The organism is Streptomyces sp. UG1, assembly GCF_049974585.1.
Lineage (GTDB): Bacteria > Actinomycetota > Actinomycetes > Streptomycetales > Streptomycetaceae > Streptomyces.
Window position 1 is genome coordinate 1 of the sequence record NZ_JBNGGG010000016.1, and the last position, 115,343, is coordinate 115,343.

Here is a 115,343-nt window from a genome sequence, read left to right on the forward strand (position 1 = left end):
ATGCGGGCGGCGTGCCGGGCGGACACGTCCGTGTCGGCGGCCTTGGCGAGGGCGGTTGCCATGGTCGTCACCTCCTGCTGTTTCCTAGATTTCCCACCTGATTAATAGGGATCATGGCAGAAGGGCTCATTCACACCAAGGGGCCGTTCGCATCCTGGACGCCGCTGCGCCAGGACCGGCGCAGCCGTGAGGGATAATCTCGGCATGCGGATCTCGGCCAGAGCGGACTATGCGGTGCGGGCGACCTTGGAGCTGGCCGCGGCGGGGGAGGACACCTCGCTGAAGGCCGAGGCCATCGCCGAAGCGCAGGGCATCCCGCACAAGTTCCTGGAGGGCATCCTGGGTGATCTGCGCCGGGGCGGTCTCGTGGTCAGCCGGCGCGGCGGCAAGGGCGGTTACCGGCTCGCCCGGCCCGCCGACTCGATCGCCGTCGCCGACGTGATCCGCGTGGCGGACGGCCCTTTGGTCTCGGTGCGCGGCGTACGCCCGCCCGACCTCTCCTACGTCGGCCCCGCGGAATCGCTGCTGCCGCTGTGGATCGCCGTCCGCGCCAACGTCCGCAAGATCCTCGGCGAGGTCACTTTGGCGCATGTGGCCGCGGCCAAGCTCCCCGACGACGTGATCAACCTCGCGAACGACCCCGAGGCCTGGACGAACCCCTGACGCTCAGTCGGCAGGCTTCTCCCACACCGACACGTGCTTGCGGCTCTTGCCGGTGAACGGCTCGCGCGTCCAGTCCTCCCAGCGGTCGCGCAGCCGGAGGCCGGCGAGCCGGGCCATCAGGTCCAGCTCGGCCGGCCACACGTACCGGAAGGGGATGGACGAGTGCTCGGCACGGCCGTCGACGATGGTGACGTAGTTCGAGCTCATCGCCTGGGTGGCGGGGTCGTAGGTGTCGAACGCCCAGTGCGTGTCGCCGATGTGGAACGGTACGGCGCTCTGCCCGGGAGGCAGCCGCCGCAGATCGGGTACGCCGACCTCGACCACGAAGCAGCCGCCGGGCCGCAGATGGGCGGCGGCGTTGCGGAAGCAGTCGACCTGGGCGTCCTGGGTCGTCAGATTGTTGATCGTGTTGAAGACCAGGTAGGCGAGCGTGAACTCGCCCGCCACCCGGGTCGTCGCGAAGTCCCCGATCGCCACCCCGATGGCGTCGCCGCCGGGCTTGGCGCGCAGCCGGTCCACCATCGCCCGGGACATGTCGATGCCGTGCACGGGCACGCCCCGGCCGGCCAGCGGCAGCGCGATGCGGCCGGTGCCGATGCCGAGTTCGAGCGCCGCGCCGTCGCCGGCGAGTTCGGCCAGCAGGTCGACCGTCCGGCCCACCACGTCGGGGCGGAACATGTCCGACTCCTCGTCGTCGTAGCCGGCCGCGACGTTCTCTCCGAAGTACCCGTCGTCATCGCTCACGCCGGGACCGTACTGCGGGACGCCCTGCCGTGGCATCCGGATTTCCGCGGGCGGTTCGCATCGGGGTGCCGGCACCACCGTGACCGGGGGGCTGGGACGACTGTCCTCGGCGGCTTCGCGGCCTAGCTTCGTGACTGACGCAAACGAGGCGAGGAGACGTGATGAGCGCATTAAGTCGAAGGAACGCGGTGCGCGGCGGCCTGGTCGCCACGACGGCGGGGGTCGTGGCGCCCGGGCTCGGCACAGGCGTCGCCGCGGCCGGGGACGGGATGTCCTGTCCGCCCCCACCCGGACCGGCCATGGTCGCACGCGGCGAACCGCGGTACCGGTCCCTGGCGTCCCGGGGCTACAACCGCCGGTTCGTGGGCAGCCCGGAGCATGTCTGGGTCGTCGGCACGACCGCGCATGTCGTACGGGCCGTGCAGCAGGCGGTCGACAGCGGCCGGCGGATCACCGTCCGCAGCGGCGGCCACGGCTTCGAGGAGTTCGTCGCCGACCCGGCCGTGGAGGTCGTCGTCGACATGTCGGCGATGACGGGTGTGTCGTACGACTCCGGACGGCGCGCCTTCGCCGTCGAGGCCGGTGCGCTGCTGGGCGAGGTGTACCGACGGCTGTATCTGGGCTGGGGCGTGACCGTCCCGGCCGGGTGGTGTGCCGACGTCGGTGTCGGCGGGCATGTCCTGGGCGGTGGCTACGGTCCGCTGTCGCGGCTGATGGGCCTGTCCGTCGACCATCTGTACGCGGTCGAGGTGGTGGTCGTGGACCGGACCGGCAGGGCGCGCAGTGTGGTCGCCACACGTGAACCCTCCGATCCGCACCGGGACTTGTGGTGGGCGCACACCGGTGGCGGTGGCGGCAGCTTCGGCATCGTCACCCGCTACTGGTTCCGCACACCCGGCGCCGACGGCGACGACCCGTCCGGCCTGCTGCCCGCGCCGCCGTCGGGCGTGCTGAGCTTCTCGGTGTCCTGGGACTGGCAGAAGCTGGACAGGACGTCGTTCGCCCGGCTGGTCCGCAACCACGGCGAGTGGGCCGAGCGGCACAGTGCCCCCGACTCGCCGTATCTCGCTCTGTACAGCGAACTCTCCCTGACCCGCCGCCCGTCAGGGGCCCTCTTGATGATCGGCCAGGTGGCCGCCGACTCCGGCGCCGAGCGGATGCTCGACGAGCACCTCGCGGCGATCAACCGGGGCGTGCCCGTCCAGCCGGTCCGCACGACGAGGAACCAGGCGTGGCTCGCCGCCGCCCTGGCCGGCTCGCCCGGCGACCCCGGCCCCGTCCACCGGCTGAAGGTCAAGTCGGGCTATCTGCGCCGGCGTTTCACCGGCCGGCAGATCGACGTGCTGCACCACCACCTGACCCGCACCGACTACGACCACCCGGGCGGCGGCGTGAGCCTCTACACCCACGGCGGCAAGGTCAACACCGTGGCCTCGGACGCGACCGCGACACCCCACCGCGAGGCGAGCATCAAGATGTTCTACGTCAACGGCTGGGAGGACCCCACGGACGACGCCCGGCACATCGGCTGGCTGCGCGAGCTCTACGAGGACCTGTACGCCGACACCGGCGGCGCCCCCGCGGCGGCCGACGGCGCGTTCATCAACTACCCGGACACGGACCTCGCCGACCCGGCCCGGAACACCGGCGCCCCCTGGCAGACCCTGTACTTCGGCGACAACCACCGCCGCCTCCAGCGCGTCAAGGCGAAGTGGGACCCCCGTGACGTCTTCCGCCACGCCCTGTCGATCAGGCGAGCGTGACCTCCACCGGCAGCTTCTTGATGCCGTTGACGAAGTTCGAGCGCACGCGCGGCACGTCGCCGGCCGGCCTGATGTCGGCGATGCGCGGGATCAGCTCCTCGAACATGATGCGGATCTCGGTCCGGGCGAGCAGGTTGCCCAGGCAGAGGTGGGGGCTGCCCTTGCCGAAGGTGACGTGGTCGTTGTTCTGCCGGGTGACGTCGAAGTCGTAGGGGTTGCCGAATACCTTCTCGTCGCGGTTGCCGGAGGCGAACCACATGACGACCTTGTCGCCTTCCTTGACCTGCTTGCCGCCGAGTTCGACGTCCCGGGTGGCCGTGCGGCGGAAGTGGTAGACGGGGGAGGCCCAGCGCAGGAACTCCTCGACCGCCGTGGGGATCAGGGAGGGGTCGTCCTTCAGGCGGGCGAGCTGCTCGGGGTGCTGGAGGAGGGCCAGCATGGAGTGGGAGATGGTGTGCCGGGTGGTCTCGTTGCCGGCCACCACCAGGAGCAGGAAGTAGTTGTCGAAGTCCTGTGCCGACAGCGGGACTCCGTCGCGCGGCGTCGTGTTGACCAGCCGGGAGATCAGGTCCGTTCCGTCGCCGCCGCGCCGCTGCCGGGCCAGCTCCCGGCCGTACTCGAAGACCTCGACGGAGGCGGGGGAGCGGAACGGCAGATCGCGGTACTTCTCGCTCTCCTCGCTGTGCAGGAGCACATCCGCGTAGTCGGGGTCGGTGTTGCCGATGATGCGGTTGCCCCAGTCGATGAGCTGCTGGTTGTCCTCCGGCGGCACGTCGAGCAGCCGTGCGAGGACGTTGATGGGGAAGTCCGCGGAGACATCGGCGACGAAGTCGAAGGTGCCCTTGGCCAGGGCCGCGTCCAGGGTCTTCGCGGTCAGGCCGCGCAGGAAGTCGCTGTAGCTGTTGATGACGCTCGCGCCGAACTGGCGCTGGATCACGCTGCGTAGAGCGCGGTGGCGGACGCCGTCCATCTCCAGGATCGAGGCCCGCTTCTTGATCTGGTCGTCGTCGACCTCTTCGAGGTTGACGAACTTCGTCGAGGTGAAGGTCTCCGGGTCGCGGTCGACGGTGGCGATGTCGGCGTGCCGGGTCACCGCCCAGAAACCGGAGTTGGGGGCCTCCTCGGGCTGCCAGTGCACGGGGTCCTCGTGGCGCAGGGTGTGGAACATGCGCCAGGGCGTCACACCGTCCGTGAAGTTGTCGAGGTCGGCGAGGTTCACGTCGGCGAGCGGCATCGGCTCGGTGGCGGAGGTCATCGATGGCTCCAAGGGGTCACAGGTGGTAGGCGTACTCGGTGAACTCCCAGTCGGTGACATGCCGTTGGAAGCGTTCGACCTCGTTGCGCTTGTAGGAGAGGTAGGAGGAGGTGAAGTCCTTGCCGAGCAGGTCGGCCAGGTCGGTGTCCGCTTCGAGCGCGTCCAGCGCGGCGGACAGGTCGGTGGGCAGCACCGCCGATCGGGCGGTGTCGTAGCCGTAGCCCTCCAGCGGGGGCGGGGGCTCCTCGCCGGCCCGGATGCCGAGGAGGGCGGCGGCGAGCGTGGCGGCGACGGCCAGATACGGATTGGCGCTCGCGTCGCCGAGGCGCAGCTCCAGGCGTGCGCTCGCGCCGCGCTCGGGCGGGATGCGGACCATGGCGCTGCGGTTGTCCAGGCCCCAGTCGATCAGCCAGGGCGCGAGGGTGTCCGGGCCGAAGCGTTTGTACGAGTTCACGGTCGGGTTGAGCAGCGCGGCGAGGGCGGGAGCGTGGGCGACGATCCCGGCGATCGCGTGCCGGGCGGTGGCCGAGAGGCCGTAGGCGCCCGTGGGGTCGTCGAAGGCGTTGCGGTTGTCGGTGTCGTCGCACGACAGGTGCAGATGGAAGCCGGATCCGCCCGCGTCCCCGAACGGCTTGGCCATGAAGGTGGCGAGCCGGCCCTCCTTGCGGGCCAGCTCCTTGACCGCGGCCTTGAAGCGGAAGGCGCGGTCGGCCGCGTCCAGGGCCTCGGAGTGGATGAGGTTGATCTCGTACTGGCCGCCGTCGAACTCGTGGTTTCCGGTGACGACGCCCAGGCCCAGGTCGCGCAGGTGGCGCAGGGTGCGCAGCAGGTGGTTGTCGGGGTCGGCGCGCAGCCCGGCCGTGTAGACGGCGCCGGTCGTCTCGGGTGAGCGGCGCCAGCCGGTGGGGGTGTCCGGGGCGGGCTCCAGCAGGAAGTACTCCAGCTCCGGGCCGACGATCGGACGCAGGCCCTGCTCCGCGCAGTGCGCGAGCACCGTGCGCAGCAGGTCGCGCGGAGACTCCGGGGCGGGGGCGCCGGTCGCCGGGTCGATGACCTCGCCGAGACAGGTGGCGACGCCGGGCTCCCAGGGCAGCACGGCCAGGGTCGACAGGTCGGGGCGCACGGTCACGTCGGGCAGACCGGCGTCCAGACCGCCCGCGACCGGGACCACGTCGCCCTGCGGGCTGGTGTGGTAGACGGCCTTGCAGAAGGCCAGCCCGTGCTCGCGGGCCGACGGCAGATGGTCCAGCAGCACGTCGCGGGCGCGGTCGGTGCCGATGAGGTCGGGATAGACCACCCGGACCACGTCCACATCCTCGGCGGCGAGCCGCTCCATGTGCCGGCGGATGTCTGGGATGTCGTGATCGCTCACCGATGTCTCCTCGGGGCGGATGGGGAAGGGGGTGGGCGGACGACCTGTGCGGAGAGGTGCGAGGCGGGAGAGACCCGGGGTCGTCGTTTGAATCCGAACGGTATGGACAGGATTCGTCGTCCCGCAAGAGGGCTGCCCCAAAAATTTATCCACCTGGACAGGTATTGACCAGGGTCGCGCCGCTTCCTATGTTGTTTGAAGCCAAACGAGTCAGGGGCGCGGCTCTCGCACCCCTTTGGCAACGGGCCCGGTCGCAGGCCGGCCGGGCCCTTCACCCCCTTCGTCACCGCTCCGACGCCCTCACTTCCAGGAGGACCGGCCATGAAGGTCGTAGTCGACATGAACAAGTGCCAGGACCACGGCCAGTGCGTCTTCGCGGCCCCCGACGTCTTCTCCATGGACGACGACGGACACCTGGTCCACGTCTCCGACCCCGACGACGCGCTGCGCGACGAGGTCGAGGAAGCCGCCGACGTCTGCCCGCTCCAGGCCATCCGGATCGAGGGCTGAGCCAACATGACCGGACGCGTAGTCGTCGCCGGCGCCTCGATGGGCGGCCTGCGCGCGGCGGAACAGCTCCGCGCGGCCGGCTGGACCGGCGCGATCACCGTCGTGGGCGACGAGCCCCACATGCCCTACAACCGGCCCCCGCTGTCCAAGGACGTCCTGGCCGGCAAGGCGCCCTTCGAGTCACTGGCCTTCACCCCGAAGGCGGCCGCCGCCGACGTCGAGTGGAAGCTGGGCACGACAGTCGTCGCCGCCCGGCTGGCCGAGCGGACCGTCGTCCTCGACGACGGTTCTGAGCTGCCGTACGACGGACTGGTCGTCGCCACCGGCATGCGGCCCCGGCGACTGCGCTGCCCCGGCCCGCTCGCGGGACGCCACACCGTGCGCACGATCGCCGACGCACAGGGTCTGCGCGACGAACTGACCCGCCCGGGAGCCCGCGTGGTCGTGGTCGGCGCCGGGTTCATCGGCTGCGAGGTCGCCGCCACCGCCGTAGGACTGGGCGTGCGCGAGGTGACCGTCGTCGACCCGCTGCCCCTGCCCATGGTCGGGCCGCTCGGGGACCTGCTCGGGCGGGCCCTGCGGCAGCGGCACGAGCAGCGCGGGGTGCGCTTCGCGCTCGGCACCGGGGTCGCCGGGTTCGAGGGGGAGGAACGGGTCACCGGCGTCGTGCTGAGCGACGGCACCGTGCTCCCGGCCGACGTGGTCGTGGAGTGTGTCGGCTCGGTCGCCAACACCGAGTGGCTGGACGGCAACGGGCTCGACCTCACCGACGGCGTGCTGACCGACGAGCAGTTGCGGGTCGGCGGCCGCCCCGAGGTCGTGGCGGTCGGTGACGTGGCCCGCTTTCCCAACGCCCGCTACGACGGTGTGTCCCGCCGCGTCGAACACTGGTCCATCCCGACCGACACCGCCAAGCACGCGGCGCGCACACTGGCCGCGCATCTGGCCGGCGGCCACGCCGACCCGGCTCCCTTCGCGCCCCTGCCCACCTTCTGGAGCGACCAGCACGACTTCCGGCTGCAGTCGTTCGGCGCGCCCGCGCTCGGCCTCGACGACGTACGTGTCCTGGACGGCGACCCCGGCGGTGACGTCCTGGTGGGCTACCACGCAGACGGTCGGCTGGTCGGCGTCGTGGCGCTCGGTGGGCACGGCGCCGCCATGGGGGTCGCCCGCTATCGCGCCCAGTTGCTGAAGCAGCCCGCTCTCACCGCACAAGGAACATAAGGAATCCCGTCATGTCCTCAGTCCGTGGTTACTTCCATCCCAAGACCGCGAGCGGCGCCTCGTCGCTGGTTCCGTCACCGCCCTGGCGCTACTCGGGCGACCTGCTGACCGTCGAGTACCGGACGGATCCGGCGCGGGTGCGGGAACTGCTGCCCGAGCCGCTGGAGCCCGCCGACGAGGATCCCGGCGCGGTGGCCCTGATCTGGGCCGACTGGCAGTCGTGCGCGGAGTCGGGGGCCGAGCTGCTCGATCCCGTGCTGTCCCAGTACAAGGAGGCCTTCGCGGTCGTCCGGTGCAAGTACCGGGGGCGGACCTATTCGCGGTGCGTCTACATCTGGGTCGACAAGGACTTCGCCGTCGCGCGCGGGCTGCACCAGGGGTATCCGAAGAAGCTCGGGTCCATCCACCAGACTCGGCCGCACCCGTACGGGCCCGCTCCTCGGATCGAGGCGGGGGCGCGGTTCGGGGCGACGCTGGCCGCCGCTGATCGGCGGTTGGCGCAGGCCGTGGTGACGCTCCGGGAACCGTCCGAGACGAACGGGTTCGTGAACGGGCATCCGATGGCCCATCACCGGTGGCTTCCCTCGATCGAGAAGGGGAAGGGGCTCGCGCTCGATGAGCTGATCGAGTCCGGGGCGGATTCCTTCGAGGGCGGTCAACCGTGGGTCGGGGACGCCGAGTTGGAGCTGTTCGAGGCGCCTACGGAGGAGCTGGCCCGGCTGGAGGTGCGGGAGCCGATCGCCGCGTATTACCGGCAGGTGGGAGTGGTTTGGGATGGGGGGCGGCTGCTGGAGGTTGGTACGTCGGGAGCGGGTGGCGGGTGAGGCCGGTGGCGGGGTGCGGGTTCGTCGTGGCTGGTCGCGCCCACGCGGCGGAGCCGCATATCGATACAGCCCCGCGCCCCCAGGTAAGGCAGATCACCCTTCGTTTGAATGGAGACCTTCTCATGGTTGACAAGATTGTCGTCGCCGGTGTTGCCGTCGACACCCGGCACTGGATCGGCGGCAGGCGTGTCGCCTCCGGCGACACCTTCACCGACACCTCTCCCATTGACGGCAGCGCCCTCGCTGAGATCGCCCGTGGCGGACCCGCCGAAGCCGAAGCCGCCGTGGCCGCCGCGCGGGAGGCGTTCCCCGCCTGGGCCGCCACCTCCCGTACCGAGCGTGCCGGCATCCTGCACGCCATCGCCGACGGCGTTGAAAAGCGCCTGGAAGAACTCGCGATCGTCGAGACCACCGACAACGGAGCCCTGCTGCGCTCCCACCGCCGCGGCGTGATGCCGCGTGTCGCGCACAACTTCCGGTTCTTCGCGGACTGGCTGCTGACGCTGGAGCACGCGGACTTCGACACCCGTGGGCACACCAACCACGTCAGCTGGGACCCGGCCGGCCCCTGCGTGCTGATCACTCCGTGGAACGCCCCGCTCATGCTGGCCACCTGGAAGGTCGCGCCGGCTCTCGCCGCCGGCAACACGGTCGTCCTCAAGCCCGCGGAGTGGTCGCCGCTGACCGCTTCCCTGCTGGCCGACATCGCCGCCGAGGCCGGGCTGCCGGCAGGTGTCCTCAACGTCGTCCAGGGCTACGGCTCGGAGATCGGCGACGCGCTCACCTCGCACCACGACGTGCGCCGGATCAGCTTCACCGGCTCGGTGCCGACCGCCCGGCGGATCGCCGCGTCGGCCGCCGCGAACCTCACGCCCTTGAGTCTCGAACTCGGCGGCAAGTCACCGCTGTTGGTGTTCGCCGACGCCGATCTCGATCTCGCCGTCGATCTCGCCGTGGAGCAGTACGACAACGCCGGGCAGGTCTGCCTCGCGGCCACCCGCATCCTGGTCGAGGAGTCGGTCGCCGGAGAGTTCACGCGGCGGTTCGTCGAGAAGGCGAGCGCGCTGCGGCAGGGCGATCCACGTGAGGAGGCCACCGACATCGGGCCGAACATCCATCCGCGGCAGGTGGAGAAGATCGACGGCTTCGTACGGCGGGCGGTCGAGGCCGGGGCGCGTGCCGTCATCGGCGGACACCGCGGGGACGGGCAGTACTACGCGCCGACCCTCCTCACCGACGTCGCCCAGGACTCGGAGATCGTCCAGGAGGAGGTCTTCGGGCCGGTCCTCACCCTGCAGACCTTCGCCGACGAGGACGAGGCCGTACGGCTCGCCAACGACACCCGGTTCGGGCTCGCCGCCACCCTCGCCACCGGCGACCCGGAGCGCGCCGAGCGCGTCACCGCGCGGCTGGTGGCCGGCACCGTCTGGGTCAACTGCTTCTTCGTCCGCGACCTTCAGGCGCCCTTCGGCGGATCGCGCCAGTCCGGCGTCGGGCGTGAGGGCGGCACCTGGAGCTTCGACTTCTACTGCGACGTGAAGAACACCGTGACCGCACCGAAGGGGTGGAAGGACCATGGGTGAGATCGTCGGGGCCGGGCTGCTCGCCCATGTCCCCACCATCGTGCTGCCCGAGGCCGAGCGGCTGGAGCTGAACGAGGGCAAGGAGATCACCCTCGTCACCGGCCTGCACCAGCTCCGCAGGGACGTCTTCGAACGCGACGACTACGACACCGTCGTCGTCCTGGACTCGCACTGGGCCACCACCGTGGAGTTCGTCGTCACCGCGCAAGCGCGCCGGGCGGGGCTGTTCACCTCCGAGGAACTGCCGCGCGGGATGTGCCGGATGCCGTACGACTTCCCCGGCGACCCCGAACTCGCCCTCAACATCGAGAAGTTCGCCGACAAGCACGGCACCTGGATCACCGCGATCGACGACGCGTACCTGCCGATCTACTACGCCACCATCAACCTGTGGAAGTTCCTCGGCGAGGGACTGCCCGACAAGCGGTGGATCACCATCGGCGTCTGCCAGACCGGCGACATGGAGGATCACCTGCGGCTCGGGCGGGCGCTCGCCGACGGCATCGCCGCCACCCCGGGGCGGCGCGTCCTGCTGATTGCCTCCGGTGCCCTCTCGCACACCTTCTGGCCACTGCGCGAGCTGCGTGACCACGAGGCCAGCGACCCGGTGCACATCTTCACCCCCGAGGCCCGCGAGGCCGACTACGAGCGCATCGCCTGGTTCAAGGAGGGCCGCCACGACAAGGTCCTCGACACCATGGACGAGTTCTGGAAGTACAAGCCCGAGGCCAGGTTCTTCCACTACCTGATGATGGCCGGCGCCCTCGGCGAGCAGGCCTGTGCGGCCAAGGCCCGCCAGTACGGCGAGTACGAGAACTCCGTCGGCACCGGCCAGGTCCACCTCTGGTTCGACCGCCCCGAAGGCGGCTGGACCGGCAGCCCCACCACCACGACCCCGGAGACCTCCCATGCCTGAGTACCGCCGCATCCTCCTCGACGGCGCCGCCGTCCAGGTCACCGCCGACGGCGACGAACTCGTCGCCGGGGACGGCCGCCGCGTCAAGACCGACGATGCCCAGCACCTGCCCCCGGTCGTCCCCACCAAGGTCATCGCCGTCCACCTCAACCACCGCAGCCGCGTCGACGAGTTCCGGATCGGCCTGCCCGACACCCCCACCTACTTCCACAAGCCGACCTCGGCCCTCAACTCCCACAAGGGCGCCGTCGTCCGCCCCGAGGGCTGCAAGTGGCTCAACTACGAGGGCGAGGTCGCCATCGTCATCGGGAAGACCGCGCGCAACATCTCCCCGGCTGAGGCGGGCGAGTACATCGCCGGGTACACCATCGCCAACGACTACGGGCTGCACGACTTCCGCGACACCGACGCCGGCTCCATGCTCCGCGTCAAGGGCTCCGACACCCTGTGCCCGCTCGGCCCGGGACTGGTCACCGACTGGGACTTCCACGGCAAGCGGCTGCGTACCTACGTCAACGGCGAGGTCGTCCAGGACGGCTCCACCGACGAGATGACGTGGGACATGCACTACCTCGTCGCCGACATCGCCCGCACCATCACCCTCCACCCCGGCGACGTCCTGCTGTCCGGCACCCCCGCCAACTCCCGGCCGGTCCGGCCCGGCGACATCGTCGAGGTCGAGGTCGAGGGCCTGGGCCGGCTCACCAACCACATCGTCACCGGACCCACCCCGATCCGCACCGACGTCGGAGCCCAGCCCACCGAGTCCGAGGAGGTGCTGTCCACCGCGCTCGGCGGCGACTGGGAGTTCCGCGGCATCCGCCCGCCCAGGCGCTGACCATGCGCGGGGCCGGGGCCGAGCGCACAGCGGTGTCCGAGGCTGCGGGTAAGGTCGCGCACATGACCGCATCCGACGAGGGAGCCGGGGGACCCCAGGGCTCCGAGGGCCGCAAGCCGCGCCGGCGCATGAACTACGGCGAGGGCCGCGAGGCGCTGCTCAACGCCGCGGTGCGGGTCGTGGCGCGGGGCGGGCTGCGCAAGCTCACCTACCGGGCGGTCGCACAGGAGGCGGGCACCACGCACGGCCTGGTCGTGCACCACTTCGGATCGCGGGACGCGCTGATCGAGGAGGCCCTCGCCCACGCCATCCGCACCTCGCTCAGCACCAGCGCGCTCGAACCGGGCACCGGCAAGGTCGCCGACTTCTCGGTCGGCGTCTCCGACATGGTCATGGCCGACCCGGACATCCAGGCCTTCCAGTACGAGCTGCTTCTCGAGGCCCGGCGCCGCCCCGAGCTGCTCCCGCAGATCCGTGCCCTGTACGACGACTACTTCGACGCCACCGAGCGCGAGCTGTCCCGCATGCTGCCCGACGCCGCCGGCCGCCCGCTGACCCGGCTGGTGTTCGCCGCCCTGGACGGGCTGGTGCTGCACCAGCTCGTCTTCGGCGAGCCCGAGACCACCGACGCCGCGATCGAGGAGCTGCGGGGCCTGCTGCGGCTGCTGGCGGCCGACGGTGACGAGACACCCGAGAACGACGGCTGACCTGTGGTTTTCATGACCCCGGGCGCCTGCGGCCCGGGGTCCTGACGCGGTGCCGTATCAATTCTCGGCACCCCCCTTGCCAAACGGATAGTTCCAGCCCACCATGGGGCAACTCGTTTGGCCTGAAACGAAGTCCCCTTTCCTCTGGCAGGTGATCCGAGTGGACAGTCAGACAGCGGTCCCGAACAGACAGGCCGCGCCCGATGCCTCCACCGCAGGCAAGCTCAAGCCCAACTCCCTCGGCGTGCTGGGTATCCTCTTCTTCGTCCTCTCCGCCCAGGCGCCGCTGACCGGCGTCGCGGGCGCCGTCCCCATCGCCGTGGCCATCGGGAACGGGGCCGGCGCCCCGGCCGCGTATCTCGCCGCGGGCGTGATCATCCTGCTGTTCTCCGTCGGCTTCGTCGCCATGGGCCGGCATGTGGTGGACGCCGGGGCCTTCTACCGGTACATCGGCAAGGGGCTCGGCCGGAACATCGGCAACGGCAGCGCCGGCATCGCCCTCTTCGCGTACTGCGCGATCCAGGCCGCCATGTACGGCCTGTACGGCGCCACGGTCAGCGGCCTCCTTGCGCACCACACCGGCGCGGACGTCCCCTGGTGGGTGTGCGCCCTGGTCACCATGGCGATCGTGCAGGTGCTCGGCGCCCTGGGCATCGAGATGGGCGCCAAGGTGCTGGCCGTGTTCGTGCTGGCCGAGTTCAGCATCCTGAGCGTCTTCGCGTTCGTCACCTTCGCCAAGGGCGGCGGGCCCGAGGGGCTCGGCTTCGCGGACACGTTCTCGCCGAGCGCGGCTCTGGACGGGGCGCCGGGCGTGGCCCTGATGTTCGCCGTGGCGTCGATGATCGGCTTCGAGGCCACCGCGATCTACGGCGAGGAGGCGCGCCGGCCCCGCAAGACGGTGCCCCGGGCCACCTATCTGGCCGTCGCCCTCGTCACCGGCTTCTTCGCCTTCGCCTCCTGGATGCTGATCTCCTCCTACGGCGCCTCGAAGGCGGCCGGGGCCGCCGGACAGGCGCTGGAGGGCGGAGACTCCACGGCGTTCGTCTTCGCGCCGATCGCCGCCGAGTTCGGCACCTGGGTCAACGACGTGCTGCCCATCCTCCTGGCCACCTCGCTCTTCGCCGGCATCCTCGCCTTCCACAACTCGGCCAACCGCTATCTGTTCTCGCTCAGCCGCGAGGGCCTCCTGCCGCGCGCGCTGTCGGTGGTCAACCGCCGGCACTCCCCGGGCATCGCGGGCTTCGTGCAGACTTCGATCGCCGTCCTGCTGGTGATCCCGTTCGCACTGGCCGGCAAGGACCCGGTGCTCACCCTGTTCTCGTGGGGGAGCGGCGTCGCCGTACTGTCGATCATGCTCCTGTACTTCCTGACCTCGGTCTCGGTCGTCGCCTTCTTCCGGCGCGAGCGCCTCGACACCCGGCCGTGGAACACGCTGATCGCCCCGACGCTGGGGGCGATAGGAATCGCCGGTGCCCTCTGGCTGATCGTCGAGAACTTCACCACCCTCATCGGCGGCGACCGCACCACCGCCGTATGGCTCCAGCTGACCGTCCCGGCCGTGCTGGTGCTGGGCGTCGTCGCGGGCCGGCTGACGCGCTCGGCACGTCCGTAGGGCTTGCCCGCCATCCGGCCGCGGAATCCTCGGCTGGGGTGGCGGGCGGCGGCCGTACAGGTGCGGTCATTTCGTCGATGTCGTCGATGTCGGCGATGTCAAAAAGCGATGTCAAAGAGTTCGATCTGGAGGTCTCGCATGCCCGCCGTCACGCATGAGGAGTGGCTGCGCCGAGCCAAGTCCCTGGAGCCGTCCGGCGCCCATCACATCGACGGCGCCGACGAGCCTGGCGGGGGAGGGGCCTTCGCGGTCGTCTCGCCCCGGGACGGGCAGGTGCTGGCGCAGGTCGCCGACGCGGGGGCCGCCGAGGTGGACGCCGCCGTCGCGGCCGCCCGGCGGGCCTTCGACGCCGGGCCATGGCCACGCCTCGCGCCCGTCGAGCGCGGCCGGGTGCTGCTGCGCCTCGCCGACCTGCTGGAGGAACGGCGCGCGGAACTGGCGCTGACGGTCAGCCTGGAGATGGGCAAACCGATCACGGACGCGTACGACATCGAACTGCGCGCCGCGATCAACACGTTCCGCTGGTACGGCCAGCTCGCGGACAAGCTCACCGACGAGTCCCCGCACACCGCCCCCGACGCGCTCGCCCTGGTCACCCGCGAGCCGACTGGTGTCGTCGGCGCCGTCGTGCCCTGGAACTTCCCCCTGACGCTGGCGAGCTGGAAGGTCGCCCCGGCGCTCGCGGCCGGCTGCACGGTCGTACTGAAGCCGTCCGAGAACTCCCCGCTGTCCGCCCTCCTGCTCGGCCGGCTGGCCACCGAGGCCGGGCTGCCGCCGGGCGCTCTCAACGTCGTCAACGGCGACGGCCCCGTCGCCGGACGCGCCCTCGGAGTCCACCCCGACGTCGACGTCCTTGCCTTCACCGGCTCCACCGCCGTCGGCCGCCACTTCCTGCACTACGCGGCCGACTCCAACCTCAAGCGGGTCTGGCTGGAACTGGGCGGCAAGTCGCCCAACATCGTGCTGCCCGACGCCCCCGACCTGGAGCGGGCCGCCGCCACCGCGGCCTGGGGCATCTTCTTCAACCAGGGCGAGATGTGCACGGCGCCCTCCCGGCTCCTGGTGCACTCCTCCGTCGCCGAGCGCGTCACCGAGGCCGTCGTACGCCGGGCGCGCGAGCTGCGGGTCGGCGACCCCCTCGACCCGGCCACCGAGATGGGCGCGCTGGTCGGCGAGGCCCACCTCGGACGCGTCCTCGGCCACATCGGCACCGGCCGGGACGAAGGGGCACGACTGCGCACCGGCGGTGAGCGCGCCCACGCCGAGTCCGGCGGCAGCTATCTGGAGCCGACCGTCTTCGACCGGGTCGAGCCCGGGATGCGGCTGGCCCGCGAGGAGATCTTCGGCCCCGTCCTGTCCGTCCTCGCCTTCGACGATCTCGACGAGGCGGTACGGCTCGCCAACGCCACCGAGTACGGCCTCGCCGCCGGCCTGTGGACCTCCGACCTCTCCACCGCCCACCGCGTCTCCCGCGCCCTGAGGGCCGGCACGGTCTGGGTCAACTGCTACGAGGAGGGCGACCTGACTGTCCCGTTCGGCGGCATGAAGCAGTCGGGCAACGGCCGCGACAAGTCCGTACACGCCCTGGAGAAGTACACCGAGCTCAAGACCACCTGGATCCAGCTGTGACCCGCCCCTTGATAGCCGTTCCGGCCCGCTTCTCCGCCACCACCTCGGCACTCCGGTACGCCGCCGAGGTCAATGCCCGCGCCCTGATCGAGGCGGTGTGGCGAGCGGGCGGGGAACCGGCGAGCATCCACCCCGCCGCCGGAGACGTCGCCGCCCGCCTCGCCCGCTTCGACGGCGTCCTGCTTCCCGGCGGCGGCGATCTCGCGCCCCACCGCTACGGCGCCACCGAGACCCACGCCGCCGTCTACGACGTCGACGACCTCCAGGACGCCTTCGACCTCGCGGTCGCCCGCCGGGCGCTGGACCTCGGCCTGCCCCTGCTGGCGATCTGCCGCGGCATGCAGGTCGTGAACGTCGCGCTCGACGGCACCCTGGAGCAGGACATGGGCGGCCCCGAGCGCGAGCACCGCCACCTCGTGCACCCGGTGGAGATCCAGCGTGGCACGCTGCTGGAGCGGGCCACGGGCGTGGAGAAGACGGAGGCGTCCTGCTATCACCACCAGCGGGTCGACCGCATCGGCGCCGGTCTCTCGGTCACCGCACGCGCCGCCGACGGGACGGTGGAAGGGCTCGAACTCCCGGGCGCACCAGGGTGGTTCACGGCCGTGCAGTGGCACCCCGAGGACACCGCTGACCGGGATCCCGCGCAGCAGTGCCTGTTCGACGCGCTGGTGCGCGCCGCCGCCGAGGGCCGCTGAGGCTCAGGCCTTCGGCCGGCGTCCGCTGCGCCGAGGCGCCGGCTCGGCGCCGTCGAGCAGGGCGAGCCGCCGCTCCTCGCCCTGCTCCTCGACCTGGAGCACCACCTGGCGCAGTCCGTCCGCGATGCTGCGGCACTCCGCCTCGCTCAGCCGCCCCGCGACGAACGCCTCCTCCTCGTTGAACGCCGGGAACAGCCGCCGCATCAGCGCCTCGCCTTCCTCGGTGAGGCTGAGCAGCACCAGCCGGCCGTCGTCGGGGTGCCCGGCCCGCTTCAGCAGGCCCCGCCCCTCCAGCGTCCGCGACACGCCGGTGAGCGTCCCCTTGGAGATCCCGGCCTCCTGAGCGACATGCCGGGTCTCCGACTCGCCCCACACCCAGACCACCCACAGCACCACGAACGCCGTCCAGGTCAGGTCGGCCCCGCGCAGCACGGAGTTCTCCAGGTGCTGGCGGACCGTCGAGGCCGCGCGGTAGATGTTGGCGACGACCGCCATCTGCTCCCGGTGCAGCGGGATACCGCCGAGCTTGGCCTCGGCCAGCTTCTCGGCAGCGGTGATCGATCGTTGGCCGGGCATGGCACACTCCTTCGCCGCGGGCGCGTCGGAACGCGATGTCGTTCGGGACCAAATTGTACGAAGGAAGCGGAACCGCCCGTCCGGCGGGACATGGATCGGCCGGGTGCACGTCGCCCTCCCCCGAAGGCGGCGTACACCCGGCCCTTTCCCCTTCCCCCGGCGCCGGACTGTGGACCATCACGCCCGTACGCGGCAGCGGACCCGTGCCGTCACCAGCACATGACCGCTGTCTCCCCCGAACCCCAGGCGGCGTACAGGCGCACCCGGACGAAGTAGCGGCGGCCCTTGACCAGACGGGCCTTGAGCGTGGCGTTGTGCGGCGTGCCCCCGTCGTCCTGGGCGCCGAGGTAGCGGGGCTCGCCGTCCCGCTCCTCGAAGATCACCACGACCGCGTCGGCGTCGCCGAAGGTGCCCAGCGTGTACTCGCGGGTCTCCGGCGGCTCGACGACGAAGTCGGCCTGCTCGGCGGGACCGAGCCGCAACGGCACCGAGCGGAAGGGCACCAGCTCGCGCGGGCCCGTAGCCTCGGCCGGCGGGTACCAGCGGCGCACGAACTCCTTGTCGGCCCTGGACAGCACACCGGGCGGGTTCAGACCCGCGCGGAACTGCTCCGGCTCCAGGATCAGCCCGTCCGAGAACGGATACTCCATGATCGAGTGCGGGTCCCAGACCGAACCGTTGACCTCGTTCGGATCGAGCTTGCGCAGGATGTTGAAGAACGTCTTGTCCCGGCTCCAGAAGTTCGGCGGTCCCGCCAGATCGGCGTACACGGCCTCGTCGTCCCAGTGGATGCCGGCGAACGGGCTCTGGTGCTCGTGCAGCATGCCGAGCGCGTGCCCGATCTCGTGCAGCGCCGTCCCGCGCTCGCCGGGCACCGTCAGATCCCAGCCGAAGTTCATGGTGCGCTCGTTCAGGCCGACCCGCAGCGAGTCCTTGCCCACCGTCGACCAGGACCCGTCGCCGAGCTGGAACCCGATCCGCAGCTCGGCCTCCGACCGGTCGCGCACCTCAAGGAACGACAGCCCGATGCCGAGGTCCTGCCACTCCTGGAAGCACTCGCGCACGACGTCCTGCTGCTCCTTGCCGCCGGCCCACGCGACGCGCCGGGTCTCGCCGGTCTCCGGGTCCGGGATCGAGGACGCGTCGGAGTCGCGGTCGAAGAAGTAGTAGTGCAGCACCGTGCCGTTGACCCACATCCGGCGCCCGCTGATGAGCGCGCCCAGCCGCTCGGCGGCCAGCCCCGGTGCGAAGGCGGGCGCCGACTGCTGCGCGAGGGAGCAGTAGCGAGCGGTCATGGCGAACAGGTTGCCGTCGGACCGCCCCGGGCGCCTGAGTCGAGGGCTACTCAAGTACGCGTGTATCAGATGTGAGTCACCGCGCTCCTATAGCCGTGACGATTTTCGAACGCGACGCGAAGACCCTGGAACTGCCCTGGCCGTTCACCGGCCGCGAGGACGAACTCGAACTGGTCCGAGGCGCCTTGAGCGCCGGCCGGCACGGCATCGTGATCACGGGCCCGGCCGGCAGCGGCAAGACCCGGCTCGTCACCGAGGCCGTCCGCGGCACCGACTGCGCCCGGGTGGCCGGCACCCCCGGGACCCGCCGCATCCGCTTCGCCGCGTTCGCACACCTCGTCCCCGAGACGGCCTCCCTGCACGGCGCGTTCCGGCACCTGTCCGGCGTACGGCTGCTCCTGGTCGACGACGCCCATCTGCTCGACGACGCCTCGGCCGCCCTCGTCCACCAGCTCGCCGTGCACGGCCGCACCCGTCTGCTGGTCGTCACCACCGACGGCGCCCCGGCCCCGGGCGCGATCACCCGGCTGTGGACCGGCGAACTCCTGCCCCGCCTCGCCCTGGAGCCGTTGCCCCGCGAGGAGACGGCCCGGTTGCTGGCCGCCGAGGCCGCGGGCGCCGGCCTCGAACCGCTCACCGTCGACAAGCTGCACCGCCTGTGCCAGGGCGACCTGCGGCTGCTGCGCGACCTGGTGGGCGCCGTGCGTGCGCGCGGGCTGCTCAGCCGAGTCCCGGACGCCGACGAATGGGCGTGGCGCGGCCCGGTGCCGGTGACGCCGACCGTGCGCGAGCGCACCGCGCACGTCCTGGACCGCGCCTGCCCCGAGCAGCGCGAGATCCTCGAACGCCTCGCCTTCGCCGAGCCGTTGCCGCTGGACCTGGAGCAGGACCGGCTCGATCTGCCCGCCCTCGAACACCTGGAGGCCGACGCCCTGGTCCACGTCGACGACCGGGGCGCCGTCCGCCTCGCCCACCCCCTGCACGGCCCGGTGCTGCGGGCCGCCGCCGGCAGGCTGCGGGCGAGGCGGCTGTCCCGTACGCCCGAGGAGTGCGGACCCGCCGTCGACGCCGAGCGGGCCGCGCTCAGCCGCCGTATCGAACGGGCGGACGTACGGGCGATGCCGACGCCCGTGGGGGAGTGGCTGGTCGCGGAGGGCGCGCCGGTGCCGGCCGGATACGCGGCCGTACGCGCCCGGTTCGCGCGGCTGCGCGGCGAGCTGCGGGAAGCGGCGGCATGGGCGCGGGAAGGGCTGCGGGCCGACGGCGACGACGCGTCCTGCCGTCGCGAACTCGCCCTCGCCGCGGCGCAGTCGGGCGACCCGACCGCCGCGCACCAGATCCCGGGTGGCCGCCCCGACGGGGGTGGGGCGGTCACCCGGCCGGCAGCGGTCCGCGGCGAGGCCGGCCAGGCGGCCGAGGGGAGCGTCGGCGATGACGCCTACGACGCCGTCCGCCTCGGCGCCCCCGAGCACGCCGCGGGCCGCCTCACCGGCGTCTTCGCCGAGCACGCCGACGCCCTCGCGCGCGCCGACGGCCCGGCCCTCGACCAGGTGGCCGAACAGCTCGAGGAGCGCGGCTTCCTGCTCTTCGCGGCGGAGGCGCACGCCCAGGCCGTACGGGCCCACCGCGACCCGCGCGCCGCCCGCACCTCACGCACGCGTGCCGTCGCCCTGGCCCGCCGCTGCCAAGGGGCGCGCACCCCGGCACTGTCCGGCCTGGTCCTCGGCGAACTGACCGTCCGCCAGCGGCAGATCGTCACGCTCGCGGCGCGGGGCCTGAGCAACCGGCAGATCGCCGAGAAGCTCACCCTGTCCGTCCGCACGGTCGGCAACCACCTCTACAGCGCCTACGCCCGCCTCGGCGCCAGCGACCGCGGCGCCTTGCCGTGGCTGGTGGAACTGCCGGACGCACAGTCGGCGTGAGCCGTGCCGGGGCGGTCGGTGTGGTGCGCGCGCCGATCGGGCCTGGCCGGAGGCCGTTGTCGGACGTGCAGTCGGTGTGAGCTGTGCCGGGGCGGTTGGTGTGGTGCGCGTGCCGATCGGGCCCGGCCGGAGGGCGCCGAGCCGACGGGCGAGGTGCCACGCGCCTCGCCCGCTATGGTCCGGTGCCGGGGCAGGGGCGCCGAGCGCCCGTCCTGCGCCGATCCGCCAGGCGAGCGGCGCGGCCGCCACCCGGTGCCGAGAGGGACCGTCGCCGGAGTCCGTGCGGCCCGGAGATGCAGATGCGGCCCGGAGATGCGGCCGGAGATGCGGCCGGAGATCCGGCCCGCGATCCGGCCCGCGATCCGGCCGGAGACCCGGCCGGAGACCCTGCCGGAGACCCGGCCGGAGACCCGGCCCGCGCCCCGGCACACGTCCCGGTCCCCGCCGCGGAGAAGCCGGACCATGCCCAGCGCAGCGTCACGCCGCCCCGAACGCCGTGAACGCCCACCCCGTCGCCCGGTGCAGAGCGTCACCCGGCAGGGCCGCCCGCGCGTCGCGCAGGGACTCCGCCAGGGAGCGGCCCTCGCCGAGGCCCTTGTGGAGCGTGAGCATCAGCGGGACCACCGCGGCGTCGTTGACGGGAGCCGTGCACGCCACCACGCCCGCCGTGCCCAGCGGCAGCAGCGCGGTGACCAGGCCGAGCAGTTCGTCGGCGCCGACGGAGGCGAAGCGGGCGGTGTCGCAGCAGGAGAGGATGATCCGGTACGGGCTGCGGTCCAGGCGCTCGAAGTCGTGCACGATCAGCGGCCCGTCGGCCATCCGCAGCGACGAGAACAACGGACCGTCCGCCCGGAACGTGCCGTGCGCGGCGATATGGGCCAGCGCGGCTCCGTCCAGCTCCTCCAGCACGCGCGGCACCCGCGCCTCGGCGTGCTCCAGGACGACGGCACCGCCGTACCGCCCGGCCAGATGCGGCACCTCCGCGCCGCCCGTCGCCAGCCCCGGCCCGCGCACCAGCACCTGGCGGCCGCCCGGCGGCGGCTCGGTGTCCCGGGCGCGCAGCCAGCCGCTCGCCGACGGCGACACGCTGAGCACCCGCTCCCGCAGCGACGGCAGCAGCGCCCACGGCACCCGGTGCAGCCGGGCCGGCGGTACGACCACGACCGGCCCGTCGCCCAGATGTGCCGCGGCCGGGCCCAGCAGCAACTCCTCCAGGCGCCGCCCGGCAGCCTCCACCACCGGCAGCCGCGCCTCCGCACCCGGGTGGGCCAGCCGCCGCAGCCCGGCCTGGACGTGCTCGGTCTCCCGCTCCGCCTCGGCCAGCAGCCCGGCCTCGAACCGGCGCACCCGCCCCTGCCCGCACAGCAGCACCTGCACCCGCCCGTCCAGCACGGCGAGTTCGACCAGCCGCGTGTCGTCGCCCAGCTTCCGCAGCAGCCGGACCGGGTCGAAGCGGTGGCCGTCACCGGGCGTGTCGCCGCGCAGGTGCAGCGTCCGGGAGCGGATCTCCCGCTCCAGGCGCCGCTGCTCGCGCTCCAGCGCCGGAATCGGACGGGCGTCCCGGCGCGCCTCCTCGGCGCGCGCCGCGATCTCCCGGAACGCGGTCAGGTCGCTCTGCAGCTCGGGATCGGCCGGCGGCCGGGTCGGCGGCGTCGACAGCGCCGTGCTGCGCCAGCGCTCGCTCCACACCAGCAGCCGGCGCGGGCTGCCGGAGTCGAGGCTGGCCTGCTGGGCCAGCGCGGCCAGCTCGGCGCCCTGCGCGGTGGCGCGGGCACGCAGCTCCGAGGCGCCCAGCGTCATCCGGTGGCTGTCGAGCACGTCCAGGCCGCGCCGGCAGGCCTCCAGGACACCCCGCCCCGACCCGGCCGCCCGCGCCCGCAGCGCCAGCGCCGCCCAGCCCGTCACCCGGGCCAGCGGCGGCCCGCTGTGCCGGCTGCGGGCGGCGACGCCCAGATGCCGCTCGGCGTCGGCCCGCCAGCCCAGGGTGAGCGCGATCCGGCCGGCGAGCAGCGAGGCCTCCGGCGCGGCCGGCGCGCCGAACGACGCCAGCTTGCCGGCGACCGCCGCCGTGTCGGCCACCAGCCGGCCCGAACTGCGCCCGGCGGCCACCCGTGCCTCGATCAGCACCAGCCGGGCATGCGTCTCCCACCAACTGCGCCGCTGCCCGGCGAAGAGCCGTACGGCCATGTCGGCGCGGGCTATCGCGGTGTGCGCGTCGCCCGCAAGCCGGGCGGCCTGCGCGGCGGCCAGCAGCAGCTCGGCCTTGCGGGTGGACTGGCCGCCGATGCCGTCGAGCACCGCGATAGCCCCGTCCGCCTCGGCCAGCGCCTCCGGGGCCAGCCCGGCGGCCATCAGCACCTCGCAGCGGCGGATGTTGAGCATGAACGTCGGCGTGCCGAGCTTGGCGTACCGCTCCTCGGCCTCGTCCAGCAGCCGCAGCGCCACCGGGATGTCGCCCGACCGGAACGCCGCGAGCCCCCGGCTCTCCACCGCGTCGGCCTTGTCGTGCTCCTGGCCCGTGGTGTCCCACAGCGCCTCCGCCGCCGTGAAGTCGGCGTCCGCCCGGTCCACCGCCCCCAGCGCCAGATGCACGGTGGCCCGCAGGGTCAAAGCCCGCGCCGTCCAGATGACGTCGTCCACCTGCCGCAGCACCGGGATCGCCCGGCGTACGTCCTCCAGCGCCTCCCGGTGCCGGCCCAGGACCCAGCGGGCGTAGGCCCGGCGGTACAGCACCCGGGCGCGGGTGTGTCCGCTGCCGCGCTCGATCCCGCGCTCCAGCGCGGCGAGCCCCTGCTGAGTGCGCCCCGCGTGCACCAACGCGACCCCGAGCGCCGCCAGGACATCCGCCTCCCGGTCGGCCGAATCCGCGCGTGCCGCGAACTCCCGGGCACGCCGCAGATGATGCAGGGCGATACGCATGTCGCCCCAGTCCCGCTGCCAGATGCCGATCACCTGATGGGCGACGGAGGCGTGCAACGGCGACGGATCGGCGTCGAGCACCCCTTCCGCCCTCGCCAGCGCGTCGTTCGGGGCGGCGAACACCATCGGCAGCAGTTCGAGAACCGAGTCGCATCCCGCTGTCACTCCACGGATGGTAGTTGCCTCGGAACCGTGTCACACGGGTTTGGCGCTGTATCAAGCGCCAACCCCACGGCTCTGACTGAAGAACGTCGCCTCAGGGGGAGGACACGCCATGGCACCACAGCGATTCCACGAGCAGTTCGAGCTGATCCAGCGCTCCATGCCCGACGTCCCGCTCGCGATGGGACCGGACGACTCCGCCGAGTTCATCTACGAGAAGGGCTATGTGCTGGTCCGCGACGGCGAGGACGCCCGGCTCGTCGAGGACACCGTACGGGCGCACTTCACCGCCGAGCCCGATCTGGTGCAGGACAATGTGCGCCGCGCGGGTCCGCAGACCAACCGCTCGGGCATCACCCGCATCAAGGTCGGCGACCCCGGCGAGGGCGACCGCGGCGGCGACCGCGCCGTCGCGCACGCCCTGCGCGCGCTGCGGGAGACGGAGGGCCGGGCCGGACGGCGGCTGGTCAGCCGCAACCACCTCGTGGGGATCACGGGGGGCGTCAACTCCTGCCCCGGCGACGAACCCGCGCCCGCCCGGCGCGCCGACGGGCTCAACCCCGCGGCGGCCGAGGGCACTCACGACGCGGCCACCGCCGTCGGCGTCCTCGTCGTCGACACCGGCCTCATGCACGACTACCGGTCCCACCCGCTGCTGGCCCACACCGAGGGCGACGCCCAGCTCAAGGAGTGCGATGAGCAGGGCGTCCTCCAGGAGTACGTCGGGCACGGCACGTTCATCGCCGGGCTCGTCGCCGCCGTCGCGCCCAACACGGACGTCACGGTCCGCAACAGCCTCACCGACGCGGGCGCCATCCTCGAGTCCGAGTTCGGCGAGAAGCTCTTCGAGGCCGTCGACGGCGGCTGGCCCGACATCCTCAGCCTCTCCGCCGGCACCGCCAACGGCCGCACCGACGGCCTGCTCGGCGTCGAGGCCTTCATGCGGGAGCTGCGCGAACAGCGCACCCTGCTCGTCGCGGCGGCCGGCAACAACGGCAGCGCCACGCCGTTCTGGCCCGCCGCCTACGCCGACCTGCCCGACTACCAGGACGCCGTGGTGTCGGTCGGCGCCCTGCGCACCGACGGCGAGTTCGGTGCCTGCTTCAGCAACCACGGCCCCTGGGTGAAGGTGTACGCGCCCGGCGAGCGCCTCACCGGCGTCCTCACCGGCTTCGACGCGCCCGTGCCGTACATCTACCAGCACTCCACCTACGACGCCTGCCGCTACGGCTTCGGCTACGCCTGCACCTGCCAGTCCCCGCGCCACAGCGGGGCGCTGAGCGAGGACGGCGGCGACGCCAAGCCGGACCAGGTGATGTTCGAGGGGATCGCACACTGGAGCGGCACCTCGTTCGCCACCCCGCTCGTCGCCGGCCTGATCGCCGCCCACATGACCGCGCAGCAGGAGAGCGACCCGCGCGTCGCCCGGTACAAGATGCTCGCGGCGAACTCCGGCTACGCGGAGGTGCGGGGGGCGCACGTTCCGGCGCTCCGCCCCGCCACCTGGCGTCCTTCCGCCGTCACACCCCCGGCTCCTCGGTCATGAGGGTCGGAACCATCCCCTCCGCGGCGTACGATGACTTGCCGTACACGAGGGGTGGGACTGTGGACCGTGCAGATGTCGGTGCGTTGGTCCAGTCCGCCGTCGACGGGGACGCGGCGGCCTGGAAAGCGCTCGTGGAAGGGCTGAGCCCGCTGGTGTGGTCCGTCGTGCGCGCGCACCGGCTGGGGGACGCCGACGCCCATGAGGTGTACCAGACCGTCTGGTTCCGCTTCGCCCAGCACCTCGGGCGCATCCGTGAACCCGAGAAGGCCGGTTCGTGGCTCGCGAGCACCGCACGGCACGAATGCCTGAAGGTCCTCAAGAGCTTGAGGCGGCTGACCGTCACGAACGATCCGCAGTTGCTCGACCGGGTCAGCGAGGACCGTACGCCCGAGCAGTCGGTCCTGGACTCCGAGGAGGCGGCCGCGGAGTCGGAGCGCATTCGCTGGATGTGGCAGGAGTTCGAGGAACTGGGCGAACGCTGCCGCCAGTTGCTGCGGGTGCTGATGGCCTCGCCGCCGCCCAGCTACCAGGAGGTGTCCGCCGCACTGGGCATCGCCGTGGGCAGCATCGGGCCGCTGCGCCAGCGCTGTCTGCGCCGACTTCGGGACCGACTCGACGCACGGGGAGCGCTGTGAACGACGACATGCACGACGAGGCGACGGGCGAGGAACCCTTCGACGACGACGGGTTCGACGTCGAACTGCTTCAGGAGGAACTGCGCCAGGCGGCGGCCATCCTCGACCCCGTGCCGCCCCAGCTCAGGCAGCTCGCCGTCGAGGCCTTCGCCCTGCACGACCTCGACGCCCGCATCGCCGAGCTGACCTTCGACTCGGTGGTGGACGCCATCCCGGTCAGGGGTGCGACCGACGTGCCGCGGATGCTGACCTTCCGCGCGGGCGAGGTGACGGTCGACGTGGAGGTGACCGCGCAGGGCCTGATGGGACAGGTGCTGCCGCCGCAGCAGGCCCGGATCGAGGTGCTCGGCGGACTGCAGACGGCCACGTCGGTCGACGCCGACGACATGGGCCGCTTCACCAGCGACGCACCGCCGGGCGGCCCGTTCGCCCTGCGGCTGCGGACCGGCGGGGAGGTCGTGGTCACCGAGTGGCTGCGAGCCTAGGCCCAGCGGTCAGCGGGAGGCGGCGTCCAGCAGCGTCGCCAGCGCCCGCGCCAGCCGGGTGAGTCCGGGGCCGGCCGGACCGCCCGGCTCCGTCATGTACAGATTCCGCCGGATCTCGATCATCAACGCGCTCACCCGCGGCTCGACGCCGTAGAACTCCAGCGGGACGTACGTGCCGCTGAACGGACTGTCCAGGCCTGTCTCCCCGCACGGCGCGAACGCCTCCCGCGCCGCGGCGAGCAGCTCGGGCGGGGTGTGGAAGGAGTCGGTGCCCAGGCAGACCGGCGGCCTGGGGCCCTCGCCGTGCAGCTCGTAGGGGAGCCGGGCGGTCGGATAGGAGTGCACGTCGATGATCACGGCCCGGCCGGTGGCGGCGAGCCGGTCGGCCACGGCCTCGGTCATGGCCTTCGCGTACGGCCGGAAGTACCGCTCGACGAGGGGTTCGGGGTCGGTGCCGGCGGGCCGCAGCTCCTCGAGGTGCGTGGTCCGCGTGTAGACGGCGCCCATGCCCACCGCCAGCATCTCCTCCCGCTCGTCCGGGAACCGCTCCGGGTCGACGACCAGTCGGGACAGTTGGTTCACGAACCGCCACGGGGCGGTCTCCGACGCGCCGGCCGCCTCCGCCGCCAGCTCCGCGGTGTGCGCGTCGACGATGTGGTCCAGCTCCCGCTCCAGCGCCCCGTCGTCCAGCACGATGCCGGCGCGCACCTCGGGCGGTATCTCCCGCGCCGAGTGCGGCACATGCAGGATCACAGGCGACCGCGCGGCCCCGGGGAGCAGTTCGAACGACGGTGCGGCAGAGGGCGTCACGGCTGCTCCAGGGCGTTGTCAGTGGCGTGCCGCACCATCACAACATGATCATCGGCACCCGGCGGACGACCGCCCACCAACTCTCCCGGACCGACGCCCGCCGCATCGCCGTGCGCGCCCAGTTGCTGGACGGCGCCCGGCGGCCGGGCGGACTGCTGGACGTCGTACGGCGGCTGACCCTGCTCCAGGTCGACCCGACCGTGGCCGTCGCGCCCAGCGCCGACCTCGTGGCGTGGAGCAGGCTCGGCTCCTCGGGGTACGCACCGGCCGACCTGACCGCCGCGCCGGCGGACCGGACCCTGCCGGAGCTGCGGGCGATGATCCGGCCGGGTGAGGATCTCGCGCTGTACCGCGCCGAGATGGCCCAGTGGCCGCAGCGGGGGACACCGTCGTCCTGGCGCGAGTACCACGGCATGTGGGTGGCCGCCAACGACGCCTGCCGCCGGGACATACTCGGCCGGCTCGCCGCCGCGGGGCCGCTGCCCTCCCGGGAACTGCCCGACACCTGCGAGCTGCCGTGGCGGTCCAGCGGGTGGAGCGACAACCGCGATGTCACCAAGCTGCTGGAGCTGATGGTGCAGCGCGGCGAGGTCGCCGTGGCGGGGCGCAGCGGCGGGCGGGTCTACCCCGACACGCCCGCGGTCCCCGTAAGGAGGCGCTGCGTGTCCGGGACGAGCGGCGGCTGCGCGCCCTGGGCATCGCGCGCGCCCGGGGCCCGGAGTGCCAGGTCGAGCCGGCGGTCGTCGAGGGCGTGCGGGGCAAGTGGCGGGTCGATCCGGCCCAGTTGGGGCAGCCGTTCACCGGACGGGCCGCCCTGCTGTCGCCGTTCGACCGGCTGATCCACGACCGCAGACGCACCACCGAGCTCTTCGGCTTCGACTACCGGCTCGAGATGTACAAGCCGCCCGCCAAGCGCCGCTGGGGCTACTTCGCGCTGCCGATCCTGTACGGCGACCGGCTGGTGGGCAAGCTCGACGCCACCGCCGACCGCGGGAACGGGGTGCTCAGGGTCGACGCGATCCACCGGGACGAGCCGTTCGACCGGACCGTGAGCGCCGAGGTCGGCCGCGAGATCGAGGACCTGGCGCGCCGGCTGGAGCTGGAGCTCGTCCTGCCCGGGCAGCCGTGAACATGGCTCCGCCCCGGCCGTGCGGATCACGGCCGGGGCGGGTCGCTCATGCGGTCCTGCCGGACCGCTCGGCCCCTGTCGGGGGCGCCCGGGTCAGCTCAGGGACGCGAGCGCCTCGTTCCAGGTCGCCGACGGGCGCATGACCGCGGCGGCCTTGGCCGGGTCGGGCTGGTAGTAGCCGCCGATCTCGGCCGGCTTGCCCTGGACGGCGATCAGCTCCTCGACGATCTTCTGCTCGTTCGTCGCGAGCGTCTCGGCGAGCGGCGCGAAGGCCTTCGCCAGCTCGGCGTCGTCGGTCTGCTTGGCCAGCTCCTGCGCCCAGTACAGGGACAGGTAGAAGTGGCTGCCGCGGTTGTCGATGCCGCCGACGCGACGGGTCGGGGACTTGTCCTCGTTGAGGAAGGTCGCCGTGGCGCGGTCGAGGGCGTCCGCGAGGACCTTGGCGCGGGTGTTGCCGGTGGCGGTCGCGTACTGCTCCAGGGACGGCACCAGCGCGAAGAACTCACCGAGCGAGTCCCAGCGCAGGTAGTCCTCCTTGACGAGCTGCTGGACGTGCTTCGGCGCGGAGCCGCCGGCGCCCGTCTCGAACAGGCCGCCGCCCGCCATCAGCGGGACGACCGACAGCATCTTGGCGCTGGTGCCCAGCTCCAGGATGGGGAAGAGGTCGGTGAGGTAGTCGCGCAGCACGTTGCCCGTGACCGAGATCGTGTTCTCGCCGCAGCGGATGCGCTCGATCGACAGCTTGGCGGCCTCGACCGGGGACAGGATCTTGATGTCCAGGCCCTCGGTGTCGTGCTCGGGCAGGTACTGCTTGACCTTCTCGATGATCACGGCGTCGTGGCCGCGGTTCTCGTCCAGCCAGAACACCGCCGGGTCGCCGGTGGCGCGGGCGCGGGTGACGGCCAGCTTGACCCAGTCGCGGATCGGCGCGTCCTTGGTCTGGCAGGCGCGGAAGATGTCACCGGCGGAGACGGCCTGCTCCAGGACGACGTTGCCGGCCTCGTCGACCAGGCGGACCGTGCCGTCGGCCGGGATCTCGAAGGTCTTGTCGTGGGAGCCGTACTCCTCGGCCTTCTGCGCCATCAGACCCACGTTCGGGACCGAGCCCATGGTCGACGGGTCGAAGGCGCCGTTGGCCCGGCAGTCCTCGATCACGGCCTGGTAGACGCCGGAGTAGGAGTGGTCGGGCAGCACGGCGAGGGTGTCGGCCTCCTGGCCGTCCGGGCCCCACATGTGGCCGGAGGTGCGGATCATCGCCGGCATCGAGGCGTCGACGATCACGTCCGACGGCACGTGCAGGTTGGTGATGCCACGGTCGGAGTCGACCATTGCCAGCGCCGGACCCTCGGCCAGCTCCGCGTCGAAGGACGCCTTGATCGCATCGCCCTCGGGCAGCGACTGAAGGCCCTTGAGGATGCCGCCGAGACCGTCGTTCGGGGACAGACCGGCGGCGGCCAGCTTCGCACCGTACTGCTCGAAGGTCTTCGGGAAGAACGCGCGCACCACGTGTCCGAAGATGATCGGGTCGGAGACCTTCATCATCGTCGCCTTCAGGTGCACGGAGAACAGCACGCCCTCCGCCTTGGCGCGGGCCACCTGCGCGGCGAGGAACTCGCGCAGCGCGGCGGCGCGCATCACGGAGGCGTCGACGACCTCACCGGCGATGACCTTCAGCGGCCCGCGCAGCGCCGTGGTGGAGCCGTCGGCGCCGACCAGCTCGAAGCTCAGGGTGGTGGCCTCGGGGATCACCACGGACTTCTCGGTGGAGGCGAAGTCGTTCTCGGCCATCGTCGCCACGTTCGTCTTGGACTCGGAGGTCCATGCGCCCATGCGGTGCGGGTGGGTCTTCGCGTAGTTCTTGACCGAGGCAGGGGCGCGGCGGTCGGAGTTGCCCTCACGCAGGACCGGGTTCACGGCGGAGCCCTTGACCTTGTCGTAGCGGGCCTGGATCTCCCGCTCCTCGTCGGTCTTGGGGTCGTCCGGGTAGTTCGGCAGCGCGTAGCCCTGGCCCTGCAGCTCGGCGACGGCGGCCTTGAGCTGCGGGATCGACGCCGAGATGTTCGGCAGCTTGATGATGTTGGCGGCGGGCGTCTTGGCCAGCTCACCCAGCTCGGCGAGGTGGTCCGGGATGCGCTGGTCCTCGGTCAGGTACTCCGGGAACACCGCGATGATGCGGCCGGCCAGCGAGATGTCACGGGTCTCCACAGCGACACCCGCCTGCGAGGCGTACGCCTGGACCACCGGCAGGAAGGAATACGTCGCCAGGGCCGGGGCCTCGTCAGTGTGCGTATAGATGATGGTCGAGTCAGTCACCGGGTGCTCCGCTCCACGTCTGCAACATTGCTCGACATCAAGATATCTCGTGATCGGCCCGTACTCGACAGGGGTCCGCACAGAGGTGGCGGATGTGTGCCGACATCCCGGATCCACGCGGGAGGGACGCTCTCGGCCCCGACGCGCCGTCCGCGCCGAACTCGGCACACGCCGTCTCTACGGATGTCCGGGTACGTCAGTCGAGATGGACGGGCGTCGCCCCGTCCGACTCCCCGGGGATGCGCTGCTGCGGGATCGCCACCGTCCCCTGCTGGATCGCCACCGTGCGCGTGGGCGCCGGGATGCTGATGCCCTCCTTGCGGTAGCGCCGGTGCAGGCGCTTGATGAACTCGTGCTTGATCCGGTACTGGTCGCTGAACTCACCGACGCCCAGGATGACGGTGAAGCCGATCCGGGAGTCGCCGAAGGTGTGGAAGCGGATGATCGGCTCGTGGTCCCGGACGGCGCCCTCGACCTCGGTCATCACCTCGCCGATGACCTCGTTCGTCACCCGCTCGACGTGGTCCAGGTCGCTGTCGTAGGCCACGCCGACCTGGACCAGGATCGTCAACTCCTGCTCGGGACGCATGAAGTTGGTCATGTTGGTCCTGGCCAGCTCCCCGTTGGGGATCACGATCAGGTTGTTGGACAGCGCGCGCACGGTCGTCTGACGCCAGTTGATGTCCTCGACGTAGCCCTCCTCGCCGCTGGCCAGCTTGATGTAGTCGCCGGGCTGGACGGTCTTGGAGGCGAGGATGTGGATGCCGGCGAACAGGTTGGCGAGCGTGTCCTGCAGGGCGAGCGCGACCGCGAGGCCGCCCACGCCCAGGGCGGTGAGCAGCGGCGCTATGGAGATGCCCAGCGTCTGCAGCATCACCAGGAAGCCGATGGCCAGGACCAGGATCCGGGTGATGTTGACGAAGATCGTGGCGGAGCCGGCGACGCCGGGGCGGGACTGGGTGACCGTCCGCATGAGTGCCGCGACCCCGCGGGCCGCCGCCAGCGTCACCACGAAGATCAGCACCACGGTCAGGACCTGGTTGACGTTGTGCTGCACCGTCCGCGTCAGCGGCAGCGCCGCGCCGGCGGAGGCCGCGCCGCCGAGGAGGGCCGCCCACGGCACCACGGTCCGCAGCACGTCCACGATGAGGTCGTCGCCGCTCCAGCGGGTGCGGTCGGCGTGCTTGCCCAGCCAGCGCAGCAGCATCCGCAGCAGGAAGGCCGCGAGCAGGCCGGCCGCCAGCCAGATCCCGGGGATGACCAGGTCGTCCATGGTGAGCGTCCGGTTCACCTGTCACCTCCGGGGAGAAGCGCTGCGGCGAACCCCTTCGCCCACGGCCGGATGTGAAGTCTCGTCACGTTGTCACCTGCTCGATTCCGCGATGTGCCGTCGCGCCGGCCACCCCATCCCCCGAGACCGGCGCGAGGGCTCATCCTGCCGTATCTGGCACACGTGTTCGTTCCAGGATCGTCGGCCGGACGGCCTCATCGGTCGCTTTCGGGCATTCTCCCGCGGACTCGCGCCACCTCCGAGGGCCGAACGACCGCACCCCGGGGCGCTCTCGATGCGTGGGCGACGCACGAGGGGGCGTGCCCGCGTCCGCGCGCGCTCCGGCGGCCGGGCCCCGTCACAGGTCCGTGAACGACCCGTGCCGCCCCGCACCCGAGGCGAAACGGGCCGCGCCCGCCAGGCTGTCCGCCAACACGCCCATGCCGTGACGCAGTTCACCCCGCATCGCGGCCGGCTCGTCCAGCCCGTCCTGTTCGAGCACGGAGGCGCGGTCGGCGCGCAGGCACGCCTGCGGGAACCGCGCGATCGCCGCGGCCAGCTCCTCCGCCTCGGCGCGGGCCCGTCCGGTCGGCACGACCCGGTTGGCGAGCCCCATGTCACGGGCCTCGGTCGCCGCCACCGGGCGTCCGGTCAGGATCATGTCCAGCGCGCGACTCGTGCCGATCAGCCGGGGCAGCCGTACCGTGCCGCCGTCGATCAGCGGCACACCCCAGCGGCGGCAGAACACGCCGAAGACGGCGTCCTCCTCGGCCACCCGCAGATCGCACCACAGCGCCAGCTCCAGGCCACCGGCCACGGCGTGTCCGGCGACCGCCGCGATCACCGGCTTGGACAGCCGCAGCCGCGTCGGCCCCATCGGGCCGTCGCCCTCCTCGGCGACCCGGTTGCCCCGCTCGCCGCCGAGCGCCTTGAGGTCCGCGCCCGCGCAGAACGTGCCGCCCTCACCCCACAGCACCGCCACCCGCGCCTCGTCGTCGGCCTCGAACTCCCGGAATGCGGCGACGAGCTCGGCGGCGGTCGGGCCGTCGACCGCGTTGCGGACCTCGGGACGGGAGAGGACGACGGTGGTGACGTGTCCCCGGCGCTCGACTCGGACCGGCATGGCGGGGTCCTTTCGGTGGGCGGACCCCGTACGTTACTGGCCAGTCATATGGCCTTCCACCGGAATCGCCCGCTCATATGGCCTTGCACCGGAATCGCCCGGTCATATGGCCCTCCACCGGAACCGCCCGCTCAGATGACCTTCCACCGCACCAGCGCCCCCAGCGTCAACGCCCCCGGCAGCAGCGGCAGCCACACCGTGATGATCCGGTACGCCAGCACCACCGCCGTCGCCACCGCCACCGGGCCGCCCGCCGCCACCAGGGCCACGATCAGCGCCGCCTCCACCGAGCCGAGTCCGCCCGGCGTGGGCACGACGGCGACGGCGACGGTCGCCGCCAGATACGCGAGCGCCATGTGGGCCGGCGGCACCTCGAGGCCCAGGGCGAGCCCGACCAGGACCAGCCCAGACGCCTGAAGCACCGGGAAGGCCAGCGAGCCGCCCCACAGCGCCAGCGCCCGCGAGGGGCGGGTGTGCACCGAGCGCGCCTCGCCCAGCGCGGTGTGCAGGAACGACATCACGGCGGTGCGCAGCCGCCGTACGAGGGCGAAGGCGGCCACGACCACGACGGCCGCCGCGCCGGCGATCAGCAGGAGCGGGCCCCATGACCCCTCCGGGAGCAGGGGGCCGAGCCGCAGCGCGTGCGGGAAGGCGATGAGCAGCGCGGCCAGCAACCCGATGCGGGCGATGCTCTCCGCCAGCAGATACAGGGCCAGCGCGGCCGAGGAGCGGGCGAGCGGCAGCCCGCACACCGTCATGAACCGCAGGTTGACCGCGCTGGCGCCCAGCCCCGTGGGCAGCAGATGGTTGGCCGAGCCGGCCGCGAACTGCGTGACGAGCAGCCGCAGTCTGGGCAGTCGGTCGACCACCGCGCCCTGCCGGGTCACCGCGGCCGCCACCCACGTCAGGCAGGTGGCGCCGGCCGCGGCGAGCAGCCAGGGCCACTTGGCTGTCGCCAGATGCCCGATGCCCTCGGCGAGCACGGCCCGGTGCCGCACCGCGATCACGACCACGAGGACGAGCGGGAGAAGGACGAGTATCTGGCGGAGCGGGAGCCGCCGGAGCAGGCGTCCCGGGAGGATTCGTACCGCTGTCACATTCGGAGAGGTTCTCCGTGCCGCGCCAACGGCGGGTTGCGACGGCGCGGACGGCGCATTACGGACCGGCTGCGGACGGCCGTCGGTCTTCGCGATGCCGCCCGCAGTGCAGGAATTGACCTCAACATTGCTTGAGGTTCTACGTTCCTTCCCATGAGCATGGAGACCACAGCCTGGACCCAGTTGCACAGCGTGATGAACGCCGAGCGGGAGCGCCGCCCGTTCGCCCGCGCCACGCTGCGCCGCATCGGCGCGTTCGCCCGCCCGCACCGCAGACGGATCGCGCTCTTCGTCGTGCTCGGGGTGATGACCGCACTGCTCGCCGTCGCGACCCCCGTACTCGCCGGAAGCGTCGTCGACGCGATCGTGACGGGCGGCGACGAGGGCACCGTCGTCCGCCTCGCCCTGCTGATCGCCCTGATCGCGGTCGCCGAGGCGGTCCTCGGGATCCTCGCCAGGCGCCTGTCGGCGACCCTCGGTGAGGGTCTCATCCTCGATCTGCGGACGGCTGTGTTCGATCATGTGCAGCGCATGCCGGTCGCGTTCTTCACACGTACTCGTACGGGGGCGCTCGTCTCCCGTCTCAACAACGACGTCATCGGCGCACAACGCGCCTTCAGCAACACCCTGTCCGGAGTGGTGAGCAACCTCGTCACCCTGCTGCTCACCCTCGCCGTCATGCTCACCCTGTCCTGGCAGATCACCCTGCTCGCCCTCGTCCTGCTCCCGGTGTTCGTGATCCCGGCCCGGCGCATGGGCCACCGCATGGCGCGCATGCAGCGGGAGGCGGCCGCGCTCAACGCCTCGATGGGCACCCGTATGACCGAGCGCTTCTCGGCCCCCGGCGCCACGCTGGTCAAGCTCTTCGGGCGCCCCGAGGAGGAGTCGGAGGAGTTCGCGGCCCGGGCCGGGCGGGTCGCACAGATCGGGGTACGGACCGCCACCGCCCAGTCGGTGTTCATCACCGCGCTCACCCTGGTCTCGGCCCTGGCCCTCGCCCTGGTCTACGGCCTCGGCGGCTGGTTCGCCCTGCGCGGCAGCCTGGAGCCGGGCGCCGTCGTCTCGCTGGCGCTGCTGCTGACCCGCATGTACGCGCCGCTCACCGCACTCGCCGGCGCCCGGGTCGAGGTCATGAGCGCCCTGGTCAGCTTCGAGCGCGTCTTCGAGGTGCTCGACCTCGAGCCGCTGATCGAGGAGAAGCCGGACGCGAAGAAGATCCCCGAGGGCCCGGTGGCGGTGGAGTTCGAGGACGTCCGCTTCGGCTACCCGTCCGCCGACAAGGTCTCCCTCGCCTCCCTGGAGGAGGTGGCGTCCCTCGACACCCGCGGCGGCACCGAGGTGCTGCGCGGCATCTCCTTCCGCGCCGAACCCGGGCAGACCGTAGCCCTGGTCGGCTCGTCCGGCGCCGGCAAGTCGACGATCGCCCAACTGCTGCCGCGTCTCTACGACGTCGACGAGGGCGCCGTACGCGTGGGCGGCCTCGACGTCCGCGATCTGAGCGCCGAGTCCCTGCGCTCCACCGTCGGCATGGTCACCCAGGACGGCCACCTCTTCCACGACACCGTCCGCGCCAACCTGCTGCTGGCCCGGCCCACCGCGACCGACACCGAACTCTGGGACGCCCTGCGCCGCTCCCGCCTCGACGCTCTCGTACGGTCCCTGCCCGACGGCCTGGACACGGTGGTCGGCGAGCGCGGCTACCGGCTCTCCGGCGGCGAACGCCAGCGGATGACCATCGCCCGGCTGCTGCTGGCCCGTCAGCGCGTCGTCATCCTCGACGAGGCCACCGCCCATCTCGACAACACCTCGGAGGCGGCCGTGCAGGAGGCGCTCACCGAGGCGCTTGAGGGCAGGACCGCGGTCGTCATCGCCCACCGGCTGTCCACCGTGCGGGCGGCCGACCAGATCCTGGTGGTCGAGGCCGGCCGGATCGTCGAACGCGGCACTCACGAGGAGTTGCTGACGGCCCGGGGACGCTACGCCGAGCTGTACCGGACGCAGTTCGAAGGCCAACTCGCCACTCAGGACCAAACAAAGACCGACAGCATCATTGCTTCACTTGGGTTCGCATCCTAGGGTTCGTTCGGTTTACCAACAGCACCGCACAAGATCTGACGCTCCCTCAAGCCGTGCAGCGGACTGTCGTTGCGAGGAAGGCCATGGTCATGCCGGACACCCCCCAGTCTCCCGCCGTCCCGTCCCGCCCGCTGGGCGTGCCGGTCAGCCGCCGTCGTCTCCTGGAGGGCGGAGCAGCCGTCCTCGGCGCGCTCGCCCTGTCCGGCTCGTCATCGGCCGTGGCACGCGCGGCCGACGGGGCCGGAGCCGCGGCCGAATCGCCGGAGTGGAACGGGAAGATCAACCTCTTCCAGGTGGGCGCCGAGCCACCCCACACCACGCTGATGCCGTATGCGAACGTGAAACAGGCCCTGGCCGCCGACCGCACCCGCTCGCCGTACCGCCTGAGCCTCGACGGCAGATGGAAGTTCGCCTACGCCGACCGCCCCGACGACCGCGACACCGACTTCTACCGCACCGACGTCGACGACCGGGACTGGGACACCATCCCCGTCCCCGCCGTCTGGCAGCTCCACGGCTACGACTTCCCGATCTACGTCAACAGCGACTACCCCTGGTGGGGCGCCAACGGCCAGGGTGAGGAACCGCAGCCGCCGAACGCCCCCACCCGCTACAACCCGGTCGGCCAGTACCGGAAGACCTTCACGCTCCCGCGACACTGGAAGGGCCGGCGCACCTTCCTGCACTTCGAGGGCGTCAAGTCCGCCCACTACGTGTGGATCAACGGCGAGTTGGTGGGCTACAAGGAGGACTCCTTCACCCCCGCCGAGTACGACATCACCGAACACCTCGAGCCCGGCACCAACCAGATCGCCGTCGAGGTCTACCGCTACTGTGACGGCGACTGGCTGGAGGACCAGGACATGATCCGGCTGAGCGGCATCTTCCGCTCGGTCTACCTGTACTCCACCCCGGCCGTGCACCTGCGCGACTTCAAGCTGGACACCCCGCTGAGCGACGGCTACAAGGCGGCCGCCCTGTCGGTCACCGCGAGCGTGCGCGCCTACGGCGATGGCGACGGCGGACGGTACTCGGTCGAGACGCAGTTGTACGACGCGCACGGACACCCGGTCTGGTCCCGTCCCCTGCACCAGCGCGTCGACGTGGGCGCCGCCGGCGAGGACGTGACCGTACAGGCCGAGCGGGCCGTCCCCGCGCCGAAGCTCTGGTCGGCCGAACACCCGTACCTCTACACCGCCGTCCTCCGACTGCGCGACCCGGCCGGAAGACTGGTGGAGACCCTGTCCCACCGCGTCGGCCTGCGCGAGTTCGCGCTCAAGGACGGCCTGATGCGCATCAACGGCAAGCCCGTCTCCTTCCGCGGCACCAACCGGCACGAGATGCACCCCGACCGCGGCATCGCCCTCACCCGCGCGGACATGATCGAGGACATCCGGATCATCAAGCGGATGAACATGAACAGCGTCCGCACCTCGCACTACCCCAACAACCCGCAGTGGCTCGAACTCGCCGACGAGTACGGCCTGTACCTCGTCGACGAGACCAACCTCGAGACCCACGGCATCCGCGGCGAGTACCCGGGCAACCACGCCGACTGGTCCGAGGCCTGCGTCGCCCGCGCCCAGAACATGGTCCACCGCGACAAGAACCACGCCTCCGTCGTCATCTGGTCGCTCGGCAACGAGGCGGGCGGCGGCAGCACGTTCGTCGCCATGCACGACTGGATCAAGTCGTACGACACCACGCGCGTCGTCCAGTACGAGGGCGACGACCGCCCGGCGATCAGCGACATCCGCTCGGAGATGTACGACAGCCCCTCACGGGTCGAGTCCCGGGCCAAGGACACCGCCGACACCCGGCCGTACGTCATGATCGAGTACTCCCACGCGATGGGGAACTCCAACGGCAACTTCAAGAAGTACTGGGACCTCGTGCGCCGCTACGACGTCCTGCAGGGCGGCTGGATCTGGGACTTCATGGACCAGGCCCTGAGCTGGCCCACCCCGGCCCGCAAACAGTTCACCGACGCCGGGCCGGCCGGCCTGCGCGGCGAGATCATGGCCCCCAGCGGCACCTTCGACCGCGCCAAGGGCCTGTTCGGAGGCACCGTCTTCGCCCGCGACGCGAGCCTGGACCTCACCGGCTCCCTGACGCTGGAGGCGTGGATCACCCCCCGGTACCTCGGCTACCACCAGCCGATCATCGCCAAGGGCGACACCCAGTACGCGCTGAAGCAGACCAACAAGAACCTCGAGTTCTTCATCTACGGCGGCGGCCAGTGGGTCACCGCGAGCTGGGCGCTCCCCGACAACTGGACCGGCACCGAGCACCATGTCGCGGGCGTCTTCGACGCGGATGCGGGCAGGCTGACCCTCTACGTCGACGGCGAGGCCAGGGCCACCCGCACCACCAGCCAGAAGCCCGCCCGCAACACCGCCTCCCTCGCGCTCGCCACCGACATGGACAACCCCAACCGGGAGTTCAGCGGCACCATCCGGCGGGCCCGCGTCTACGCCCGCGCGCTGAGCGCCGGCGAACTGGCCTCCGAGGGCCGTGGCCCCGGCGACGACGGGGTGCGGTTCTGGTTCGACGCGGCGACGGTCGCCCTCACCGAGAAGCGGCCGAGGCGGAAGACCTTCTTCGCGTACGGCGGCGACTGGGGCGACAACCCCAACGACTTCAACTTCGTCGCGGACGGCATCGTCACCGCCGACCGCCGGCACACCGGCAAGGCCGCCGAGATCAAGCGGATCTACCAGGCGATCAACGCCGCACCGGCCGCCGGCGACCGGCTCGCCCCCGGCGCGGCGGTGAAGCTCACCAACGAGAACCTGTTCACCAACCTCCGCGAGTTCGACGGGCGTTGGGCGCTCGTCGCCGACGGCGAGGTGGTGCAGCGCGGAAGGCTGAGCCGCACCCAGCTCGATGTCGCCCCGCTGTCCAGCAGGGAGATCACCGTGCCCTTCAGGGTGCCGGACAAGCCGGCGCCGGGCACTGAGTACTTCCTGGAGCTGACCTTCGCCACGAAGGAGACGACGAAGTGGGCCAGGGCCGGCTTCGAGGTCGCCAAGCAGCAGCTCCCCGTCGACGCGGGCAGCCCGGCGGTGACCCCGGTCCCGCTGGACCGCGTTCCGCCACTGACGTACGACGAGGCCGACGGCGCGGTCTCGGTCGCCGGCCGCGGCTTCTCCGTCACCGTGGACAAGAAGACGGGCGTCATCACCTCCTACAAGGCCCGCGGCGCCCAACTGATCTCCTCCGGCCCCGCCCCGAACTTCTGGCGGGCGCCCACCGACAACGACAAGGGCAACGGCCAGCACACCCGCAACCAGACCTGGCGTGACGCCGGCGCCCGGCGCAAGGTCACCGACGTCGCCGTCCGCGCGCTGCGGGACCGGGCCGTCGAGATCAAGGTCAGCGGCACCCTGCCGACCACCACGGAATCGTCGTACACCACCACCTACACGGTCTTCGGCAACGGCGAGATCAAGGTCGACAACACCCTGCACCCGGGCGCGGCCTCCCTGCCGTACATCCCCGAGGTCGGCACCCTGCTGTTCCTGCCCGGCCGCCTGAAGCGTCTGCACTACTACGGGCGCGGCCCCGAGGAGAACCACTGGGACCGCAACAACGGCACCGACGTGGGCTGCTGGTCCGGGACCGTCTCCGGCCAGTGGGAGCCCTACATCCGCCCGCAGGAGAACGGCAACAAGACCGACGTCCGCTGGGTGGCGCTGACCGGCGGCCACGGCGCCGGGCTGCTGGTCTGCGGTGAGCCGCTCCTCGAGGTCAGCGCCTCGCACTTCACGCCGGAGGACCTGTCGGTGGGCGTGCGGCACGACTACCAGTTGACGCCGCGCGACGAGGTCGTCCTGCGGCTCAGCCACCGGCAGATGGGCGTGGGCGGCGACAACAGCTGGGGCGCCCACACGCACGACGAGTACAAGCTGTTCGCGAACCGCGACTACTCCTACACCTACCGGCTGCGCCCGCTGACCGACCTGGACGAGGCGATGACGGCGTCGCGGAGGCCCACGGCGGCGGAGTGACGAGTGACGCCGAACGCGAGCGGGGCCCGGCAGCGCGCCGGGCCCCGCTCGGGGGATCGCGGCGTCGATGAAGATCACGACACCGGTGTCACCGTCGGATTCGGAGTTCACCAGGACCTTTGCAGGTGAAGAGAGTTACGACCGGCGCCGGCGGCGGACCGCCACGGATCCGATCAGCAGGGCCGCGAGGAGGACGGCGATGACGGCGGGGCCGGTCGCGTCCAGGGCGTCGGCGAGGGTGCGTTGGATCGTGCCGGCGGTGTCGATGACCGGATCCTGGGTGGCGGGCGCGCGCTGGACGCGGATCTCGTACCAGCCGTAGTAGGCGACGTACCCGCCGACCAGGAGCAGCAGGCCGCCGCCGGTGCGCGAGGCGACGGAGCCGAGGCGGCGCAGCCGGCCGATGCGGGCGGTGCGGGTGAGGGCGACGGAGAGGGCCGCGGTGCCGACGATCAGGCCCATCCCGGCCGCGTACGCCGTGAACAGGGCGATGCCCTCGAGGGTGGATCCGCTGCGGAAGGCCGAGACGACGATGGCCAGGAACGGGGCGATGGTGCAGCCGAGGGAGGCGATCGCGTAGGCGGCGCCGAACAGGGCCATGGAGGGCAGGGAGCGGGTGACGGTCGGGGCGCGGCGCAGCTTCGGCAGCAGGGTGGGCAGGTCGCGGCCGGCCAGGATCCAGCCGCCGGCGAGTGCCAGCAGGAGCCCGAAGCCGATGGTGAACCAGGGCAGATGTTGTTGAACCTGCCCGGCGACGGGGGCGATGGCGAGGCCGAACAGGGCGAACACGGCGGCGAATCCGGCCGTCATCGCCGCGGTCGCCACCAGCGCGCGGGTGACGGCGGCCGCGCGGGTGGGTGTGTCGTCGCCGAGGACGAGGAGGGAGAGGTAGGCGGGCAGGAGGGCGAAGCCGCAGGGGTTGACGGCGGCGAGCATGCCCGCGGTCAGGGCGAGGGCAAACGGCAGGTCGGACATGGTGGTTCAGCCGACGAGCGGGCTGAGCTTGTCGGCGAGTCCCTTGCCGGCCGGGAGGCTGCCGGTGAAGACGGTCTTGCCGTCCTTGTCGAGGATCACATAGATGCTCTGCTGGGTGATCTCGAACTTCTTCCAGATCTCCCCGGGCTCGTCGGAGAGGTTCGGGAAGGTGCCCACCTTGGTGTCGGTGACGAAGTCCTTCATGGCCTGGGGCTTGTCGAGTCCGGCCACCCCGATCACATGCGCCTTGCCCTCGAACCGGTCGGCGACCCTGGCGGTTTCGGGGCCCTGTGCCTTGCAGGTGGGGCACCACGGCGCCCAGAACCACAGGACGGTGGGCTTACCCGCCAGTGTCGCCGCGTCGAAGGGCTTGCCGTCCACGGTCGTTCCGGTGAACCGGAGCGCCTCGGGGACCGCCGCTGTTCCGGCTCCGTCCCCGTCCTGTGCCGCCGCCGAGGAGTCGGGGGAGGAGGCGGAGGGACTGTCCGTCGGTGCGGCGCCGCCGGAGGACGCATTGTCCTCGGTGCCGCAGCCGGACAGGGCGAGCGCGGTGGTGGCTACGACAGCCGTGAACAGCAGGCGGGCATGCATGGAGGACAGCTCCTCGTAGTCGGGTTCGGCTGAACTTTAAGCGGGGCCGGGCGCAGCCGGGGTCGGCCGGGTGCTTACGGTTCGGTGACGTCCGCCCGCAGGACCTATCTGTCGAATCCCTGTCATCCCTGAGGCGTGGTTGCCGCTGCGCGCCGCCCGTTACTACCGTGCTCCTTGAGATTTCTACGGGAAATCCGATGGAAGGGTCTGTCATGCCCCTGCCAGGTCGCACTGCACCACCCCGGCTGCATTTGCGAACGAATCCCGAAGTGCTCCCCCCGGCCGCGAAACACGGCCCCTGCGGCCGACCGGCTGACCCGCCTGGGCTGCTGCCTGGCTGATGCCGGCCCGCGGGCACCGTCTTCGGACCACCAGACAACCGGGCCCTCCCCCCTTCTCACCCCCCACCCGGCTTCAGGCATGTCCTCGCCTGGAGCAGAAGGAGAGTTCCCATGAACTCCGCGCAGAGCGAGCCGCTCGACTGTCTCGTGATCGGCGGCGGCCCCGCCGGGCTCCAGCTCGGGCAGTTACTCCAGGCAGCCGGGCACACATACCGGATCCTGGAGAGCGGCCCCGCGGCAGGCACCTTCTTCCGTACCTTCCCCCGCCACCGCAAGCTGATCTCCATCAACAAGGTGCACAACGGCACCGACGATCCCGAGCTGAACCTCCGGATGGACTGGAACTCCCTGCTCTCCCCGGACCAGCAGATGCTGTTCACCCGCTACAGCAAGCGCTACTTCCCGCACGCCGACGACCTCGTGCGCTATCTCGCCGACTTCGCCGAGGCGTTCAAGCTGGACATCGCGTACGACACCCGGGCCGAGCGGATCCGGCGCGGCGCCGACGGCGGATTCGTCGTCACCGACCAGCACGGGCAGGAGCACCACGCGCGGCGACTGGTGATGGCCACCGGGCTGACCCGGCCCAACACCCCGGACATCCCCGGTATCGAGACCGCCGAGGACTACTCGGTCGTGTCGGTGGACCCCGAGGACTTCACCGACCAGCGCGTGCTGATCCTCGGCAAGGGCAACTCCGCCCTGGAGACCGCCGACAACCTCGTCGAGACCGCGGCCGTGATCCATGTGGCCGGACCGCACTCCATACGGATGGCCTGGAACAGCCACTACGTCGGCCATCTGCGCGCCGTCAACAACAACTTCCTCGACACCTACCAGCTCAAGTCCCAAAACGCCCTGCTGGACGGCCACGTCCTGTCGATCGACAAGGACCCCGAGGCAGCCGGCTACCGCGTCCGCTTCAGCTTCTCCCGGGCCGACGAGGTCGTGAAGGAACTGCGCTACGACCGCGTCATCGTCTGCACCGGCTTCCGCTTCGACGCCTCGCTCTTCGCCCCGGAGTGCCGGCCCGAACTGGTCATCGACGACCGCTTCGCCGCCCTGACCCCGGCGTACGAGTCGGTGAACGTGCCCGGTCTGTACTTCGCCGGCACCCTGATGCAGCAGCGCGACTTCAAGAAGTCCACCGGCGGCTTCATCCACGGCTTCCGCTACGCCGTACGCGCCCTGAGCCGCATCCTCGACGAGCGCCACCACGACCGGCCCTGGCCGCACCAGCCACTGGACGCGTCCCCGTGCGCACTGGCGGACGCCGTGGTCGCCAGGGTCAACCGCAGCTCGGCGCTCTGGCAGCAGTTCGGCGTCCTCGGGGACCTGATCGTCACCGCCCCCGGCGAACCGGCCCGCTACCACGAGGAGGTCCCGGTGGCGTACGCCCACCAGAGCCGACTCACCGAGGGCGCCGAGTACTTCACCGTCACCCTGGAGTACGGGCCGGACCACGACAAGGTCGACCCCTTCGACATCACGGTGCGCCGCACCGCCCAGAACTCGGTCGACGACGCGTTCGACGCCGCCTATCTGCACCCGGTGATCCGCCGCTTCCGGGCCGGTGAGCTGCTGGGCACGCATCACATGGCCGAGAACCTGGAGAACGAGTGGGACCACCCGGAGGTCCATCACGCCCCGCTCGCCCGGTTCTTCGTCCACGAGCTGGACCTCCGGCCGAGCGCCGCGCGGCGGTGACGGCCATGATGCTGACCGTCCACGACTTCGAGACCGCCGCCCGCGCGAAACTCGACCCCGTGTACGCCGACTTCATCGCCGGCGGGGCACGCGACGAGATCACCGTACGGGCCAATGAGGCGGCGTTCGCCCGTCTGCAGTTGCTGCCGCGGGTGCTGCGGGGGAGTGCCGTCAGGGAGTTGGACATCGCCCTGCTCGGCAGCCGGGCGAGCACGCCGATCCTGTTGTCCCCGACCGCCTTCCACAAACTGGTCGATCCGGAAGGGGAGCTGGCCACCGCCCGTGCCGCTGCCGCCGCGGGCGCGATCATGATCGTATCCATGGCGTCCACGGTGGCGGTGGGTGAGATCGCCGACGCGGTCCGCTCGATGGGCGCCGACGCACAGTTGTGGTTCCAGCTCTACATTCAGCCCGACCGGGAGATCACCGAGGCGCTGATACGGCGGGCCACCGACGCCGGATGCACCGCCCTGGTGGTCACCGTGGACTCCCCGGTGCTGGGCGCCGGCGAGCGCAACCGGCGCAACGACTTCCACGATCTGCCGCCCGGACTGCGCTGCGAGAACCTGGTGGACCTGCGCGACGGCGAGCGCGGGCACGTGCGGCAGATCGCCATGTCCCCCGAGCTGAACTGGCAGCACATCGACTGGCTGCGCCGCACCACCTCGCTGCCCATTCTGCTCAAGGGCGTGCTGCACCCCGAGGACGCCCGTATCGCGGTCCGGCACGGCGTCGACGGGCTGCTGCTGTCCAACCACGGCGGTCGCCAGCTCGACACGGTGCCCGCCACGTTGGAGCTGCTGCCCGAGATCGTCGCCGCGGTCGAGGGGCGTATCCCGGTCGTGCTGGACGGCGGGGTCCGGCGCGGCACCGACGCGGTCAAGGCACTGGCGCTGGGCGCGTCCGCCGTGGGCATCGGCCGGCCCGTGATGTGGGCGCTGGCCGAGGGCGGCGAGAAGGGCGTACGGCGGCTGCTGGAGCTGCTGCGCGACGAACTCGACGACACCCTCGCCCTGTGCGGGGCGTCCGGGCTCGCCGACCTGACGCCCGACCTGGTCCGCACACCCACGTGGGGACCGGCGCCGGGTCCCGCCGTGGCCCCGGGGGCGGACAACCGGTTCGGCGGGGTGATCGCGTGACTGCCACCGGATGGCTGATCACCGGCGCGACCCTGGCCCTGGCGGTCGGTCTGCCGTACTGGCTGCCCGGGCTCGTGATCGCACTGCGCGTGCGCATCTTCGCCCGGGTGGGCGGCGAGGAGGGCGTCAAGGCGCCCGGCCGGGAGGTGCCCGCCGAGGAGTTCAAGGAGGTGTACGGGCATCCGGCGGCCAACGGCCGCAGCCGGGGCGCCGCGCTGTCCGACCTGTTCTGGTACTGGCTGTCGCCCGGCCCACAGGTGCACCAGGAGCACCTGGAGCCCGGGCCCCGCTACGACGACGTGGCCAGGACCACGCGGCAGATCCTGGCGGGCCTGTCCCGGGAGCAGTGGACGGAGCTGGTCGGCCGCTGCACCCGGCGGGTGCTCGACGAACTCCCCGAGCAGGCGCGGGTGCACCGGGTCAGGCTGCGCGACCTGATGATGCCCGTCTGGGCCGAGGTCTACTACGAGGTGGTCTTCCGCGAACCGTGCCCGCGCCACGTCCGGGACCTGATCACCGGCAACGCCGACGACGTGGTCAGCGCGCTGAAGTGCACCAGCCTGCGGCACATGGACCGGCGGGCCCGGCTCACCCACTACCTGCGGGACCGGCTGGCGAACGACCCGCCGCCCGTGCCGCTGCCGTCCTCGCTCTCCCGGCGGGAGCAGGCGTACTACCTGCAGGGCACGTTCTTCAACACCGCAGTGGTGCAGATGTCGGAGGCGATGGCCCACCTGCTGCTGGCCCTCGCCGCACACCGGCCGGTGCAGGACCGACTGCTGGCCGGCGAGGCGGACCCCGGCTTCCTGGACCGCGTCGTCAACGAGACCCTCCAGCACTTCCCGCTCTTCGGGGTGGCCCACCGGATCACCTCGGGGGAGATCCCCCGGCCGGGGCGCGCCCCCATCCCGGCCGGCTCGGTCCTGCTGTTCAACTACCCCGAGTACCAGCAGTCCGGCCCTGCCGGCGGCGAGCGCTTCGACCCGGACCGGTGGCTGTCCCCGGACACCAGGCCCGCCGCGTCCATCCCGTTCGGGGTGACCGCCAACCGCCCCTGTCCGGCCCGCGGCTTCGCCGTCCTCACCATGCGGGTCGCGGCCGAGGAGACGCTGCGCCGCTTCCGGCTGGAATCCTCGGCCGAACACACCAGGTCACTGCCCAGCCGCGGCCCCTGCCTGCTCGTCCCGCGCACCGGCGCGGAGGACGCGAACCCGGCCCGCCGGCGGACCCGGCTCGCCGCGATGCGCCTCGCCGATCGCTGGGCCGCGGTCCCGCGCAGCCTCACCCAGCTCGTCCTCGGCAGCTACATGGTGTGGGACGCCCGGCGCCAGGGGCTGTGCCGGAACTACTTCGCCACCTCGTCCGGCGGCCCCGCCGCCTCCGTCGGCGCCGGCCGTTGAGAGGGACGAGACCATGACTCCCGCGGAGCTCGCTCCCGCCTTCTTCCTGGCCGTCGTCGTCATCCTGCTGACGTGCCGTCTGGTCGTCCTGGTGGCGAGGCGCTTCGGCCAGCCGCCCGTGGTCGGCGAGATGATCGCCGGCGTGCTGCTCGGCCCCTCGCTGTTCGGTCTGCTCGCCCCGGGGCTGTCCGCCGAGGTCTTCCCGCCGGAACTGAAGCCCGTGCTGTACGTGGCCGGACAGATCGGCCTGGTGACCCTGATGTTCGCCGCCGGGTACGAGTTCCGGGCGCACGCCGGGCGCGGACTGGCCGGCACCGCCGTCGCGGTCTCCTCGGCCGGAGTGGCGATCCCGCTCGCCCTGGGCATGGGACTGACGCTCGCGGCCCACGGCCACGTCGACATCTTCGTCGACGGGGTCTCGGTCTGGGTGACGGCGGCGTTCGTCGGAGTCTCCCTGGCCATCACCGCCTTCCCGATGCTGGCCCGCATCATCACCGAACGGGGGCTGGCCGGCTCCCGGTTCGGCTCCCTCTCCCTGGCTTCCGGGGCCACCGACGACGCCATCGCCTGGATCATGCTCGCGGGCGTGCTGAGCGTGGCCTCCGGCGAGGCGGAGCCCGTCCTGACGGCGGTCGGCGGCTCCCTGCTGTTCGTGGCCGTCCTGTTCCTGCTGGGGCGCCGCCTGCTGGCCTGGATCGTGAACCGGCCGGGCCTCGGCGACGACACCCGCCTCCTGTTCACCGTCGCCGTGCTGTTCTGCGCCGCGTGGTTCACCGACATCATCGACCTGTACGCCGTGTTCGGGGCGTTCTGCGTCGGGCTGGCCATGCCGCGCGGCGCGGCGTCCGAGCGGCTGGTGCGGACCACCCAGTCCGTGACCCAGGTGGTGTTCGTCCCGATGTTCTTCACCTACTCCGGCCTGAACACCCGGTTCGACGTGTTCGCCGACCCGTCCGTGATGGCGTTCGGGGCGGCCGCCGTCGTCCTGGCGGTGATCGGCAAGTTCGGCGGCTGCTGGGCCGCCGCCCGGCTGCGCGGCGAACCCGGCCCGGTGGCCGTCCGGGTCGGCGCCCTGATGAACGCCCGCGGACTGATGCAGCTCATCGCGCTCAACGTCGGGCTGGCGGCCGGCATCGTCAGCCAGGAACTCTTCGCCGCGCTCGTACTCGTCGCCCTGGTCACCACGGTCATGACCGTTCCGGTACTGAGCCGGCTGGACCGCCGGAACGCCAGATCGCGCCCGCCGGCCGACACTCCCCGGGACCAGGACGAGCAGGCGGTGGCGACATGGAGCTGAGCGGGGCACAGGCGCTGGTCGGCCAGTTGGAACGGGAGGGCGTCCGCCATGTCTTCGGCGTGCCGGGCGTCCAGCTCGACCACGTGCTGGACGCCCTGGCCCGAGCCAGGGCCGCCGGGGGCCCGATCGAGTACATCGCGGCCCGGCACGAGCAGGGCGCGGCCCATATGGCGGAGGCGTACGCCCGCACCACCGGACGCCCCGGCGTCTGTCTGGTGGTCCCCGGACCCGGTGTGCTCAACGCCCTGCCCGCGGTGGCCACCGGGTACGCCTGCTCGTCGCCGATGCTGTGCGTGGCGGCCGACATCCCGTCCCCGCTGGCCGGCCGTGGCCTCGGCATGCTGCACGAACTGCCCGACCAGGACGGCGTCCTGGCCTCGGTCACCAAATGGTCGGCGCGAGCCGGGGCCCCCGACCGGATCCCCGCTCTCGTGCACGAGGCGGTACGGCGGTCACGGTCCGGCCGCCCGAGGCCGGTGGCCCTGACGATCCCGGCGGATGTACTGACCGCTCGGGCGGAAGCGGAGCTGGAGCCTGCCGGTCGGGGTGTGGCGGACCGCACCGAGGCGTCCACGGGGCCGGACAACGCCCTGCGGTACGGCATCGAGGATGCCGACGCGCCCACGGGGCCGGAGGCCGGCGCGTCCGCGGAATCGGAGACGGACGTCCTCGCGAAGATCGCCGGCGTGCTGCGAGCCGCCCGCCGGCCCTTGCTCTACGTCGGCGGCGGCGTGCCGGCCTCATGGGCGGGCGCCGCCCTGACCGCCCTGGCCGAGGAACTGGCCGCCCCGGTCGTCATGAGCCGCAACGCGGGCGGCGCCGTTCCCGCGCAGCACCGGCTCGCCTTCACCAGCCTCGCGGCACCGCGCCTGCTGCCCGAGGCGGACGCGGTGCTGGTCGTGGGCAGCCGCTTCGTGTCCCCACGCGGTACGGCCCTGCCGACCGCCCCCGGAGCGGCCGTCGCCCTGATCAACGCGGACCCGGCCGATCTGGGCCCGCCCCGACCGGCCGGGCTCACCCTGTGCGCGGACGCCCGCACGGCACTGGAGGACCTGCGTGCCGCGCTCGCCTGCGCCCCCCGGCCCGGGGCGGAGACCGGATGGCAGCCCGGCGAGCTGGCCGAGGTCCGCGCCTGGTGTGAACGCAAGGTCGAGAGCGTCGAACCGCAGTGGTCGTTCGTCCGCGCGCTGCGCGAGGCGATCCCGGACGACGGCATCCTGGTCAACGAGCTGACCCAGGTGGGCTATCTGGCCGCCGTCGGCTACCCCGTACACCACCCCGGAACCTTTCTCACGCCCGGCTACCAGGGCACCCTTGGCTACGGCTATCCATCGGCGCTCGGCGTGAAGGTCGGCAACCCGGACCGGGCGGTCGTCTCCATCAACGGGGACGGCGGATTCTGCTGGAACATGCAGGAGCTGGCGACCGCCCGCAAGTACGGCATCGGGGTGAGCGCGGTGGTCTTCAACGACAACGCCTACGGTAACGTCCGGCGCATCCAGGCGGACGAGTTCGAGGGCCGCTTCATCGGCAGCGACCTCGCCAGCCCCGACTTCGTACGCCTCGCGGAGTCGTTCTCGGTGCCCGCCGTCCGGGCCGAGACCCCGGCACGGCTCGCCGGGGCTCTGAAGGAATGCCTCAGCGAACCGGGACCGTCCCTGATCGAGGTACCGGTGGCCGAGATGCCCAGCGTGTGGCCACTGCTCCTCGGGGGCTCACCCGGTTCGGTCCGGGACTGACGCCTGCGGAAGCCGTGCCGTGACCCAGATCACCCTCACCGGCCGATGAGTTCGGCGGCGCTCCCCGGTCGTAAGGGTGACAACACCGCCGCGCAACCGGATTGGACACCGCCGACATGACCGACGCCGTCAAGGGCCCAGCCAGCTACTTCCCTTCCATCGAGAAGAAGTACGGCCGTCCGATAGCGCAGTGGAAGGACCTGATCCGCTCCTCGCCCCTGGCCCAGCACATGGAGCTCGTGAACTGGCTCAAGGCAGAGCACGGGCTGGGCCACGGCCACGCCAACGCCCTCGTCGCGCACACCCTCGCGGAGGCCCGCGGCAAGTGAGCCGGACCTCGCGGCGCGCGCCGGTGACGAGGCGCGCGTGGTCAGCGGTCGGTCACGAGCAGCCGGTAACCCACATCAACGGTTTCGAGCGTGCGCAGCTCGGCGTAGCGCGTATGCCAGCGGCCGGTCCTCACGTCGTCCGCGAGCCGGGTCAGCCCCGGGGCGAGCGCGTCGTCGCCGGTCTGGGCCAGCATGGAGATCCCGGCGCGCACGTGCGGGTCGAGGTAGGCGTGCGGGCGGCGCCAGTACGCGGCGCCGAAGCCGTCGACGCAGTCGTGGGGGATGCGGACCGGTTCCTGGCGTCCCCCGCCGAGCAGGTCGATGAGCTGGTCGGTGGGGATGGCGCGGGTGTCGTCGTACGCGGCGGCTTGCGGAAGGTAGTCGCGGACGAGCCAGAACCGCTCGCGGAAGATGCGCTGCTCCCACGTCAGGATGACGATGCGGCGGCGGGCAACCCTGCGCAGCTCTCTGATTCCGGCCGCCAGGTCGGTCCAGTGATGGACGGTCAGCAGTGCCATGACGGCATCGGCGGCGCCGTCGCGCAGCGGGAGGTGTTCCGCGACGGCCTGGACCGCCGGCGCCGCTCCCGTCGGACGCTGCGTGATCATGACACGGCTCGGCTCGACCGCGAGGACCGTCTCCGGCGGCTCGTACGAACCACTGCCCGCTCCGACGTTGACCACGTCGGTGGCGTCCCCGAGTGCGGCGTGGATCTGCGCCGCGATCCGTGGATCCGGCTGTCGGGTCCGGGCATACGTGGCGCCGAGCACGTCATAGGTGGCCATGACGGCAAGTATCCAGAAGCAGGCGTGACCGGGATCTCGATGCGGTCGAAAGCCCCGGTCCCTACCCTGGTTCTCCCGGAGGCGAGCCGCTGTAGGCTGAGCGAACAGCCCTTGACCTGCGAAAAGCGGGCAGGGAGCGAATTCAGGGAGTTTCGAATGCTGCGTGCCATGTTCAAGTCCAAGATTCATCGCGCCACGGTCACCCAGGCCGACCTGCACTACGTGGGATCGGTGACCATCGACGCGGATCTGCTCGACGCCGCCGACCTGCTGCCCGGCGAGCTCGTCCACATCGTCGACATCACCAACGGCGCCCGCCTGGAGACGTACGTCATCGAGGGCGAGCGCGGCTCGGGGGTCGTCGGGATCAACGGTGCCGCCGCTCACCTCGTCCACCCCGGCGACCTCGTGATCATCATCAGCTACGCTCAGATGACCGACGCCGAGGCGCGGGCGTACCAGCCGCGGGTCGTGCACGTGGACGGCGCCAACCGGATCGTGGCCCTCGGCGCCGACCCGTCCGAGCCGGTGCCGGGCTCGGACCAGGAGCGCAGCCCGCAGGCCGTGCCGGTGGCCTGAGCGCACTCGTACTCGTCGTCATACGCCGAGACGGACCAGGAGCGTTCCATGAGCGACATCGAGATCCGCGACGACCGGGCGGCGGGCCGCCTGGAGGCCCGCCAGGGCGACGAAGTCACCGGCCGCATCGAGTACTTCGTCCTCGAATCACCGGCGCGCGCCCTCGTCCCCGTCCACACCATCGTGGAACCGGCCCACGAGGGGAAGGGCATCGCGGGCTCCCTGGCACGTGAGCTGTACGGCATGGCGGCGCGCGAGGGAGTCGTCGTCGCGCCGCTGTGCCCGTACGTCGTGAAGTGGGCCGAACGCCACCCCGACGAGGCCCCGGCGGCCGACCCCGAACTGCTTCGGGCGGCGAAGGACTGGCTGCGGCAGCACCCCGAGCGCATCTGACGAGGCGGGCCGACGGTGCCGCGGACAGGCCCACTTGGCCGCCCCGCGGTGACGCGGGTGAGTGACTGGCCGCGCGGCCGTCGGGTACGTGGGGGAGTAGTCCAGAGCCGACGCCACGCACTGGCTGGAGGACACCATGACGAACCCGTACCCGGACCCCGCCCCTCCGGACCCGTCCCCGGGCCCGGACCCCCAGCACCCCGAGCCACACCCGGTCCCGCCCCCGGAACCTCCACCGGCCCCCGAGCCGCCCCCCACGCCGGTCCCGCCCCCGGGACCCCCACCCACCCCGGGGCCGCCTCCACCGTCACCTCCGGGACCGCCACCGCCGCCACCCGGGCCTCCGGAACCCTCCCCGTCCCCGATCCCGCCGGGACCGGAGCCGGTACCGAACCCCGAACCCGGGCCGCCGCTCACCTGAGCCCCATGCCAGAAGGCGGGACCACCCCCAGCGGGCCCGCCGCGCCGTTCGCCTCGCGAGACGCGCGGCGGCCGGTCAGTGAAGGCGGCTACGACCTCGAAGGCCACAGCCTCGGAATACTCCTCGTCGGCCCCGCGCCCGTCGCCGTCCGCAAGGACGCCGACGGGTTCGGCGCTCGGATCAGGACGGCAATCGAAGATCAGGACGGCAGCCGAAGCGGCGATCGCTCGGCGCTGAGGCGTGCCGGGCGAGCCGCTGCCGGCGGCTGGCGGGAGCTTCTCGGCGTACGGGAGAGCCCAAGGGGCCGTCGCCCTGCGGGTGACGGCCCCTTTCCGATTCAGCGGCGCGGCGAGACGGCGCTCAGGCCGAGACCTCCGAGCGGTCCCCGCCCCACAGCGTGTGGAACGACCCGTCCCGGTCGGTCCGCCGGTAGGTGTGGGCGCCGAAGAAGTCCCGCTGGCCCTGGGTGAGCGCGGCCGGCAGGCGCTCGGCGCGCAGCGCGTCGTAGTACGCGAGGGCCGCCGCGAAGCCCGGCGTGGGCACGCCCTGGCGGGTCGCGGCGATCAGCACTTCGCGCCAGTCGTCCTGCGCGGCCGCGATCTCCTGCGCGAACGTGTCGTCCGACAGCAGGCTCGGCAGATCGGCGCGGGCGTCGTACGCGGCGCGGATCCGGTCCAGGAACGCCGCACGGATGATGCAGCCGCCACGCCAGATGGCCGAGACGGCGCCCAGGTCGATGTCCCAGTCGTACTCGGCGCGCGCCGCGTCGATCTCGTGGAAGCCCTGCGTGTACGACACGATCTTCGACGCGTACAGCGCCTGCTCGACCCGGTCGGCGAAGGCCGCCGCCTCCGACTCGCTCAGCGGCGACGCCTTCGGACCGGCAAGCCCGCGCGAGGCCTCGCGCAGCGCCGCGTGACCCGACAGCGAGCGGGCGAAGACCGCCTCCGCGATCCCGGACACCGGCACGCCCAGGTCCAGCGCGATCTGCACGGTCCACCGCCCCGTGCCCTTCTGCTCGGCCTGGTCGACCACCACGTCCACGAACGGCTTGCCCGTCGCCGCGTCCACGTGCGACAGCACCTCGGCGGTGATCTCGATCAGGTACGAGTCCAGCCGGCCCCGGTTCCACGTCCGGAAGATCTCCGCGATCTCGGCCGGCTCGTACCCGGCGACGTCGCGCAGCAACTGGTACGCCTCGCCGATGAGCTGCATGTCGGCGTACTCGATGCCGTTGTGCACCATCTTCACGAAGTGCCCGGCGCCGTCCGGACCCACATGCGTCACACAGGGCGCGCCGTCCGCCGCCTTGGCGGAGATCTTCTCCAGCATCGGGCCGAGGGAGTCGTACGACTCCTTGGGGCCGCCGGGCATGATGCTCGGCCCGTGCAGCGCGCCCTCCTCGCCGCCGGAGACGCCCATGCCGACGAAGTGGATGCCCTGCTCGCGCAGGTCCCGCTCGCGGCGCCGGGTGTCGGCGAAGTGCGCGTTGCCACCGTCGATGATCATGTCGCCGGGCTCGAGGAGCGGAGCGAACTCCTGGATCACCGCGTCCGTCGGGCCCCCGGCCTTCACCATGATGACCAGCCGCCGCGGCCGCTCCAGCGCCGCCACGAACTCCTTGGCGGTCTCGGCCGCGATGAACTCGCCCTCGCCGCCGAACTCCGCCACCAGCGCGCGCGTACGCGCCGGCGTCCGGTTGTGCACCGCGACCGTGTAGCCGTTGCGGGCGAAGTTCCGGGCGAGGTTGCGGCCCATGACCGCGAGACCCGTGACGCCGATCTGCGCCGAAGTGCTCATGCGTTGGCTCCTAGTGACCTCGATATATCAGCGGTGCCGGTCATGCCCGCCAGTGTTGCCCATCGTCCATCCTGACGTGCCGGTACTCCGAGCGCACATCCGGGGTGGCGCGATGTCGCCTGCACATACGCACGAAACGCCCCGGCGCACTCAGCCGTCCCGGCTGCCGGACAACGCGCGCCGGTTCCGCGCCACTTGACGTGAACGGGAGGCTGATTTGCCGTCTTGTCATGGCCTGTTCGCAGCGCTTACTTTTGCCCCTCCTGACGCATGTCAATGGGGGGCTCCTTCATGGCCGTACGCGGCCGGCACCGCCGGTACCAGCCGAACAGGATCAACCGCGCCTCACTCACCGTCACCGCGGGCGGCGCCGGAATGGCGCTCCCCCTCATGGGCACCGGCGTCGCACACGCGGCCGACGTGGACACCTGGAACAAGGTCGCCGCATGCGAGTCGACCAACAGGTGGCACGTCAACACCGGCAACGGCTTCTACGGCGGACTGCAGTTCGCCCAGTCGACATGGGAGGCGTACGGCGGCTCGCGGTACGCGGCGCGAGCGGATCTGGCCACCAAGGACCAGCAGATCGCCGTGGCGGAGAAGGTGCTGGACGGGCAGGGGCTCGGCGCCTGGCCGGTGTGCTCGGTGCGGGCCGGGCTGACCCGGGGCGGGGACACCCCCGACATCCAGCCGGCCGGCGCGCCGAAGAAGACCTCCAAGACCCCTAAGACCTCCGTCCAGGACGTCCAGCCGCAGACCACGCCCCAGTCGAGGGCGGGCACCGCCGAGATGTACACCGTGGTCCGCGGCGACACCCTCTCCGGGATCGCCGAGTCACAGAAGGTCAGGGGCGGTTGGCGGGGCCTGTACACCGCGAACCGCAAGACCATCGGGGCCGACCCCGACCTGATCCTGCCGGGCCAGCGGCTCGCACTGCGCGGCAAGGCCGCCACCACGACCGAGCCGGCCTCCACACCCAGGACCAGCCCCAAGGCGACCCCCGAACCCACTCCCGAACCCACCCCCAAGAAGACCTCCCGGGACCGGGAGCAGCAGGCCACGACGAGCAGCCGCTCGCTGGTCGCGCCGGTCAGCGCGGGCACCGCAACGCCGTACCGCAAGGCCGGTGCCCTGTGGTCGAAGGGGTACCACACCGGCGTCGACTTCGCCGTGCCGACCGGCACCTCCGTGAAGGCCGTCGGGGCCGGGCAGGTCGTGAGCGCCGGGTGGGAGGGCTCCTTCGGCTACCAGGTGGTGATCCGGCACGCCGACGGCCGCTACAGCCAGTACGCCCATCTCTCGGCGATCTCCGTGAAGGACGGCCAGTCGGTGGGCGCCGGCCAGCGCATCGGCCGGTCCGGGTCCACGGGCAACAGCACGGGCCCGCATCTGCACTTCGAGGTGCGGACGGGGCCCGGTTTCGGTTCCGACATCGACCCGGTGGCCTACCTCCGGGCGGGCGGCGTCAGGATTTGACGCGCGCACCGTGCCGGTCGCGAACCGGTAACGGGACGTACGGGCCGCCGTAGAAGGGGCCGTGGAGGTTCGGGGGCCCGGGGTGGTCGGGACGCGTCGGCCGCGGATCCTCGTATGCCCCGTACGCCCCCTGCGCCGCCGGGGCCGGGATGAGGATCCCCTCGATCCCGTCCGGTACGACGATGGCCTCGTGCCGTTCCGTCCCCGCCTGCTCCGGAACACCGCCGAGCAGCTCCGCCGCGGGCATCGCGTCCAGGTCCGGCCCGACCGGGGCCCCGTCCGCCGGTACCGCCTCGGCATGCGCGATCCGCTCCGTCGTCAGCAGGATCAGGCCGCCCGCCGCCACCACGCCGCAGCTCAGGGCGAGCATGGTGCCGGTCGTGCCGTACCGGAAGGTCTCGCCGAACATCGTGATGCCGACCGCGGCCGCCACCACCGGGTTCACGACGGTCAGCGTGGCCAGCGGCGCCGCGAGTCCCGCGCCCCGGTAGGCGGCCTGGGACAGCAGCAGCCCGGCGGTGGCGAAGACGCCGATCGTGGCCAGGGCGGGCAGGTCGGCCGCCGACACCCCGCCGTTCCAGTCGACCGCGACGACCTTGGTGAACACCGAGGACATGCCGAAGGCTATGCCGGATCCGGTCGCGAGCAGCATGCTGCGCACCGCCGGATGCCGGTGGGCCGCCCGGCCCGCGACCATCAGCGTCACGACGATGCCGCCCGTCACCAGCGCCACGGCCGTCTGCTCGGTGGTGCCCAGCGACTGTGACTCGGAGGCGCCGACCAGGGACAGCAGCCCGGCGAGGCCCACGGTCGCCATGATGGCGCCGCGCCAGGCCGTCGACCCGGCCCTGCGGCCCACGAACAGCGCCGCCATCGGCAGCGCGAACACGATCGTCAGGGCGCCCAGCGGCTGCACCAGGCTCAGCGGACCGAAGGCCAGCGCCACCACGTGCAGCAGCCCCCCGAGACCGTTCAGCGCGACCGCCGCCCACCAGCCCGGCCGACGCATCGGCGCGAACTGCTGCCCCGGCGAGGACACCGCGACACGCTCCTGCACGATCGCCCCGCCCGCGTAGGCGACCGCGGAGATGAGCGACAGGAGCACGGACAACGCGAGGGCGCTCATGAGCTGCTCCTCTGCGGGAGGCAGGGGCTCTCACCCCGGCGCGGCGAACGGTCGGCTTTCATAATCAACACGATGCCTCGAAAACCTCTTCCCGTCGTCGTACCAGAGCACGCACTGTGTCGTACTGCCGATGGAGTACGACGACGTCGGGGTCATCCCCCAGGGGGGTGACCCCGGGCGGACACCCCCAGGTGAGCGTCCCGACAGGCCCTGCTACTACTGCTGTTCGTGGACCTCGACCCTGATCTCGCCGCGCTGCGGCCGCTCGGCGGCTTCTTCGTCCTACGCACGGCAGGGGAAGTTCTTCGGCCACTTCCGACCCTGGCGCAGGCGTACGGAAATCCGGTACCGGCGGGGCAGGCGGATCCCCTGGCGTTCCGGGTCCGAAAGGTCGCGGACACCCTGCACGCCCCCGAGTTGCGGATCGCCGCCTCCGTGGCCCAACAGGGCCTGGCCGCCCGGCTGTGGTCGGTGGCCCTCGGCTGCGCCGCCCTGTACGGCCACCTCCCGGACCTCGACCCGCGCCTGCTGCGCTGGGACCCCGACGGCAGTGCCCCCGACGACCTGTGGCTCACGGAGGTCCGCCCGCTGCCCGCGGACCCGGCCACCCTCACGGACACCGTCGTGCACGGCCACCTCGAACCGCTGGCCGCCGCCCTGAACGCCCGCCACCGCATCGCCGCCGGACTGCTGTGGGGCAACGCGGGATCCGCCCTCGCCGGAGCGGCCCGCCAATTCGAGCAGTGGGCGCGCGCCCACGGCCGTACGGACGCCGCCGCACACGCGCACGCCCTGACCGCACAGCTCTTCACCCACCCGCTGCTGGTCGGCACCGGCACCCGCACCGGGACCGCGTTCCGGCGCCGCAGTTGCTGCCTCTACTACCGGGTGCCGGGCGGCGGTGTGTGTGGTGACTGTTGCTTCACACGAGCCCCGCGCTCTTCCCCACGCGCCCCGTCTGGGTGACCATGAAAGGGCAACCAGCCGCTGAGAACAGGGGGTTCCGGGTGCGAGTGGGACTGCTGACCCGGGAGTACCCGCCGGACGTGTACGGCGGCGCGGGCGTCCATGTCGAGTTCCTCGCCCGCGAGTTGCGGGACCTCGTCGACCTCGAGGTGCACTGCTGGGGTGAGGGCCGCGCGGTCGGCGTCGTACGCCACCGCCCCTGGTCCGCCCTGGACACCGCCAACGACGCGCTGCGCACCTTCTCAGTGGACCTCGCCATGGCCGCGGGCCTCGAAGGCCGTGAACTCGTGCACTCCCACACCTGGTACGCCAACTTCGCCGGTCACCTCGGCAAGCTCCAGTACGGCATCCCGCACGTGATGACCGCCCACTCCCTGGAGCCCCTGCGCCCCTGGAAGGCCGAGCAACTCGGCGGCGGCTACGCCCTGTCGAGCTGGGCCGAGCGCACCGCGGTCGAGTCCGCCGACGCTGTGGTCGCCGTCTCCGGCGCCATGCGCGAGGACATCCTCGGCTGCTATCCGGCACTGGACCCGGCCCGCGTCCACGTCGTGCACAACGGCATCGACACCACCCTGTACCGGCCGGACCACCGCACCGACGTCCTCGCCCGCTTCGGCCTCGACGCCGACCGCCCGTACGTGCTGTTCGTCGGCCGCATCACCCGCCAGAAGGGCGTGCCCCATCTGCTGCGCGCGATCCGGCGCATCGACCCGGCCGCGCAGGTCGTGCTGTGCGCCGGCGCGCCCGACACCCCCGAGATCGACCAGGAGTTCCGCGACCTCTACCAGGAGCTGAGCCGGGTCCGCGAGGGCGTGCACTGGATCCCGCAGATGCTGCCGCGCCCCGAGGTGATCCAACTCCTCACGCACGCCGCCGTGTTCGTCTGCCCCTCGGTGTACGAACCCCTCGGCATCGTCAACCTGGAGGCGATGGCCTGCGGGACTCCCGTGGTGGCCTCGCGGGTCGGCGGCATCCCCGAGGTCGTCGACCACGGCAAGACGGGCCTGCTCGTTCCGCTCGACGACGACTTCGAGACCGGCCTCGCACGGGCGCTGGACTCGGTGATCGGCGACCCGGAGACCGCCCGCCGGATGGGCGAGGCCGGACGGGAGCGCGCGGTGGGGGAGTTCGGCTGGGACGCCGTGGCGCGGCGGACGGTCCGGCTGTACCGGGAGATCCTCAAACAGGCATAGCGCGCGCTGCTCAGGGGCAGGCTGGGATCAACCACGGTGAGGGGAGCGGCCATGCGTCGTGGCGGACCTTCGGTGCTCGGAATCGTACTCGCGGGCGGGGAAGGCAAACGCCTGATGCCCCTGACCACGGACCGCGCGAAACCAGCGGTCACCTTCGGAGGAACGTATCGCCTCGTCGACTTCGTCCTCTCCAACCTCGTCAACGGCGACATCCTGCGCATCTGCGTGCTCACGCAGTACAAGTCGCACTCCCTGGACCGGCACATCACCACGACCTGGCGGATGTCCAGCCTGCTCGGCAACTACGTCACCCCGGTCCCGGCCCAGCAGCGGCTCGGACCCCGCTGGTACCTCGGCAGCGCGGACGCGATCCTGCAGTCCCTGAACCTGATCTACGACGAGCGCCCCGAGTACGTCGCGGTGTTCGGCGCCGATCACGTGTACCGCATGGACCCGCGCCAGATGCTCGCCCAGCACATCGAGAGCGGTGCGGGCGTGACGGTGGCGGGCATCCGCGTCCCGCGCGTCGAGTCCTCGTCCTTCGGCGTCATCAGCCCCGGCTCGGACGGACTGACCGTGGAGCGCTTCCTGGAGAAGCCCACCGACCCGCCTGGCCTGTCCGACGACCCGGAGACCGTCTTCGCCTCGATGGGCAACTACATCTTCACCACCAAGGCCCTCGTCGAGGCGCTCCAGCGGGACGCCGAGGACGAGAACTCCGTGCACGACATGGGCGGTTCGATCCTGCCCCAGCTCACCGACCGGGGCGAGGCCCAGCTCTACGACTTCAGCGCCAACCACGTCCCCGGCGAGACCAGCCGGGACCGGGGCTACTGGCGGGACGTGGGCACCCTGGACGCGTACTACGACGCCCACATGGACCTGATCGCCGAGCGGCCCGCCTTCAATCTCTACAACACCAGTTGGCCCATCTACACCCACTCCAACCAGCTCTCCCCGGCCCGCTTCAACGCCGGCGGCATGGCCAGCGAGTCCATCATCAGCGCCGGCTGCCTGATCCGGGGGCAGGTCACGCGGTCCGTGCTCTCGCCCGGGGTGGTGGTCGACCCGGGGGCGGTGGTGCAGGGGGCGGTGCTGCACGACAACGTGCGGATCGGGCGGGGCGCGGTGGTGCGGGGCGCGGTGCTCGACAAGAACGTCGAGGTGCCCCCGGGCGCGACGATCGGCGTCAATCCGGAGCGGGACGCGGAGCTGTACACCGTTTCCAAGGGCGGGGTGATCGCGCTGGGGAAGGGGCAGCGGGTGCCTTAGCGGGCTGACGGCACGGGTGGCCCGCCGCGGGGCGGGCCACCCTTCCAGGGGCGTCCATTCCGTGGTGTCATGCCAACTACTGTCCATGACAACGTTGTTATGGAGGCTCTATGCACACACGACGGCTCAGAAACCGACTTGTGTTCCTCCTCGCCGGCGCCCTCGGCCTCGCGGGCCTGACCGCGACCCCCGCCCCCGCCGCGGCCGACGACCCCGTGGAGATCCACGGTCTGAAAGGCGAGTACTACACCCAGTCCGCCCCCGGCGCCTTCGACTTCCACGAGCTCAAGGCGACCGCCTTCGACCCCGACCTCGACTTCGACAACCTGGAGCCGCGCCTGGCCTTCACCACCGGCCGTGCGGACGACGTCAGCGTCCGCTGGACCGGAAAGGTCGTGCCGGAGCGGACCGGCGCGCACACCTTCTCGATCATCGGCGACAACGGCTTCCGCCTCTGGATCGACGGAAGGCTCGCCATCGACCACTGGGTCGACGACTGGGACCGCGACCAGACCGCGGCGCCTGTCGAGTTGACCGCAGGCACCGCCTACGACATCAAGGTCGAGTACTTCGAGCACTACGGCGGCTCCAACCTCCACCTGCGCTGGACCGAGCCCGGCGGCTCCAAGGAACCCGTGCCGCAGTCCGCGTTCCGCCTCCCCGACGGCTACGACTACGACGGGGCGATCGCGACCACGGTCCTCACAGACGGCCGTACGCTCAAGCTCGACTTCGCCCGCACCCTCGCCGCACCCCCGGCCGGCGTCACCGACCACCTGAAGGCGGTCATCGGCGGCGCGGCGTGGCCCCTCGGGTCCGCCAGGGTCGACCCGGCCGATTCCAAGGCCCTCCTCGTCGCGCTGAAGGAGCCGGTCGTCGGCAACAAGACCGGCACGGCACGCGGCACGGCCGACGTCCGCTACGACGGCGAAGGCGGCCTCACCGGCGCCGACGGCAACGTTGTCAAGGCCTTCCTGAGCAGCGGCCCCAATCGCTCCACCCACGAGCTGCGCACGAAGTGGGCCGACGAGGTGGGCCCGGGCAACGCCCACCCCGAGTACCCGCGCCCCCAGCTCACCCGCAAGGCCTGGCGCAACCTCAACGGCCGCTGGCAGTTCGCGGCGGCCGAGGAGGGCGAGCGGCCCCCGGTCGGCAGGAACCTCGCCGAGCGGATCCTCGTCCCGTACCCGGTCGAGTCCCAGCTCTCCGGCGTCCAACGCCACGAGGACCGCATGTGGTACCGCCGCACCTTCACGGTCCCGGCGCACTGGCGCATCGGCTCCGGCAAGCGCCTCAAGCTCAACTTCGGCGCCGTCGACTGGCGGACCGAGGTGTACGTCAACGGCACCAAGGTCACCGAGCACACCGGCGGCTACGACAAGTTCAGCGCCGACATCACCGACGCGCTGAAGCCCGGCCGCACCCAGGAGCTGATCGTCGGCGTGTACGACCCGACCGACGCGGCCGGCGGCGAGAACCCGCCGCTCGGCAAGCAGCGCCTGGACCCGAGCGGCATCTGGTACACCCCGTCCTCCGGCATCTGGCAGACGGTGTGGATGGAGCCGGTCGCCCGCGACCATGCGGACGGCCTCAAGCTCACCCCGGACGTCGAGGCGGGCACGCTCACCGTCGAGCCACAGGGCGTGCGCGACGGCGTACCCGTCACGGCGACGGCGTACGACGGACGGCGCGAGGTGGCGACCGCGAGCGGCCGCACCGGGCAGCCACTGACGCTCACCCTCCCCGACCCGCACCTGTGGTCGCCCGACGATCCGTTCCTGTACGACCTCGAGGTGACCGTCGGCGCCGACCGCGTCGGCAGCTACTTCGGCATGCGCTCCATCGCCGTCGAGAAGATCGACGGGGTCCCGCGCACGGTCCTCAACGGCGAGCCGATCTTCATGATGGCCACCCTCGACCAGGGCTTCTGGCCGGACGGGCTGCACACCGCGCCGACCGACGAGGCCCTCGCCTACGACCTGAAGGCGCACAAGGAGCTGGGCTTCAACGCCGTGCGCAAGCACATCAAGGTAGAGCCGGACCGCTGGTTCCACTGGGCCGACCGGCTGGGTCTGCTGGTGTGGCAGGACATGCCCTCGATGACCGCCGGGGTGAACCCGAGCGCTGTGGCCCGCGCGCAGTACGAGCGTGAGATGAAGCAGATGATCGACGAGCACATCAGCAGCCCGTCGGTGGTCATGTGGGTGACGTTCAACGAAGGGTGGGGGCAGTACGACATCGGCCGTATCGCCGAGCAGGCGAAAGCGTGGGATCCGACGCGGCTGGTCAACGGCCAGTCGGGGCTGAACCTCGGGGACGACGGCAACGCCGGCGACATCATGGACGAGCACGGCTATCCGAGCCCGGCCCTGCCACCGCGCCCCGACGGCGAACGGGCACTGGTCAGCGGCGAGTACGGCGGCCTCGGCCTCGCGGTGCCCGGGCACGCCTGGTCGGTGCAGCAGTCGTACGTCGACGTCGACCCGGCAACCTACACCGACGACTACCTCACCAAGCTCGACGAGGTGCGCGCCCTGGTCTGCCGGGGCAGCAACGGCGCCGTGTACACCCAGATCACGGATGTCGAGGGTGAGCTGAACGGGCTCCTGACCTACGACCGCGCGGTGCTGAAACCGGACGCGGCACGGCTGAGGGCGGCTCATGAGGCGCTGATCCGTGACGCCTCCCGGGTGACTCCCTCGGGATGCCCGGTGCCGCTTCCCGTGGTGAAGTGACCTCATATGCACCATGAGTCCCGCCCCTTTCACGAGGGGCGGGACTTAATCTGCTGTTAACTGTGCGTAGCTTGATCGTACTTGACCGTAATCGCTTCAGGGCGATTGACTTCTGATCCACCCGTCGTCGACGCGAGGCAAGCCATTGACTTCTGACCTGCTCGCACCTCTCGACCTGGCGTTCTGGAACATCGAGTCCGCGGAACACCCCATGCACCTGGGGGCCCTCGGTGTCTTCGCGGCGCACTCGCCGACCGCCGGCGCCCACGCGGCCGACCTGCTCGCCGCGCGCGCCGCAGCCGTTCCGGGGCTGCGGATGCGCATCCGGGACGCATGGCAGCCGCGCGCCCTGCTCCAGCCGCTCTCCTTCGGCGGCGCCACCCGCGAGCCCGCCCCGGACTTCGACCCGCTCGACCACGTCCGGCTGCACGCCCCGACCGCCGACTTCCAGGCGGTGGCGGGCCGGCTCATGGAGCGCCCGCTGGAGCGCGGCCGGCCACCGTGGGAGGCGCATGTGCTGCCCGGCGAGGACGGTGTGTCGTTCGCGGTGCTGTTCAAGTTCCACCACGCCCTGGCCGACGGACTGCGGGCGCTGACGCTCGCCGCCGCCGTCCTGGACCCGATGGACCTGCCCGCCCGCAAGGCCCGCCCCGAGGAGCCCGCGCGCAGCCGTCTGCCCGATGTGCGCAGGCTGCCGGGGCTGGTGCGCGGCGCCCTGTCCGACGCGGGCCGGGCCCTGGACATCGGCGCCTCCGTCGCCGTGTCGACGCTGGGGATGCGCTCGTCCGCCGCGCTGGCCGCCGAGCCGAGCGGCACCCGCCGTACCGCCGGGGTCGTCGTCGACCTCGACGACGTGCACGTGATCCGCAAGGCGGTCGGCGGCACCGTCAACGACGTGCTCATCGCGGTCGTCGCGGGCGCCCTGCGCCGCTGGCTCGACGAGCGCGGCGACGGCAGCGAGGGCGTCGCGCCCCGCGCCCTGATCCCCGTCTCCAAACGCCGGCCGCGCACCGCGCATCCCCAGGGCAACCGGCTCTCCGGCTACCTGATACGGCTCCCGGTGGACGAGGCCGACCCGCTGCGCCGCCTGGCCACGGTCCGCACCGCCATGGACCGCAACAAGGACGCCGGCCCCAACCGGGGCGCGGGCGCCGTCGCCCTGCTCGCCGACCACGTCCCGGCGCTCGGTCACCGGCTCGGCGGACCGCTGGTCGGCGGGGCCGCCCGGCTCTGGTTCGACATCCTCGTCACCAGCGTGCCGCTGCCCGGCATCGGCCTGAAGCTCGGCGGCCATCAGGTCACCGAGGTCTTCCCGTTCGCGCCGCTGGCACGCGGTCAGTCCCTCGCGATCGCGATCTCGACGTACCGCGGGCGCGTCCACTACGGGCTCGTCGCCGACGCCGCGGCCGTACCGGACCTCGACGTGCTGGCCAGGGCCGTGTCCGAGGAGGTGGAGACGCTCATCACCGCCTGCGCTCCTTGACCCCGACGAGTTTTGGAGGAGTCGCCCGGCGCTCCGTAGAATTCCGCGTTCGAAAGCGGGCGCGACCGGAGCGCCGCGGGTGATCAGGGAACGGCAGCGGCGATGACGGTGACAGAGGACGGCTCGGCGGCGACCACGGACGAGGTCGTGTACGGGCCCGGTATCGACCCGGAGCGGCTCGCCGTCTGCCTCAGCGTGCTCGAGGAACTCGACAAGCTGGAGATCGACCACCCCGACGCCGTCGCCGTGCGCCGGGCCACCGCCGGCATCTACCGCACCGTCAAGCAGCGCCGCCGCCAGGAGCGCCGGGCCGCCAAGACCGCCCACGACCGAGCGGTCACCGAATCCACGGCAACTGGGTCCGCCCGGCGCATCGACGACGAGACCGAGGGCCTGCTGCCGTCGTCGAGCACCGAGGAGGGCAGGGTCGCGGGGATACTCCAGCGCCCGCGCTCCTGCTACACCTGCAAGACCCGGTACGTCGAGGTCGACTACTTCTACCACCAGCTCTGTCCCGACTGCGCCCGCCTGAACCGCGCCAAGCGCGACGCCCGCGCCGACCTCACCGGCAAGCGCGCCCTGCTCACCGGCGGCCGCGCCAAGATCGGCATGTACATCGCGCTCAGGCTGCTGCGCGACGGCGCGCACACCACGATCACCACGCGCTTCCCCAAGGACGCCATCCGCCGCTTCAAGGCGATGGACGACTCCGCGGACTGGATGCACCGCCTGGAGGTCGTCGGCATCGACCTGCGCGACCCGGCCCAGGCCGTGGCCCTCGCCGAGCAGGTCGCCGAGGCGGGCCCGCTCGACATCCTCGTCAACAACGCCACGCAGACCGTGCGCCGCCTGCCCTCCGCCTACGCCGCCCTGGTCGAGGGCGAGAGCGCCCCGCTGCCCGCCGGTGAACTCCCCGCCCACCACGTCATCGGCGCCTTCAACTCCGGCGCGGTCGACGGCCTCGCCGCGCTGCCCCTGGGCACCAGCGGCCTCGACGCCCAGAAGGTCGCCGACCTCGCCCTCGTCGCGGGCAACGCCAGCGTCGAGCGGCACCTGGACGGCACCGCGATCGACGCGGGCGGCCTGGTCCCCGACGTCGTCGACACCAACACCTGGGTGCAGACCATCGACCAGATCTCCCCGGTGGAACTCCTCGAGACCCAGCTGTGCAACTACACCTCGCCCTTCATCCTGATCAGCGCGCTGCGCCCGGTCATGGCCAAGGCGGCGCAGCAGGCGACGAGCGGGCGCGCGTACGTCGTGAACGTCTCCGCGATGGAAGGCGTCTTCGGCCGCGGCTACAAGGGCGCGGGTCACCCGAACACCAACGCCGCCAAGGCCGCGATGAACATGGTCACGCGGACCAGCGCGCAGGAGATGTTCCAGAGCGACGGCATCCTCATGACCTCCGTCGACACCGGCTGGATCACCGACGAACGCCCCCACTACGACAAGCTGCGCCTGGCCGAGGCCGGCTTCCACGCCCCGCTCGACCTGGTGGACGGCGCGGCCCGGGTCTACGACCCGATCGTGCGGGGCGAGGCGGGGGAGGACGTGTACGGGGTCTTCCTGAAGGACTACGCGCCGGGCAAGTGGTAGCGGCCCGACATCCACCATCGCATCGCCCCCCGACTTGCCTGCCTGGAAAGTAGGCGGTAGCTTTCCTGTTGGGAAAGTAAAGACTCCTCGGGGGAGGCGATGGCATGAGCACACCGGTGGACGCCGAACAGGCCTGGAAAGATCTGCAACGTATCCGGGTGCCGCAGGAGCGCGTGTACGACGAGTTCGAGCGCTCCACGTCCGGCGGGCGCGGCATGACCTACGGCATGGCAGCGGCCATGTGGGTGTTCCTGGCCGGCGTGGGCCTGGACCTGCCCCTGTGGGGTGCCGGGCTGTTCTTCGCCGGTTACATCGGCCTGTTGATCGGGCTGATCGTCTGGAGCAGCCGCAGGAGCCGGATGCAAGTGCACCGGTCCCGGGTCACGGGGCGGACGTGGGCCGCGTTCGGCGCGAGCGCGGTGCTGGTCGCGGGGACGATCGTGCTGGCGAGCTACCTGGCCGATCCGCTGGGGCCGATGTACGCCGGCCCGATCCAGGCCACGGCCGCGGTGGTCGTGTACCTGCTCTGCCTCGGCCCGGCCAACCGCTGGGCGGCCGACTCGGTGCGTGGGCGGGGCGAGCGCTCGGCCGACGAAGAGGCGGGCCGATGAGCACCCCCTCCGGCTTCGACGAGCTGATCCATCCCGCCACGCGGCTGTCGGTGGTCGCGCTGCTCGCCGCCACCGAATGGGCGGACTTCGCGTTCATCCGCGACAGCCTCTCGCTCAGCGACTCCGCGCTCTCCAAGCAACTGCACACCCTGCAGGAGGCCGGATACCTGGAGATCCAGAAGGAGGGCGGCGGCCGCAGCCGCCGTACGAAGGTACGGCTGACGGACCGCGGCCGCACCGCCTTCGAGGGACATGTGGCGGCGCTCCGGGCGATCGTCGACAGCGCCGGTCCCGCGACCGGGGCGGCCCAGGGGCAGTCCCACGCGGAGGCGGGACGATGACGACGCCCGGGCGCATCCGCGGCCGACCCGTGATCCAGGTACGCGAGCTGACCATGGCGTACGGCGATGTCGACGTCCTGCGCGGCGTCGATCTGGACATCCACCGCGGCGAGATCTTCGCGCTGCTCGGCCCCAACGGCGCGGGGAAGACCACCACCGTCGAGATCCTGGAGGGCTTCCGGCAGCGCTCCGGCGGTCAGGCCGTCGTCCTCGGAGTGGACCCGGCGCGGGGCGACGACGCCTGGCGCGGCCGCATCGGACTGGTCCTGCAGTCCTGGCGCGACCACCGTCGCTGGCGGGTCGCCGAGCTGCTGACGCACTTCGCGACGTACTACCCCGACCCGCGCGACCCGGCCGAACTGCTGGCCCTGGTCGGCCTCACCGGCCAGGCGGACCGGCAGGTGGAACGGCTCTCCGGCGGCCAGCGCCGGCGGCTGGACGTCGCGCTCGGCATCGTCGGCCGCCCCGAGCTGCTCTTCCTGGACGAGCCGACCACCGGCTTCGACCCTCAGGCGCGGCGCGAGTTCCACGTCCTGGTCGAACGGCTGGCCCGCGACGAGGGCGTCACCGTCCTGCTCACCACCCACGACCTGGCGGAGGCCGAGCGGCTCGCCGACCGGATCGCCATGCTGGTCGGCGGCCGGATCCGGGCCTGCGGCTCCCCGGCGGAACTGGCCCGCCGCGCCGCCGCTCAGGCCGAGGTCCGCTGGACGGCCACCGACGGCACGCACCGGCGTGAACACACCGCGGACCCCTCCCAGCTGGTCTGGGAACTGCACAGGTCCGCGCCCGGCCCGATCGCCGACCTGGAGGTCCGCCGCCCGACGCTGGAGGACACCTATCTGCACATGGTGCACCGGGAGGGCGACGGCACCGACGAGGTCGTGGACGAGGAGACGCAGGCCGCATGAGGAGCGCACACGTGACGAACGGGATCGACGAGGAGGTCGGGGCGGACCGGAGACCGCTCCGCCCCGGCCTGCGGGTCGGCCTGCGCCGCGGCGGCATCGAGCTGCGGCACCTCCTGCGCAACCCCAAGGAGATGTCCGGGCATGTGAGCAACGTGGTCGTCGCGATCGTGATCGCCGCCTTCGTCAGCAGCGACGTGCCCGGCACCCGAGCTCCCATGGCCCATCTGGTGGTCGCGGGCTTCGCCGCCTATCTGCTCTTCCAGGTCGGCCTGATCAACCTCCCGCAGTTGCTGGTGACCGAGCGGGAGGAGGGCGTCCTGCTGCGGATGCGGGCCACGCCCGGCGGGATCACGGCGTATCTCGTCGCCAAGTGCGTGCTGGTGGTCGCCATGGCGATCGGCAGCTTGGCGCTGCTGCTCGGGGCCGCCGCGCTGCTGGCGGACGGGCCGCTGCCGCGCGGGCCGGGCGCCTGGCTGACGCTGCTGTGGGTGACCACCCTCGGGCTGCTCGCCGTCGTACCGCTGGGCGCGGCCATCGGCGCCGTGCTGCCCAACCCGCGGGAGGCTCTGGCGCTGATCATGCTGCCCGTGATGGCGCTGCTGATGACCTCCGGAGTGGTGTTCCCGATCACCTCGCTGCCCGTGGCGGTGCAGCAGGTGTCCGCCGTGTTCCCGCTGAAGTGGATGGCCCAGGGCCTGCGCTCGACGCTGCTGCCGGACGCCGCACGGGCCGCCGAGGCGGCCGGCTCATGGGAGCTGTCCAGGGTCGCCCTGGTGCTGACCGCCTGGGCCGTCCTCGGCTTCCTCCTCGCCATCCCCCTCCTGCGCCGCGCCGCGCGCCGCGAGTCCGGCTCCCGCCTGACCGCACGCCACCGCAAGGCGGCACAGAGCGGGGCACTGCCCGCGTGAGCCGGGCTCGTGAGAGGGACGCAGCCCCGGGACGTGGGGTCTACACAGCCCCGCGTCCCCGGTCCGGCCCGTGTGCCCGTAGCCGCTCATGAACCGCATACGCCGTTGTTGCCGCCGCGGCACGCACCCGCGTCCCCCCGTCCACCAGCAGATCCGCCCCCGTCACCCACTGCGCCGCGTCCGACGCCAGCCACAGCACCGCCCGCGCCACGTCCTCCGGCTCCCCGATGCGCCCCAGCGGCAGCCCGGCGGCCAGTTCCTCCTCGTCCCGCTCCCACACGAACCGCGCCATCCGAGTGCGGACCAGGCCGGGGGAGACCGAGTTGACCCGCACCCTCGGGGCCAGTTCGCCCGCGAGCTGCCGGGTCAGATGAAGGAGGGCCGCCTTGCTGGTGCCGTAGGCGCCGACGTTGGGGCCGACATGCGCGGCGCCCTCCGTGCCGACGTTGACCACCGAGCCGCCGTGCTCGCGCATCCACGCCCGCCAGGCGCACTGTACGAGCCGCAGCGGCGCCTCCACGTTCACGGTGAACGCCTCGCGCCACGCCATCGGGTCGATGTCCATGAGCGGGCCGTACGGCAGGTTGGTCGCCGCGTTGTTCACGATCACGTCGATCCGGCCGAACTCGCGCAGGGCCAGCTCCACGACCGACGCCGGATGATCCGGGTCGGCGACACTGCCCGCCGCCCCGACCCCGCCCAGCTCGGCGGCCGTTTGCCGCACCTCGGCCGCATCCCGCGCGGTCACGCACACCCGCGCTCCGGCGGCGGCCAGTTGCCGGGCGACGGCGTGGCCGATGCCCCGTGTGGCGCCGGTGACGATGGCGGCCCTGCCCTGAAGGCCGGCGCCCCTGCCCTGCGGACCGTACGACGACGTCATCGCCGTACGGTCTCATGACGGGTCGTCAGTTGACAGCCCCGAGCGGCGAGTTCCTGGCCGCCACCAGTTCCAGTACCGCCCGCCAGTCCTCCAGGACCCCGGCGTCGAACTCCGCGCTGCGGCCCTCCTCGTCGGCCTGGCGCAGGCGCAGCAGGTCGTCGTCGGCCGCGTCGCGGGCCCGGCTGTGGTCGCGGACCAGGCGGGAGACCCGTTCGCCGAGGAGGGGCCGCACCGCGTCCGCCGCGCAGTCGCAATGCCGGCCCGCATCGCCGGGGCGCAGCAGCGGGCCGATGGCATGAACAAGCCCCGCGACCTGGAGTTCCTTGTCGGCGGGGCGGACTCGGCGCAGCAGCGCGGCCGTCTGCAGGGCGTGTTGGTGGAGATCGACTCGGGTACTCCCGAGGCCCGGGGCGTCCCGGGTGCCCCGGCAGGCGTACAGCAGATCCATCAGCTCTTCGACACTGCGCAGCTCCATGCGTCAGTCCTCCCGCCGGACAAGCCGTTGCCGTGCGACAGCAGATCATGGCCGCCTTGCGAATCGGCCAACGGGACTTGAACTGCGCGGCGTCCTGTGGCCCCGAGCGGGGGGCACGACGCCGTTTGAGCCGAACGAGTGACGTGTAAACGGCACATTAAGGAAGAAGCCGGAGATAGTGGGCCAATGAAAACCGGTCGACTCCCGATAGTTACAGCTTGTTTGCAGCCCCATCGAGCGGACGTCCGCTCATTTGGTTAATCTGTAGCGGACGGACAGCACTACAGGGTCCCAACCCACACCCATGGTCCGTCCCGGGACAAGCCGGTGCACAACGGCCTGCTCTCACACCAGTTATCCGGCGCCACCGCGTCCGAGCCGACGTTGAGTAATACCCGAGCGGGCGTCAGGTGCCGGACCGCAGACTGGACCGGCCCGCCCCGAGGGTGATCCGACACAGAAGGAGTGCGCGGTGACACCTGAGAAGACGAATCGTGAGCAGCGCCCCAAGGAACGCGCGGAGCGCGCGGGCCGCCGGTCGAAGGAGATCGGAAGTCTCGACGTGTGGGCCAGGTCCGCCCCCATCCGTCTGGCGGGGTACGAGGACGACCTCGCCGAGCCCCACATCCTGCCCAGCGTCGACTGACGCGGCAGAGCCCTCCGCGATCGCGTCCGCATGGGCGTGCGAGACTCACGCCCATGCTGATCAGAGAAGCCGCGGCCGACGACTGGCCGCGGATTTGGCCTTTCTGGCACCGCATCGTCGCCGCCGGCGAGACCTACGCATGGGACCCCGACACCTCCGAGGACGCCGCCCGGGCCCTGTGGATGAACCCGGCCAAGCGCGTCTACGTCGTCGAGGACGACGCCGGAGCCGTCGTCGCCTCCGCCTATGTCACCCCCAACTACGGTGGCCCCGCCGCTCGTATCGCCAACGCGGGCTTCATGGTCGACCCCGGTCACGTCGGCCGCGGCATCGGCCGTGCCCTCGCCGAACACATCCTGGCCGCGGCCAAGGCCGACGGCTATCGGGGCATGGTCTTCAACGCCGTCGTCGAGACCAACCCGGCCGTGGCCCTGTGGACCTCCCTCGGCTTCACGATCCTCGGCACGGTGCCGCACGCGTACGACCACCCCCGGCACGGTCGGGTGGGGCTGCACATCATGTACCGAGCCCTGTAGCCGGATGGCTTAAGGCCTCTCTACTCGCCTAAAGAGTTTAGGTAGATGCATACTCGCTTATGGCAAGCGAGAGGATGGCTATGGCACGCGTGGGGCTGAGTACGGAACGCCTGGTTCAGGCGGGCGCGGAGCTGGCCGACGAGGTCGGCTTCGAGCAGGTGACCGCGTCGGAGCTCGCCCGGCGGTTCGACGTCAAGGTCGCGAGCCTGTACTCGCACGTCAAGAACTCCCAGGACCTCAAGACCCGGATCGCCCTGTTCGCGCTGGAGGAGATGGCCGACCTGGCCGCCGACGCGGTGGCCGGGCGGGCCGGCAAGGACGCCCTGGTCGCCTTCGCGAACGTCTACCGCGACTACGCCCGCGAGCACCCCGGCCGCGCCGCCGCCGCGCGGATGCGGCTCGACCCCGAGACGGCGGCCGCGAGCGCCGGCGTCCGGCACGCGCAGATGACGCGGGCGATCCTGCGCGGCTACGACCTCACGGAGCCGGACGCGACACACGCCGTACGGCTGCTGGGCAGTGTCTTCCACGGCTACGCGAGCATGGAGCTGGCGGGCGGCTTCAGCCACAGCGCCCCCGACTCCGAGGAGAGCTGGACCCGGATCCTGGACGCCCTCGACGCCCTGCTGCGCAACTGGCCCACCGAGCCCACCCCTTGATCAACAGGCTGAGGACATGGACACCGACCACGACTGGATCACCACACCCGTCACCGCCGACCTCCTGCGCGGCGCCCTCGACGTCGAGCGCACCGAGCACGGCGTACTGCCGCACCGGCTGCCCGCCCGGGCGCGCGCCCAGAGCGCCGACGAGCAACTGGCCACGGCCGAGTCGCAGACCTCCGGCGTACGGCTGGCCTTCCGCACCCGCGCCACCGCGATCGAACTGGACGCCCTGCCCACCAAACGCAGCTATGTGGGCGCCCCGCCCCGCCCGGACGGCGTGTACGACCTGATCGTCGACGGCCGCCCGGCCGGACAGTCCACCGTGACCAGCGGAAACGTCGTGACGGTGGACATGGTCGCCGGCACCGCCGAGCACCGGACCGGCCGGCCCGGCACCGTCCGCTTCGCCGGGCTGCCCGACGGCGCCAAGGACGTCGAGATCTGGCTGCCGCACAACGAGATCACCGAACTGATCGCCCTGCGCACCGACGCCCCCGTCGAGCCCGCGCACGACCCGGGCCGCAAGGTGTGGCTGCACCACGGCAGTTCGATCAGCCACGGCTCCGACGCCGCGAGCCCCACCGGCATCTGGCCCGCGCTCGCCGCCGGCCTCGGCGGCGTGGAGCTGATCAACCTGGGCCTGGCCGGCAGCGCCCTGCTCGACCCGTTCACCGCCCGCGCCCTGCGCGACACGCCCGCCGACTTCATCAGCCTCAAGATCGGTATCAACCTGGTCAACGCGGACCTGATGCGGCTGCGCGCCTTCGGACCCGCGGTGCACGGCTTCCTCGACACCATCCGCGAGGGCCACCCGACGACCCCACTGCTGGTCGTCTCGCCCATCCTCTGCCCCATCCACGAGGACACGCCCGGCCCCTGCGCCCCGGACTTCAGCGGGCTCGGCAGCGGACGGCTGCGGTTCGTCGCCCTGGGCGACCCGGCGGAGCGCGCGAGCGGCAAGCTGACGTTGGGCGTCATCCGGGACGAGCTGTCCCGCATCGTGAAGCAGCGGTCGGCCGACGACCCGAACCTGCACTACCTCGACGGCCGCGACCTCTACGGCGCGACCGACTCCGCCGAACTGCCCCTGCCCGACGGCCTCCACCCGGACGCCGCCACCCACCGCCGCATCGGCGAACGCTTCGCACGGCTGGCGTTCACGGGCCAGGGGCCCTTCGCGACGACGGCACCGGGCGTGTCTGCCTAGGGCCTGCTCCGAGGTCCCCGCCTGCGCGCGGACGACGGGGAACTCAGAAGTAGGGCCTAATCCAGCGGCGCCGTCCGACGCCACGGACGCAGTTCCTCGATCCGCTCCGCCAGCGCCAGCAGTCGGGCCTCCGCGCCGGGCCGCCCGACCAGTTGTACGGCGGTGGGGGCGCCGGACGGCAGTGTGCCGCACGGGATCGCCATCGCGGGCCAGCCGGTGAGGTTCCACGGCGGCGTCAGTGGCGAGTAGTTGGTGTTGGCCATGACGTTCCGCAGCCAGCCCCGCTCGTGCCAGGGCTCGGACCTGGGGGAGCGGCGGGCGAGAGCCGGGGTGAGCAGCACGTCGTACTCGGCGAAGAACGGCTCCATGCGCCGACGCAGCTCCTCCCGGCTCTCGCCGGCCCGCACCCGGTCGACGAAGCGCCGGCCGACGGTGGCGTGCACCCGGGTCCGGCGGGTGAGCCGGCCCGGGTCCAGGGCCTGGGCGTCCACGGAGGTGCCGGCGGTCCAGTGGGCCAGCGACGTGACCCCAAGCGACATCGGATACGGCGGGTCGGCGCGCCGTACCTGGTGACCGGCCTTCATGAGCAGCGCGGCGGCCTCGCGGGCGGCGGCCGTGTACGGCCTGCTGATGGTGACCCCGGCCAGCGGGCTGCGCAGGGACACGGCGATCCTGAGGGTGCCCGGCGCGTCGGGGCGTACGACCTCGGTGTCGGCGAGGACCGACAGCATCAGGCGCGCGTCCTCGACCGTCGTCGCCAGGGGCCCGTTCTCCGACATGCCGAACCAGTCGCCGTCGCCTATGCCGGCCGGGACCACGCCGGAGCCGGGCTTGATCGTGACCAGGCCGCAGTTGGCCGCCGGTATCCGCAGTGAGCCCATGCCGTCGTTGCCGAGGGCGATCGGCACCATGCCCGCGGCGACGGCGGCCGCGCTGCCGCCGGACGAGCCGCCCGCCGTGCGCGAGGTGTCCCACGGGTTGCGGGCGGTGCCGTGGACGCCCTCCGTGGTGCCGAAGACACACAGCTCGGGGACGTTCGTCAGCCCCACGACCACCGCGCCGGCCGCCCGCAGCCGGGCCACGGTCACATGGTCGTGGTCGGCCGGGGTGTCCGGCGTCGCCGCGGAGCCGATGCGGTTGGACTCGCCGCGCACCGCGAGGTTGTCCTTGACGGCCACCGGCACTCCGGCCAGTGGCAGTTCGGCGAGGTCGGCACGCGAGGCCACCTCGTCGGCCTCGGCGAGCGCCGCCTCGGCCCGCACCACCCGGAACGCGCCGACGCGGCCGTCGAGCCGCTCGATCCGGGCGAGATGCTCGGCCACGACCTCGTGCGGTGTGGCCCGCTTCTCGCGTACGGCGACGGCGATCTCGGCGGCGGTCCGGCCGACCCAGCTTGTCACGGGCGCTCCTCAGGATTACTCGCGAGTATCTAGCAGCACTCTGCCGGGCGGCGGGCCCGGCGTCGAGAGGGTGTCGGGCTTGGATATTCGCGAGGCTCTTCTTGGACTTTTCGCACCGCCCCTCGTCCGCACGGCCTCGCTGACCTGCGCATCATCCGATCAATGAGGCAGGCCGACCCTGCTCGTCTCCCATTGACAGCCCCTGGGGGCAGCTCAATGATCAGACATCCGATGAATGGGGGTGTTCTTATGAGGAGACGCTGGAGAACGGTCGGAGTCCTCGCGGCCCTGACGCTCTTGCTCACGGCACCGTTCCCGGCGGTCGCGCGGGAGGAGCCGGCCACACCGGTCACCGTGCCCGCCCTGACCGCCTGGACACCGGCGTCCGGCAGCTACACCTTCGAACGCTCCGCCCGCCTCGTGGCCGACGGCGCGAGTGAGCGACGGGTCGCCGACACCCTCGCCGACGACCTGCGCGACGCGGGCCACGGCACGGTACCCGTCGTGCCCGGCACCGCCCGCCCCGGCGACATCGTCATCGACGTACAGCCCTCCCGTACCTCCCTCGGTGCCGAGGGCTACGAACTCCGGGCAGGCAAGCGGCTGTCGGTGACCGCGGCGACCGAGACCGGCGCCTTCTACGGCACCCGCACCCTTCTCCAGCTCCTGGCCCAGGGCGACCGCATCCCCGCCGGCCGCACGGTCGACGTGCCGCGTTACAAGGAGCGGGGCGTCGGCGTCTGCGCCTGCTACGTCCACATCTCCCTGCCCTGGCTGGAGAACCTGGTCCGCGAGATGGCGTACCACAAGCTCAACCAGCTCCTCCTCGAGCTGAAGGTGAAGAGCGACGCCCACCCCGAGGCCAACACCTGGGGCTACTACACCAAGGACGAGATCCGCCGGCTCGTCGCGCTCGGCGACAAGTACCACGTCGAGATCATTCCGGAGATCAACTCCCCGGGCCACATGGACCCGTGGATCGAGAACCGCCCCGACCTCCAGCTCACCGACTCCGACGGCGCCAAGCAGCCCTCGCGCCTCGACATCACCCGGCCCGAGGCCTTCGCCTACTACACGAGCCTGATCGACGAGTACGCCGAGGTGTTCACGTCGACCTCCTGGCACATGGGAGCCGACGAGTACATGCTCGGCTCCGACTTCGCCAAGTACCCGCAGATCCTGAAGTACGCCCAGGACCGGTACGGCCCCGACGCGACCCCGCAGGACGCGTTCATCGACTTCGTCAACCGCGTCCACGCCTACGCGGCCGGCAAGGGCAAGAAGCTGCGGATCTGGAACGACGGGCTCACCGGCGCCAACACCGTCCCGGTGGCCGCCGGAACGACCGTCGAGCACTGGCTGAACGTGGCCACGAAGCCGGGGCAACTGCGCGCCCAGGGCTATCCGGTGATGAACGCCGCCTACGCCCTCTACCTGGTCCGCGGCGGCTTCCACAGCGACACCGAGGAGCTGTACGACCAGAGCTGGGACCCGCGCAGCTTCGAGGGCGAGAAGCTCGCCTCGGCCGACGGCATCACCGGCGCCAAGATCAGCCTCTGGCCCGACAACGGCCGGGGCGAGACCGAGAACGAGGTCGCCGTCGCCCTGTGGCCCGCGCTGCGGCACATCGCCCAGGCCACCTGGGGCGATCCGCACCCGGACGCCACGTACGCCGAGTTCGGCGCGCGCGGCACGGCCGTCGGCCACGCGCCGGGATGGCGGGACCTGACCCGGGTGCCGGTGCCGGACGGCTCGTACACCTTCCGTACGGACGGTCACCCGGCCTTCGACGCCGAGATCAAACGCACGGACGACGGTTACGCGACCGTACGGACGGCCGAGGGGTGCCTCGAGATCCGCGGCGGAAAGCTCACGCTGAACGTGCCGCTCCAGCCCGGTGCGGAGGCGGCACCGCAGACGTGCGACGCCGGGAACACCCTCCAGCGCTGGCAGTTGGAGCCCGCGCCCGGTGGCTACCGCCTCGTCAACGCCATCACCCGGATGACGGTGAGCGTCACGGACGACGGCCGGCTCGCGCAGTACCCGCCGGACCGGCGCACGCCCGCCGTATGGCACCTGAGCAACTGACTTGAGGACCCTGACCCGAGGAGTCGTCCCATGGCCGTTTCCCGACGCGTCTTCGTCGCGACAGCCGCCGTCCTCGCCGCGACGGGCGCCACCAGACCCGCCCTCGCGGCCACAGCCCCTGCCCCACAGGACCCCCACTACCGCATCCCCGTCAGCCCCGACGACACCGAGGCCGACCTCGTCCGCAAGGCCTCCGAGGTCCGCCCCACCGCACGGCAGATCGCCTGGCAGCGCCTGGAGCGCACCGCGTTCCTGCACTTCGGCGTGAACACCTTCACCGGACTGGAGTGGGGCACCGGCGACGAGGACCCGGACGTGTTCCAGCCGGCCGGCCTCGACACCGACCAGTGGGCCCGCGCCCTGCGCGACGGCGGCTTCCAGCTCGCCATCCTCACCGTCAAGCACCACGACGGCTTCGTGCTCTACCCCTCCCGCTACACCGACCACACCGTGGCGTCGAGTAGTTGGCAGGGCGGACAGGGCGACGTGCTGCGCTCCTTCGCCGACTCCATGCGCCGGTACGGCATCAAGGTCGGCGTCTACATCTCACCGGCCGACGAGAACCAGTACCTCCACGGCGTCTACGCCAACGGCAGCGCCCGCGCCGACCGCACCATCCCCACCCTCGTCGAGGGCGACGACCGCACACCCCCGAGGTCGTACACCCTCCCGGCCACCGACTACGGCGCCCATATGCTCAACCAGCTCTACGAGGTCCTCACCGAGTACGGGCCGATCGAAGAGGTCTGGTTCGACGGAGCGCAGGGCCATATCCCGCCGGACAAGGTCGAGAAGTACGACTGGGACGGCTGGTACACCCTCGTGCGCTCGCTCGCGCCCGACGCCGTGATCGCCGTGTCCGGCCCGGACGTGCGCTGGGTCGGCAACGAGGGCGGGCTGGCGCGCGAGGACGAGTGGAGCGTCGTACCGGTACAGGAGAAGGACTACGGCCGGACCGACTACGCCCTCGCCTACGACGCGGCCGACATGGGCAGCCGCGCCGCCCTGGCCGAGGCGCGGCCGATGGCGGACTATCTCCAGTGGTGGCCCGCCGAATGCGACGTCTCCATCCGCGACGGCTGGTTCTACCACGCCGACCAGCAGCCCAAGAGCGTCGAGCAGTTGACGGACATCTACTTCCGGTCCGTGGGCCGCAACTCGGTGCTGCTGCTGAACATCCCGCCGGACCCGGACGGCCTGCTGCCCGCCGCCGACGTGGCGCGGCTGCGGGAGTTCCGCGAGCGCGTGGACCGCGAACTTCCGGAGGACCTGGCCCGCGACGCCCGGACCACCGTCTCGCCGGGCCGGGTCACGGTCGACCTCGGCCGGGAGCGCGAGGTGGACCGGATCCGGCTCGCGGAGGACATCCGGTACGGGCAGCAGGTGGAGAGCTTCGTCGTCGAGGCGCAGCGCGACGGGGACTGGCGGGAGGTGACCCGGGCCGGGGTGATCGGCGCGAGCCGGATCCTGCTGCTGGCGGCGCCGGTGCGGGCGCGGCGGTGGCGGGTGCGGGTGACCGGTTCGCGTGCCGCGGCGCGGGTCGTGGGGTTCGGGCTGTACCGGTCACGGGTGTGAAATTCGGTTGACCGGGGCGGGGCCGCGCGGGCTGGATGGGGCACATGGCCGACATCCAGGGGTCGTACGACGACCTCTTCCTCGCCGTCCCGAACACGCTGGCCGCCATGCTGGACGCCGGTGACGTGGGCGGCTCCGCAGCCGTGTTCGTGGACGGCAGGCCGGTCGTGGACGTCTGGGGCGGATTCGCGGACGCCGGCCGCACCGTCCCGTGGCAGCGCGACACCCTCGTCAACGTCTGGTCCGTGACCAAGACGATGACGGCACTGTGCGCCCTCGTCCTGATCGACCGCGGCGCCCTCGACCCGGACGCACCGGTCGCCCGGTACTGGCCGGAGTTCGCGGCGGCGGGCAAGGACAAGGTGCTGGTACGGCACCTGCTGTCGCACACCGCCGGACTGCCCGACTGGGACGGGCAGGTCGAGGACCTCTACGACTGGCCCGCCGCCACGGCCCGGCTCGCCGCGCGGGCGCCGCGGTGGGAGCCGGGGACCGCGGCCGGATACCACTCGCTCACCCAGGGGTTCCTCGTCGGCGAGGTCGTGCGCCGGGTCTGCGGCCGCAGCGTGGGGGAGTTCCTTGCCGAGGAGGTGACCGGGCCGCTGGGCGCGGACTTCCACATCGGTCTCCCGGCTGAGCACGACCCTCGGGTCGCGCTCGCGATCCCGCCGGCGGGGCGGGACGAGGACTACGCGTCGAGCGCGCCCGGCAATCCGGTGGGCTCCGAGGCGGGCAACGGGATGCGCGTCCGGGACGGCAACAGCCCGGCCTGGCGCCGCGCGCAGATCCCGGCGGCAAGCGGATACGGCAACGCCCGCTCGGTCGCGCTGGTGCAGTCGGTCCTGGCCTGCGGGGGAGAGGTCAACGGCGTACGGCTGCTGTCCCGGGCCGGCTGCGACCGTGCCCGGGAGGAGCAGTTCGACGGCGACGACCGGGTGCTGGGGATGCCGGTGCGGTGGGGGCTGGGGTTCGGCCTGTTCGGCAGCGCGTACGGCTGGGGTGGCTGGGGCGGTCGCTGGTGATGGCCGAGCCCGACAGCCGGTTCGTGGTGGCGTATGTGACACACCAGATGCGCGAGCCCGCCGAGGACACCCGGGGGATGGAGATCGTCACGGCCGCCTACGAGGGACTTCAGGGGCTGCGTGGCGGAGGCTCGCCGTCATGATGTCCCTCTGGCTCGGCGGCCTGGACCTCTCCGGTGACCGCCGTAGAGACCACCGAGAGCCTGTTCGCGACCGCACGGGCCTCGGCGGCCGGCCGCTCCCTTGAGTCACGCTGGTCACGCGCCCCGCGCCACCCCCGTACTGCCCCGCTCGACCAACCGCGGCACCGGCACCCGCACCGCCCGCGCCGACCCCCCGTCCAGCAGCGCGGTCAGTTCGCGGGCCGCCGTGCGTCCGAACTCCACGCTGTCCCGGGACAGCGCCGACAGCCACGGCTTGACCATGCGGCACAGCGCGGAGTCCTCCCAGGACACCACCGACACGTCCGTCGGCACCGAGAAGCCGAGTTCGGTCGCTGCCGCGGCGCCGGCCACCGCCATCACGTCGTTGTCGTAGATCAGCGCGGTCGGGGGAGCGGTGCCCTCCAGCACCCGGCGGGTGACCGCCGCGCCCTCGGCGTCGGAGTAGTCCGTCGTCACCGACTTCACCTCGGACAGGCCACGGCGCCCCGCCTCGGCGCGCAGCGTGCGGATCCGGCGCTCGGTGTGGGCGAGGCCCGGCAGGCCGGCGATGTGCACGATCCGCCGGTGGCCGAGGGCGTACAGGCCGTCCACGACCGAGGCCATCGCGCCCGCGTCGTCCGCCCAGACGGTCGACAGGCCGGGGTGCCGGTCGTCGGGCGCACCGCCGATCACCACGGCGGGCAGGCCGAGTTCGTCGAGGAGATCGGGGCGGGGGTCGTCGGTGCGCGGGTCGACGACCAGGACGCCGTCCACCCGGTGCTCGGCCCACCAGCGCCGGTACACCGCGCACTCGTCGGCCACGTCCTCCACCACCTGGAACAGCAGCCCGAGATGGCGTTCCGCCAGCACTTCCTGGATGCCCGAAACGAGTTGCAGGAAGAAGGAGTCCACGCCCAGCGTCTCCGCCCGGCGGGCCAGGACGAAACCGACCGTCGCGGCGCCCTCGCCGGACAGCGCGCGGGCCGCCGTGCTGGGCCGCCAGCCCAGCTCCTCGGCGACCTGACGCACCCGCTCGCGTGTGTCCTCGGAGACTCCGGGCCGGCCGTTCAGCGCGAAGGAGACGGCGCTCTGGGAGACGCCGGCATGCCGTGCGATGTCCTTCATCGTCGGTCGGCGGACCGGTGACCGCTTGCCTGACACGCTGCTTCCCCATTCCCCGGAACTTTCCGCGCCAGTATGCACTAATGCGGTTCAGCTGCGTCAACCTAATGCGCATTAGTCACTAAACAAATTAGCTGTGCGAGACGCATTGACGGGTCCCGGGAGAGGCATGCAAGGTCTGCGTCGTTGGTCAACTCCGCCGCAAAGGAGACCGGTTCGCCGTGCCTGTATCCCGCAGAACCCTCGCTGCCGCCGCCGTCTGTGTCGTCCTGCCGCTGAGCGGCTGCGGTTCCGGAGACGGCGGTGGTTCGACCGACGCCTCGGGCAAGATCGAAGGTGACATCACCTTCCAGACCTGGAATCTGCGCGCCAACTTCAAGGACTACTTCGAGGGCGTTATCGCCGGCTTCGAGAAGAAGTACCCCGGCACCGACGTCAAGTGGATCGACCAGCCCGCCGAGGGCTACGCCGACAAGATCAGCGCGGACGCGGCCGGCGGCACCCTCCCGGACGTCGTCAACGTCTCGCCCGACCTGGTCGCCCCGCTCGCCAAGGCCGGCCTCGCGCTCGACCTCGACAAGGCGGCCGGGCAGTACAAGAAGGAGTATCTGGAAGGGGCCTGGGCCAGCCATCAGATCCCGGGCATGCAGGGCACGTACGCCTTCCCCTGGTACCTCAACACCGGCCCGCTCTTCTACAACAAGTCCCTCTTCAAGGAGGCCGGCCTCGACCCCGAGCAGCCGCCGAAGACGTACGACGAGGTCTTCGACGCCGCGCTGAAGATGGCGGACGAGAGCGACGGCAAGGTCGCCACCCTCGCCAACGTCCCCACCATCGAGGACTTCGGCCGCTACGGCGTCGAGCTGATGAACAAGGAGGGCACCGCCTTCACCTTCAACGACGCCAAGGGAGTCGAACTCCTCACCAAGTACAAGGAGTTGTACGACGCCAAGGCCCTCGACCCGCAGGCGCTGACCGCCACTTCCGAGTCGTCCGGCAAGAAGTTCCTCACCGGCGCCGTCGCCATGAACCCCGGCAGCGCGCTGGACCTCGGCAACTTCAAGAAGCAGGCGCCCAGCCTGTACAAGAACATCGGCATCACCGACCAGATCACCAGCACCGGGCACGTCAACATGTACGTCATGGGCGTGATGGTCAACGCACAGACCAAGCGCACCCCTGCCGCGGTCGCCTTCGCGCACTACGTCACCGACGCCGAGCACCAGATGTCGTTCGCCCAGCAGGTCGCCATCTTCCCCAGCACCGCAGGATCGCTCGACGACCCGTACTTCACCAAGGAGGACGGCACCGACGAGACACGCGTGCGGGTCGCCGCCGCCAAGTCGCTGAAGACCGCCGTCAACTACACGCCCGTGCTGTTCAGCGAGCAGATGAAGACCGAGCTGCGCAACGAGGTCGCCAAGGCGTTGCAGGGCAAGGAGAGCCCCGAGGAAGCTCTCGACAACGCTGTCGAGGCCTGCGACCGGCTCCTTCAGCAGCAGGGATAGCGGGCGATGGCCGGCTCGACCGTCTCCCCGCCGAGGCCCTCCGGGGTGCGGCGCCAACTGCCCACCAGCCCCTGGCTGTTCGCCGTCCCGGGCCTGCTGATCATCGGCGCGTTCATCCTGTACCCGTTCGTCTCCACGCTGATCAACGCCTTCACCGACCGCCGCACCCTGATCCCGGGCGAGTTCGTGGGCCTGGCCAACTTCCGCGAGCTGCTCCACGACGAGATGTTCTGGATCGGGCTGCGCAACAGCACGCTGTACGTCGTCGGCGTCGTGCCCGCGCTGGTGCTCCTGCCGCTGCTGCTCGCGCTGCTCGTGCAGAAGAACATCCCCGGCATCACCTTCTTCCGGTCCGCCTTCTACACCCCGGTCGTCGCCTCGATCGTGGTGGTCGGGCTGATCTGGGTCTGGCTGCTCGACGAGCGCGGACTGGTGAACTCCCTCCTGGAGACGATCGGCGTCGGACGCATCGGGTTCCTCAGCGACCAGTGGCTGCTCCTGCTGAGCGCCATGGCCGTGACGGTCTGGAAGGGCCTCGGCTACTACATGATCATTTACCTGGCCGCGCTCGCCAACGTGCCCCGCGAACTGCACGAGGCGGCCGCCGTGGACGGCGCCGGAGCGGTCCGCCGCTTCCTCACGGTCACCGTGCCCGCCGTCCGCTCCACCATGGTCCTGGTCGGGGCGCTGTCCTCGGTCGCCGCCTTCAAGGTGTTCTCCGAGGTGTATCTGATGGCCGGCCCGAGCGGCGGCCCGGCAGGCCAGGACACCACCCTCGTCATGCTCGTCCAGCGCACCGGCACCGGCCTGACCGGCCGCGTCGGCTACGCCTCGGCGATCTCGGTGGTCGTCTTCGTCGTGACCGTCGCCCTGATGCTGCTCGTGCTGCGCGCCGACCGGAGGGACGAGTCATGAGCGTCATGGAGAAGGCGCGGCCCACGACCGACAAGCCGGCCGCCGCCCGCGAACCCCGCGTCACCGACGAACACGGCCGCCGCATCCGCGTCTGGGAACTCACCCTGCGCTACCTGCTCCTGCTGGCCGTGCTCGCCCTCACCGTCGGCCCGTTCCTGTGGCAGTTGTCGACCTCGCTCAAGGGCCCCACCGAGGACATCTTCAGCTCCCCGCCGAAGTTCCTCCCGGGCGACCCGACGCTCCACAACTACGAACGGGTCGCCGACACCATCCCCGTCTGGGACTACGCCCTGAACTCGCTGAAGGTCGCCACCGCCAACGTCGTGACCAACTGCGTCGGCGCCGCACTCGCCGGCTACGCCCTCGCCCGGCTGCGCTACCGGGGCCGCCGCGCGGCCACCCTCGCCTTCATCCTCGCGATGCTCGTGCCCGTCGAGGGCATCATCATCGCCCAGTTCACCACCATGCGGGAACTCGGCCTCAACAACACCCTCGTCGGCGTCGTCCTGCCCGGCTCCATCAGCGCCCTCAACGTCCTGCTGATGCGCAACGCCTTCCTCAACCTTCCCTACGAGATCGAGGAGGCGGCCTACGTCGACGGGGCCAACGTCTGGCAGCGGTTCCTGCGGATCGCGCTGCCGTCCGTGAAGGGGACCGTCGCCGTCGTCGCGATCTTCGCCTTCATGGGTGCCTGGGACGACTTCCTGTGGCCGCTGATCGTGCTCAGCGACCCGTCCAAGTTCACCCTGACCATCGGCCTCAACTATCTGCACGGCACCTTCGCGGGCGACGAACGCCTCGTCGCCGCGGGCACGATCATCGCCGTTGCGCCGCTGATCGCCCTCTTCGCCTGCCTCCAGCGGTACTTCTTCCGCGGCGTCGGCGAGGGCGCAGTGAAGGGCTGAACCCCCACGAACTCGCCTATCAAGGACACTGCATGCCTGCTGCCGTGCGCTTCGGCGTCAACTACACCCCCAGCGAAGGGTGGTTCCACCACTGGCTCGACTTCGACCCCGACTCCGTACGCGCCGACCTCGACTCGACCGCCGCGCTGGGCCTCGACCACATCCGGGTCTTCCCGCTGTGGCCGTACTTCCAGCCCAACCGCACCCTGATCCGGGGACGCGCGATCGAGCACCTGGTCCAGCTCGTCGACGCCGCCGCCGAACGCGGCCTCGACGTCAACGTGGACGGCCTGCAGGGCCACTTGAGCAGCTTCGACTACCTCCCGGCGTGGACCCGGACCTGGCACCGCCGCAACCTCTTCACCGACCCGGAGGCCGTCGAGGGCCAGGCCGCCTACCTGCGCACCCTGGCGGCGGCGTTGGACGACCGCCCCAACTTCCTCGGCATGACCCTCGGCAACGAGGTCAACCAGTTCTCGGCCGGCCCGCATCCCGACCCCGACCGGGCGACCGAGGCCGAGATCGACCGCTGGCTGGCGCGCATGCTCGCCGCCTGCGAGGAGGGCGCCCCCGGGCGGCTGCATCTGCACGCCGAGTACGACGCCACCTGGTACCAGGACGACCAGCCGTTCACACCCGCCCAGGCCGCCCGGCACGGCGCCGTCACCGCCGTGCACTCCTGGGTCTTCAACGGCACCGCCCAGCGCCACGGCCGCACCTCCGTCCCGACCGAACACCACGCCGCCTACCTCGTCGAGCTGAGCAAGGCCTGGGCCGACGACCCCCACCGCCCCGTCTGGCTCCAGGAGGTCGGCGCGCCCGCACCCCTGATCCCGCCCGAGCACGCCGCCGCCTTCACCGAGGCGACCGTCGCGAGCGCCCTGGACTGCCCCGACCTGTGGGGGATCACCTGGTGGTGCTCCCACGACGTGTCCCGGGACCTGGCCGACTTCCCCGACCTCGAATACGGGCTCGGCCTGCTGACCAACGACCGCAAGCCGAAGGACACCGCCCGGGTACTGGAGCGGGCGGCCCGTGGGCCGCGGCAGGCGCCCGCGCCGCGTACGACGGCGCTGACCGTCCCCGCCGATCCGTCCACCCGCTCGCTCTGCGCACCGGGCGGCCCCGTCTTCGACGCCTTCTTCCGGCTGGTCGCCGACGGCGTCCGCCCCACCACCGTCCTCGACGTGCGCGCCGCCGACCAGGACCACCTGTCCGCACGCGGCATCACCGAGGTCGTCGCTCCCGATCAGGTACTCCCCGCCCCACAAGGAGGCACCCGCTCGTGAACCCCACCAGACGCACCGTCCTCATCGCCGGCGCCACGGCCGCCCTGCTGCCCTCGCTCCCGGCCTTCGGCGCACCCAAGGCCAAGGCCGCCGCCCTCCAGCCGTACGCCTCCTACTGGTATCCGGACTCCCTGCCCGCCGGCACCCCGGGCACCGGCATCACCTGGCGCAGCCTGAAGTCCTGGCGCCCGGCCGACGACCCGGACCTCGCCTTCAACGCGTCGACCGTCCCCCTCGCCGCGCGCTTCACCCCCACCCCGGCCAACCCGACCGCCCGCACGGACCAGGCCCGCATCCAGTCCCTCGTCTCCTTCGGACCCACCGCGGGCAACCCCTCCCAGGGCTCGGCCACCGCCGACTACTACGCCCTCACACACTGGGCGTACATCGACGAGCTGGTGTTCTGGGGAGGCTCCTCCGGCGAAGGGCTCGTCCTGGCGCCGAACGCGCCGATCGTCGACGCCGCCCACCGCCACGGCGTGCCCGTCCTCGGCAACATCTTCCTGCCGCCCGTCGCCTACGGCGGACAGCTTCAGTGGACCCGTGACCTGGTGCAGAAGGACGCGGCCGGGCGGTATCCGCTGGCCGAGCGGCTGGTCGCGGTCGCGGCGGCGTACGGCTTCGACGGGTGGTTCGTCAACGCCGAGACCAGCGGCGGGAACGCTGAGCTGGGCGCGGACATGCTGGGCTTCCTGCGCGAGCTGAAGACGCTTGCGCAGGTGAAGGGCCAGCGGGTGACCTGGTACGACTCGATGACCGTGAACGGGAGCGTGAGCTGGCAGGGGGCGCTCAACTCCCAGAACGAGCCGTTCTTCCAGGCGGCCGACGACATGTTCGTGGACTTCCGGTGGACGGCGGCGAAGCTGACGTCGTCCGGGCAGCGCGCCCAGGAACTGGGGCGCGGCCGCTACGAGTTGTGGGCGGGCGTCGACGTCGAGGCGAACGGCTGGAACTCGTCCGTGAACTGGGACGCCATCGTGCCGCGCGACAAGGCGCATGTGGCGTCGGTCGGCTTCTACCGGCCCGAGTGGACCCGCAATCACCTGCCGGCGGACGGGCGGAGCCCGGGGGACTTCCACGCCGCCGACGACCGGTTCTGGACCGGCCGGTCACTGGATCCCTCGCGGCCGGACGGCACGGACGGTTGGCGGGCGCCGGCCGTGACCGTCGCCGACCGGTCGACGGTCACCTCGGTGCCGTTCGCGAGCGTGTTCAACACCGGGCACGGGCTGCGGTGGTACGAGGACGGTGAGGTGACGTCGGATGTGCCATGGAATCACCTGGGCCTGCAGGACCGGCTGCCGTCCCGGCGCTGGGTCGTGCACACCGACGGGCGGCGACCGGCCGTGACCTTCGACTTCGCGGACGCGTGGCACGGCGGCAGCAGTGTGCTCGTCGCCGGTGAACCGGACCGGCCCGCGGTCCTGGAGCTGTATGCGACACGGCTGCCGGTCACCGCGGACACGGTCGTCGAGCTGACCCATCGGACCGACGCGGGCGGCGTGCAGGTCGAGCTGGCCGTCGCCACCGCCGAGCCCACCGCTCCGGGGGCGACACCGCCGTACACCTACTTCCCCGTGACCTCGGCCGACGGCTGGCACACCGCGACCGTAAGGCTCACCGGCCTGACCGGCACCGCACACGCCATCGGCGTCCGGCTCACCGCGACCGACGGCGGCCCCGTGCGATGGCGGCTCGGTGGCCTCGCGGTCCGCACCGGCACGCGGACGCCCGCCGCACCCACCGGCCTCCGCATCACCGCGGCCTCGGGCGGCGACCTGCGCTTCGCCTGGGCCCCGGCCCCCGGCGACGCACGCCACCACACCCTGCACCGCCTCCTGCCCGACGGCACCCGGCGCTTCCTCGGCGGCACCTGTCAGCGCGCGTTCTTCGTCGGCGGCCTGCGACCCGAACCGGGCGAAGCGGCGGCACGGTTCGAAGTACGTGCCGTAGGGGAGCTGTACACCACGTCGGATCCCGCGACCGTCACCCACCGCTGGTAACAACCCGGACGACCTACCTACGGAGCACCCCGTATGCATGACGACCGCAACCTGGTCGAAGCCCGCCTCAAGCGCGTCCTCGACGAGCGCGTCCGCCCCGCCGTGTACCCCGAGTCCGTGCCGCTGGACGTGGCGGTGTGGCATGCGCCCGGCGAGCCGGTGCCCGTCGCCGAGGGGCTCGCGGCCGAACCCGAGCCGATCGAGGTGGGCGCCCGCTGGGGTGCTCCGTGGGGCACGAGCTGGTTCCGGGTCACCGGGACCGTGCCCGAGGCGTGGGCCGGGAGGACCGTCGAGGCGCTGCTGGACCTCGGGTTCGACGAGAACATGCCCGGCTTCCAGTGCGAGGGCCTGGTCTACCGGCCCGACGGCACCCCGGTGAAGGGCCTCAACCCGCGCAACCAGTGGGTGCGCATCGGCGCCCCGGTGGCGGGCGGCGAGGAGGTGCGGCTGCACATCGAGGCGGCCTCCAACCCCGTCATCCTCGACTACCACCCCTTCCTGCCCACGCGGTTGGGCGACAAGGAGACCGCCGGCGGCGAACCCCAGTACACGCTCACCCGCATGGACCTCGCCGTCCTCGACGAGAACGTGTGGCAGCTCGTCATCGACCTGGAGGTGCTCGGCGAGCTGATGGCCGAGCTGCCGGTGGAGTCGGCGCGGCGCTGGGAGATCCTGCGGGCCGTGGACCGGGCGCTGGACGCGATCGACCTCCAGGACGTGGGCGGTACGGCGGGGCGGGCGCGGGAACGACTGGCCGGGGTGCTCGCCGCGCCCGCCGTGCCGTCGGCGCATCGCATCAGCGCCGTCGGACACGCGCACATCGACTCGGCGTGGCTGTGGCCGCTGCGCGAGACCGTGCGCAAGGTGGCCCGGACGACCTCCAACATGACCGCACTGATCGAGGACGAGCCCGACTTCGTCTTCGCCATGTCGCAGGCCCAGCAGTGGGCGTGGGTGAAGGAGCACCGGCCCGAGGTGTGGGCGCGGGTGAAGAAGGCGGTGGCGGACGGGCGGTTCGTGCCGGCCGGCGGGATGTGGGTGGAGTCGGACACCAACATGCCCGGATCGGAGGCGATGGCCCGGCAGTTCGTGCACGGAAAGCGGTTCTTCCTCGACGAGTTCGGCATCGAGAACGACGAGGCCTGGCTGCCCGACACCTTCGGCTTCGCCGCCGGACTGCCGCAGATCATCAAGGCGGCGGGCTCCAAGTGGCTGCTGACCCAGAAGATCTCCTGGTCGCAGACCAACAAGTTCCCGCATCACACCTTCTGGTGGGAGGGCATCGACGGCACCCGGATCTTCACCCACTTCCCGCCCGTCGACACCTACAACTGCTCGATGAAGGGCAGCGAGATCGCCCACGCGGCACGGAACTTCAAGGACAAGGGCAGGGCCCGGCACTCCCTCGCGCCCACCGGCTGGGGCGACGGAGGCGGTGGCACGACCCGCGAGATGATCGCCAAGTCGGCGCGGCTGCGCGACCTCGAGGGCTCCGCCACCGTCGTCTGGGAGACCCCGGACGCCTTCTTCCGCAAGGCCGAGGCCGAGTACCCCGACCCGCCCGTCTGGGTCGGCGAGCTCTACCTCGAACTCCATCGCGCCACCCTCACCAGCCAGGCCAGGACCAAGCAGGGCAACCGCCGCAGCGAACACCTCCTGCGCGAGGCGGAGCTGTGGGCCGCCACGGCCGCCGTACGCACCGGGTTCCCCTACCCCTACGAGGAGCTGGACCGCATCTGGAAGACGGTCCTGCTGCATCAGTTCCACGACATCCTGCCCGGCTCGTCCATCGCGTGGGTGCACCGCGAGGCACGTGCCACGTACGACCGCCTCGCGGGCGAGCTGACGGCGATCATCGACTCGGCGCAGCGCGCCCTGGCCGGCCAGGGGGAGCGCGAGCTGGTCTTCAACGCGGCCCCGCACACGCGCGACTGCGTACCGGCCGGCGGGGCGCGCACCCCGGTGACCGAAGGCCGGACGGCCCTGACGCCACGCCCGGACGGCGGCTTCGTCCTCGACAACGGCCTGCTGCGTATCGAGATCGACGCGCGGGGCCTGGTGGTGTCGGCGTACGACATCGAGGCCGACCGCGAGACGATCGCACCCGGCGGGGCCGCGGGCCTCCTCCAACTGCACCCCGACTTCCCGAACATGTGGGACGCCTGGGACGTCGACGAGTTCTACCGCCATACGGTCACCGACCTGACCGAGGTGGACGAGCTCACCCCCGGCGCGGACGGCGCGTCGGTGCGGATCGTCCGGTCCTTCGGCGACTCCCGTGTCACCCAGCACCTGTCCCTCGCGGCGGGGGAGCGGCGGCTGCTGTGCGACACCGAGGTCGACTGGCACGCGACGGAGAAGTTCCTGAAGCTCGCCTTCCCGCTCGACGTGCACGCGGAGCGGTATGCGTCGGAGACCCAGTTCGGGCACTTCTACCGGCCCACGCACACCAACACCAGCTGGGAGGCGGCGAAGTTCGAGGCCTGCAACCACCGTTTCGTGCACGTGGCGGAGCCGGGCTGGGGCGTCGCCGTCGTCAACGACTCGACGTACGGCCATGACGTCACCCGCACCGTCCGCACCGACGGCGACCGCGGCACGACCACCACGGTGCGCGTCTCCCTGCTGCGCGCCCCACGCTTCCCGGACCCCGAGACCGACCAGGGCGTGCACCGGTTCCGGCACGCCCTGGTGCCGGGCGCGGGCGTCGGGGACGCGGTGCGCGAGGGCTGGCGGATCAATCTGCCGGAGCGGCGGATCACCGGCGCCCGCGAAGTCGCCCCGCTGGTGACGGTGGACCAGGACGCGGTCGTGGTCACGGCCGTCAAGCTGGCCGACGACGGCAGCGGGGACGTGGTGGTGCGCCTGCACGAGGCCCACGGCGGCCGGGTAGGGGCCACCCTGACGGCGGACTTCGAGGTCGCGGACGTCGCGGCGACGGATCTGCTGGAACGCCCGCTGCCCGAGAGCCCGGAGTACGACGGGCGGCGCGTCGCCCTGCGGTTGCGGCCCTTCGAACTGGTGACGCTGCGGTTGCGCCGGGCCTTGTAGCACGGACGGGGGACAGCGGCGCGCCATCGCGGCCCGGGACGCCAACCATCTCCACACTCAAGGACGCTGGCGTCCCGTTCGCGCGCCCTGGAGGCACTCTTGAAGCTCGTCACGCGAGCCCAGCTCGGCTGGCCCGCATCAGCCGCACCCGCGCAGCCCTCGGCCGAGGGCGTGAAGGTCCACTACGAAGGCGCGCCGGTCAGCGTGAAACTCCTCGACGACCACGACCTCTGCCTCGCCAAATGGAAAGCGATCCGCAAGGACCACCTCGCGAACGAGAAGGAGAACTACTCGGACATCGCCTACAACTACGGCGCCTGCCCGCACGGCCATCTCCTGGAGGGACGCGGCCTCGGCAGGCGCACCGGGGCCAACGGCAACCAGGAACTCAACCGCGCCCACTACGCGATCTGCGGCCTGGTGGGATCGCAGGGACTGACCAAGCCGACGGACGCGATGCTGGGTGCCATCCGCGACGGCATCGAGCTGCTGCGCCGCCACGGTGCCGGCAAGGAGATCAAGGGCCACCGGGACGGCTTCGCCACGCAGTGCCCCGGCACCCACCTGTACGCATGGGTGCGCAAGGGAGCCCCACGCCCCGGCGGCTCGCCGACCGTGCCGGGCCCGCGGCCGGTGATCGACCTTTCGAAGGTGGTCGCCGCGGCCCTGCACGACCCCGACAGGGCCAGCACCCCGGTGTCGTATGCGGGCGTGCGCACCGTGGAGAAGGCGCTCGTCGCGGAGGGCCTGCTCGCCGCCCGGCACGCCGACGGCCACTTCGGCGCGGCGAGCGTCGAGGCGTACTCCGCCTGGCAGCACCGCTGCGGCTTCAACGGCACGGACGCCGACGGCATCCCCGGCCAGGTGTCCCTGAACCGACTCGGCGAAGCCCACGGCTTCGACGTGCGTCCGTAGGACCCGGCGGAGGGTGTCAGCCGCCGAGCTGCGTCCTCAGCCACTGCTCGACCTCGCCGACATGCGCGGCGGCCGCGGCCCGGGCCGCCTCCGGGTCGCGAGCCACCAGGGCGCGGTGGATCGCGGCGTGTTCGCGGCGGGTGCGGGTGAAGGCGCCCTCCTCCTGGTAGCCGCGCCAGACGCGGGCCCGGAAGGTGCGCGACGACAGGCCCTCCAGGATCGCGGCCATGGTGTCGTTGCCCGCGGCGAGGGCGATCTCGCGGTGGAACGCCAGGTCGTGGGCGAGGATCTCCTCGGGGTCGTCCGTGGCGTTCATCGCCGTCAGGTGCTTCTCGACCTCCGCGAGCTGGTCCGGTGTGATCCGCGCCGCCGCCATGGCGGTCGCCGTCGACTCCAGGATGCGCCGCACCTCCAGCAGCTCCACCAGACGCGGGCCCCGTGAGAGGTCGGCCACCACGCCGAACGTCTCCAGCAGATCGCCGGCCTCGAGCTGGGTGACGTAGATGCCCGAGCCGTGCCGGGCCTCCAGCACTCCCAGCACGGTGAGCGCGCGGATCGCCTCGCGCATCGAGCTGCGGGAGATGCCGAGCCGCGCCGCCAGATCGCGCTCGGTCGGCAGCCGCTGGCCGGGCTCGAGGCGTCCCTCCGCGATCATCGCCTTGATCTGCTCGATGGCGCGCTGTGTCACGGTGCCCTTCTGCGGGGCTGTCTCGTCCACGCCATTCCTCCTGTCGCCCGGTGCGCCGCAGTGTAGCCCCGGAGGTGGTCCGACCACTATCGGTCCGATCCCTGGAAAAATGCCTCTGGAGGGTGTTCTTCTGAGGGAGTGGTCTGATAAGTATGCGGGCATCTGCTCGAACAAGCTCAACGAGGAGCCGCCAGATGCCCGGCAGGACAGTGAGCAAGAGGAAGCGGAACAGGTCCCGGATCTTCGGCGCGGTGGCGGCGGTGGCCGGCGCCTCGCTCGTGCTCGCCGCATGCGGAAGTACCAACGACACCGGCGCGACGAGCGCCGAAGGCGGTGGCGGCAGCGGCAAGGTCGGGGTGATCCTGCCCCTGCTGACCTCGCCGTTCTGGCAGTCGTACAACGACTACGTGCCGAAGATGGCCGACTCCGAAGGAGTCGACGCGCTCAAGACGGTCAACTCCAACAGCGACCCCTCCCAGCAGATCACCGACATCAACAACCAGCTCAACCAGGGCGTCAAGGGCCTGGTCGTCGCCCCGCTGGACAGCGCCGCCATCGAGGCCGGCCTCGACCAGGCCGAGCGCAAGGGCGTGCCGGTCGTCGCGGTCGACGTGGCGCCGGACAAGGGCAAGGTCGCGATGGTGGTGCGCGCCAACAACGTGGCGTACGGCGAGAAGGCCTGCCAGTACCTGGGCGAGCAGATCCCCTCCGGCAAGGTCGTGCAGATCATGGGCGACCTCGCCTCCGTCAACGGCCGCGACCGCTCAGAGGCCTTCCGCGCCTGCGTGAAGAAGAACTTCCCCAAGCTGAAGGTCCTGGAGATACCGGCCAAGTGGGAGTCCGACGCCGCGGCCTCCAAGCTGGACACCCTCCTGAACGCCAACCCCGACATCAAGGGCATCTACATGCAGGCCGGCGGCGTCTACCTCGCGCCGACCCTCCAGACCCTCAAGTCGAAGGGCATGCTGAAGAAGGCGGGGCAGGCCGGGCACATCACCATCGTCTCCAACGACGGCATCCCGCAGGAGTACGACGCCATCCGCAAGGGCGAGATCGACGCGACCGTCTCCCAGCCCGCCGACCTGTACGCCAAGTACGGCATGTACTACATCAAGGCGGCGATGGAGGGGAAGAAGTTCGAGCCCGGCCCGACCGACCACGACTCGACCATCGTCAAGCTCCCCAGCGGCATCCTGGAGGACCAGCTCCCCGCCCCGCTGGTCACCAAGGACAACGTCGACGACCCCAAGCTCTGGGGCAACACGGTCAAATGACGACGCCACTCGTCGACGCGCGGGGCATCGTCAAGCGCTACGGCCCCACCACCGCCCTCGCCGACGGACGCCTCACCGTCCTGCCCGGCGAGTCCCACGCCCTCGTCGGCCGCAACGGCGCCGGCAAGTCGACCCTGGTCAACATCCTCACCGGACTCCAGGCCGCCGACGCGGGCGAGGTCCGCTTCGACGGCCGGCCGGCGCCCGCCCTGGCCGACCGCGACGCCTGGCGCCGCAAGGTGGCCTGCGTCTACCAGAAGCCCACCGTCGTCCCCGAGCTGACGGTCGCCGAGAACCTGTTCATCAACCGGCAGCCGCTCAACCGCGGGTTCATCAGCTGGCGCAAGCTGCGGTCGCAGGCCGCTGACCTCCTTGCCACCTGGGACGTGCACGTCGACCCGGACGCCCGCACCTGGGACCTCAAGGTCGAGGACCGCCAAATGGTGGAGATCGCCCGGGCGCTCAGCTTCGGCGCCCGCTTCATCATCCTCGACGAGCCCACCGCCCAGCTCGACAACCGTGAGATCGAGCGGCTGTTCGGGCGCATGCGGGCGCTGCAGGACTCCGGCGTCACCTTCCTGTTCATCTCGCACCACCTCCAGGAGGTGTACGAGGTCTGCCAGACCGTCACGGTCCTGCGCGACGCCCGCTGGATCACCACCGCCCCGGTCGCCGAACTGCCGCGCCGGGCCCTGGTGGAGGCCATGGCGGGGGAGTCCCTTGAGGCCATCGCCGAGCAGGCCGTCGATCCCAGGGACGTCGACCACGACGCCCCCGTCCTCCTCGAAGCCCGCGGGCTCACCTCACCGGCGTACGACGACATCGACCTCACCGTCCGCCGCGGCGAGGTCGTCGGACTCGCCGGCATCAGCGGCAGCGGCAAGGTCGAGCTCGCCGAGTCCTTCGCCGGACTGCACACCCCGACCGCCGGGACGGCTCAACTGGACGGCCGGCGGCTGCCGTTCGGCGATGTGCGGGCCGCCCTCGACGCCGGTGTCGCCTGCGTCCCCCGCGACCGGCACGACCAGGGCCTGGTCTCCGGCATGACCATCGGCGACAACGCCACGATGACCGTCCTGGACCGGCTCGGCCGCCTCGGCTTCGTCGGCACCGACCGCAGGCGCGGCGTCGCCACCGCCCTCATCGAACGCCTCGACATCCACACCGAGGGCCCCGACCAGCCCGTCTCCGACCTGTCCGGCGGCAACGCGCAGAAGGTCGTCATGGCCCGCGCGCTCGCCTCCGACCCCCGGCTGCTCGTGCTGATCAACCCCACCGCCGGCGTCGACGTGAAGTCCAAGGAGTCCCTGCTGGCCCGCGTGGACAGCGCCCGCGAGGACGGCATCGCCGTACTCGTCGTCTCCGACGAACTCGACGACCTGCGCCGCTGCGACCGCGTCCTCGTCCTGTTCCACGGCCATGTCGTCGCCGAGCACCCGGCGGGCTGGCGCGACCACGAGCTGATCGCCTCCATCGAAGGAGTGGACCATGGCTGACACCAAGGCCCCACCGGTTACGCCCGTCAAGGTCCCGGACGCCCGTGCGGCCAGGGCGGTGCTGCTCCGCCGGGCCCGTGAACTCGCCCTGGTCCCCGCCCTGTTGCTGCTCATGGTGCTCGGCGCGGTGGTCAACGACTCGTTCCTCACCGAGCGCAACCTCATCTCGATCCTCGGTGCCTCCGCCGCCCTCGCGATGGTCGTCCTCGCCGAATCCCTCGTCCTCATCACCGGCAAGTTCGACCTGTCCCTGGAATCGGTCGTCGGCATCGCACCCGCCGTGGGCGCGCTTCTCGTGCTGCCCGCCGCCAAGTCCGGCTGGGGCACCGAACTCCCCGCCGCCCTCGCCCTGCTGGCGATCCTCGTGGTCGGCGCGGCCGTGGGTGCCTTCAACGGCATCCTCGTCGTGAAGTTCAAACTCAACGCGTTCATCGTGACGCTCGCGATGCTGATCGTGCTGCGCGGTCTGCTGGTCGGCGCGACCAAGGGCAAGACGCTGTTCGGGATGCCCGACAGCTTCTACTCCCTCGCCACCACCACGTTCATTGGCATCCCGATGTCCGTGTGGCTCGCAGCGGCCGCCTTCGCCACCGCCGGGTTCGTGCTCAAGTACCACCGCATCGGACGCGCCCTGTACGCCATCGGCGGCAACGCGGACGCCGCCCGCGCGGCCGGTATCCGGGTCGAGCGCGTGATGCTCGGCGTGTTCATCGTGGCGGGCACCCTCGCGGCCGTCGGCGGGATCATCCAGACGGGCTACGTCGGCGCGATCAGCGCCAACCAGGGCAACAACATGATCTTCACCGTGTTCGCGGCCGCGGTGATCGGCGGCATCAGCCTGGACGGCGGCCGGGGCACCATGTTCGGCGCCCTGACCGGCGTACTCCTGCTGGGTGTCGTCCAGAACCTGCTCACCCTCGCCCAGGTCCCGTCGTTCTGGATCCAGGCCATCTACGGCGGAATCATCCTGATCGCCCTCATGATCGCCCGTGTGACCACGGGCCGGGCCCAGGACTGACCCCCGGCTGCCCACCGCCCCTGACGGAAAGGACTTCAGTGTCCCAGGCCCCCGGCACACCCACCCGCGTCACCGCGGTCGACACCTATGACATCCGCTTCCCCACCTCGCGCGAGCTCGACGGCTCCGACGCGATGAACCCGGACCCCGACTACTCGGCCGCGTACGTCGTGCTGCGCACCGACGGGGCGGACGGCCACGAGGGGCACGGGTTCACCTTCACCATCGGGCGGGGCAACGAGATCCAGGTCGCCGCGATCGAGGCCCTGCGCGGCCATGTCGTGGGCCGGTCCGTCGAGGAGCTGTGCGCCGACCCGGGGACCCTCAACCGCGACCTGATCGGCGACAGCCAGCTGCGCTGGCTCGGCCCCGAGAAGGGCGTGATGCACATGGCGATCGGCGCCGTCATGAACGCCGTGTGGGACCTCGCCGCCAAACGCGCCGACAAGCCCCTGTGGCGCCTGCTCGCCGACGCCGACCCGGAGTGGATCGTCCGCCAGATCGACTTCAGGTACCTCACCGACGCGCTCACCCCCGAGGAGGCGCTGGCCCTCCTGCGCCGGGGACGGGAGGGCACGCAGGAGCGCACAGCCCGGCTCCTGGAGCGCGGCTACCCCGCCTATACCACCTCCGCCGGCTGGCTCGGCTACGACGACGAGAAGCTGACCCGGCTCGCCGCCCAGGCCGTCGCCGACGGCTTCCGGCAGATCAAGCTGAAGGTCGGCGCCGACCTGGAGGACGACGTACGGCGCTGCCGCGTCGCCCGCTCGGTCGTCGGGCCGGACATCCGCATGGCCATCGACGCCAACCAGCGCTGGGACGTGGCCGAGGCGATCCGCTGGACCAAGGCACTCGCCGAGTTCGACCCGTACTGGATCGAGGAGCCCACCAGCCCCGACGACGTCCTCGGCCACGCCGCCATCCGCGAGGCCGTCGCCCCGGTCAGGGTCGCCACCGGGGAGCACGTGCAGAACCGGGTCGTCTTCAAGCAGCTCCTCCAGGCCGGCGCCCTCGACGTCCTCCAGATCGACGCGGCCCGCGTCGGCGGCGTCAACGAGAACCTCGCCATCCTGCTGCTCGCCGCCAAGTTCGGCGTCCCGGTCTGTCCGCACGCGGGCGGCGTCGGACTGTGCGAACTCGTCCAGCACCTGTCGATGTACGACTACGTCGCGGTCACCGGCACCACCGAGGACCGCGTCATCGAATACGTCGACCATCTGCACGACCACTTCCTCGACCCGGTGGTGATCAGGGAAGGTCACTACAGGGCACCCACCGCGCCCGGCTTCTCGGCCGCCATGCGACCCGAGTCGATCGCGCGGTACACATTCCCGGACGGCGCCTTCTGGGCCGCCGACCTCGACGCTTCCGGAAAGAAGGGGCACGCGGCATGAACGACTTCGACGGTCTCAAGGCGCTGGTGACGGGAGGCGCCTCCGGCATCGGCCGGGCCACGGCCGAACTCCTCGCCGCGCGCGGCGCCCAGGTCGCCGTACTCGACCTGGACCCGTCCTCCGTCGACAAGCCGCTGCTCGCCTTCCGCGCCGACGTCACCGACGACACTTCCGTACGGGAGGCCGTGGCGGCCGCCGTCGCCGAGCTCGGCGGGCTGGACGTGGTGGTCAACAACGCCGGCATCGGCGCTCAGGGCACCGTCGAGGACAACGACGACGCCGAGTGGCACCGGGTCATGGACGTCAACGTCGTCGGCATGGTGCGGGTGGCCCGCGCCGCCCTGCCGCATCTGCGGCAGTCGTCGCACGCGGCGATCGTCAACACCTGCTCCATCGCGGCCACGGCAGGGCTCCCGCAGCGCGCGCTGTACAGCGCCACCAAGGGCGCCGTGTACTCGCTCACCCTCGCCATGGCCGCCGACCACGTCCGCGAGGGCATCCGCGTCAACTGCGTCAACCCGGGTACGGTCGACACCCCCTGGGTCGGCCGCCTCCTCGACGCCGCCGCCGATCCGGCCGCCGAACGCGGCGCCCTGGAGGCCCGCCAGCCCACCGGCCGTCTCGTCTCCGCCACCGAGGTCGCCGGCGCCATCGCCTACCTGGCGAGCCCGCTCTCCGGCGCCACGACCGGCACCGCCCTCGCCGTCGACGGCGGCATGCAGGGCCTGCGGCTGCGGCCGGCGGGCCAGTGAGCACCCCGAGCGGGCTCGGCTTCGGGGCCGCCGTCATCGGCAACCTCTTCACCGAGGTCGACGAGGAGCAGGCGTACCAGGCGGTGGACGCCGCCTGGCAGTGCGGTGTCCGCTACTACGACACGGCGCCCCACTACGGCCTCGGCCTGTCCGAACGCCGCCTCGGCGCGGCTCTGCGTGAGCACCCCCGCGAGGAGTACACGCTCTCCACGAAGGTGGGCCGCCGGCTGGAACCGTCCACCGACGGCGGCGACGACCTGGCGCACGGCTTCGCCGTGCCCGCCACCCATCGCCGCGTCTGGGACTTCACCGAGGACGGCATACGGCGCACCCTGGACGCCAGCCTGGAACACCTCGGCCTCGACCGCGTCGACATCGTCTACCTGCACGACCCCGACGACCATGCCGAGCAGGCCTTCCGGGAGGGCTACCCGGCCCTGGAGAAGCTCCGCGCGGAAGGCGTCGTCGGCGCGATCGGCGCCGGCATGAACCAGGCGGAGATGCTCACCCGCTTCGTCCGCGACACCGACGTCGATGTGGTGCTGTGCGCCGGCCGCTACACGCTGCTCGACCAGAGCGCGCTGGACGAGCTGCTGCCGGCGGCTGTCTCCAGGGGCACGTCCGTCGTCATCGGCGGCGCCTTCAACTCCGGCCTGCTCGCGGATCCCAAGCCGGGGGCGACGTACAACTACACGCGGGCGCCCGGCGAGTTGCTGGACCGGGCCCTGCGCATGAAGGAGGTCGCCGAGCGGCACGGCATGAGCCTGCGCGCCGCCGCGCTGGCCTTCTGCGCGGCTCACCCCGCTGTCAGCAGCGTCCTGGTGGGTGCCCGCTCGGCTGACGAAATCCGGGACGCCGCCGTCCAGTTCGCCACCCCGGTCCCCGACTCCTTCTGGCAGGAGCTGCGGGACACCGGACTCCTGGCCAGGGAGGAACCCTCATGAGAGTCGCCCTGCACACCAAGGTCCGCGCGGACCGCATCGCCGAGTACGAGGCCGCCCACCGGGAGGTGCCGGTCGAGCTCACGGACGCCATCCGGGCCGCCGGGGCGACGTCCTGGACGATCTGGCGCAGCGGCACCGACCTCTTCCACGTCCTGGACTGCGAGGACTACGGCCGCCTCCTCGCCGAGCTGGAGAAACTCCCGGTCAACGTGGTCTGGCAGGCTCGGATGGCCGAACTGCTCGACGTGGTGCACGACTACTCCGGGGAGGGCGTGGACGCCGGTCTGCCCGTCGTATGGGAGCTGCCGTGACCGTCGTCGACGCCCACCACCACGTCTGGGACCTGTCGGTTCGGGACCAGGACTGGATCACCGGCCCCGAACTCCAGCCGCTCAGAAGGAACTTCGGCATCGCCGACCTGGCCCCTGAGGCGCGGGCTGCCGACGTCACCCGCGCCGTCCTCGTCCAGACGGTCACCGTGCCCGAGGAGACCCCGGAGTTCCTGGCCCTCGCCGCCGAGCACGAGCTGATCGCTGGCGTCGTCGGCTGGACCGACCTCACCCGTCCGGACGTCGCCGAGGAACTGGCCCGGTTGCGGGAGCTGCCCGGCGGGCGCTATCTCAAGGGCATCCGCCACCAGGTGCAGGGCGAGCCCGACCCGCAGTGGCTGCTGCGTGCGGACGTACGGCGCGGGCTCGCCGCCGTGGCGGAGGCGGGGCTGGTCTACGACCTGGTGGTCCTGCCGCACCAGCTCCCCGCGTGCGCCAAGGCGGCGGCCGCACTGCCCGAACTCACCTTCGTCCTGGACCACTTGGGCAAGCCGCCCATCGCCTCCGGCGCCCTCGAACCCTGGGCCTGTCACCTGCGCGCCCTGGCCGCGCACCCCAACACGGTGTGCAAGCTCTCCGGCATGGTCACCGAGGCCGACCTCGCCTCCTGGACGGCCGACGACCTGCGCCCGTACGCCGATGTGGTGCTGGAGGCGTTCGGCCCGGACCGGATGATGTTCGGCTCGGACTGGCCGGTGTGCACGCTGGCGGCGTCGTACGGTCAAGTCGTCGCCGCGGCCCGGGAGCTGACCGGGAAGTCCGACCGCCAGCAGATCTTCGAGGGGACCGCCACCCGCGTCTACGACCTCTGAGCCACCTCGGCCAGCCTGGTCGGCGGCAGATACTCCCGCACATACGTCCGCTCCCAGCACGCGCCCGTCTCCCGCAGCTCACGCCAGGTCGTGTACCGGTAGCGGAAGAGGCGGGCGCGCACGAAGCGCGGCGGCTCGTCGGGCGGGAAGGGCGAGCGGCGCAGCAGCTTCAGCGTGTCGCGGTCGTTCTCCAGCAGCCGCTCCACCAGGGCGCCGAACCATGAGCCGGCGTAGGCGGGCGACAGCGCGGCGAACCACATCAGCCAATCCAGGCGCAGATGGTACGGAGCGAACTGGCGCGGCCAGCGCCGGGGATCGCCCGGCTTGCCCTTGAACTCGTACTCCCGCCAGTCCGACTCCTCGCGCGGCGCGTCGTCGACGGTCCCCTCCACGACCACCTCGTACCGGACCCTGCTGACGCTGCCGAAGGCGCCGTAGGTGTTGACCAGGTGGAGCGGGTCGAAGGAGCGGTTCATGATCTGGCGGCGGGAGATCATGTTGGCGACCGGGCGGTAGCTCAGCAGGACGAGGAGCGCGGCGACCGCGAGGACCACGACCTCGTACCACAGCGGCGCCCCGGCCACGGAGGGCGGATCGCTCGGGAACTCCAGCGCCGACAGGGCCAGCACGATGGTGATCCAGTTCAGCCAGGAGAAGTTGCCCGACAGGACCAGCCACAGTTGGGTGACGATCATCAGGGCGGCGGCGGCCGTCGCGATCGGCTGCGGGGCGAAGAGGAAGACCGGCACGACGAGCTGGGTGAAGTGGTTGGCGGCCACTTCGACCCGGTGCAGGGGCTTGGGAAGATGGTGGAAGAACCAGCTCAGCGGGCCCGGCATCGGCTGGGTCTCGTGGTGGTGGTCCAGGCAGGTCAGCTTCCGCCAGCAGGCGTCGCCGCGCATCTTGATCAGACCGGCGCCGAACTCCACCCGGAACAGGATCCAGCGCAGCAGGAACAGCACCACGATCGGCGGCGCCACCTCGTCGTTGCCCAGGAACACCGCGAGGAAGCCGACCTCCAGCAACAGCGACTCCCAGCCGAACGAGTACCAGGTCTGTCCGACGTTCACGATCGACAGGTACAGCGCCCACGGCACCAGCCACAGCAGCATGGCGCCCCACAGGGGCACGAAGGAGTCGAGGCCGGCCAGCAGCGCCGCCGAGACCGCGCAGCCCGTCCAGGCGCAGGCGGCGAAGAACCGGTCCGAGTAGTGCAGTTGGAACACGCTGGGCGCGGCCCGGAAGCGGACCTGTGCGACGAAGCGCGGCACGGGCAGCATGCCGCGCGCGCCCATCAGCGCCCGGAACTGCAGGGCCGCCGTCAGGAACGCGACGAGGTACACGCCGGCCAGAGCCCGCTGGAAGACCAGTCGGCTCGTCCAGTATTCCGGTGCGACGAACCAGTCCATGGCCGTACCCCTCCTTCCTCATTGTCGCGCCACGCGACCCATGTGACTCTGCGTATACCACCTCTCCGCTTGTGTAACCCAAGCGAGTGAGACAGACACTGCGCGCCCCCGTCGGCGAATCACTCCCGTCGCACCGGTCGAAGAATCCGGCAAACCCTGGCAAGGTGGCTCCATGGTTGATCGGGGAGCGAGCGCCCTGTCACTCCCGGACGACTGGCCCGCCCACCCGGATCCGATCCTGGCGCTCAACCAGATGGGCACCTTCGACTGGGACCTGGACAATGGCGTCTTCCACATGGACGCCCAGGCCCACGAGGTCTTCGACCTGCGCCCCGACGAGTACGACGGAAACCCCGCGACCCTGGCGATCAGGGTGCCGCCGCCCGAGGCCTACCGGCTGGACGGCCTGGTCTCCCAGGCCCTGAAGGACGGCAGCGAGAACTACGGCGCCTACTTCCGCATCCGCTGCCGCGACGGCCACCTGCGCTGGACCCACACCCAGGGCCACATCCGCCGCGACGAGACGGGCCGCCCGCGCCGCATCATCGGCATCGTCCGGGACGCCACCGCTGAACTCGCCCAGAGCGAGGAGCGGCGCGAGCAGGCCGCCGACGACGAGGCCCGCCGGCAGCAGACCAACGTCGTCCAGCTCACCACGGCCGCCCTCGCCCACGCCCGCACCATCCAGGACGTCATCGACGTCCTCAAGGACACCCACGGCCTGACCCACCTCGGCGCCACCAGCCTGGTCATGGGCCTGGTCGAGGCCGGCCGCATCCGGCTGGTCGCCGAGGGCCCCGCCGGCAGCTTCGTGCCCGGAACCCTGGTCACCCGGATCGACGAGCAGTACCCGATGAGCGAGGTCGTGCGGACGCTCAGCCCGCGCTTCATCGAGTCACCGGAGGAGTTCGCGGAGAGGTACCCGATCCTCTGGCCGCACATCACCGACCTGAACATCACGTCCGCCGCCTACCTGCCACTGATCGCCCAGGCCCGGCCGATCGGCGCCATCGGCCTGCTCTACAGCGACCGGCGCGGCTTCTCCACCGACGACCGCAATGTGCTCGTCGCGCTCGGCAGCAGCATCGCGCAGAGCCTGCAGCGGGCCATGCTCTACGAGCAGGAGAAGGACCTCGCCACCGGCCTCCAGCAGGCCATGCTGCCCCGCACCATCCCCAGCGTGCCCGGCGCCGACGTCGCCGTCCGCTACCGTTCGGCCTCCCTCGGCCGGGACATCGGCGGCGACTGGTACGACCTGATCCCGCTGCCCGGCGGCCGCGTCGGCGCCGTCATCGGCGACGTCCAGGGCCACGACACACACGCCGCCGCCGTCATGGGCCAACTGCGCATCGTCCTGCGCGCCTACGCTGCCGAGGGACACACCCCGGCCACCGTGATGGCCCGCGCCTCGGTGTTCCTGCACGAACTGGACACCGACCGCTTCGCGACCTGCCTGTACGCGCAGGCCGACCTGTCCACCGGGGTCGTGCAGGTGGTGCGGGCCGGCCACATCGACCCGCTGATCCGGGAGCCCGGCGGCGACTGCCGGCGCGTCCCGGTCGAGGGCGGGCTGCCGCTCGGCCTGTCCGCGGAGTTCGGGCGGCTCGAATACCCGGTCGGCACCATCGAGCTGGACTCCGACCACACCCTCCTGCTGTGCACCGACGGCCTGGTCGAACAGCCCGGCGCCGACCTGGACGACGGCATGCGGACCCTGACCGCGCTGATCGCCACCGGTCCGGACGATGTACGGGACCTCGCCGACCGCCTCATCGACGTGGCCGAGGAACGCGGCGGCGACGACGACGTCGCCCTGCTCCTGCTGCGCCGCCGCGTCCTGGACGCCCCGCGGGCCGGCGGCCGCCTCCAGCAGCACGTCGCACCCGGCGACCCCGAGGCCCTCTCCGCGGCCCGGCACATGATCCGCGCCGCCGTGCGCGCCTGGGGCGCGGGCGACCGGGCCGACGAGGTCGAACTGGTCGCCGACGAGCTGATCACCAACGCGCTGATGCACACCGAGGGCTCCGCCGTCGTGACCCTGCGGGTCCTCACCGGCTCCGAGCGCCGGCTGCGCGTCGAGGTCGAGGACTCCTCCAGCGCCCTGCCGCGGCGTCGCGAGGCGGGGGAGTCAGGTGTCTCGGGGCGAGGGCTGCTCCTGGTCGACCTGCTCACCGACGTGTGGGGCGTGGAGGCCCGGGGCGGCGGCAAGGCCGTGTGGTGCGAGTTCCTGGCGCCGGAGCGGTCGTGAGGCCCGTGTCGGTGTCGGTCCCGGATGGCACTCTGGACGTATGCCGGAACTCCCCGAGGTCGAAGCGCTCAAGGACTTCCTGACCGAGAACCTGGTCGGTCATGAGGTCGTGCGGGTGCTGCCGGTCGCGATCAGCGTCCTCAAGACGTACGACCCGCCGGTCACCGCCCTCGAGGGCCATGAGGTCACCGCCGTGCACCGGCACGGCAAGTTCCTCGACCTGGAGACGGCCGACGGCCCGCACCTCGTGACCCACCTGGCCCGGGCGGGCTGGCTGCACTGGAAGGACCGGCTCCCCAGCGGCATGCCCCGCCCCGGCAAGGGCCCGCTCGCGCTGCGCGTGGCCCTGGAGACCGGCGCCGGCTTCGACCTGACGGAGGCGGGCACGCAGAAGCGCCTCGCGGTGTACGTCGTCCGGGACCCGCAGCAGGTCCCGGGCGTGGCCCGGCTCGGCCCGGACCCGCTCGCCGACGACTTCGACGAGACGCGGTTCGCGGCGCTGCTGAAGGACGAGCGCCGCCAGATCAAGGGTGCCCTGCGCGACCAGAGCCTGATCGCCGGGGTCGGGAACGCCTACAGCGACGAGATCCTGCACGCGGCGAAGATGTCCCCCTTCAAACTGGCGTCGTCACTGAGCGCCGAGGAGACGGCGCGGCTGTACGAGGCCCTGCGGACGACCCTCACCGACGCGGTCGAGCGCTCGCGCGGGGTCGCGGCCGGTCGGCTGAAGTCCGAGAAGAAGAGCGGCCTGCGCGTCCACGGCCGCACCGGCGAGGCCTGCCCGGTCTGCGGCGACACCATCCGCGAGGTCTCCTTCAGCGACTCCTCCCTCCAGTACTGCCCGACCTGCCAGACGGGCGGCAAGCCGCTGGCGGACCGGAGGATGTCGAGGCTGCTGAAGTAGGCGGCGCGGGCGGTCTGCCCGCCGCCGGCTTGTGCGGGGCCGCCTGCCGCGCCCCTCGCCGAGGAGGCGGCAGGCGGCACCCGTGCGGCGCCCCGCCGTTCAGGTGCGTGGCGTCGTCTCGTCGGTCACGGCCCAGCGCTGGTTGGCGCCCGACGTGGGCGTCCAGGTCGTCACCCGGGAGCCGTCCGCCGTGGCGTGCCCGGCGACATCGAGCAGTCGGCCGGTGGCGGCGTTGACGAACGTCCAGGTGCCGTCACCTGTCGTCGACATGATCCACTGCGCTTCTCGGCCCGCCGGGGCCGAGTCCGGGTCCTCCAGGACGGCTTGGCCGTCCCGCACCGCGAGCCGTTTGCCCGTGGCGGAGTTGACGAGCGCGTAGCGCTCACGGTTGCTGTTGCCGTGGCTCAGCTTCCGTACGGACCACGACTGTGCCTCGGCGGCGGTGTCGGTGGCGCGGATGACGAGCCCGGTGCCGTCGTCGTTCGGCGCCAGTGACTTGCCGCTCTCCACGCCCTGCAGTCGGTAGGTGTGGCCGGGCTGGACGAGAGCGGCGTCCCGGGCGGTCCCGCCGATGCCGGAGACCCGGAAGGTCGTGACCGACTCGGCGGGGACGGTGAGGGTGGCGGAACGGCCGCGCACGCGCACCGGCTCGCCCTGGACGAGGGCTCCGTCGGCGCTGGTCACCACCGGCGTGACGGAGGCCCACGGGGCGACGTACCCGAAGCGGGAGAGGTCCAGGGTCACCGTGCGTGCCGCGGTGTCGTCGTTGACGTGCACCACCGTGGCGCCCGTGCCCCACTTCTTCACGGCGGCGACGCTGGAGGCGTCATCGGTCTTGACGAAGCGGTCGCCGGGGCGGATGTAGTGCGTGAAGTTCCGGATGGTGTGGAACTTGCTGTTGGTCTTGATCGGGCAGGTCTCGAGGGTGTCGGAGGCCGTGCAGTTGAACGGGATGTGGATGCTGCCCCAGTTCTTGCCGGCGGCCGCCTGCGGGATGGAGTCCTCGATCGGCTGCCAGAACACCCAGGCGGACGGCTCGAGTTCGCGGATGTCGCCGACCATGCGGGTGGCGATCCCGAGCCCGGGCTCCATGCTGGTGAAGTCGGTGCCCGTGCCCCAGGTGCCCTCCACCTCGCTCATCCAGAGCTTCTTGCCCGCGCCCTTGGCGCCGTCCCGGGCGCTGGTGCGCATGCCGGTGCCGTACGTGTGCACGTTGAGCTGGTCCACGGCGGCCCGCGCGGTGGCGTCGTAGGCGTTCCAGTTGTCCGTGAAGATCTTCGGGTTGGTCTCGTCCATCGCGGAGATCGTGGCCCGTGCCCTGGCTTCGCCGAGGGCGCGACGCAGGGCCAGGACCACCTTCTGCTGGAGCTCGGGGCCCGCGTGGGCGCCTTCCTGGCGGCCGCCCGTAGGCTGGCCGTCGGCGCCCAACTGTGTTCCCCAGTAAGGCGTGTTGGGCTCGTTGAGCGGGGCGATGGTGTCGAACTTGATGTGGTGCTTCTTCTCCAGGCGGTCGGTCACCTTCGCCAGATACGTCGCGAAGTCGTCGACGCGGTCGGCACGGATCTGGTCCGTGCTCGCGTTGAAGCCTCCGGAGACGTAGCCGCTGACCGTCTGGAACCAGGGCGGCGAGTTGCTGAACGCCTCCCAGCGGGTCACCTTCCCCTTGATCCGGTCGATCCACCAGCGCTGGTTGGCGTCGGCGTCCCAGTTCCAGTGGTCCGGGTTCTCGGGGTCCCACCAGTCCATGTCCTCGCGGGTGGTTCCCTCGGGGGCCTTCCAGAAGCCCTCCATGGTGGCGCCGACCTTCATGTAGTCCTTGCGGACGTCGGGGGCGTTGCCGCCGCCGATGTTGTAGCGCGCGATGTTCAGACGCAGCCCGTCGCGGCCGAAGAGCATGTCGACGAGCTGCTTGCGGATCGGGTCCGGGTAGCCACCGGTGACGTTGGCGAACCAGACCAGGCTGGTGCCCCACCCCTCGAACTCCTGCTGCTGGTACGAGGGATCGATGCGCACCGTGACCGCGCTCGGCGGGTCGGCCGCGGTGGCCGGGGGCATGGCGACGAGCCCCGCGCCGAGCGCCAGGGGGACGGTGAGCGCCAAGGCTCGGACTGTGCGACGTCTGCTGGGCATGACCATCCGATCATCGAGAGCAAACAAAAGCATTCAGAATCCATCGGGCTGAAGGATCCTGAATGACAGTTTTGAACACGTCAAGACATCGCGCTCGGATTGCTGTGATTGCGTCCTACGCGCCCCGCGGACCGTAGTGGCGCAGGAACATCTCGACGCCGCTGGTGATGAGACGGTCCGTCAGGTCGTCGTCGATGTCCGTGCCGTAGGACCCGAAGACCATGTGGGGGAAGACCAGAAGGCCGTAGAACTGGATGATCGCGACCTGGAGGTCGGGGATCTCCAGCCTGCCCTGCTCGGTGAGGGTGCGCAGGGCGCCGGCGACGGCGGGGTGGTGGCTTTCCGGGCCGCGGTGCCGCCAGGCCTCGCCCAACTCGGGGAAGCGGTGGAGTTCGGCGGCCACGAGGTTGCGCAGGGCGGTGACCTCGTGGTTGCCGCGCACGGCGTGGACCCAGGTGCGGGCCGCTTCGACGAGAGCGGTGCGCAGATCCTCGGCCTCGGCCAGGCCCTCCAGGGCGGCCGCCGACTCACCGGCGAGCGGCTCGTCGAGTGCGCTCGTGATGACCGCCGTGAACAGGGCCTCTTTGCTGCCGAAGTGGTTGTAGACGGTCACCTTCGACACGCCCGCCTCGGCGGCGATGGAGTCCATGCCCACGCCGAAACCCTCCCGCAGGAACAACGTGCGGGCCGCTCGCACGATGGCCTGCCGCTTGAGCTGCGCGCGAGGTCCGCTCGGAGGCCGTTTGGCGCTGTCCACGCTCATGGGCACGACCCTAGCAGCCATCTGAACTGTACCGTTGAGTTCATATGAACTGAACGGTACAGTTCAAATACTTGCCACCCTCAACGCACCAGAAGGACTCGTCATGACCCACTCCGCAGCAGGTGCGCCGCACACGGCCGAGCGCGACCCGCACGCGCCCGCCGACCCGCGCCGCTGGGCCGCCCTCGCACTGATCTGCCTCGCCCAGTTCATGCTGATCCTCGACGTCACCGTCGTGAACGTCGCGCTGCCCGACATGGCGGCCGACCTCGACCTCGGGCGGCAGACGCTGACCTGGGTGGTCACCGCCTACACCCTGTGCTTCGGCGGGCTGATGCTGCTCGGCGGCCGACTCGCCGACGCCCTCGGCGCCCGCCGCACCCTGCTCGCCGGACTCGCGCTCTTCGCCGCGGCCTCACTGGTCACCGGCCTGGCCGAGAACGCCCCGACGCTGCTCGGCGGGCGGATCGGCCAGGGCGTCGGCGCGGCGCTGCTGTCCCCGGCCGCGCTGTCCCTGGTCACCACCACCTTCCACGGCGCCGAACGCAACAAGGCGCTCGGCGTCTGGGCGGCGATCGGCGGCAGCGGCTCGGCGGCCGGCGTGCTCCTCGGCGGGGCCCTGACCGACGGACCCGGCTGGCCGTGGGTGTTCTACATCAACGTGCCGGTCGGCCTGCTCCTGCTGATCACCCTGCCCGCCTTCGTGGCGGCCCGGGCACCGCAGCCCGCACGCCTCGACGTGCCGGGTGCGCTGCTGGTCACCGCGGGCACCGCCGCACTGATCTACGGACTGGTCGAGGCGGGCGACAGCGGCTGGGCGGACGCCTCGACCCTGCTGCCGCTGGCCGGTGCGGTGGTGGCGTACGGGGCCTTCGCGGCGGTCGAGCGGGCCGGCCGGGCCCCGCTGATGGACCTGCGGATGTTCACCCGGCGGCCGGTGCTCGCGGGCGCCTTCCTGATGCTGGTCGCCACGGCCCTGTTGATCGCCTACTTCTTCCTCGGATCCGTCTACCTCCAGCACATACGCGGCTTCAGCCCGCTGCGCACCGGGGTGCTGTTCCTGCCTGTCGCCGTGGCCACGGGCATCGGCGCCCACCTGGGCTCCCGCCTCGTCGGCCGGATCGGCAGCCGCCCCACGGCCGTCGCCGGACTGGCCGTCGCGGCCGCCGGCACCGTCCCGCTGACCCAGCTCTCGGAGACCGGCGCCGTGTACGCCGGGCTCCTGCCGGGTTTCGTGATCGCCTCCCTCGGCCTCGGCGCGGTCTTCGTCACCGCCACGACGACCGCCCTGGCCATGGTGGAGCACCGGGAGGCAGGCCTCGCCTCCGGAGTCGTCAACACCTTCCACGAGGTGGGTGGCTCGATCGGCGTCGCCGTCGTCTCCACCGTCGCGGCCGCCGGCTTCGAGCGGGGCTCGGTGGGCGGCTTCGGCGACGCGTTCACGGTCTGCGCCGTGGCGGCCGCCGCAGGCGCCGTCGTGGCCCTGGCCCTGGTGCCGCGAGGCAAGCCGCAGTCGACCGGTGGCCCGCACGTCCACTGAAGGGGCCGGTCGTCGACCGAGGGAGCCGCCGAGAGCCCTATTACCCCCTCGGGGTATATTGAGGGACGTCGTCCCGCCAGAGAGTCGGAAGGAAGCGATGACAGCACAGGAAGCCGGTACCTCGCGGACCCGCGCCCCGCACGGCGCCGTCCGCTGGGCCCAGGCCGCTGTCATCGCCCTGCTCGCGGCGGTCGCCGTACTGATGCATCACGAGACGACCGCCGTGCCGACGGGCTCGCACCCTTCGTCCGCCGCCCACGCGACGGTGCCGGAAAGGGCGATGCCGGGCAGCCTTGCCGCACCGCCGGCCGCTCCGGCGAAGAGCAGTGCCGATGACCCGGCCTGCTCCGGTACGGCCATGCAGCACTGCACGGCCGCGAGTCTCGAGGCCGTGAAGCTCCCGATGCCGGTACGGGCGTTCGCCACGGACAACCTTGCCGCGCCCGGAGCCGCCGCCACAGGCGCCAAGGCCGCCGGGACGGTGGAGCGGGCGCCCCCGGACCTGTCCGTCCTCTCTCAGTTGCGCATCTAGGCCGTGCCCAACGGTTCCTCGCGCCCTCATCGCACCGAGGAACCGATCGGCACGCCAACTCCTGTATGCGCACACCGAGATCGAGGACACCCATGAACAGCATCAACCGCCGGTCCCTCCTGCTCGCCGGGCTCGGCGTCGCGGGCGCCGGTGCGCTCGCCGCCTGCAGCAGCGGTTCCGGCGCCACGCCCGCGCTGGTCGGCCCCTCCGGAGCGGCCGTCACCGCGGCGGAGAAGAAGCGGAAGGGCACCGGAAAGACGCGGCAGGTCACCCTCACCGCCGCGCCCGCCATGCTCGACCTCGGCGGCGGGGTCAAGGCCAGGAGCTGGGCCTTCAGCGGCCAGGCCCCGGGCAAGGAGATCCGGCTGTCCGCCGGCGACACCCTGGCCGCCGAACTGTCCAACCAGCTCCCGGACAAGACCCCGACGTCCATCCATTGGCACGGCATCGCCCTGCGCAACGACATGGACGGCGTGCTCCCGGTGACCCAGCAGGCGGTACGCGCGGGTGCCAACCACACGTACCGCTTCATCGCCGACACCCCCGGCACCTACTTCTTCCACCCCCACGTCGGCGTCCAGCTCGACCGGGGCCTGTACGCGCCGCTGATCGTCGAGGGCCCCAGGGAACCGCTGTCGTACGACGACGAATGGGTCGTCGTCCTGGACGACTGGGTCGACGGTGTCACCGGCACCCCCGACGAGGTCCTCACCGAACTGCGGCATGGCATGGGCGACATGGACATGGGCGACATGGACATGGATCACACGGGCGGCATGTCGATGAAGTTCATGCTGATCGGCGCCGAGAGCGAGCTGCTGGGCGGCGACGCCGGCGATGTGAAGTACCCGTACCACCTGGTCAACGGCCGGGTGCCCGCCGACCCCGCCGTCTACCGGGGCAAGCCCCGCCGGCGGGTCCGGCTGCGCATCATCAACGCGGGCGGCGACACGGCGTACCGGGTGGCGCTCGGCGGCCACCGGCTGACCGTCACGCACACCGACGGGTTCCCCGTCGAGCACGAGCAGGCCGACGCCCTGCTGGTCGGCATGGGGGAGCGGTACGACGTCCTGGTGACCCTCGGCGACGGTGTCTTCCCGCTCGTCGCGCTGGCCGAGGGGAAGGACGCCACCGGCATGGCGCTGGTGCGTACGGGATCCGGTGGCGCACCCGAGGCGACCGTACGCCCGGACGAGCTGAACGGCAGGATCCTGACGGCGTCCCGGCTGCGCGCGGCCGACGAGGTCCGCCTGCCGTCCCGGAAGGCGGACCGGGTGCACCGTGTCGAGCTGACCGGCGGCATGGGCAAGTACAACTGGGCCATCAACGGGGAGGCGTTCGACATGGCCGATCCGGCCGCGTGTCCCCTCAAGGTCGAGGAAGGGCAGCGCGTGCGGCTGGACTTCGTCAACACCACCGAGATGTGGCACCCGATGCACCTGCACGGCCACACCTACCAGCTCGGCGGCAACGGCCCGCGCAAGGACACCTCCATCGTGCTGCCCAAGAAGAAGCTGTCCGTCGTCTTCGACGCCGACAACCTCGGGCAGTGGATGCTGCACTGCCACAACGCCTACCACGCGGAGGCCGGAATGATGGCGCTGGTCGCCTACCAGTCCTGACCACCACCGCTATTCGTACGTGTCGCCGCCCGCCGCCGTCGAGATCGCTCCCATCCGCAGATTCCACCGACCGCCCCGGCCGGTGAGCCGTACGACGGCGAGCGGTGGCACGTCGACGCGCCAGAAGGAGCGCTCCGGCGCGGACAGCGCGTGGACCACCGCGGCACGTGCCACCGCCTGGTCGACCACGGCCTGCACCCGCCCGGCATCGGCGTCGAGTCCGTCGGCCCACGCGGCGACCCGCCGGCACAGCTCGGCCACGGACTCGCCGCCGTGGGGCGCGGCCTGAGGATCCGTCAGCCAGGCGCCGAGCGCGTCCGGCGCGTCGGCCGCGACCTCGTCGAGGCCGCGGCCCCGCCAGCGGCCCATGTCGAGTTCCCGCAGCGCCGGTTCCTCGGGCACGGCGTCCCACCCCAGGGCCGTGGCCGTCAGCCGGCACCGCTGCGACGGCGCCGTGCGCCGGAGGTCGGCCGAGGACAGTCCGTCACCGATCGCGCGCGCCTGCCGCAACGCCCGCTCGTCGGGGACGGTGTCGGCGAACCGCACCTCGCGTCCCGTCGGTGCCGCCGCGCACACCAGCGTCAACCGGACGGTCATGACATCCCCCTCATGGCAGGTCCATGGCATCGGCCGCCCATCGTAGGTGGCGTACGCCATGTTGGCCGAATCCCGTATTGCCCCTACCATCTGGGCGACAGGACGACGGCGGAACGGAAGCCCGGTGCAAGTCCGGCACGGTCGCGCCACTGTGTGCCACCCCTCGACGCGAGGAGGTGGTGAGTCAGACCCAACGCCGTCGTCGAGTGCTCCACACGATGCGGGACGCGTGTTCCCGAGGAGGTCTCGCCATGGCGCAGTCCACTGCTGCCCCCACCCCCACCACCCAGGCCATCACACCGCTGCCGCTGCGGGCCATCGCCCCGTGGGCGGTGTTCTTCGGCATCCTGATGCTCGTCCTGCTGTACTTCGTCGGTGCCGAGCAGGGCGCCACCGCAGTCCTGTCCGGTGAGGGCGTCCACGAGTGGGTGCACGACGCACGCCACCTGCTCGGCTTCCCCTGCCACTGAGGCGGGTCGAGCACGGATGAACTCCACTGTTGTGCGCACCCTGTTGGTGCGCGGCATGCTCGCGGGGCTCGTCGCCGGGATACCGGCGCTGATCTTCGCGTATCTGGTGGGTGAGGGACCGGTGGACGCGGCCATCGCCTTCGAGTCCGCCCAGTACCATCACGAGGCAGGAGGGGAGGAACTGGTCACCCGTGGCGTGCAGTCCACGGCCGGCCTGGCCACGGGCGTCCTGGTCTACGGGGTCGCGGTGGGCGGCATCGCCGCTCTCGCGTTCTGCTTCGCGCTGGGCCGCATCGGCCGGTTCGGGGCGCGTGCCACCGCGGCGCTGACCGCGCTCGCCGCGTTCGGCGCCGGCTATCTGGTGCCGATGCTGAAGTACCCGGCCAACCCGCCCGCGGTCGGCAACCCCGACACCCTCGACCAGCGGACCGCCCTGTTCTTCCTGATGATCGCCCTCAGCGGGCTGCTGGCGATCGCGGCGGTCCTGCTCGGCCGCCGCCTGGCACCCAGGCTGGGCAACTGGAACGCCTCGGTCGCCGCCGGCGGGGCCTTCGTCGCGGCGATGACCGTGGCGATGGTGTTCCTGCCCTCCGGCGAGAACGTGCCCAAGGGCTTCCCGGCGACCGACCTGTGGGAGTTCCGGCTGGCCGCCATCGGCGTCCAGGCGGTGCTGTGGACGGCGTTCGGGGTGCTCTTCGGTTATGCGGCCGAACGGGTCCTCGAACCGAAGCCTGCCGGACGGCAGGTCTCCGAGGTGGGCGCCTAGAGCCCGCCGGAACATGGCAGGACCCGCCGGGGGCGCGCCCGGCGGGTCCTGCGCGTAGTCGTCCCAGAGGTCAGGTCTTGGCGGCCATCGCCTTGTCCGGCAGCTGCGGCATCTCCCCGCCCGACCCTCGCCCTGCGTAACGCATGGCGGCGTACGCCCCCAGATACAGCGTGGCGACGACCAGCAGCAACGCCTGATAGCCCGTCACCAGAGCCAGATACTCCAGCGCACCGCCGGTCAGCGCGCCCAGCAGATTCGCGCCGAACGCCGATGTCGGGTCCGGGGCCTGCGCGAGGCGGTCCGAGAAGATGAGGTTGGCGCAGAAGATCGGGGCGAAGGCCAGGGCGATGGCCGCGGCGAGCCGCCCGGCGAAGGGCAGCGAGAGCACGGCCTGCGTGGGAACGAGCCAGGCCACCGCGAGCGATCCGAACAGGAGGACTTGCAGCAGCAACTGGTTGGCGCGCCGCATCCTGCGCCGGACCTCGACCGCCGCGAGGACGGAGAGCAGGACGCCGAAGAACACGAGGGCGTTGACCAGCCATGTCGTACCGAAGTAGAGCGCGAAGCCGATCACGTTCTTCGTCTCCAGCAGCATGAAGGCCGCGCCCAGCAGGAACATGTCGAAGTAGCGGAACGTGCTGCGGATACGGACCCCGGTCATGCGCACCGACATCAGCGTCACCAGCAGGATCGCGCCCAGGGCACCCACGTAGAGCGTCGGGATGCTGCGATGCAGCAGATACGGGAAGGGATGGTCGTCGCTCGCGGCCGCCGGGACCGGGCCGCTGGGCTGCCAGACCTGCTTGCAGGACTGGTCGGCGGGGGTCATTCCGGCCACCAGCACGGCCGCGTTCCGTTTGTACGTCGTCATGCAGGGGGCGTGGCCGTAGATGCTGTCGAGGTCTCCGGCGAAGCGGTCGACCAACCAGGCCTTGCGGTAGTAGTTGTACATGGCGAACGCGCCGTCCGGCGCCAGGTGGTCGCGTGCGGCCTCGAACGCCTGCTGGGTGAACAGGTAGCTCTCCAGCCGGAGATTGCTCGCCCCCGACACCAGGGTCAGGGAGTCCGGCAGCGCCAGCACGATGAGGTCGTACTTGGCGTCGGTCCGCTCCAGGAACGCCCGTCCGTCGTCGATGTGCGCGTGCACCCGGGGATCGTCGTAGGGCCTCGCGGGGTGCAGTGTCGCGCCGATCTCCTGCAGCCGCGGATCGATTTCGACCGCGTCCACACGCTCGGCTCCGTGCGCCAGCGCCACCGCGACGTCGTTGCCGTTTCCGGCTCCGATGATCAGCACCCGCTTGTGCGGGTTGTCGGGCGTCTGGTCGTACGCCTGCCGGTACGGCGAGTTCTCCCGCATCAGCACCGGGAGCGGCGCGGTGCTCTGGTGGGGGACGCCGTTGGCGGAGATGTTGTACGTCCGGCTGGCGGTCGGCGAGGGCTTGAGGTGGATCTTGTAGTACGGCGACCAGGAGATGCCGGCCGCGATCGTCTCCAGGAACAGCGCGGTGACCATCGCCGTGAGGGGGATCCCGTACAGCAGGGTGTTGCGGCGACCGCCGAGCACCAGCAGGGCCGCGGCGGCGAGGAGGCCCCAGGCGACCGACGGGGCGCTCAGCCACGACAGTACGGCGAAGGCGACCGAGCCGGCGATGCTGCCGAGCAGGTCGTAGCGGTAGGCCTCGAGGGAGGGGAGCTGGCGGAAGAGATCGGCGGTGATCTTGCCGATGCCGGCCATGATCACCGCGGTCAGCAGGAAGATGGCCGGCAGCGTCACCCACTGGGGCAGGCCGGTGGTCTTCACGGCGGTGAAGTAGATGACCTCGCTGCTGCTCTGACGCACCTGCACCGGATAGGCGCGTACGAGGATGACGAGCAGCGCGAGCGGGATCGGCGTCCAGCGTTTGAGCCACTGCCCGCGCGCGGCGGGGAGCAGGAATCCGATGCCGATCCCGAGGAACGATCCCAGCAGGATGAAGTTCGAAAAGTAGCTGAGGTGGACGACATTGGCGCCGGCCCATCTGATCAGCGCCAGCTCGACGAAGAGCATGGTGGTGCTGGCCAGCACGAGCCTCCAGCGCACCGAACTTACCGTTTGCCCGTTTTTGGTCAGGTTCACGCTGGTTTACGGTGCCAGTTTCCGGGCGGCGAGTCGAGATGCCTTGCCGTGCGGGGGATCAGACGGGTCAGCCGTAAATCGGGGGCGGCGTCGCGACGGATGAAGATGGCGGATTCGCGGAGCTGAGATTGCCGGCGTAGGACTTCCCGTTGGAGGCAGCGGCAATCCGACAGCGCGAAGGGTCAGTGCTCGCGTCGGCTCTCTACGTCGTTGACGAGCGCGGTCGCACACAACCAGCGCCGCCCGAACCGGGACGCACAGGAACGCCGACCCGGCCAAGAAAACCCGGCCACAACTCACCCAGGGACCGCTTTCCCGCGTCATGACTGACGGTCTCGTCCCGCCAATGGGTTGCTGAGGCAACTCACCCTATTTGGCGGCGGGTTGGGAAAGACGGGCGAGACGGTGCGGCGCCATGATGTCGGTCGCTGCTCGCCCCGCGGGCGACGCGGCCGCCCGGCAGATGGGGCCTCTCGGAGGGCCGACCGGCCCTCGTGCGGGGCGTCTCGTATCTGGTGGGCCGAGAGAAAGGACAGGTTTCGCACCCGGCACCCGTCAGGAGGACACGATGCTTGAGCAGCGATCATGCCGACGCCGGCTGCCGGGAGCCCGGCTGCTGCCCCTCGCGGCGATCTCCGCCGCACTGGCCCTCTACGCGCTGCGGTTGCGGCCGAGGCTGCTGACCTGGGGCGCGACGCAGGACGAGACCGACCGCGCCTACCCCGGCGACGAACTCTTCCCCGACGCCGACGGCACCTCGACCATGGCCACCACCCTTCCGGCGCCACCCGAGAAGGTCTGGCCCTGGCTGGTGCAGATGGGATACGACCGCGCCGGTTGGTATAGCTGGGACCTCCTGGACCACTACGGAGCACCCAGTGCGGAACGTATCGCGCCCGAGTGGCGGCACCTGGAGGAGGGGCAACGCCTGAAGACGACGCCGGGCGGCGCGTCCTGGTTCACCGTGGCCCGCCTGGAGCCGAACCGGACCCTGGTGCTGCGCTCGGATCTGCGTCTGCCCTCCGGCCACTCCTTCGACCCGCAGTGGGATGTTCTGCCGCAGGCGCGCATGGGCGGGATCTGGGGCTTCCATCTGCGGCCGACCACCGACGGGGCACCCGCCTGGTGGTCCGCACCCGCGGCCAGAGCCGCCCGCGTCGGCTCACCCGGCCCTTCGATGTGCTGCTGGGGGAGCCCGCGCACTTCATCATGCAGACCCGCCAGTTCCACAATCTGCGCGGCAGGGTCGGCGCGGCTCCTCGGCACCCTCGGGCTGTCACCCCGGGTGAGCCTTCACGTGGTCGATGACCTCGCAGACATCCACAGATCGTCGGGAAGCCCCGCGAGGACGGGCACGAGGTCCGTGCCTCG

93 protein-coding genes and 1 pseudogene are annotated in these 115,343 nt (G+C 71.7%); 68 read left to right on the forward strand and 26 right to left on the reverse strand.

Annotated features, from left to right (window positions below; translation table 11 throughout):
* Positions 1-204: 204 nt before the first annotated feature.
* Positions 205-663, forward strand: coding sequence for an RrF2 family transcriptional regulator (locus tag ACP4J3_RS19085; protein WP_426535884.1), 459 nt, complete (start codon positions 205-207; stop codon positions 661-663).
* Between the two features lie 3 nt (positions 664-666).
* On the opposite strand, the gene ACP4J3_RS19090 is transcribed toward ACP4J3_RS19085, so the two are convergent.
* Positions 667-1,407 carry a class I SAM-dependent DNA methyltransferase gene (locus ACP4J3_RS19090; RefSeq protein ID WP_426535886.1) on the reverse strand — a complete coding sequence of 247 codons (741 nt, stop codon included), beginning with the start codon at positions 1,405-1,407 and terminating at the stop codon, positions 667-669.
* A 161-nt stretch (positions 1,408-1,568) separates the two neighbouring features.
* Between ACP4J3_RS19090 and ACP4J3_RS19095 the strand changes: the two genes are divergently transcribed.
* On the forward strand, positions 1,569-3,170 hold the full coding sequence (locus tag ACP4J3_RS19095; protein WP_426535888.1) for an FAD-binding oxidoreductase: 1,602 nt from the start codon (positions 1,569-1,571) through the stop codon (positions 3,168-3,170).
* Here the strand turns inward: ACP4J3_RS19095 and ACP4J3_RS19100 are convergent.
* Both ACP4J3_RS19100 and ACP4J3_RS19105 read right to left on the reverse strand, forming a co-directional pair.
* On the reverse strand, positions 3,157-4,425 hold the full coding sequence (locus ACP4J3_RS19100; protein WP_426535890.1) for a cytochrome P450: 1,269 nt from the start codon (positions 4,423-4,425) through the stop codon (positions 3,157-3,159). The two genes, ACP4J3_RS19095 and ACP4J3_RS19100, sit on opposite strands and share 14 nt — an antisense overlap.
* Positions 4,426-4,441: 16 nt before the next feature.
* A complete protein-coding gene (locus ACP4J3_RS19105; RefSeq protein WP_426536209.1) occupies positions 4,442-5,761 on the reverse strand; it encodes a glutamine synthetase family protein in 1,320 nt (439 codons plus the stop codon).
* 357 nt (positions 5,762-6,118) lie between these two features.
* On the opposite strand from ACP4J3_RS19105, the gene ACP4J3_RS19110 reads away from it, so the two are divergent.
* From ACP4J3_RS19110 to ACP4J3_RS19155, 10 genes are all read left to right on the forward strand, one after another.
* Entirely contained in the window at positions 6,119-6,307 is a 189-nt protein-coding gene (locus ACP4J3_RS19110; protein WP_126898499.1) for a ferredoxin, read from the forward strand.
* Between the two features lie 6 nt (positions 6,308-6,313).
* Positions 6,314-7,531, forward strand: coding sequence for an NAD(P)/FAD-dependent oxidoreductase (locus tag ACP4J3_RS19115; protein WP_426535893.1), 1,218 nt, complete (start codon positions 6,314-6,316; stop codon positions 7,529-7,531).
* A gap of 11 nt (positions 7,532-7,542) precedes the next feature.
* Positions 7,543-8,355 (forward strand): acetoacetate decarboxylase family protein, encoded by an 813-nt coding sequence (locus tag ACP4J3_RS19120; RefSeq protein ID WP_426535895.1) that lies wholly within the window; start codon positions 7,543-7,545, stop codon positions 8,353-8,355.
* 122 nt (positions 8,356-8,477) lie between these two features.
* Positions 8,478-9,938: an aldehyde dehydrogenase gene (locus ACP4J3_RS19125; protein WP_426535897.1), complete on the forward strand. Its 1,461-nt coding sequence runs from the start codon at positions 8,478-8,480 to the stop codon at positions 9,936-9,938.
* A complete protein-coding gene (locus ACP4J3_RS19130; RefSeq protein WP_426535899.1) occupies positions 9,931-10,854 on the forward strand; it encodes a 3,4-dihydroxyphenylacetate 2,3-dioxygenase in 924 nt (307 codons plus the stop codon). The genes ACP4J3_RS19125 and ACP4J3_RS19130 overlap by 8 nt, the downstream gene beginning before the upstream one ends.
* Positions 10,847-11,692, forward strand: a complete 846-nt coding sequence (locus ACP4J3_RS19135; RefSeq protein WP_426535901.1) for a fumarylacetoacetate hydrolase family protein — start codon at positions 10,847-10,849, stop codon at positions 11,690-11,692. Before ACP4J3_RS19130 ends, ACP4J3_RS19135 begins: the two co-directional genes overlap by 8 nt.
* 62 nt (positions 11,693-11,754) lie before the next feature.
* Positions 11,755-12,399, forward strand: coding sequence for a TetR/AcrR family transcriptional regulator (locus tag ACP4J3_RS19140; RefSeq protein ID WP_426535903.1), 645 nt, complete (start codon positions 11,755-11,757; stop codon positions 12,397-12,399).
* 160 nt (positions 12,400-12,559) lie between these two features.
* Entirely contained in the window at positions 12,560-14,011 is a 1,452-nt protein-coding gene (locus ACP4J3_RS19145) for an APC family permease (protein ID WP_426535905.1), read from the forward strand.
* Between the two features lie 138 nt (positions 14,012-14,149).
* Positions 14,150-15,640 (forward strand): aldehyde dehydrogenase, encoded by a 1,491-nt coding sequence (locus ACP4J3_RS19150; RefSeq protein WP_426535907.1) that lies wholly within the window; start codon positions 14,150-14,152, stop codon positions 15,638-15,640.
* Positions 15,637-16,338 (forward strand): gamma-glutamyl-gamma-aminobutyrate hydrolase family protein, encoded by a 702-nt coding sequence (locus ACP4J3_RS19155; protein ID WP_426535909.1) that lies wholly within the window; start codon positions 15,637-15,639, stop codon positions 16,336-16,338. The genes ACP4J3_RS19150 and ACP4J3_RS19155 overlap by 4 nt, the downstream gene beginning before the upstream one ends.
* A gap of 3 nt (positions 16,339-16,341) precedes the next feature.
* On the opposite strand, the gene ACP4J3_RS19160 is transcribed toward ACP4J3_RS19155, so the two are convergent.
* Positions 16,342-16,914 (reverse strand): MarR family winged helix-turn-helix transcriptional regulator, encoded by a 573-nt coding sequence (locus ACP4J3_RS19160; RefSeq protein ID WP_426535911.1) that lies wholly within the window; start codon positions 16,912-16,914, stop codon positions 16,342-16,344.
* A gap of 209 nt (positions 16,915-17,123) precedes the next feature.
* A complete protein-coding gene (locus ACP4J3_RS19165) occupies positions 17,124-18,209 on the reverse strand; it encodes a M12 family metallopeptidase (protein ID WP_426535913.1) in 1,086 nt (361 codons plus the stop codon).
* Positions 18,210-18,304: 95 nt separating this feature from the next.
* Between ACP4J3_RS19165 and ACP4J3_RS19170 the strand changes: the two genes are divergently transcribed.
* The gene (locus ACP4J3_RS19170) at positions 18,305-20,131 is read left to right on the forward strand and encodes a LuxR C-terminal-related transcriptional regulator (RefSeq protein ID WP_426535915.1); all 1,827 of its coding nucleotides are present in this window, start codon (positions 18,305-18,307) and stop codon (positions 20,129-20,131) included.
* A 477-nt stretch (positions 20,132-20,608) separates the two neighbouring features.
* On the opposite strand, the gene ACP4J3_RS19175 is transcribed toward ACP4J3_RS19170, so the two are convergent.
* Complete coding sequence (locus ACP4J3_RS19175) at positions 20,609-23,176, reverse strand: CHAT domain-containing protein (protein WP_426536211.1); 2,568 nt, start codon at positions 23,174-23,176, stop codon at positions 20,609-20,611.
* A gap of 148 nt (positions 23,177-23,324) precedes the next feature.
* Between ACP4J3_RS19175 and ACP4J3_RS19180 the strand changes: the two genes are divergently transcribed.
* From ACP4J3_RS19180 to ACP4J3_RS19190, 3 genes are read left to right on the forward strand one after another with little or no spacing between them, the layout of a single operon-like run.
* Positions 23,325-24,758, forward strand: a complete 1,434-nt coding sequence (locus ACP4J3_RS19180; protein WP_426535917.1) for a S8/S53 family peptidase — start codon at positions 23,325-23,327, stop codon at positions 24,756-24,758.
* A gap of 59 nt (positions 24,759-24,817) precedes the next feature.
* A complete protein-coding gene (locus ACP4J3_RS19185) occupies positions 24,818-25,393 on the forward strand; it encodes an RNA polymerase sigma factor (RefSeq protein WP_194038794.1) in 576 nt (191 codons plus the stop codon).
* Positions 25,394-25,401: 8 nt separating this feature from the next.
* Complete coding sequence (locus ACP4J3_RS19190) at positions 25,402-25,878, forward strand: hypothetical protein (protein WP_426536213.1); 477 nt, start codon at positions 25,402-25,404, stop codon at positions 25,876-25,878.
* 9 nt (positions 25,879-25,887) lie between these two features.
* Here ACP4J3_RS19190 and ACP4J3_RS19195 read toward each other — a convergent pair whose 3' ends face one another.
* On the reverse strand, positions 25,888-26,688 hold the full coding sequence (locus ACP4J3_RS19195) for an N-formylglutamate amidohydrolase (RefSeq protein ID WP_426535919.1): 801 nt from the start codon (positions 26,686-26,688) through the stop codon (positions 25,888-25,890).
* 44 nt (positions 26,689-26,732) lie between these two features.
* Between ACP4J3_RS19195 and ACP4J3_RS19200 the strand changes: the two genes are divergently transcribed.
* Positions 26,733-27,527 carry a hypothetical protein gene (locus ACP4J3_RS19200; protein ID WP_426535921.1) on the forward strand — a complete coding sequence of 265 codons (795 nt, stop codon included), beginning with the start codon at positions 26,733-26,735 and terminating at the stop codon, positions 27,525-27,527.
* Positions 27,473-27,817, forward strand: a complete 345-nt coding sequence (locus ACP4J3_RS19205; RefSeq protein WP_426535923.1) for a DNA glycosylase AlkZ-like family protein — start codon at positions 27,473-27,475, stop codon at positions 27,815-27,817. Before ACP4J3_RS19200 ends, ACP4J3_RS19205 begins: the two co-directional genes overlap by 55 nt.
* A gap of 93 nt (positions 27,818-27,910) precedes the next feature.
* On the opposite strand, the gene ACP4J3_RS19210 is transcribed toward ACP4J3_RS19205, so the two are convergent.
* From ACP4J3_RS19210 to ACP4J3_RS19225, 4 genes are all read right to left on the reverse strand, one after another.
* Positions 27,911-30,130 carry an NADP-dependent isocitrate dehydrogenase gene (locus ACP4J3_RS19210; RefSeq protein WP_426535925.1) on the reverse strand — a complete coding sequence of 740 codons (2,220 nt, stop codon included), beginning with the start codon at positions 30,128-30,130 and terminating at the stop codon, positions 27,911-27,913.
* Positions 30,131-30,326: 196 nt separating this feature from the next.
* Entirely contained in the window at positions 30,327-31,421 is a 1,095-nt protein-coding gene (locus ACP4J3_RS19215) for a mechanosensitive ion channel family protein (RefSeq protein WP_426535927.1), read from the reverse strand.
* A 337-nt stretch (positions 31,422-31,758) separates the two neighbouring features.
* Positions 31,759-32,523, reverse strand: a complete 765-nt coding sequence (locus ACP4J3_RS19220) for a crotonase/enoyl-CoA hydratase family protein (RefSeq protein ID WP_426535929.1) — start codon at positions 32,521-32,523, stop codon at positions 31,759-31,761.
* A gap of 131 nt (positions 32,524-32,654) precedes the next feature.
* Positions 32,655-33,620, reverse strand: a complete 966-nt coding sequence (locus tag ACP4J3_RS19225; protein ID WP_426535931.1) for a lysylphosphatidylglycerol synthase transmembrane domain-containing protein — start codon at positions 33,618-33,620, stop codon at positions 32,655-32,657.
* A 153-nt stretch (positions 33,621-33,773) separates the two neighbouring features.
* Between ACP4J3_RS19225 and ACP4J3_RS19230 the strand changes: the two genes are divergently transcribed.
* Positions 33,774-35,696, forward strand: coding sequence for an ABC transporter ATP-binding protein (locus tag ACP4J3_RS19230; RefSeq protein ID WP_426535933.1), 1,923 nt, complete (start codon positions 33,774-33,776; stop codon positions 35,694-35,696).
* A gap of 83 nt (positions 35,697-35,779) precedes the next feature.
* A complete protein-coding gene (locus ACP4J3_RS19235) occupies positions 35,780-39,706 on the forward strand; it encodes a glycoside hydrolase family 2 TIM barrel-domain containing protein (RefSeq protein ID WP_426535935.1) in 3,927 nt (1,308 codons plus the stop codon).
* A 135-nt stretch (positions 39,707-39,841) separates the two neighbouring features.
* On the opposite strand, the gene ACP4J3_RS19240 is transcribed toward ACP4J3_RS19235, so the two are convergent.
* Entirely contained in the window at positions 39,842-40,681 is an 840-nt protein-coding gene (locus ACP4J3_RS19240) for a cytochrome c biogenesis CcdA family protein (RefSeq protein ID WP_426535937.1), read from the reverse strand.
* A gap of 6 nt (positions 40,682-40,687) precedes the next feature.
* On the reverse strand, positions 40,688-41,272 hold the full coding sequence (locus ACP4J3_RS19245) for a redoxin domain-containing protein (RefSeq protein WP_426535939.1): 585 nt from the start codon (positions 41,270-41,272) through the stop codon (positions 40,688-40,690).
* 452 nt (positions 41,273-41,724) lie between these two features.
* On the opposite strand from ACP4J3_RS19245, the gene ACP4J3_RS19250 reads away from it, so the two are divergent.
* The 6 genes from ACP4J3_RS19250 (at position 41,725) to ACP4J3_RS19275 (ending at position 49,224) form a co-directional block, all read left to right on the forward strand.
* Positions 41,725-43,320: an NAD(P)-binding domain-containing protein gene (locus tag ACP4J3_RS19250; RefSeq protein WP_426535941.1), complete on the forward strand. Its 1,596-nt coding sequence runs from the start codon at positions 41,725-41,727 to the stop codon at positions 43,318-43,320.
* Between the two features lie 5 nt (positions 43,321-43,325).
* Positions 43,326-44,459 (forward strand): alpha-hydroxy acid oxidase, encoded by a 1,134-nt coding sequence (locus ACP4J3_RS19255; RefSeq protein WP_426535943.1) that lies wholly within the window; start codon positions 43,326-43,328, stop codon positions 44,457-44,459.
* Positions 44,456-45,859, forward strand: a complete 1,404-nt coding sequence (locus tag ACP4J3_RS19260) for a cytochrome P450 (protein WP_426535945.1) — start codon at positions 44,456-44,458, stop codon at positions 45,857-45,859. The genes ACP4J3_RS19255 and ACP4J3_RS19260 overlap by 4 nt, the downstream gene beginning before the upstream one ends.
* Before the next feature lie 13 nt (positions 45,860-45,872).
* On the forward strand, positions 45,873-47,156 hold the full coding sequence (locus ACP4J3_RS19265) for a cation:proton antiporter (protein WP_426535947.1): 1,284 nt from the start codon (positions 45,873-45,875) through the stop codon (positions 47,154-47,156).
* A complete protein-coding gene (locus tag ACP4J3_RS19270; protein ID WP_426535949.1) occupies positions 47,147-48,895 on the forward strand; it encodes a thiamine pyrophosphate-dependent enzyme in 1,749 nt (582 codons plus the stop codon). Before ACP4J3_RS19265 ends, ACP4J3_RS19270 begins: the two co-directional genes overlap by 10 nt.
* A 116-nt stretch (positions 48,896-49,011) precedes the next feature.
* A complete protein-coding gene (locus ACP4J3_RS19275) occupies positions 49,012-49,224 on the forward strand; it encodes a DUF4287 domain-containing protein (RefSeq protein WP_426535951.1) in 213 nt (70 codons plus the stop codon).
* 41 nt (positions 49,225-49,265) lie between these two features.
* Here the strand turns inward: ACP4J3_RS19275 and ACP4J3_RS19280 are convergent, their stop codons facing one another.
* Positions 49,266-50,009, reverse strand: a complete 744-nt coding sequence (locus ACP4J3_RS19280) for a methyltransferase domain-containing protein (protein ID WP_426535953.1) — start codon at positions 50,007-50,009, stop codon at positions 49,266-49,268.
* Positions 50,010-50,165: 156 nt separating this feature from the next.
* Here ACP4J3_RS19280 and panD point away from each other — a divergent pair, with 156 nt between their 5' ends.
* The gene (panD, locus tag ACP4J3_RS19285; protein ID WP_426535955.1) at positions 50,166-50,588 is read left to right on the forward strand and encodes an aspartate 1-decarboxylase; all 423 of its coding nucleotides are present in this window, start codon (positions 50,166-50,168) and stop codon (positions 50,586-50,588) included.
* Between the two features lie 48 nt (positions 50,589-50,636).
* Entirely contained in the window at positions 50,637-50,981 is a 345-nt protein-coding gene (locus tag ACP4J3_RS19290) for a GNAT family N-acetyltransferase (protein WP_426535957.1), read from the forward strand.
* A gap of 781 nt (positions 50,982-51,762) precedes the next feature.
* Here the strand turns inward: ACP4J3_RS19290 and gndA are convergent.
* Positions 51,763-53,202, reverse strand: a complete 1,440-nt coding sequence (gndA, locus tag ACP4J3_RS19295; RefSeq protein ID WP_426535959.1) for an NADP-dependent phosphogluconate dehydrogenase — start codon at positions 53,200-53,202, stop codon at positions 51,763-51,765.
* A gap of 291 nt (positions 53,203-53,493) precedes the next feature.
* Here gndA and ACP4J3_RS19300 point away from each other — a divergent pair, with 291 nt between their 5' ends.
* A complete protein-coding gene (locus tag ACP4J3_RS19300) occupies positions 53,494-54,678 on the forward strand; it encodes a transglycosylase family protein (protein ID WP_426535961.1) in 1,185 nt (394 codons plus the stop codon).
* Here ACP4J3_RS19300 and ACP4J3_RS19305 read toward each other — a convergent pair.
* Complete coding sequence (locus tag ACP4J3_RS19305) at positions 54,668-55,804, reverse strand: DMT family transporter (protein ID WP_426535963.1); 1,137 nt, start codon at positions 55,802-55,804, stop codon at positions 54,668-54,670. The genes ACP4J3_RS19300 and ACP4J3_RS19305 overlap by 11 nt on opposite strands.
* Before the next feature lie 228 nt (positions 55,805-56,032).
* Here ACP4J3_RS19305 and ACP4J3_RS19310 point away from each other — a divergent pair, with 228 nt between their 5' ends.
* The 10 genes from ACP4J3_RS19310 (at position 56,033) to ACP4J3_RS19355 (ending at position 67,823) form a co-directional block, all read left to right on the forward strand.
* Positions 56,033-56,770: a (2Fe-2S)-binding protein gene (locus ACP4J3_RS19310; RefSeq protein ID WP_426535965.1), complete on the forward strand. Its 738-nt coding sequence runs from the start codon at positions 56,033-56,035 to the stop codon at positions 56,768-56,770.
* Positions 56,771-56,811: 41 nt separating this feature from the next.
* Complete coding sequence (gene glgA, locus ACP4J3_RS19315) at positions 56,812-57,963, forward strand: glycogen synthase (RefSeq protein ID WP_426535967.1); 1,152 nt, start codon at positions 56,812-56,814, stop codon at positions 57,961-57,963.
* Positions 57,964-58,014: 51 nt separating this feature from the next.
* Positions 58,015-59,235, forward strand: a complete 1,221-nt coding sequence (gene glgC, locus ACP4J3_RS19320; RefSeq protein WP_426535969.1) for a glucose-1-phosphate adenylyltransferase — start codon at positions 58,015-58,017, stop codon at positions 59,233-59,235.
* Positions 59,236-59,345: 110 nt separating this feature from the next.
* Positions 59,346-61,970, forward strand: coding sequence for a PA14 domain-containing protein (locus ACP4J3_RS19325; protein WP_426535971.1), 2,625 nt, complete (start codon positions 59,346-59,348; stop codon positions 61,968-61,970).
* A 145-nt stretch (positions 61,971-62,115) separates the two neighbouring features.
* On the forward strand, positions 62,116-63,453 hold the full coding sequence (locus tag ACP4J3_RS19330; RefSeq protein ID WP_426535973.1) for a wax ester/triacylglycerol synthase family O-acyltransferase: 1,338 nt from the start codon (positions 62,116-62,118) through the stop codon (positions 63,451-63,453).
* Positions 63,454-63,555: 102 nt separating this feature from the next.
* Positions 63,556-65,052, forward strand: coding sequence for an SDR family NAD(P)-dependent oxidoreductase (locus ACP4J3_RS19335; RefSeq protein ID WP_426535975.1), 1,497 nt, complete (start codon positions 63,556-63,558; stop codon positions 65,050-65,052).
* A 104-nt stretch (positions 65,053-65,156) separates the two neighbouring features.
* On the forward strand, positions 65,157-65,663 hold the full coding sequence (locus ACP4J3_RS19340; RefSeq protein WP_426535977.1) for a hypothetical protein: 507 nt from the start codon (positions 65,157-65,159) through the stop codon (positions 65,661-65,663).
* Complete coding sequence (locus ACP4J3_RS19345) at positions 65,660-66,004, forward strand: transcriptional regulator (RefSeq protein WP_426535979.1); 345 nt, start codon at positions 65,660-65,662, stop codon at positions 66,002-66,004. The genes ACP4J3_RS19340 and ACP4J3_RS19345 overlap by 4 nt, the downstream gene beginning before the upstream one ends.
* Positions 66,001-66,915, forward strand: coding sequence for an ABC transporter ATP-binding protein (locus tag ACP4J3_RS19350; protein ID WP_426535981.1), 915 nt, complete (start codon positions 66,001-66,003; stop codon positions 66,913-66,915). The genes ACP4J3_RS19345 and ACP4J3_RS19350 overlap by 4 nt, the downstream gene beginning before the upstream one ends.
* Positions 66,916-66,926: 11 nt before the next feature.
* Entirely contained in the window at positions 66,927-67,823 is an 897-nt protein-coding gene (locus ACP4J3_RS19355; RefSeq protein ID WP_426535983.1) for an ABC transporter permease, read from the forward strand.
* 40 nt (positions 67,824-67,863) lie between these two features.
* Here ACP4J3_RS19355 and ACP4J3_RS19360 read toward each other — a convergent pair whose 3' ends face one another.
* Entirely contained in the window at positions 67,864-68,703 is an 840-nt protein-coding gene (locus tag ACP4J3_RS19360; protein WP_426535985.1) for an SDR family oxidoreductase, read from the reverse strand.
* 25 nt (positions 68,704-68,728) lie between these two features.
* Complete coding sequence (locus tag ACP4J3_RS19365) at positions 68,729-69,178, reverse strand: hypothetical protein (RefSeq protein ID WP_426535987.1); 450 nt, start codon at positions 69,176-69,178, stop codon at positions 68,729-68,731.
* 472 nt (positions 69,179-69,650) lie between these two features.
* Between ACP4J3_RS19365 and ACP4J3_RS19370 the strand changes: the two genes are divergently transcribed.
* The 4 genes from ACP4J3_RS19370 to ACP4J3_RS19385 all read left to right on the forward strand — a co-directional run bounded on the left by ACP4J3_RS19370 (position 69,651) and on the right by ACP4J3_RS19385 (position 72,232).
* Complete coding sequence (locus ACP4J3_RS19370; RefSeq protein ID WP_426535988.1) at positions 69,651-69,824, forward strand: hypothetical protein; 174 nt, start codon at positions 69,651-69,653, stop codon at positions 69,822-69,824.
* Between the two features lie 53 nt (positions 69,825-69,877).
* Positions 69,878-70,360, forward strand: a complete 483-nt coding sequence (locus ACP4J3_RS19375; RefSeq protein ID WP_426535989.1) for an N-acetyltransferase family protein — start codon at positions 69,878-69,880, stop codon at positions 70,358-70,360.
* Positions 70,361-70,440: 80 nt separating this feature from the next.
* A complete protein-coding gene (locus ACP4J3_RS19380; RefSeq protein ID WP_426535990.1) occupies positions 70,441-71,019 on the forward strand; it encodes a TetR/AcrR family transcriptional regulator in 579 nt (192 codons plus the stop codon).
* A 16-nt stretch (positions 71,020-71,035) separates the two neighbouring features.
* A complete protein-coding gene (locus ACP4J3_RS19385) occupies positions 71,036-72,232 on the forward strand; it encodes a GDSL-type esterase/lipase family protein (RefSeq protein ID WP_426535992.1) in 1,197 nt (398 codons plus the stop codon).
* 56 nt (positions 72,233-72,288) lie between these two features.
* Here ACP4J3_RS19385 and ACP4J3_RS19390 read toward each other — a convergent pair whose 3' ends face one another.
* Positions 72,289-73,632, reverse strand: coding sequence for an amidase (locus ACP4J3_RS19390; RefSeq protein ID WP_426535994.1), 1,344 nt, complete (start codon positions 73,630-73,632; stop codon positions 72,289-72,291).
* Between the two features lie 231 nt (positions 73,633-73,863).
* Here ACP4J3_RS19390 and ACP4J3_RS19395 point away from each other — a divergent pair, with 231 nt between their 5' ends.
* From ACP4J3_RS19395 to ACP4J3_RS19405, 3 genes and pseudogenes are all read left to right on the forward strand, one after another.
* Positions 73,864-75,720 carry a family 20 glycosylhydrolase gene (locus tag ACP4J3_RS19395; protein ID WP_426535996.1) on the forward strand — a complete coding sequence of 619 codons (1,857 nt, stop codon included), beginning with the start codon at positions 73,864-73,866 and terminating at the stop codon, positions 75,718-75,720.
* A 30-nt stretch (positions 75,721-75,750) separates the two neighbouring features.
* Positions 75,751-77,295: an alpha-L-fucosidase gene (locus ACP4J3_RS19400; protein WP_426535998.1), complete on the forward strand. Its 1,545-nt coding sequence runs from the start codon at positions 75,751-75,753 to the stop codon at positions 77,293-77,295.
* A 44-nt stretch (positions 77,296-77,339) separates the two neighbouring features.
* A pseudogene (locus ACP4J3_RS19405) lies at positions 77,340-78,460 on the forward strand (serine hydrolase domain-containing protein).
* 114 nt (positions 78,461-78,574) lie between these two features.
* Here ACP4J3_RS19405 and ACP4J3_RS19410 read toward each other — a convergent pair.
* Positions 78,575-79,585 carry a LacI family DNA-binding transcriptional regulator gene (locus ACP4J3_RS19410; protein WP_426536000.1) on the reverse strand — a complete coding sequence of 337 codons (1,011 nt, stop codon included), beginning with the start codon at positions 79,583-79,585 and terminating at the stop codon, positions 78,575-78,577.
* Positions 79,586-79,803: 218 nt separating this feature from the next.
* Here ACP4J3_RS19410 and ACP4J3_RS19415 point away from each other — a divergent pair, with 218 nt between their 5' ends.
* From ACP4J3_RS19415 to ACP4J3_RS19445, 7 genes are all read left to right on the forward strand, one after another.
* A complete protein-coding gene (locus ACP4J3_RS19415) occupies positions 79,804-81,090 on the forward strand; it encodes an ABC transporter substrate-binding protein (RefSeq protein ID WP_426536002.1) in 1,287 nt (428 codons plus the stop codon).
* A gap of 6 nt (positions 81,091-81,096) precedes the next feature.
* On the forward strand, positions 81,097-82,005 hold the full coding sequence (locus ACP4J3_RS19420) for a carbohydrate ABC transporter permease (protein WP_426536004.1): 909 nt from the start codon (positions 81,097-81,099) through the stop codon (positions 82,003-82,005).
* Positions 82,002-82,910 (forward strand): carbohydrate ABC transporter permease, encoded by a 909-nt coding sequence (locus tag ACP4J3_RS19425; protein ID WP_426536006.1) that lies wholly within the window; start codon positions 82,002-82,004, stop codon positions 82,908-82,910. The genes ACP4J3_RS19420 and ACP4J3_RS19425 overlap by 4 nt, the downstream gene beginning before the upstream one ends.
* A 32-nt stretch (positions 82,911-82,942) precedes the next feature.
* Positions 82,943-84,199 (forward strand): glycoside hydrolase 5 family protein, encoded by a 1,257-nt coding sequence (locus tag ACP4J3_RS19430; protein WP_426536008.1) that lies wholly within the window; start codon positions 82,943-82,945, stop codon positions 84,197-84,199.
* Complete coding sequence (locus ACP4J3_RS19435) at positions 84,196-86,202, forward strand: endo-beta-N-acetylglucosaminidase (RefSeq protein ID WP_426536010.1); 2,007 nt, start codon at positions 84,196-84,198, stop codon at positions 86,200-86,202. Before ACP4J3_RS19430 ends, ACP4J3_RS19435 begins: the two co-directional genes overlap by 4 nt.
* 33 nt (positions 86,203-86,235) lie before the next feature.
* Positions 86,236-89,253 (forward strand): alpha-mannosidase, encoded by a 3,018-nt coding sequence (locus ACP4J3_RS19440; protein WP_426536012.1) that lies wholly within the window; start codon positions 86,236-86,238, stop codon positions 89,251-89,253.
* Between the two features lie 99 nt (positions 89,254-89,352).
* Positions 89,353-90,168, forward strand: coding sequence for an N-acetylmuramoyl-L-alanine amidase (locus ACP4J3_RS19445; protein WP_426536014.1), 816 nt, complete (start codon positions 89,353-89,355; stop codon positions 90,166-90,168).
* Between the two features lie 16 nt (positions 90,169-90,184).
* On the opposite strand, the gene ACP4J3_RS19450 is transcribed toward ACP4J3_RS19445, so the two are convergent.
* Positions 90,185-90,886 carry a FadR/GntR family transcriptional regulator gene (locus ACP4J3_RS19450; RefSeq protein ID WP_426536016.1) on the reverse strand — a complete coding sequence of 234 codons (702 nt, stop codon included), beginning with the start codon at positions 90,884-90,886 and terminating at the stop codon, positions 90,185-90,187.
* Between the two features lie 164 nt (positions 90,887-91,050).
* Here ACP4J3_RS19450 and ACP4J3_RS19455 point away from each other — a divergent pair, with 164 nt between their 5' ends.
* From ACP4J3_RS19455 to ACP4J3_RS19490, 8 genes are read left to right on the forward strand one after another with little or no spacing between them, the layout of a single operon-like run.
* Positions 91,051-92,130, forward strand: coding sequence for a sugar ABC transporter substrate-binding protein (locus ACP4J3_RS19455; protein ID WP_426536018.1), 1,080 nt, complete (start codon positions 91,051-91,053; stop codon positions 92,128-92,130).
* Positions 92,127-93,626, forward strand: a complete 1,500-nt coding sequence (locus ACP4J3_RS19460) for a sugar ABC transporter ATP-binding protein (RefSeq protein ID WP_426536020.1) — start codon at positions 92,127-92,129, stop codon at positions 93,624-93,626. The genes ACP4J3_RS19455 and ACP4J3_RS19460 overlap by 4 nt, the downstream gene beginning before the upstream one ends.
* On the forward strand, positions 93,619-94,644 hold the full coding sequence (locus ACP4J3_RS19465; RefSeq protein WP_426536022.1) for an ABC transporter permease: 1,026 nt from the start codon (positions 93,619-93,621) through the stop codon (positions 94,642-94,644). The genes ACP4J3_RS19460 and ACP4J3_RS19465 overlap by 8 nt, the downstream gene beginning before the upstream one ends.
* 38 nt (positions 94,645-94,682) lie before the next feature.
* Positions 94,683-96,038 carry an L-fuconate dehydratase gene (locus ACP4J3_RS19470; protein ID WP_426536024.1) on the forward strand — a complete coding sequence of 452 codons (1,356 nt, stop codon included), beginning with the start codon at positions 94,683-94,685 and terminating at the stop codon, positions 96,036-96,038.
* Entirely contained in the window at positions 96,035-96,790 is a 756-nt protein-coding gene (locus ACP4J3_RS19475; protein WP_426536026.1) for an SDR family NAD(P)-dependent oxidoreductase, read from the forward strand. The genes ACP4J3_RS19470 and ACP4J3_RS19475 overlap by 4 nt, the downstream gene beginning before the upstream one ends.
* Positions 96,787-97,734, forward strand: a complete 948-nt coding sequence (locus ACP4J3_RS19480) for an aldo/keto reductase (RefSeq protein ID WP_426536028.1) — start codon at positions 96,787-96,789, stop codon at positions 97,732-97,734. The genes ACP4J3_RS19475 and ACP4J3_RS19480 overlap by 4 nt, the downstream gene beginning before the upstream one ends.
* Positions 97,731-98,045, forward strand: coding sequence for an L-rhamnose mutarotase (locus ACP4J3_RS19485; protein WP_426536030.1), 315 nt, complete (start codon positions 97,731-97,733; stop codon positions 98,043-98,045). Before ACP4J3_RS19480 ends, ACP4J3_RS19485 begins: the two co-directional genes overlap by 4 nt.
* Positions 98,030-98,875, forward strand: coding sequence for an amidohydrolase family protein (locus ACP4J3_RS19490; RefSeq protein WP_426536032.1), 846 nt, complete (start codon positions 98,030-98,032; stop codon positions 98,873-98,875). Before ACP4J3_RS19485 ends, ACP4J3_RS19490 begins: the two co-directional genes overlap by 16 nt.
* Here the strand turns inward: ACP4J3_RS19490 and ACP4J3_RS19495 are convergent.
* The gene (locus tag ACP4J3_RS19495) at positions 98,863-100,284 is read right to left on the reverse strand and encodes a lipase maturation factor family protein (RefSeq protein ID WP_426536034.1); all 1,422 of its coding nucleotides are present in this window, start codon (positions 100,282-100,284) and stop codon (positions 98,863-98,865) included. The genes ACP4J3_RS19490 and ACP4J3_RS19495 overlap by 13 nt on opposite strands.
* A gap of 172 nt (positions 100,285-100,456) precedes the next feature.
* Here ACP4J3_RS19495 and ACP4J3_RS19500 point away from each other — a divergent pair, with 172 nt between their 5' ends.
* Entirely contained in the window at positions 100,457-102,532 is a 2,076-nt protein-coding gene (locus ACP4J3_RS19500) for a SpoIIE family protein phosphatase (RefSeq protein ID WP_426536036.1), read from the forward strand.
* Positions 102,533-102,572: 40 nt separating this feature from the next.
* Complete coding sequence (locus ACP4J3_RS19505; protein ID WP_426536038.1) at positions 102,573-103,436, forward strand: Fpg/Nei family DNA glycosylase; 864 nt, start codon at positions 102,573-102,575, stop codon at positions 103,434-103,436.
* Between the two features lie 99 nt (positions 103,437-103,535).
* Here the strand turns inward: ACP4J3_RS19505 and ACP4J3_RS19510 are convergent, their stop codons facing one another.
* Both ACP4J3_RS19510 and ACP4J3_RS19515 read right to left on the reverse strand, forming a co-directional pair.
* Positions 103,536-105,566, reverse strand: coding sequence for an RICIN domain-containing protein (locus tag ACP4J3_RS19510; RefSeq protein WP_426536040.1), 2,031 nt, complete (start codon positions 105,564-105,566; stop codon positions 103,536-103,538).
* A gap of 115 nt (positions 105,567-105,681) precedes the next feature.
* Positions 105,682-106,329, reverse strand: coding sequence for a TetR/AcrR family transcriptional regulator (locus ACP4J3_RS19515; protein ID WP_426536042.1), 648 nt, complete (start codon positions 106,327-106,329; stop codon positions 105,682-105,684).
* Between the two features lie 103 nt (positions 106,330-106,432).
* Between ACP4J3_RS19515 and ACP4J3_RS19520 the strand changes: the two genes are divergently transcribed.
* The 3 genes from ACP4J3_RS19520 (at position 106,433) to ACP4J3_RS19530 (ending at position 110,023) form a co-directional block, all read left to right on the forward strand.
* Positions 106,433-107,869 carry a DHA2 family efflux MFS transporter permease subunit gene (locus tag ACP4J3_RS19520; protein ID WP_426536044.1) on the forward strand — a complete coding sequence of 479 codons (1,437 nt, stop codon included), beginning with the start codon at positions 106,433-106,435 and terminating at the stop codon, positions 107,867-107,869.
* Positions 107,870-107,966: 97 nt separating this feature from the next.
* Entirely contained in the window at positions 107,967-108,401 is a 435-nt protein-coding gene (locus tag ACP4J3_RS19525) for a DUF6153 family protein (protein ID WP_426536046.1), read from the forward strand.
* A 92-nt stretch (positions 108,402-108,493) separates the two neighbouring features.
* Entirely contained in the window at positions 108,494-110,023 is a 1,530-nt protein-coding gene (locus ACP4J3_RS19530; protein WP_426536048.1) for a multicopper oxidase family protein, read from the forward strand.
* A gap of 9 nt (positions 110,024-110,032) precedes the next feature.
* Here ACP4J3_RS19530 and ACP4J3_RS19535 read toward each other — a convergent pair whose 3' ends face one another.
* On the reverse strand, positions 110,033-110,620 hold the full coding sequence (locus ACP4J3_RS19535) for a histidine phosphatase family protein (RefSeq protein WP_426536050.1): 588 nt from the start codon (positions 110,618-110,620) through the stop codon (positions 110,033-110,035).
* 251 nt (positions 110,621-110,871) lie between these two features.
* Between ACP4J3_RS19535 and ACP4J3_RS19540 the strand changes: the two genes are divergently transcribed.
* Both ACP4J3_RS19540 and ACP4J3_RS19545 read left to right on the forward strand, forming a co-directional pair.
* A complete protein-coding gene (locus ACP4J3_RS19540; RefSeq protein WP_426536052.1) occupies positions 110,872-111,090 on the forward strand; it encodes a CbtB domain-containing protein in 219 nt (72 codons plus the stop codon).
* Positions 111,091-111,106: 16 nt separating this feature from the next.
* On the forward strand, positions 111,107-111,856 hold the full coding sequence (locus ACP4J3_RS19545) for a CbtA family protein (protein WP_426536054.1): 750 nt from the start codon (positions 111,107-111,109) through the stop codon (positions 111,854-111,856).
* A gap of 70 nt (positions 111,857-111,926) precedes the next feature.
* Here ACP4J3_RS19545 and ACP4J3_RS19550 read toward each other — a convergent pair whose 3' ends face one another.
* Positions 111,927-113,936, reverse strand: coding sequence for a spermidine synthase (locus ACP4J3_RS19550; protein WP_426536056.1), 2,010 nt, complete (start codon positions 113,934-113,936; stop codon positions 111,927-111,929).
* Positions 113,937-115,343: the final 1,407 nt, after the last annotated feature.

What these genes read in the sequence shown, in the direction of transcription:
- ACP4J3_RS19085 (WP_426535884.1), top strand. Translation starts at nt 205, where the DNA reads ATGCGGATCTCGGCCAGAGCGGACTATGCGGTGCGGGCGACCTTGGAG.
- ACP4J3_RS19095 (WP_426535888.1), top strand. Translation starts at nt 1,569, where the DNA reads ATGAGCGCATTAAGTCGAAGGAACGCGGTGCGCGGCGGCCTGGTCGCC.
- ACP4J3_RS19100 (WP_426535890.1), bottom strand. Translation starts at nt 4,425, where the DNA reads ATGACCTCCGCCACCGAGCCGATGCCGCTCGCCGACGTGAACCTCGCC.
- ACP4J3_RS19105 (WP_426536209.1), bottom strand. Translation starts at nt 5,761, where the DNA reads ATGGAGCGGCTCGCCGCCGAGGATGTGGACGTGGTCCGGGTGGTCTAT.
- ACP4J3_RS19110 (WP_126898499.1), top strand. Translation starts at nt 6,119, where the DNA reads ATGAAGGTCGTAGTCGACATGAACAAGTGCCAGGACCACGGCCAGTGC.
- ACP4J3_RS19115 (WP_426535893.1), top strand. Translation starts at nt 6,314, where the DNA reads ATGACCGGACGCGTAGTCGTCGCCGGCGCCTCGATGGGCGGCCTGCGC.
- ACP4J3_RS19120 (WP_426535895.1), top strand. Translation starts at nt 7,543, where the DNA reads ATGTCCTCAGTCCGTGGTTACTTCCATCCCAAGACCGCGAGCGGCGCC.
- ACP4J3_RS19125 (WP_426535897.1), top strand. Translation starts at nt 8,478, where the DNA reads ATGGTTGACAAGATTGTCGTCGCCGGTGTTGCCGTCGACACCCGGCAC.
- ACP4J3_RS19130 (WP_426535899.1), top strand. Translation starts at nt 9,931, where the DNA reads ATGGGTGAGATCGTCGGGGCCGGGCTGCTCGCCCATGTCCCCACCATC.
- ACP4J3_RS19135 (WP_426535901.1), top strand. Translation starts at nt 10,847, where the DNA reads ATGCCTGAGTACCGCCGCATCCTCCTCGACGGCGCCGCCGTCCAGGTC.
- ACP4J3_RS19140 (WP_426535903.1), top strand. Translation starts at nt 11,755, where the DNA reads ATGACCGCATCCGACGAGGGAGCCGGGGGACCCCAGGGCTCCGAGGGC.
- ACP4J3_RS19150 (WP_426535907.1), top strand. Translation starts at nt 14,150, where the DNA reads ATGCCCGCCGTCACGCATGAGGAGTGGCTGCGCCGAGCCAAGTCCCTG.
- ACP4J3_RS19160 (WP_426535911.1), bottom strand. Translation starts at nt 16,914, where the DNA reads ATGCCCGGCCAACGATCGATCACCGCTGCCGAGAAGCTGGCCGAGGCC.
- ACP4J3_RS19165 (WP_426535913.1), bottom strand. Translation starts at nt 18,209, where the DNA reads ATGACCGCTCGCTACTGCTCCCTCGCGCAGCAGTCGGCGCCCGCCTTC.
- ACP4J3_RS19175 (WP_426536211.1), bottom strand. Translation starts at nt 23,176, where the DNA reads ATGGTGTTCGCCGCCCCGAACGACGCGCTGGCGAGGGCGGAAGGGGTG.
- ACP4J3_RS19180 (WP_426535917.1), top strand. Translation starts at nt 23,325, where the DNA reads ATGGCACCACAGCGATTCCACGAGCAGTTCGAGCTGATCCAGCGCTCC.
- ACP4J3_RS19190 (WP_426536213.1), top strand. Translation starts at nt 25,402, where the DNA reads ATGCACGACGAGGCGACGGGCGAGGAACCCTTCGACGACGACGGGTTC.
- ACP4J3_RS19200 (WP_426535921.1), top strand. Translation starts at nt 26,733, where the DNA reads ATGATCATCGGCACCCGGCGGACGACCGCCCACCAACTCTCCCGGACC.
- ACP4J3_RS19220 (WP_426535929.1), bottom strand. Translation starts at nt 32,523, where the DNA reads ATGCCGGTCCGAGTCGAGCGCCGGGGACACGTCACCACCGTCGTCCTC.
- ACP4J3_RS19230 (WP_426535933.1), top strand. Translation starts at nt 33,774, where the DNA reads ATGAGCATGGAGACCACAGCCTGGACCCAGTTGCACAGCGTGATGAAC.
- ACP4J3_RS19235 (WP_426535935.1), top strand. Translation starts at nt 35,780, where the DNA reads ATGGTCATGCCGGACACCCCCCAGTCTCCCGCCGTCCCGTCCCGCCCG.
- ACP4J3_RS19240 (WP_426535937.1), bottom strand. Translation starts at nt 40,681, where the DNA reads ATGTCCGACCTGCCGTTTGCCCTCGCCCTGACCGCGGGCATGCTCGCC.
- ACP4J3_RS19245 (WP_426535939.1), bottom strand. Translation starts at nt 41,272, where the DNA reads ATGCATGCCCGCCTGCTGTTCACGGCTGTCGTAGCCACCACCGCGCTC.
- ACP4J3_RS19250 (WP_426535941.1), top strand. Translation starts at nt 41,725, where the DNA reads ATGAACTCCGCGCAGAGCGAGCCGCTCGACTGTCTCGTGATCGGCGGC.
- ACP4J3_RS19255 (WP_426535943.1), top strand. Translation starts at nt 43,326, where the DNA reads ATGATGCTGACCGTCCACGACTTCGAGACCGCCGCCCGCGCGAAACTC.
- ACP4J3_RS19265 (WP_426535947.1), top strand. Translation starts at nt 45,873, where the DNA reads ATGACTCCCGCGGAGCTCGCTCCCGCCTTCTTCCTGGCCGTCGTCGTC.
- ACP4J3_RS19270 (WP_426535949.1), top strand. Translation starts at nt 47,147, where the DNA reads ATGGAGCTGAGCGGGGCACAGGCGCTGGTCGGCCAGTTGGAACGGGAG.
- ACP4J3_RS19275 (WP_426535951.1), top strand. Translation starts at nt 49,012, where the DNA reads ATGACCGACGCCGTCAAGGGCCCAGCCAGCTACTTCCCTTCCATCGAG.
- ACP4J3_RS19280 (WP_426535953.1), bottom strand. Translation starts at nt 50,009, where the DNA reads ATGGCCACCTATGACGTGCTCGGCGCCACGTATGCCCGGACCCGACAG.
- panD (WP_426535955.1), top strand. Translation starts at nt 50,166, where the DNA reads ATGCTGCGTGCCATGTTCAAGTCCAAGATTCATCGCGCCACGGTCACC.
- ACP4J3_RS19290 (WP_426535957.1), top strand. Translation starts at nt 50,637, where the DNA reads ATGAGCGACATCGAGATCCGCGACGACCGGGCGGCGGGCCGCCTGGAG.
- gndA (WP_426535959.1), bottom strand. Translation starts at nt 53,202, where the DNA reads ATGAGCACTTCGGCGCAGATCGGCGTCACGGGTCTCGCGGTCATGGGC.
- ACP4J3_RS19300 (WP_426535961.1), top strand. Translation starts at nt 53,494, where the DNA reads ATGGCCGTACGCGGCCGGCACCGCCGGTACCAGCCGAACAGGATCAAC.
- ACP4J3_RS19305 (WP_426535963.1), bottom strand. Translation starts at nt 55,804, where the DNA reads ATGAGCGCCCTCGCGTTGTCCGTGCTCCTGTCGCTCATCTCCGCGGTC.
- glgC (WP_426535969.1), top strand. Translation starts at nt 58,015, where the DNA reads ATGCGTCGTGGCGGACCTTCGGTGCTCGGAATCGTACTCGCGGGCGGG.
- ACP4J3_RS19325 (WP_426535971.1), top strand. Translation starts at nt 59,346, where the DNA reads ATGCACACACGACGGCTCAGAAACCGACTTGTGTTCCTCCTCGCCGGC.
- ACP4J3_RS19335 (WP_426535975.1), top strand. Translation starts at nt 63,556, where the DNA reads ATGACGGTGACAGAGGACGGCTCGGCGGCGACCACGGACGAGGTCGTG.
- ACP4J3_RS19340 (WP_426535977.1), top strand. Translation starts at nt 65,157, where the DNA reads ATGAGCACACCGGTGGACGCCGAACAGGCCTGGAAAGATCTGCAACGT.
- ACP4J3_RS19345 (WP_426535979.1), top strand. Translation starts at nt 65,660, where the DNA reads ATGAGCACCCCCTCCGGCTTCGACGAGCTGATCCATCCCGCCACGCGG.
- ACP4J3_RS19350 (WP_426535981.1), top strand. Translation starts at nt 66,001, where the DNA reads ATGACGACGCCCGGGCGCATCCGCGGCCGACCCGTGATCCAGGTACGC.
- ACP4J3_RS19360 (WP_426535985.1), bottom strand. Translation starts at nt 68,703, where the DNA reads ATGACGTCGTCGTACGGTCCGCAGGGCAGGGGCGCCGGCCTTCAGGGC.
- ACP4J3_RS19365 (WP_426535987.1), bottom strand. Translation starts at nt 69,178, where the DNA reads ATGGAGCTGCGCAGTGTCGAAGAGCTGATGGATCTGCTGTACGCCTGC.
- ACP4J3_RS19375 (WP_426535989.1), top strand. Translation starts at nt 69,878, where the DNA reads ATGCTGATCAGAGAAGCCGCGGCCGACGACTGGCCGCGGATTTGGCCT.
- ACP4J3_RS19380 (WP_426535990.1), top strand. Translation starts at nt 70,441, where the DNA reads ATGGCACGCGTGGGGCTGAGTACGGAACGCCTGGTTCAGGCGGGCGCG.
- ACP4J3_RS19385 (WP_426535992.1), top strand. Translation starts at nt 71,036, where the DNA reads ATGGACACCGACCACGACTGGATCACCACACCCGTCACCGCCGACCTC.
- ACP4J3_RS19395 (WP_426535996.1), top strand. Translation starts at nt 73,864, where the DNA reads ATGAATGGGGGTGTTCTTATGAGGAGACGCTGGAGAACGGTCGGAGTC.
- ACP4J3_RS19400 (WP_426535998.1), top strand. Translation starts at nt 75,751, where the DNA reads ATGGCCGTTTCCCGACGCGTCTTCGTCGCGACAGCCGCCGTCCTCGCC.
- ACP4J3_RS19410 (WP_426536000.1), bottom strand. Translation starts at nt 79,585, where the DNA reads ATGAAGGACATCGCACGGCATGCCGGCGTCTCCCAGAGCGCCGTCTCC.
- ACP4J3_RS19420 (WP_426536004.1), top strand. Translation starts at nt 81,097, where the DNA reads ATGGCCGGCTCGACCGTCTCCCCGCCGAGGCCCTCCGGGGTGCGGCGC.
- ACP4J3_RS19425 (WP_426536006.1), top strand. Translation starts at nt 82,002, where the DNA reads ATGAGCGTCATGGAGAAGGCGCGGCCCACGACCGACAAGCCGGCCGCC.
- ACP4J3_RS19430 (WP_426536008.1), top strand. Translation starts at nt 82,943, where the DNA reads ATGCCTGCTGCCGTGCGCTTCGGCGTCAACTACACCCCCAGCGAAGGG.
- ACP4J3_RS19440 (WP_426536012.1), top strand. Translation starts at nt 86,236, where the DNA reads ATGCATGACGACCGCAACCTGGTCGAAGCCCGCCTCAAGCGCGTCCTC.
- ACP4J3_RS19455 (WP_426536018.1), top strand. Translation starts at nt 91,051, where the DNA reads ATGCCCGGCAGGACAGTGAGCAAGAGGAAGCGGAACAGGTCCCGGATC.
- ACP4J3_RS19460 (WP_426536020.1), top strand. Translation starts at nt 92,127, where the DNA reads ATGACGACGCCACTCGTCGACGCGCGGGGCATCGTCAAGCGCTACGGC.
- ACP4J3_RS19465 (WP_426536022.1), top strand. Translation starts at nt 93,619, where the DNA reads ATGGCTGACACCAAGGCCCCACCGGTTACGCCCGTCAAGGTCCCGGAC.
- ACP4J3_RS19475 (WP_426536026.1), top strand. Translation starts at nt 96,035, where the DNA reads ATGAACGACTTCGACGGTCTCAAGGCGCTGGTGACGGGAGGCGCCTCC.
- ACP4J3_RS19485 (WP_426536030.1), top strand. Translation starts at nt 97,731, where the DNA reads ATGAGAGTCGCCCTGCACACCAAGGTCCGCGCGGACCGCATCGCCGAG.
- ACP4J3_RS19490 (WP_426536032.1), top strand. Translation starts at nt 98,030, where the DNA reads ATGGGAGCTGCCGTGACCGTCGTCGACGCCCACCACCACGTCTGGGAC.
- ACP4J3_RS19495 (WP_426536034.1), bottom strand. Translation starts at nt 100,284, where the DNA reads ATGGACTGGTTCGTCGCACCGGAATACTGGACGAGCCGACTGGTCTTC.
- ACP4J3_RS19500 (WP_426536036.1), top strand. Translation starts at nt 100,457, where the DNA reads ATGGTTGATCGGGGAGCGAGCGCCCTGTCACTCCCGGACGACTGGCCC.
- ACP4J3_RS19505 (WP_426536038.1), top strand. Translation starts at nt 102,573, where the DNA reads ATGCCGGAACTCCCCGAGGTCGAAGCGCTCAAGGACTTCCTGACCGAG.
- ACP4J3_RS19510 (WP_426536040.1), bottom strand. Translation starts at nt 105,566, where the DNA reads ATGCCCAGCAGACGTCGCACAGTCCGAGCCTTGGCGCTCACCGTCCCC.
- ACP4J3_RS19515 (WP_426536042.1), bottom strand. Translation starts at nt 106,329, where the DNA reads ATGAGCGTGGACAGCGCCAAACGGCCTCCGAGCGGACCTCGCGCGCAG.
- ACP4J3_RS19520 (WP_426536044.1), top strand. Translation starts at nt 106,433, where the DNA reads ATGACCCACTCCGCAGCAGGTGCGCCGCACACGGCCGAGCGCGACCCG.
- ACP4J3_RS19525 (WP_426536046.1), top strand. Translation starts at nt 107,967, where the DNA reads ATGACAGCACAGGAAGCCGGTACCTCGCGGACCCGCGCCCCGCACGGC.
- ACP4J3_RS19530 (WP_426536048.1), top strand. Translation starts at nt 108,494, where the DNA reads ATGAACAGCATCAACCGCCGGTCCCTCCTGCTCGCCGGGCTCGGCGTC.
- ACP4J3_RS19535 (WP_426536050.1), bottom strand. Translation starts at nt 110,620, where the DNA reads ATGACCGTCCGGTTGACGCTGGTGTGCGCGGCGGCACCGACGGGACGC.
- ACP4J3_RS19540 (WP_426536052.1), top strand. Translation starts at nt 110,872, where the DNA reads ATGGCGCAGTCCACTGCTGCCCCCACCCCCACCACCCAGGCCATCACA.
- ACP4J3_RS19545 (WP_426536054.1), top strand. Translation starts at nt 111,107, where the DNA reads ATGAACTCCACTGTTGTGCGCACCCTGTTGGTGCGCGGCATGCTCGCG.